At 36.3% G+C, this 115,343-nt stretch carries 118 protein-coding genes and 1 other annotated feature (2 of these 119 running past the window's edge); of the genes, 37 read left to right on the top strand and 81 right to left on the bottom strand.

Annotation, left to right across the window (positions count from 1 at the left end):
* From F7888_RS00820 to F7888_RS00840, 5 genes are all read left to right on the top strand, one after another.
* Positions 1-61, top strand: partial view of a CYTH domain-containing protein gene (locus F7888_RS00820; RefSeq protein WP_191776226.1) — the end only. It extends 518 nt beyond the left edge of the window; only the last 61 of its 579 coding nucleotides appear in the window; its start codon lies beyond the left edge, outside the window; the stop codon is at positions 59-61.
* 13 nt (positions 62-74) lie between these two features.
* Positions 75-692 (top strand): lytic transglycosylase domain-containing protein, encoded by a 618-nt coding sequence (locus tag F7888_RS00825; RefSeq protein WP_191776228.1) that lies wholly within the window; start codon positions 75-77, stop codon positions 690-692.
* A gap of 216 nt (positions 693-908) precedes the next feature.
* Positions 909-1,319, top strand: coding sequence for a globin domain-containing protein (locus tag F7888_RS00830; RefSeq protein WP_191776230.1), 411 nt, complete (start codon positions 909-911; stop codon positions 1,317-1,319).
* Positions 1,316-2,188 carry a ClpXP adapter SpxH family protein gene (locus tag F7888_RS00835; protein WP_225228523.1) on the top strand — a complete coding sequence of 291 codons (873 nt, stop codon included), beginning with the start codon at positions 1,316-1,318 and terminating at the stop codon, positions 2,186-2,188. Before F7888_RS00830 ends, F7888_RS00835 begins: the two co-directional genes overlap by 4 nt.
* 322 nt (positions 2,189-2,510) lie before the next feature.
* Positions 2,511-2,696 carry a hypothetical protein gene (locus F7888_RS00840; RefSeq protein WP_191776232.1) on the top strand — a complete coding sequence of 62 codons (186 nt, stop codon included), beginning with the start codon at positions 2,511-2,513 and terminating at the stop codon, positions 2,694-2,696.
* Positions 2,697-2,774: 78 nt separating this feature from the next.
* On the opposite strand, the gene pepF is transcribed toward F7888_RS00840, so the two are convergent.
* From pepF to mecA, 4 genes are all read right to left on the bottom strand, one after another.
* On the bottom strand, positions 2,775-4,592 hold the full coding sequence (pepF, locus tag F7888_RS00845; protein ID WP_191776234.1) for an oligoendopeptidase F: 1,818 nt from the start codon (positions 4,590-4,592) through the stop codon (positions 2,775-2,777).
* A gap of 125 nt (positions 4,593-4,717) precedes the next feature.
* Positions 4,718-5,911, bottom strand: coding sequence for a competence protein CoiA (locus tag F7888_RS00850; protein ID WP_318246214.1), 1,194 nt, complete (start codon positions 5,909-5,911; stop codon positions 4,718-4,720).
* A gap of 146 nt (positions 5,912-6,057) precedes the next feature.
* Positions 6,058-7,569, bottom strand: a complete 1,512-nt coding sequence (gene cls / locus F7888_RS00855; protein WP_191776240.1) for a cardiolipin synthase — start codon at positions 7,567-7,569, stop codon at positions 6,058-6,060.
* A 65-nt stretch (positions 7,570-7,634) separates the two neighbouring features.
* Complete coding sequence (gene mecA / locus F7888_RS00860) at positions 7,635-8,303, bottom strand: adaptor protein MecA (protein ID WP_191776243.1); 669 nt, start codon at positions 8,301-8,303, stop codon at positions 7,635-7,637.
* Positions 8,304-8,628: 325 nt separating this feature from the next.
* Between mecA and F7888_RS00865 the strand changes: the two genes are divergently transcribed.
* A complete protein-coding gene (locus F7888_RS00865; protein WP_191776246.1) occupies positions 8,629-9,303 on the top strand; it encodes a TerC family protein in 675 nt (224 codons plus the stop codon).
* Positions 9,304-9,344: 41 nt separating this feature from the next.
* On the opposite strand, the gene spxA is transcribed toward F7888_RS00865, so the two are convergent.
* The gene (spxA, locus tag F7888_RS00870; protein WP_191776249.1) at positions 9,345-9,740 is read right to left on the bottom strand and encodes a transcriptional regulator SpxA; all 396 of its coding nucleotides are present in this window, start codon (positions 9,738-9,740) and stop codon (positions 9,345-9,347) included.
* Between the two features lie 524 nt (positions 9,741-10,264).
* Between spxA and F7888_RS00875 the strand changes: the two genes are divergently transcribed.
* Positions 10,265-10,450: a hypothetical protein gene (locus F7888_RS00875; RefSeq protein WP_191776251.1), complete on the top strand. Its 186-nt coding sequence runs from the start codon at positions 10,265-10,267 to the stop codon at positions 10,448-10,450.
* Between the two features lie 39 nt (positions 10,451-10,489).
* On the opposite strand, the gene F7888_RS00880 is transcribed toward F7888_RS00875, so the two are convergent.
* The 6 genes from F7888_RS00880 to F7888_RS00905 all read right to left on the bottom strand — a co-directional run bounded on the left by F7888_RS00880 (position 10,490) and on the right by F7888_RS00905 (position 17,770).
* Positions 10,490-11,695, bottom strand: coding sequence for a putative glycoside hydrolase (locus F7888_RS00880; RefSeq protein WP_225228524.1), 1,206 nt, complete (start codon positions 11,693-11,695; stop codon positions 10,490-10,492).
* 180 nt (positions 11,696-11,875) lie between these two features.
* Positions 11,876-12,817 (bottom strand): ABC transporter ATP-binding protein, encoded by a 942-nt coding sequence (locus F7888_RS00885; protein ID WP_191776253.1) that lies wholly within the window; start codon positions 12,815-12,817, stop codon positions 11,876-11,878.
* A gap of 1 nt (position 12,818) precedes the next feature.
* Positions 12,819-13,880, bottom strand: a complete 1,062-nt coding sequence (locus tag F7888_RS00890; RefSeq protein ID WP_191776255.1) for an ABC transporter ATP-binding protein — start codon at positions 13,878-13,880, stop codon at positions 12,819-12,821.
* 19 nt (positions 13,881-13,899) lie between these two features.
* Positions 13,900-14,931, bottom strand: coding sequence for an oligopeptide ABC transporter permease (gene opp3C / locus F7888_RS00895; RefSeq protein WP_191776257.1), 1,032 nt, complete (start codon positions 14,929-14,931; stop codon positions 13,900-13,902).
* A complete protein-coding gene (gene opp3b / locus F7888_RS00900; protein ID WP_191776259.1) occupies positions 14,931-15,860 on the bottom strand; it encodes an oligopeptide ABC transporter permease in 930 nt (309 codons plus the stop codon). The genes opp3C and opp3b overlap by 1 nt, the downstream gene beginning before the upstream one ends.
* 245 nt (positions 15,861-16,105) lie before the next feature.
* Positions 16,106-17,770: a peptide ABC transporter substrate-binding protein gene (locus F7888_RS00905; RefSeq protein ID WP_191776261.1), complete on the bottom strand. Its 1,665-nt coding sequence runs from the start codon at positions 17,768-17,770 to the stop codon at positions 16,106-16,108.
* Positions 17,771-18,132: 362 nt separating this feature from the next.
* On the opposite strand from F7888_RS00905, the gene F7888_RS00910 reads away from it, so the two are divergent.
* Both F7888_RS00910 and trpS read left to right on the top strand, forming a co-directional pair.
* Positions 18,133-18,498 (top strand): DUF3899 domain-containing protein, encoded by a 366-nt coding sequence (locus F7888_RS00910; RefSeq protein WP_191776263.1) that lies wholly within the window; start codon positions 18,133-18,135, stop codon positions 18,496-18,498.
* Between the two features lie 49 nt (positions 18,499-18,547).
* Positions 18,548-18,785: a binding site (T-box leader), on the top strand.
* 60 nt (positions 18,786-18,845) lie between these two features.
* On the top strand, positions 18,846-19,835 hold the full coding sequence (gene trpS, locus F7888_RS00915) for a tryptophan--tRNA ligase (RefSeq protein ID WP_191776266.1): 990 nt from the start codon (positions 18,846-18,848) through the stop codon (positions 19,833-19,835).
* 182 nt (positions 19,836-20,017) lie between these two features.
* On the opposite strand, the gene F7888_RS00920 is transcribed toward trpS, so the two are convergent.
* The 15 genes from F7888_RS00920 to F7888_RS00990 all read right to left on the bottom strand — a co-directional run bounded on the left by F7888_RS00920 (position 20,018) and on the right by F7888_RS00990 (position 37,140).
* The gene (locus F7888_RS00920) at positions 20,018-20,770 is read right to left on the bottom strand and encodes a YjbA family protein (RefSeq protein ID WP_191776269.1); all 753 of its coding nucleotides are present in this window, start codon (positions 20,768-20,770) and stop codon (positions 20,018-20,020) included.
* Between the two features lie 96 nt (positions 20,771-20,866).
* On the bottom strand, positions 20,867-21,088 hold the full coding sequence (locus F7888_RS00925; RefSeq protein ID WP_191776272.1) for a hypothetical protein: 222 nt from the start codon (positions 21,086-21,088) through the stop codon (positions 20,867-20,869).
* Between the two features lie 305 nt (positions 21,089-21,393).
* On the bottom strand, positions 21,394-22,308 hold the full coding sequence (opp4C, locus tag F7888_RS00930; RefSeq protein WP_191776275.1) for an oligopeptide ABC transporter permease: 915 nt from the start codon (positions 22,306-22,308) through the stop codon (positions 21,394-21,396).
* Between the two features lie 18 nt (positions 22,309-22,326).
* Complete coding sequence (locus F7888_RS00935; protein ID WP_191776278.1) at positions 22,327-23,277, bottom strand: ABC transporter permease; 951 nt, start codon at positions 23,275-23,277, stop codon at positions 22,327-22,329.
* A 158-nt stretch (positions 23,278-23,435) separates the two neighbouring features.
* Complete coding sequence (locus tag F7888_RS00940) at positions 23,436-25,088, bottom strand: peptide-binding protein (RefSeq protein WP_191776281.1); 1,653 nt, start codon at positions 25,086-25,088, stop codon at positions 23,436-23,438.
* Between the two features lie 92 nt (positions 25,089-25,180).
* On the bottom strand, positions 25,181-26,206 hold the full coding sequence (locus F7888_RS00945) for an ABC transporter ATP-binding protein (RefSeq protein ID WP_191776284.1): 1,026 nt from the start codon (positions 26,204-26,206) through the stop codon (positions 25,181-25,183).
* Positions 26,207-27,187, bottom strand: coding sequence for an ABC transporter ATP-binding protein (locus tag F7888_RS00950; RefSeq protein ID WP_191776287.1), 981 nt, complete (start codon positions 27,185-27,187; stop codon positions 26,207-26,209).
* 526 nt (positions 27,188-27,713) lie between these two features.
* A complete protein-coding gene (gene opp4C / locus F7888_RS00955) occupies positions 27,714-28,622 on the bottom strand; it encodes an oligopeptide ABC transporter permease (protein WP_191776290.1) in 909 nt (302 codons plus the stop codon).
* 17 nt (positions 28,623-28,639) lie between these two features.
* The gene (locus F7888_RS00960; RefSeq protein WP_191776293.1) at positions 28,640-29,590 is read right to left on the bottom strand and encodes an ABC transporter permease; all 951 of its coding nucleotides are present in this window, start codon (positions 29,588-29,590) and stop codon (positions 28,640-28,642) included.
* Positions 29,591-29,725: 135 nt separating this feature from the next.
* Positions 29,726-31,390: a peptide-binding protein gene (locus tag F7888_RS00965; protein ID WP_191776296.1), complete on the bottom strand. Its 1,665-nt coding sequence runs from the start codon at positions 31,388-31,390 to the stop codon at positions 29,726-29,728.
* 108 nt (positions 31,391-31,498) lie between these two features.
* The gene (locus tag F7888_RS00970) at positions 31,499-32,524 is read right to left on the bottom strand and encodes an ABC transporter ATP-binding protein (protein WP_191776299.1); all 1,026 of its coding nucleotides are present in this window, start codon (positions 32,522-32,524) and stop codon (positions 31,499-31,501) included.
* A complete protein-coding gene (locus F7888_RS00975) occupies positions 32,521-33,501 on the bottom strand; it encodes an ABC transporter ATP-binding protein (protein WP_191776302.1) in 981 nt (326 codons plus the stop codon). The genes F7888_RS00970 and F7888_RS00975 overlap by 4 nt, the downstream gene beginning before the upstream one ends.
* A 529-nt stretch (positions 33,502-34,030) precedes the next feature.
* Positions 34,031-34,816, bottom strand: a complete 786-nt coding sequence (locus tag F7888_RS00980; protein WP_191776305.1) for a DUF2268 domain-containing putative Zn-dependent protease — start codon at positions 34,814-34,816, stop codon at positions 34,031-34,033.
* Positions 34,817-34,921: 105 nt separating this feature from the next.
* The gene (gene fabF / locus F7888_RS00985; protein ID WP_191776307.1) at positions 34,922-36,160 is read right to left on the bottom strand and encodes a beta-ketoacyl-ACP synthase II; all 1,239 of its coding nucleotides are present in this window, start codon (positions 36,158-36,160) and stop codon (positions 34,922-34,924) included.
* Between the two features lie 47 nt (positions 36,161-36,207).
* Positions 36,208-37,140, bottom strand: coding sequence for a beta-ketoacyl-ACP synthase III (locus F7888_RS00990; protein WP_191776309.1), 933 nt, complete (start codon positions 37,138-37,140; stop codon positions 36,208-36,210).
* A 226-nt stretch (positions 37,141-37,366) separates the two neighbouring features.
* Between F7888_RS00990 and F7888_RS00995 the strand changes: the two genes are divergently transcribed.
* Positions 37,367-37,693: a hypothetical protein gene (locus tag F7888_RS00995; RefSeq protein ID WP_191776311.1), complete on the top strand. Its 327-nt coding sequence runs from the start codon at positions 37,367-37,369 to the stop codon at positions 37,691-37,693.
* A gap of 46 nt (positions 37,694-37,739) precedes the next feature.
* Here F7888_RS00995 and F7888_RS01000 read toward each other — a convergent pair whose 3' ends face one another.
* From F7888_RS01000 to F7888_RS01015, 4 genes are all read right to left on the bottom strand, one after another.
* Positions 37,740-37,901 carry a ComZ family protein gene (locus tag F7888_RS01000; protein ID WP_318246215.1) on the bottom strand — a complete coding sequence of 54 codons (162 nt, stop codon included), beginning with the start codon at positions 37,899-37,901 and terminating at the stop codon, positions 37,740-37,742.
* 45 nt (positions 37,902-37,946) lie between these two features.
* Positions 37,947-38,909, bottom strand: a complete 963-nt coding sequence (locus F7888_RS01005; RefSeq protein WP_191776314.1) for a BMP family ABC transporter substrate-binding protein — start codon at positions 38,907-38,909, stop codon at positions 37,947-37,949.
* Between the two features lie 109 nt (positions 38,910-39,018).
* Positions 39,019-39,825 carry a Rossmann-fold NAD(P)-binding domain-containing protein gene (locus F7888_RS01010; RefSeq protein WP_191776315.1) on the bottom strand — a complete coding sequence of 269 codons (807 nt, stop codon included), beginning with the start codon at positions 39,823-39,825 and terminating at the stop codon, positions 39,019-39,021.
* Positions 39,826-39,924: 99 nt separating this feature from the next.
* Positions 39,925-40,659: an alpha/beta fold hydrolase gene (locus F7888_RS01015; protein ID WP_191776317.1), complete on the bottom strand. Its 735-nt coding sequence runs from the start codon at positions 40,657-40,659 to the stop codon at positions 39,925-39,927.
* A gap of 204 nt (positions 40,660-40,863) precedes the next feature.
* Here F7888_RS01015 and F7888_RS01020 point away from each other — a divergent pair, with 204 nt between their 5' ends.
* Complete coding sequence (locus F7888_RS01020) at positions 40,864-41,046, top strand: YjzD family protein (protein ID WP_191776318.1); 183 nt, start codon at positions 40,864-40,866, stop codon at positions 41,044-41,046.
* A 65-nt stretch (positions 41,047-41,111) separates the two neighbouring features.
* Here the strand turns inward: F7888_RS01020 and F7888_RS01025 are convergent, their stop codons facing one another.
* On the bottom strand, positions 41,112-41,303 hold the full coding sequence (locus F7888_RS01025) for a YjzC family protein (protein WP_191776319.1): 192 nt from the start codon (positions 41,301-41,303) through the stop codon (positions 41,112-41,114).
* Between the two features lie 225 nt (positions 41,304-41,528).
* Here F7888_RS01025 and F7888_RS01030 point away from each other — a divergent pair, with 225 nt between their 5' ends.
* On the top strand, positions 41,529-42,344 hold the full coding sequence (locus tag F7888_RS01030; protein WP_191776322.1) for an undecaprenyl-diphosphate phosphatase: 816 nt from the start codon (positions 41,529-41,531) through the stop codon (positions 42,342-42,344).
* Positions 42,345-42,572: 228 nt separating this feature from the next.
* Here F7888_RS01030 and argF read toward each other — a convergent pair whose 3' ends face one another.
* The 15 genes from argF to F7888_RS01105 form a co-directional block, all read right to left on the bottom strand.
* Entirely contained in the window at positions 42,573-43,532 is a 960-nt protein-coding gene (gene argF / locus F7888_RS01035; RefSeq protein ID WP_191776325.1) for an ornithine carbamoyltransferase, read from the bottom strand.
* Entirely contained in the window at positions 43,532-46,669 is a 3,138-nt protein-coding gene (locus F7888_RS01040) for a carbamoyl phosphate synthase large subunit (protein ID WP_191776328.1), read from the bottom strand. Before F7888_RS01040 ends, argF begins: the two co-directional genes overlap by 1 nt.
* Positions 46,662-47,738, bottom strand: a complete 1,077-nt coding sequence (locus tag F7888_RS01045; RefSeq protein WP_191776332.1) for a carbamoyl phosphate synthase small subunit — start codon at positions 47,736-47,738, stop codon at positions 46,662-46,664. Before F7888_RS01045 ends, F7888_RS01040 begins: the two co-directional genes overlap by 8 nt.
* A 62-nt stretch (positions 47,739-47,800) precedes the next feature.
* The gene (locus F7888_RS01050; protein ID WP_191776335.1) at positions 47,801-48,961 is read right to left on the bottom strand and encodes an acetylornithine transaminase; all 1,161 of its coding nucleotides are present in this window, start codon (positions 48,959-48,961) and stop codon (positions 47,801-47,803) included.
* Entirely contained in the window at positions 48,961-49,737 is a 777-nt protein-coding gene (gene argB / locus F7888_RS01055) for an acetylglutamate kinase (RefSeq protein WP_191776338.1), read from the bottom strand. Before argB ends, F7888_RS01050 begins: the two co-directional genes overlap by 1 nt.
* A gap of 13 nt (positions 49,738-49,750) precedes the next feature.
* Positions 49,751-50,983, bottom strand: a complete 1,233-nt coding sequence (gene argJ, locus F7888_RS01060; protein WP_191776341.1) for a bifunctional ornithine acetyltransferase/N-acetylglutamate synthase — start codon at positions 50,981-50,983, stop codon at positions 49,751-49,753.
* 17 nt (positions 50,984-51,000) lie between these two features.
* The gene (argC, locus tag F7888_RS01065; RefSeq protein ID WP_191776344.1) at positions 51,001-52,041 is read right to left on the bottom strand and encodes an N-acetyl-gamma-glutamyl-phosphate reductase; all 1,041 of its coding nucleotides are present in this window, start codon (positions 52,039-52,041) and stop codon (positions 51,001-51,003) included.
* Positions 52,042-52,284: 243 nt separating this feature from the next.
* Positions 52,285-52,518 carry a molybdopterin converting factor subunit 1 gene (gene moaD, locus F7888_RS01070; protein ID WP_191776346.1) on the bottom strand — a complete coding sequence of 78 codons (234 nt, stop codon included), beginning with the start codon at positions 52,516-52,518 and terminating at the stop codon, positions 52,285-52,287.
* Entirely contained in the window at positions 52,515-52,985 is a 471-nt protein-coding gene (locus F7888_RS01075; protein WP_191776349.1) for a molybdenum cofactor biosynthesis protein MoaE, read from the bottom strand. Before F7888_RS01075 ends, moaD begins: the two co-directional genes overlap by 4 nt.
* Positions 52,978-53,508, bottom strand: a complete 531-nt coding sequence (gene mobB, locus F7888_RS01080) for a molybdopterin-guanine dinucleotide biosynthesis protein B (RefSeq protein WP_191776352.1) — start codon at positions 53,506-53,508, stop codon at positions 52,978-52,980. Before mobB ends, F7888_RS01075 begins: the two co-directional genes overlap by 8 nt.
* Positions 53,499-54,767: a molybdopterin molybdotransferase MoeA gene (locus F7888_RS01085; protein ID WP_191776354.1), complete on the bottom strand. Its 1,269-nt coding sequence runs from the start codon at positions 54,765-54,767 to the stop codon at positions 53,499-53,501. Before F7888_RS01085 ends, mobB begins: the two co-directional genes overlap by 10 nt.
* 53 nt (positions 54,768-54,820) lie before the next feature.
* Entirely contained in the window at positions 54,821-55,477 is a 657-nt protein-coding gene (modB, locus tag F7888_RS01090; protein ID WP_191776355.1) for a molybdate ABC transporter permease subunit, read from the bottom strand.
* 33 nt (positions 55,478-55,510) lie between these two features.
* Positions 55,511-56,113 carry a molybdenum cofactor guanylyltransferase gene (locus F7888_RS01095; protein WP_191776357.1) on the bottom strand — a complete coding sequence of 201 codons (603 nt, stop codon included), beginning with the start codon at positions 56,111-56,113 and terminating at the stop codon, positions 55,511-55,513.
* A gap of 75 nt (positions 56,114-56,188) precedes the next feature.
* Complete coding sequence (locus F7888_RS01100; protein WP_191776359.1) at positions 56,189-56,500, bottom strand: metal-sulfur cluster assembly factor; 312 nt, start codon at positions 56,498-56,500, stop codon at positions 56,189-56,191.
* A gap of 89 nt (positions 56,501-56,589) precedes the next feature.
* A complete protein-coding gene (locus F7888_RS01105; RefSeq protein ID WP_191776361.1) occupies positions 56,590-57,357 on the bottom strand; it encodes a prolyl oligopeptidase family serine peptidase in 768 nt (255 codons plus the stop codon).
* Positions 57,358-57,528: 171 nt separating this feature from the next.
* On the opposite strand from F7888_RS01105, the gene F7888_RS01110 reads away from it, so the two are divergent.
* From F7888_RS01110 to F7888_RS01120, 3 genes are all read left to right on the top strand, one after another.
* Entirely contained in the window at positions 57,529-58,350 is an 822-nt protein-coding gene (locus F7888_RS01110) for a Cof-type HAD-IIB family hydrolase (RefSeq protein ID WP_191776362.1), read from the top strand.
* Between the two features lie 94 nt (positions 58,351-58,444).
* On the top strand, positions 58,445-58,597 hold the full coding sequence (locus tag F7888_RS01115; RefSeq protein WP_191776363.1) for a hypothetical protein: 153 nt from the start codon (positions 58,445-58,447) through the stop codon (positions 58,595-58,597).
* A gap of 2 nt (positions 58,598-58,599) precedes the next feature.
* Entirely contained in the window at positions 58,600-58,797 is a 198-nt protein-coding gene (locus F7888_RS01120; RefSeq protein WP_191776366.1) for a DUF3813 domain-containing protein, read from the top strand.
* A gap of 40 nt (positions 58,798-58,837) precedes the next feature.
* On the opposite strand, the gene F7888_RS01125 is transcribed toward F7888_RS01120, so the two are convergent.
* Positions 58,838-59,734: a BsuPI-related putative proteinase inhibitor gene (locus tag F7888_RS01125; protein ID WP_191776369.1), complete on the bottom strand. Its 897-nt coding sequence runs from the start codon at positions 59,732-59,734 to the stop codon at positions 58,838-58,840.
* Between the two features lie 45 nt (positions 59,735-59,779).
* A complete protein-coding gene (locus tag F7888_RS01130) occupies positions 59,780-60,625 on the bottom strand; it encodes a YitT family protein (RefSeq protein ID WP_191776372.1) in 846 nt (281 codons plus the stop codon).
* Between the two features lie 180 nt (positions 60,626-60,805).
* Between F7888_RS01130 and F7888_RS01135 the strand changes: the two genes are divergently transcribed.
* Positions 60,806-61,666 carry a DegV family protein gene (locus F7888_RS01135; RefSeq protein ID WP_191776375.1) on the top strand — a complete coding sequence of 287 codons (861 nt, stop codon included), beginning with the start codon at positions 60,806-60,808 and terminating at the stop codon, positions 61,664-61,666.
* Positions 61,667-61,739: 73 nt separating this feature from the next.
* Entirely contained in the window at positions 61,740-61,871 is a 132-nt protein-coding gene (locus F7888_RS01140) for a DUF3941 domain-containing protein (RefSeq protein WP_191776378.1), read from the top strand.
* A gap of 52 nt (positions 61,872-61,923) precedes the next feature.
* Here F7888_RS01140 and F7888_RS01145 read toward each other — a convergent pair whose 3' ends face one another.
* Positions 61,924-62,784, bottom strand: coding sequence for a CvfB family protein (locus F7888_RS01145; RefSeq protein WP_191776380.1), 861 nt, complete (start codon positions 62,782-62,784; stop codon positions 61,924-61,926).
* A 143-nt stretch (positions 62,785-62,927) separates the two neighbouring features.
* On the opposite strand from F7888_RS01145, the gene F7888_RS01150 reads away from it, so the two are divergent.
* From F7888_RS01150 to metH, 3 genes are all read left to right on the top strand, one after another.
* Positions 62,928-63,419, top strand: a complete 492-nt coding sequence (locus tag F7888_RS01150; RefSeq protein ID WP_191776383.1) for a YajQ family cyclic di-GMP-binding protein — start codon at positions 62,928-62,930, stop codon at positions 63,417-63,419.
* Between the two features lie 594 nt (positions 63,420-64,013).
* Entirely contained in the window at positions 64,014-65,858 is a 1,845-nt protein-coding gene (locus F7888_RS01155; protein ID WP_191776386.1) for a bifunctional homocysteine S-methyltransferase/methylenetetrahydrofolate reductase, read from the top strand.
* On the top strand, positions 65,858-69,304 hold the full coding sequence (gene metH, locus F7888_RS01160; RefSeq protein ID WP_191776390.1) for a methionine synthase: 3,447 nt from the start codon (positions 65,858-65,860) through the stop codon (positions 69,302-69,304). The genes F7888_RS01155 and metH overlap by 1 nt, the downstream gene beginning before the upstream one ends.
* A gap of 45 nt (positions 69,305-69,349) precedes the next feature.
* Here the strand turns inward: metH and F7888_RS01165 are convergent, their stop codons facing one another.
* On the bottom strand, positions 69,350-69,856 hold the full coding sequence (locus F7888_RS01165) for a GNAT family N-acetyltransferase (protein WP_191776392.1): 507 nt from the start codon (positions 69,854-69,856) through the stop codon (positions 69,350-69,352).
* A gap of 81 nt (positions 69,857-69,937) precedes the next feature.
* On the opposite strand from F7888_RS01165, the gene F7888_RS01170 reads away from it, so the two are divergent.
* Positions 69,938-70,798, top strand: a complete 861-nt coding sequence (locus F7888_RS01170) for an SDR family oxidoreductase (protein WP_191776394.1) — start codon at positions 69,938-69,940, stop codon at positions 70,796-70,798.
* A 150-nt stretch (positions 70,799-70,948) separates the two neighbouring features.
* Positions 70,949-71,854, top strand: coding sequence for a nuclease-related domain-containing protein (locus F7888_RS01175; RefSeq protein ID WP_191776397.1), 906 nt, complete (start codon positions 70,949-70,951; stop codon positions 71,852-71,854).
* A gap of 1,291 nt (positions 71,855-73,145) precedes the next feature.
* On the opposite strand, the gene F7888_RS01180 is transcribed toward F7888_RS01175, so the two are convergent.
* Positions 73,146-74,489, bottom strand: coding sequence for an alpha-amylase family glycosyl hydrolase (locus F7888_RS01180; RefSeq protein WP_191776400.1), 1,344 nt, complete (start codon positions 74,487-74,489; stop codon positions 73,146-73,148).
* Between the two features lie 72 nt (positions 74,490-74,561).
* Positions 74,562-75,428 carry an AraC family transcriptional regulator gene (locus F7888_RS01185; protein WP_191776403.1) on the bottom strand — a complete coding sequence of 289 codons (867 nt, stop codon included), beginning with the start codon at positions 75,426-75,428 and terminating at the stop codon, positions 74,562-74,564.
* A 122-nt stretch (positions 75,429-75,550) separates the two neighbouring features.
* Here F7888_RS01185 and F7888_RS01190 point away from each other — a divergent pair, with 122 nt between their 5' ends.
* Entirely contained in the window at positions 75,551-76,927 is a 1,377-nt protein-coding gene (locus F7888_RS01190; protein ID WP_191776405.1) for an MATE family efflux transporter, read from the top strand.
* 398 nt (positions 76,928-77,325) lie between these two features.
* Here the strand turns inward: F7888_RS01190 and asnB are convergent, their stop codons facing one another.
* Complete coding sequence (asnB, locus tag F7888_RS01195) at positions 77,326-79,173, bottom strand: asparagine synthase (glutamine-hydrolyzing) (RefSeq protein ID WP_191776408.1); 1,848 nt, start codon at positions 79,171-79,173, stop codon at positions 77,326-77,328.
* A 208-nt stretch (positions 79,174-79,381) separates the two neighbouring features.
* Between asnB and F7888_RS01200 the strand changes: the two genes are divergently transcribed.
* Positions 79,382-79,939, top strand: coding sequence for a DUF2777 domain-containing protein (locus F7888_RS01200; protein WP_191776411.1), 558 nt, complete (start codon positions 79,382-79,384; stop codon positions 79,937-79,939).
* Positions 79,940-80,390: 451 nt separating this feature from the next.
* Here the strand turns inward: F7888_RS01200 and F7888_RS01205 are convergent, their stop codons facing one another.
* Complete coding sequence (locus F7888_RS01205) at positions 80,391-80,732, bottom strand: YisL family protein (RefSeq protein ID WP_191776413.1); 342 nt, start codon at positions 80,730-80,732, stop codon at positions 80,391-80,393.
* Positions 80,733-80,918: 186 nt separating this feature from the next.
* Here F7888_RS01205 and F7888_RS01210 point away from each other — a divergent pair, with 186 nt between their 5' ends.
* A complete protein-coding gene (locus F7888_RS01210) occupies positions 80,919-82,109 on the top strand; it encodes an ornithine--oxo-acid transaminase (RefSeq protein ID WP_225228525.1) in 1,191 nt (396 codons plus the stop codon).
* Between the two features lie 67 nt (positions 82,110-82,176).
* On the opposite strand, the gene F7888_RS01215 is transcribed toward F7888_RS01210, so the two are convergent.
* Positions 82,177-83,082 carry a fumarylacetoacetate hydrolase family protein gene (locus F7888_RS01215; protein WP_191776416.1) on the bottom strand — a complete coding sequence of 302 codons (906 nt, stop codon included), beginning with the start codon at positions 83,080-83,082 and terminating at the stop codon, positions 82,177-82,179.
* Between the two features lie 68 nt (positions 83,083-83,150).
* The gene (locus F7888_RS01220; RefSeq protein ID WP_225228526.1) at positions 83,151-84,344 is read right to left on the bottom strand and encodes a DUF418 domain-containing protein; all 1,194 of its coding nucleotides are present in this window, start codon (positions 84,342-84,344) and stop codon (positions 83,151-83,153) included.
* Between the two features lie 93 nt (positions 84,345-84,437).
* Here F7888_RS01220 and F7888_RS01225 point away from each other — a divergent pair, with 93 nt between their 5' ends.
* The 8 genes from F7888_RS01225 to F7888_RS01260 all read left to right on the top strand — a co-directional run bounded on the left by F7888_RS01225 (position 84,438) and on the right by F7888_RS01260 (position 87,384).
* Positions 84,438-84,659, top strand: a complete 222-nt coding sequence (locus F7888_RS01225) for a spore germination protein (RefSeq protein WP_191776418.1) — start codon at positions 84,438-84,440, stop codon at positions 84,657-84,659.
* Between the two features lie 17 nt (positions 84,660-84,676).
* On the top strand, positions 84,677-84,892 hold the full coding sequence (locus F7888_RS01230; protein WP_191776421.1) for a spore germination protein GerPB: 216 nt from the start codon (positions 84,677-84,679) through the stop codon (positions 84,890-84,892).
* Between the two features lie 117 nt (positions 84,893-85,009).
* Complete coding sequence (gerPC, locus tag F7888_RS01235; protein WP_191776424.1) at positions 85,010-85,642, top strand: spore germination protein GerPC; 633 nt, start codon at positions 85,010-85,012, stop codon at positions 85,640-85,642.
* A gap of 2 nt (positions 85,643-85,644) precedes the next feature.
* Entirely contained in the window at positions 85,645-85,824 is a 180-nt protein-coding gene (locus tag F7888_RS01240; protein WP_191776426.1) for a spore gernimation protein GerPD, read from the top strand.
* A gap of 3 nt (positions 85,825-85,827) precedes the next feature.
* Positions 85,828-86,286, top strand: a complete 459-nt coding sequence (locus F7888_RS01245; protein ID WP_191776429.1) for a spore germination protein GerPE — start codon at positions 85,828-85,830, stop codon at positions 86,284-86,286.
* The gene (locus tag F7888_RS01250) at positions 86,287-86,505 is read left to right on the top strand and encodes a spore germination protein (protein ID WP_191776433.1); all 219 of its coding nucleotides are present in this window, start codon (positions 86,287-86,289) and stop codon (positions 86,503-86,505) included. It begins immediately after the preceding gene.
* 120 nt (positions 86,506-86,625) lie between these two features.
* On the top strand, positions 86,626-86,844 hold the full coding sequence (locus tag F7888_RS01255; RefSeq protein WP_191776436.1) for a spore germination protein: 219 nt from the start codon (positions 86,626-86,628) through the stop codon (positions 86,842-86,844).
* Positions 86,845-87,138: 294 nt separating this feature from the next.
* Positions 87,139-87,384, top strand: coding sequence for a hypothetical protein (locus tag F7888_RS01260; RefSeq protein WP_412095972.1), 246 nt, complete (start codon positions 87,139-87,141; stop codon positions 87,382-87,384).
* A 217-nt stretch (positions 87,385-87,601) separates the two neighbouring features.
* On the opposite strand, the gene addA is transcribed toward F7888_RS01260, so the two are convergent.
* The 11 genes from addA to F7888_RS01315 all read right to left on the bottom strand — a co-directional run bounded on the left by addA (position 87,602) and on the right by F7888_RS01315 (position 101,112).
* Positions 87,602-91,357 (bottom strand): helicase-exonuclease AddAB subunit AddA, encoded by a 3,756-nt coding sequence (gene addA / locus F7888_RS01265; RefSeq protein ID WP_191776440.1) that lies wholly within the window; start codon positions 91,355-91,357, stop codon positions 87,602-87,604.
* Positions 91,350-94,844 (bottom strand): helicase-exonuclease AddAB subunit AddB, encoded by a 3,495-nt coding sequence (gene addB, locus F7888_RS01270; RefSeq protein WP_191776443.1) that lies wholly within the window; start codon positions 94,842-94,844, stop codon positions 91,350-91,352. Before addB ends, addA begins: the two co-directional genes overlap by 8 nt.
* A 207-nt stretch (positions 94,845-95,051) precedes the next feature.
* The gene (locus F7888_RS01275; RefSeq protein WP_191776446.1) at positions 95,052-95,615 is read right to left on the bottom strand and encodes an HAD-IA family hydrolase; all 564 of its coding nucleotides are present in this window, start codon (positions 95,613-95,615) and stop codon (positions 95,052-95,054) included.
* Positions 95,616-95,649: 34 nt separating this feature from the next.
* On the bottom strand, positions 95,650-95,958 hold the full coding sequence (locus F7888_RS01280) for a hypothetical protein (RefSeq protein WP_191776448.1): 309 nt from the start codon (positions 95,956-95,958) through the stop codon (positions 95,650-95,652).
* 84 nt (positions 95,959-96,042) lie between these two features.
* The gene (locus F7888_RS01285; RefSeq protein ID WP_191776451.1) at positions 96,043-96,519 is read right to left on the bottom strand and encodes a hypothetical protein; all 477 of its coding nucleotides are present in this window, start codon (positions 96,517-96,519) and stop codon (positions 96,043-96,045) included.
* Positions 96,516-96,725: a helix-turn-helix transcriptional regulator gene (locus F7888_RS01290; protein ID WP_191776454.1), complete on the bottom strand. Its 210-nt coding sequence runs from the start codon at positions 96,723-96,725 to the stop codon at positions 96,516-96,518. The genes F7888_RS01285 and F7888_RS01290 overlap by 4 nt, the downstream gene beginning before the upstream one ends.
* Before the next feature lie 105 nt (positions 96,726-96,830).
* On the bottom strand, positions 96,831-97,415 hold the full coding sequence (locus tag F7888_RS01295) for a YdcF family protein (RefSeq protein ID WP_191776776.1): 585 nt from the start codon (positions 97,413-97,415) through the stop codon (positions 96,831-96,833).
* A gap of 86 nt (positions 97,416-97,501) precedes the next feature.
* Positions 97,502-98,068 carry an MOSC domain-containing protein gene (locus tag F7888_RS01300; RefSeq protein ID WP_191776456.1) on the bottom strand — a complete coding sequence of 189 codons (567 nt, stop codon included), beginning with the start codon at positions 98,066-98,068 and terminating at the stop codon, positions 97,502-97,504.
* A gap of 19 nt (positions 98,069-98,087) precedes the next feature.
* Positions 98,088-98,642 carry a signal peptidase I gene (lepB, locus tag F7888_RS01305; RefSeq protein WP_191776459.1) on the bottom strand — a complete coding sequence of 185 codons (555 nt, stop codon included), beginning with the start codon at positions 98,640-98,642 and terminating at the stop codon, positions 98,088-98,090.
* Positions 98,643-98,713: 71 nt separating this feature from the next.
* Positions 98,714-99,328 carry a TVP38/TMEM64 family protein gene (locus F7888_RS01310; RefSeq protein WP_191776462.1) on the bottom strand — a complete coding sequence of 205 codons (615 nt, stop codon included), beginning with the start codon at positions 99,326-99,328 and terminating at the stop codon, positions 98,714-98,716.
* 206 nt (positions 99,329-99,534) lie between these two features.
* Positions 99,535-101,112, bottom strand: coding sequence for a S9 family peptidase (locus F7888_RS01315; protein ID WP_191776464.1), 1,578 nt, complete (start codon positions 101,110-101,112; stop codon positions 99,535-99,537).
* A gap of 180 nt (positions 101,113-101,292) precedes the next feature.
* Between F7888_RS01315 and F7888_RS01320 the strand changes: the two genes are divergently transcribed.
* Positions 101,293-101,670: a hypothetical protein gene (locus F7888_RS01320; protein ID WP_191776467.1), complete on the top strand. Its 378-nt coding sequence runs from the start codon at positions 101,293-101,295 to the stop codon at positions 101,668-101,670.
* Here F7888_RS01320 and F7888_RS01325 read toward each other — a convergent pair.
* From F7888_RS01325 to F7888_RS01335, 3 genes are all read right to left on the bottom strand, one after another.
* Entirely contained in the window at positions 101,649-102,254 is a 606-nt protein-coding gene (locus F7888_RS01325; protein ID WP_225228528.1) for a competence protein ComK, read from the bottom strand. The genes F7888_RS01320 and F7888_RS01325 overlap by 22 nt on opposite strands.
* A 173-nt stretch (positions 102,255-102,427) precedes the next feature.
* Positions 102,428-102,637: a hypothetical protein gene (locus tag F7888_RS01330; RefSeq protein ID WP_191776470.1), complete on the bottom strand. Its 210-nt coding sequence runs from the start codon at positions 102,635-102,637 to the stop codon at positions 102,428-102,430.
* A gap of 79 nt (positions 102,638-102,716) precedes the next feature.
* On the bottom strand, positions 102,717-103,706 hold the full coding sequence (locus tag F7888_RS01335) for a lipoate--protein ligase (protein ID WP_191776473.1): 990 nt from the start codon (positions 103,704-103,706) through the stop codon (positions 102,717-102,719).
* Positions 103,707-103,918: 212 nt separating this feature from the next.
* Between F7888_RS01335 and F7888_RS01340 the strand changes: the two genes are divergently transcribed.
* Together F7888_RS01340 and F7888_RS01345 are read left to right on the top strand one after the other, a co-directional pair.
* Positions 103,919-104,152 carry an IDEAL domain-containing protein gene (locus F7888_RS01340; protein ID WP_191776476.1) on the top strand — a complete coding sequence of 78 codons (234 nt, stop codon included), beginning with the start codon at positions 103,919-103,921 and terminating at the stop codon, positions 104,150-104,152.
* Positions 104,153-104,181: 29 nt separating this feature from the next.
* Positions 104,182-104,388, top strand: coding sequence for a hypothetical protein (locus F7888_RS01345; protein ID WP_191776479.1), 207 nt, complete (start codon positions 104,182-104,184; stop codon positions 104,386-104,388).
* 59 nt (positions 104,389-104,447) lie between these two features.
* Here the strand turns inward: F7888_RS01345 and F7888_RS01350 are convergent, their stop codons facing one another.
* From F7888_RS01350 to F7888_RS01380, 7 genes are all read right to left on the bottom strand, one after another.
* A complete protein-coding gene (locus tag F7888_RS01350) occupies positions 104,448-105,710 on the bottom strand; it encodes a M48 family metallopeptidase (RefSeq protein WP_191776482.1) in 1,263 nt (420 codons plus the stop codon).
* A 142-nt stretch (positions 105,711-105,852) separates the two neighbouring features.
* The gene (locus F7888_RS01355) at positions 105,853-106,158 is read right to left on the bottom strand and encodes an AzlD domain-containing protein (RefSeq protein WP_191776485.1); all 306 of its coding nucleotides are present in this window, start codon (positions 106,156-106,158) and stop codon (positions 105,853-105,855) included.
* Positions 106,148-106,870, bottom strand: coding sequence for an AzlC family ABC transporter permease (locus tag F7888_RS01360; protein WP_191776488.1), 723 nt, complete (start codon positions 106,868-106,870; stop codon positions 106,148-106,150). Before F7888_RS01360 ends, F7888_RS01355 begins: the two co-directional genes overlap by 11 nt.
* A 162-nt stretch (positions 106,871-107,032) precedes the next feature.
* Positions 107,033-107,827, bottom strand: a complete 795-nt coding sequence (locus tag F7888_RS01365) for an ABC transporter ATP-binding protein (protein ID WP_191776491.1) — start codon at positions 107,825-107,827, stop codon at positions 107,033-107,035.
* A complete protein-coding gene (locus F7888_RS01370; protein ID WP_191776494.1) occupies positions 107,828-108,826 on the bottom strand; it encodes an ABC transporter permease in 999 nt (332 codons plus the stop codon).
* 125 nt (positions 108,827-108,951) lie between these two features.
* A complete protein-coding gene (locus F7888_RS01375; protein WP_191776495.1) occupies positions 108,952-109,923 on the bottom strand; it encodes an ABC transporter substrate-binding protein in 972 nt (323 codons plus the stop codon).
* Positions 109,924-110,170: 247 nt separating this feature from the next.
* Positions 110,171-110,905: an MBL fold metallo-hydrolase gene (locus tag F7888_RS01380; RefSeq protein ID WP_191776497.1), complete on the bottom strand. Its 735-nt coding sequence runs from the start codon at positions 110,903-110,905 to the stop codon at positions 110,171-110,173.
* 173 nt (positions 110,906-111,078) lie between these two features.
* Between F7888_RS01380 and yhfH the strand changes: the two genes are divergently transcribed.
* Positions 111,079-111,210, top strand: coding sequence for a protein YhfH (yhfH, locus tag F7888_RS01385; protein WP_191776499.1), 132 nt, complete (start codon positions 111,079-111,081; stop codon positions 111,208-111,210).
* A 57-nt stretch (positions 111,211-111,267) separates the two neighbouring features.
* Here the strand turns inward: yhfH and F7888_RS01390 are convergent, their stop codons facing one another.
* The 4 genes from F7888_RS01390 to F7888_RS01405 all read right to left on the bottom strand — a co-directional run.
* Entirely contained in the window at positions 111,268-112,305 is a 1,038-nt protein-coding gene (locus F7888_RS01390) for a LacI family DNA-binding transcriptional regulator (RefSeq protein WP_191776501.1), read from the bottom strand.
* Positions 112,306-112,479: 174 nt separating this feature from the next.
* The gene (hemH, locus tag F7888_RS01395) at positions 112,480-113,409 is read right to left on the bottom strand and encodes a ferrochelatase (RefSeq protein WP_191776503.1); all 930 of its coding nucleotides are present in this window, start codon (positions 113,407-113,409) and stop codon (positions 112,480-112,482) included.
* Positions 113,410-113,574: 165 nt separating this feature from the next.
* Positions 113,575-114,609 (bottom strand): uroporphyrinogen decarboxylase, encoded by a 1,035-nt coding sequence (hemE, locus tag F7888_RS01400; RefSeq protein ID WP_191776504.1) that lies wholly within the window; start codon positions 114,607-114,609, stop codon positions 113,575-113,577.
* A 187-nt stretch (positions 114,610-114,796) separates the two neighbouring features.
* Positions 114,797-115,343, bottom strand: the final stretch of a protein-coding gene (locus tag F7888_RS01405; protein WP_191776506.1) for a transglycosylase domain-containing protein. Its footprint extends 1,592 nt past the window's final position; only the last 547 of its 2,139 coding nucleotides appear in the window; its start codon lies beyond the right edge, outside the window — the gene reads right to left on this strand; its stop codon occupies positions 114,797-114,799.

Below are 115,343 nucleotides of genomic sequence, written 5' to 3' on the forward strand. Positions count from 1 at the left end.
TCCGATTCGTCATACGAAAAATAAAATTCAACGTCTGTATCACCAACTAAACCATAAATAGGAGAAACGCATACATGAAAATTGATTTTAAATTATTAATAGAGCTTCAAGCATTGCAAACCTTAAATGGAGCTCAAAATCAATCAAATACAAATGATTCTCTCTTTAAATCCCTTTTTGAGCAATTACTACAAACACAGCCAATTGAATCAACTCTAAATAATCAATCAGGAAATTCATTACAATTACCATTACAATCGAACCCATTATTCTCGCAACAAGTGACTCCTTTAAAAGCTCAAGATGCTAATGTCCCGTCTAACATACTTGGGTATATAAATGAGGCAGCTGAAAAATACAATATTGATCCTAAATTAATTTCGTCAGTGATCAAACAGGAGTCAAATTTCAACCCAATAGCTAAAAGTCATGCAGGAGCCACTGGATTAATGCAGCTTATGCCCGCTACTGCAAGGGCTCTAGGTGTAACAAATAGTTATGATCCAAAACAAAATATTGATGGTGGTGCAAAGTATTTAAGCCAAATGCTTGATCGCTATAACGGTAACGTATCACTAGCACTTGCTGCCTACAATGCCGGACCAGGTAATGTTGATAAATATGGCGGCATTCCTCCATTTAAAGAAACACAAAATTATGTTAATAAAGTAACCACTAGTTATTATAGTTAAAACAAAATACAGGCTAATATGAGTATTTAATTTTTCGGATATTATACTCTTATTAGCCTTTTTTACGCTTCCCCTATAATTTCCATCCTTAATAAAGAGCGCTTTGTTTGAGATATCTTCCATCCATTGCTAAAATAAAGGAAGTACAGAAAACTATAACAATGACAATGATAAAAAAAATGATATACAACACCAACATATAAAGGAGGTAGAATTATGTCCGAATCCTTTCGCTCACCTTTTGATGCTTTAGGTGGAGAAGAAATTTTATCAAAGCTCGTAGATGCGTTCTATCATCGAGTCGGACAACATCCTGATTTGTCTCCTATCTTTCCTAGTGATTTATCGGAAACAGCTAGAGTACAAAAACAATTTATGACACAGTATTTAGGTGGCCCAGCAAAGTACACCGAGGAACATGGCCATCCGATGCTACGAGCAAGACATATGCCATTTGAGATTACCCCTAAGCGTGCCAAAGCATGGCTTGAGTGTATGAAAGAAGCAATGGACGAAATAGGTTTAGAGGGGCAACTAAGGGACGATTTCTATCATAGACTCGTTTTAACAGCACAACACATGATTAATACTCCTGATGAGCAATCTGAGAAAGGAGTTTTATTTTGAAATCAAAAAACAGTTCAAACTGGTTAGATTCTGGGCCTTGTGGAAAACGACCACTTGAAATCTATCTGTTTATTGACCCACTCTGCCCAGAATGTTGGGCACTCGAGCCTATTTTGAAGAAATTATCGATTGAATATGGTCGTTTTTTTACAATTAGACATATTTTAAGTGGAAGATTAGCGACATTAAATCTAGGGAAACAAAAAATTGAAAACATTGCCCAGGTTTGGGAAAGAACGGCTAGTCGAACTGGAATGTCTTGTGACGGCAGCTTATGGTTTGAAAATCCTATTGCAACTCCCTATGCCGTATCGATCGCCATAAAAGCTGCTGAATTACAAGGAAAACGATTAGGTCTTCGCTATTTAAGAAAGCTTCAAGAATTACTCTTCCTAGAAAAACAGGATATATCAGAAGAAGAGGTTCTTATCGAATGCTCTGCAAGTGTTGGGCTTGACGTTGAGGAATTTTATCGAGATTTACACTCATCAAGTGCAGCTAAAGCGTTCCAATGTGATTTGAAAATCACTTCAGAAATGGAAGTTGAGCAAATTCCAACCCTCGTATTCTTTAACGAGAATATTGAGGATGAAGGAGTTAAAATTACTGGATACTACCCATATGATATGTATGTACATATCATCCAAGAAATGATAGGTGAAGAATTTAGTCCCCAGGATCCACCTGAGTTAGAGGAATTTATTCGTCATTTTAAATTTGTTGGTTCAAAAGAGGTTGCCGAGGTTTATAATATGAGCATTAATGAGGCAGAACTTGCGATGAAGAAATTATTACTTAAACAAAAGGTCGAGCAATTCCCCGTCAAGCACGGTACTTTTTGGAGATATATTGAAGAACCAGCAGAATAATCACTGGTTCTTCTCCTAATCAAAGGTATTAAAAAAGACTTGGTTATAGGACCAAGTCTTTTTTCTTGTCATTTAAGACAATAAAGGGGATGGGAGAAATTTTTCACGGTCAAACAAAGGGGTATATGTTTGGTTTGTGACTAACTTCATGTACTTAATATATCAGATTTTGTCGAACAAATACAATAGTTTGTTTGTTATTTCACAATATTGTCAAATTCTTATAATTTTCTTATCTGCTTGTACATAACATGAAATTAGGTGAACTATTTCATTCTTAATTGAATAAGAATAGAAATATGTAGATAAGGAGGTATTTAAGGTGAAGAGCATTGGTATTATAATTGGATGCATTTTCATTGTCATCTCATTCATTTTTAATATTTTTGGATTAATGGGAGTATTCCCGTTGTATATAACTGCACCACCATTATTTATATCTTTATTTTTCACAACCTACCTAATTAATTACAGAAATCGTTTCAAAGGTTACAGAATGATGAAATAGTCTTTCCAAACATAAAATGCCAGGTTCCCAAGGAATAGATGGGTACCTGACATTTTTATGGACAAGTGGTTCAATGATTTAAGAAAGCAGCTTTTCCATTTCAGTTAATTTTTCTTCAAATACCTTGCACGCTTCTTTGATCGGATCCGATGATGTCATATCGACTCCAGCCTTCTTTAATACTTCAATTGGATAATCAGAGCTACCCGCTTTTAAGAAGTTATTGATATAACGAGTTACAGCAGGCTCTCCTTCTTCTAGAATCTGCTTACTTAGAGCAGTAGCAGCGCTATAACCAGTGGCATATTGATATACATAATAATTGTAATAAAAATGCGGAATGCGGGCCCATTCTAAACCAATTTCCTCATCAATGATTATATCTTCTCCAAAATACTTTTTATTCAGAGCATAATATATTTCAGTTAATAGGTCAGGAGTTAACGCCTCTCCTTCTTGTGCTTTCTTATGAATCGTATGCTCAAATTCAGCAAACATTGTTTGTCTGAACACGGTTCCTCTGAATCCTTCAAGGAAGTGGTTTAGTAAATACAAACGCTTTTTATCATCATCAATTGTTTTTAAAAGATAATCATTTAATAAGGCTTCATTACATGTTGATGCCACTTCTGCTACAAAGATAGAATAGTTCCCATACGTATAAGGTTGGTTTTGTCTAGTATAATAGCTGTGCACAGAATGACCGAATTCATGTGCAAGTGTAAATAAGTTATTTACATTGTCCTGCCAATTCATTAAGATATAAGGATTTGTTCCATATGCACCAGAAGAATACGCACCGCTTCTCTTCCCTTTATTTTCATGAACATCAACCCAACGATTCTCAAATCCCTCTTTTAGCACATTAAGATAATCTTCACCAAGTGGTTTTAGACCTTCTAATATATATTCCTTTGCCTCACTGTAAGTGACTTCCATCTTCACATCTTTTACTAATGGTGTATATAGATCATACATATGAAGCTCTTCTACACCCAATACCTTTTTTCGAAGTGATACATAACGGTGAAGTAAGTGTAGATTATCATTAATTGTATTAACTAGATTATCGTATACTTCCTCGGGAATGTGATTATCACTTAACGCAGCTGCACGTGCAGATGAATAATTCCTAACTCTTGCATTAAAGTTATCCTTTTTTATTGCTCCATTTAATGTACTACCAAATGTATTTTTATATTTCCCATACGTCTCATATACCGCTTTAAAGGCGTCTTCTCTCACTCTTTGATCTTCACTCTCTAAGAAACGTGTATAACGTCCATGAGTAACCTCGACTTCTTCACCATTCTCATCCTTTATGGTTGGGAAAGTAAGATCTGCATTATTTAACATCCCAAATGTAGTACTTGAAGATGCCATCACTTCTGAAGCTTCTGCTAACAACGCCTCTTCCTTAGCTGACAATACATGTGGACGCTGTTTGTTAATTTCCTCCAAAGCATGGGCATAGACCTTCAGTTCTTCTTTTTCTTCTAGGAACGATTGAATTTTACTTTCATCTATTGAAAGGATTTCTGGAACAATAAAGGAAAGAGCACTTCCCACTTGAGTGTATAGATTTGTTGCACGGTCATTTATTCCTTGATAAAAGGAATTTGCTGTATCTTGATCATAACGCATATGTGCATATGTATATAACTTTCCAAGTCTTAAAGAAATTGCATCCTGATAACTTAATGCTTCAAATAAAGTATCAGCTGAATCTCCAAGCTTCCCTTGAAAATCCGAAATCTTTGGAATCATTTCTTTAATCCCTTGAAATTCTTTCTCCCAATCCATATCTGATTCAAAGATATCCTCTAAGCGCCAAGTATCTTCTGTTGCTAGTTCATTTCTACTCTGAAGCTTTTTTACAGCTGTTTGTTCTGCCATCTTAATACCTCCATTCATATTAATTCATCAAAAAATTACTATAGTGATTCTATTCATTATTATATCTTTAAATACCTCTTTTTACTAAATATATGCTATAGCACTACTCGGAAAAATTATAATAATTAGTTAGTTTTTCGTGTGAGGAGATTTATTACTTTTCTATCTACTTCAAAGGATTGTGAATCATTGACAGGTATCGTAAAGTTGGACCTTTTTCTAAAGTCTGTTTTACTTACTTTTTCGAGGATATTTACCTTACATAACATTTGCAAATATTCCATCACCGCAAATGATACGTGAGAATTTGATGTAACAAGGGGAAGGGTTCTGACGATGATATCTTTTGTTCGAACTCTATTGCAAAATGCCCGATAGACTGTCTTAAATCCTACAATCTCCCCTATTTTCAGATTGAGCAGACTATCAATAATAATCCATAATTGCCAGATACAAGAAGAAGTATGAATCCAATACATTGTTGGACACGGTAATCCTGCTTCGGCGGGGATTAATGATGGAGACATTCGGTTCTGATAAAGAGCAAGTAATAGCCTTCTTTGATTTTTCTGAGGATAAATAGAGAAATGGAGACGAAATTGAACCTTTTGTTGAATCCATAAATATTGAAAATGTTGAAATGCAGTGTGACTTTTTCGATACAACAATACGTCTAAGGAAATGTCATTTAATTTTGTTTCATTTAGCTGTCCAAAAGAAAGCGTTGGAGAAAACGGAATGATGGAAGATAATTGATAAAACGATTGTTTTTGTGGAGAATAATAAATGATTGTGGGATACTGATGATTAAATTTGGTTAGGAACTGCCAGATAAAAGGAGACATTGTAAATTGATAGGTGGAGACTTGTTTTAAATGTGAAGCATTTATCATCCAAATCGGGGTAATTTGACTGTCTAAGTATGATAAGGTTCGTTTTTGAAATGAGGAGTCTGATAATCTTGAGCATTGAAATTCTATCGCGATTGCCTTGTCATTCTTTTCAATCAAAATATCTGGTCTTTGAGCAATAGATTTAAGATAAGGTTCTAATTTGGTTATTTCGTATTGTTGTTTTAACCAAGTAAATAATTGCTGTTTACCTGTAAGATGAGTTTCTGTTTCGGCTTCATGATCAATTGTGCATTCTGCTAACTGATAATGTGAAAAATGACTTACTTTTTTCTGACCAATTTTTAATTGGACTTCTTTCTTACAGATAGGACAGAAGAAATTCTGAGTATTACGCAATTCTCTCAATGTCCTGACATCATAATGGTCTAATAAAGAGATCGATTGTCCATATTCATTTATTGCCACTAACAAACTAAACCAACTCCTTTTCCCGTAATGACTTTCTAATTCGACACCTTTATGCAATATCCTCCAAAAAAATTACTTAGTAAAATTAATTACTAAGTAATTTGCAGCCTAAATACGTGGAGTGTAATCAGACTTCCTGTTTTTTATAATAATGGTGATAACAACCTAGAAGTTGATTCAAAAATTCTTTGAATTATTGGCCGTTGATTAAATTCCTCAACTTTAATTTGCTTTGAAATTTGGATATCTTCCTTAAAATCATTCACTAAGGTTCTGGTACTGTCTGTTTTATATAAGAATGCATTAATCTCAAAATTCAAATGAAAGCTTCTCATATCCATATTAGCTGTACCAATTGATGCTAGTTGAGAGTCGACAATGACAATTTTGCTATGCATAAATCCCTTTTCATATTCATATATCTTCACACCTGCCTCAAGCAATATCGGAAAATAGGACCTAGAAGCATAGAAAACAATTCTCTTATCTGGACGCTTTGGTACAAGAATCCTCACATCGATTCCACTTAAGGCAGCAATTTTTAATGCAGATAATATATCTTCATCAGGAATAAAATAAGGCGAACTAATCCAAATCGATTCTTTCGCAGAGATAATCATGGAAAAGAATAAATTCTTAATGATCTCCCACTCATTATCTGGTCCCCCAGCAATCATTTGTACCCCACCAAAGTTCCTACCTTCTACTAATTGTGGAGATAGATAATCTTGAGTTAAACGAGCCTCCCCAGTCATATAATGCCAATCCTGCATAAAGATTAACTGTAATGTTCGAACAGCCTCCCCCTTAACCAACAAGTGAGTGTCTCTCCAAAATCCAAAATAAGGATTTTTCCCTAAATATTCATCCCCAATATTTAAGCCACCAACAAACCCAATCGTTCCATCAATGACAATTATTTTCCGGTGATTTCGAAAGTTAATTTTATTATTTAAGTAAGGAAGCCTCACTGGTGAGAAAGGAATCATTTTCACACCAACTGATTTAAGCTCCTCTATATAAGATTTTGATAGCTTCCAACTGCCAACAGCATCGTAAAGGAAGCGAACCTCCACACCATTTCTTGCTCGATCGATCAAAATTGACTTTAATTTCTGGCCGACTTGATCATGCCTGACAATATAATATTCTAAATGGATATGATGAGTTGCTTTACTTAACGCTTCGAAGATACTAGAGTAGGTTTCCTCACCATTGGTAAGTACCTTTGTTTCAGATTCAAAAGAAATAGGACTTTTCGCAAGCTTATGTGCTAAGCGAAATAGCAGCTGCTGATGGTCACCCATATGTCCAATTTTATCTTCGGTATGATCAATATTGCCTTCAAATTTTAAGAACGTCTCCTCATCAAACAAAGCCTTTTGTCTAAATAGCTTTTTTTTACGATAATTCCTACCAAACAATATGTAAAAGAAGAAGCCCAGTAACGGAAAGCTTCCTAGCACGACTAACCATGTTAACGTTTGTGTTGGTCGCCTATTTTCTAAAAAGATAACAGAACCTATAAAAATAACTGAGAATGTTATTAGGATACTTAATAAACCCAATAGCCAACCTTCCCAATAACTTTTAGTAAAGTACATAAGGAGAAAAAGTGAAATAAGAAATAGTAGTATTTGGATTGTGTTTTTCAAACATTCACCTTCTTCTTTTCTTTATTTATTGTTAAAAAAGCCGATTTCAAGGATTGAAATCGGACTTATTTATGTGGAAAGTAATGACTTATTTCTTCAAGTGCATTTTCTTTCATTATTTCTTTTCCATATTCAATGAGTCGATGGATGGTCATTGATGACTCATTACCGTACTCAAGCACAATGCTGAGCAAATTCTCTAGCTCTTCTTCGCTGTAGAATTCTTCATTAAATTCAATATATAGATAGTACTTACCCTCATAGGAATGTAGGCTATTTACTAAATGTTCGAGAGTTGTTCGATGTGATAAAGAAATCACATCCTCAAAATCATTAAAATGAATTAAAAATTGAAAGTGCTCTTCATCCAGTTTATCGAATGTTGATTCATCAAAGGCTTTCGTATTGAACTGTGAATCCAATAATGATTCAATCTTCTCATCTACAGGAAATTTATCATCAACAGGTATCTCGAATTTATGACCCTCTTTAGCTTGCTGAGCTCTAGTGACTAAGACTTCTAGTCCCTTATCAAGTGCCTGAATTTGAATCCATAATGGTCCTTCTACAGTGAATTCTTCTTCTTGGTGAACTTCATCCATCATTTCCCAGAAAAGTTCTTCACTTTTCTCGCGGTTGTACCAAATTTCATCACGATCAAATCCGCGTTCTTCTATATCAACATACGAGATATAAAACTTTACAGTGTGTTCATTAATTCGTTCAATCTCCATCCTTAGTCTCTCCCTTCTAGCTCATATTTGAAGGGACAATAACCCCCGAGCATAATGCTCTTATCACCTTACCCAAAATTGATGTTAGGTAACCTTAAATATAATAAATTATCTTGTACTTTATTTTATGATAGAACGTTAAAGAATGGAAATAAAAATACCTAATTTATCAAAAACAATCATTTGCCCTAAATGAATAATTGTTTTTTATATTATAATATATCGCCCATTTTATTGAAAGAAATAAGTCACAAGGAAGTGTCATATCTTTGTCCATCTTTTTCTATATATATATAAGTGATAAGAAAAGGGAGGCAGTAAAAAATTGGAGCTAGAATTAATAACATCAATCTTGATCATTATTGGAATTGACATTGTACTTGGTGGAGATAATGCCATTGTTATCGCCTTAGCCTGCAGAAACCTCCCGGAAAAACAGCGAAATAAAGCGATAGTTCTTGGAGCTGTACTAGCAATCATTTTACGAATCATTTGTACAATACTTGCTGTATTTCTACTAAAAGTTCCATTTCTACAGTTTGTTGGTGGCTGTTTTTTAATTTTGATTGCCTATAAATTACTAACTGACCACCATGAAGAAGAAAATAAAATACGTGCAGGTGTCAGCTTAAGTGCTGCAGTTAAAACAATTGTTATCGCGGATTTAGTGATGGGACTTGATAATGTAATTGCAGTTGCAGGAGCTGCACATGGAAGAATTCATCTTGTTGTATTAGGTTTAATTGTTTCTATTCCGATTATTATCTGGGGAAGTAAGCTGATCTTATTTATCATGGAGCGTTTCCCTATATTTATTTATGCTGGTGCAGCCATTTTAGCATATACAGCTGGTAAGATGATTGTTCATGAGGAAAGATTAAGCCATTTATCTAATCAATATGAAGATTTATTTAGTTTTCTTCCATTTTTAATTATTTTTTGTGTAATAGCATTTGGTTATCTATCAAACAAAATGAGAATGAACTACTCTACAAAATAAAAAAACTTCTAATGTGAAATACTCACATTAGAAGCTTTATCTTAGTTAACTAAACGTTGTGCTTCACGTAGTTGGAATGTGCGAACTTTTCTTGGTAAGAAACGACGAATTTCATCTTCGTTGTATCCAACCTGCAATCTCTTCTCATCAATAATGATTGGTCGTCTTAATAACCCAGGATTCTTTTGAATTAATTCATACAGATCCTGTAAAGGCATTGACTCTAGATTCACATTTAGTTTTTGAAATATTTTTGAACGAGTTGAAATAATCTCATCCGTTCCGTCCTCTGTCATTCGAAGAATTTCTTTAATTTCTTCAATTGATAATGTCTCAGAGAATATATTTCTTTCTACATATGAGATATGATGCTCCTCGAGCCATGACTTCGCTTTTCTACAAGACGTACAGCTTGGTGATGTGTAAAGAGTAACCATTAATCTATCACTCCTTTTGGATAAATTGATATATGGTACAGTTAGAAAGTGAATTTCTAACATTTTATATACTGATTTCCCTTAATTAAAATAAATTTAATTAAGTAATTTCTCTTAATTATTATACAACAAATTAGTAGATAAAGATATAGCATTTCACAAAATAACTATAAAACTTATCCAATTATAGAACGACAATTTTCTCAAATAGAACCGTATGTATGATAACAAAAGGCTGTTTTCTCAAAGATTGCTGTTTTTTGAGGTGAATTAGTTGAGAATAGATTTCTAGCAGACTGAATACACAGGGGACTCCCGTGGGACTAGTTGGCTCCCACAGGACGCGGAGTGTATTCAGGCTGCGGTATCAAAAGCAACAATATATACGAAATCAGCCTAACAAAAAAAGGACTGTACAAGTTATTTTAACATGAAAATGGGACCAGTTGATGAATTTCCCCTTTTAATTATGTAACATATCGCATAAAATGAAAATAGGACTTAGATAAGGTTGGAGGGGTACAATGTTAAGTTACATATTTGATTTCACAATAGTAGCCATTCTTGTAATCGGTATCACTGCCCTTATTGGGGTTATTTCAAATGGAGTTGGGATAAACCTTTTAGGTGGAAAGACAAAATCAGAATTTGTGGACCAATCAACCAAAATGCAAGCAGGTTGGAAAAACGTTGGTGGACAAAATAAATAATGCTTGCCAACCAAAAGGATGACTTTTGGTTGGCTTTTTTTAAGGTGTATAATCTACTCCAACTGTATAATCATTTGACGCATTCCAGATGAGAAATTCTTGTATCCCATTCTCATTTAGTGCTTTTATTTGAGCTTCCACTTCTTCTTTCCCATAAACAGTGTAATTCCCTTTTCCTAACCAACTAGCAGTGAAATCTTGAATCCAAGGACGGGAAATAGGTCTATTGTCTAATTCATTCAATCGTTTATTTTCAAGCTTTGCATACTCACTAACAAGCCTGTATGGTTCAAGGTCTGGCTTAGCTATTCCAAAAAAACTGGTCCAATGACTTGGATAAATCATTGAAGATATGACATCTACATTCTTTGCTATTTTTGTGAAGTTTTGGCCAATTCCAGGTGCTTCTGGTAACGTTGCAGAATAGCCAAAGATATCAACAGAAACCTTTACGTCATATGGTTCTAATTTTGTTTTAGCATATTCCACGAATTCAGAAATGGCTTGAACACGTTTCTTACTATTCTTTTCATTACCTTGCTGATATTCTCCATATTGATATTTCAGCATAGTATCTTTCTTTTCAAATCCTTCTGGGAATCGTACGTAATCAAATTGGATTTCTTTAAAGCCTAATTTCGCAGCTTCAATTGCGATTCCAATGTTATAATCCCATACCTCTTTCACAAAAGGATTAACAAAGGACTCTCCTCGATTATTCTTCCATACCTTCCCTTGATCAAGAAAAGACCATTCAGGTTTTTTTTGAGCAAGTACTGTATCTTTAAATACAACAACTCTTGCAATTGGATAGATTTTTTTATTAGCTAATGTTTCCAATAATTCTCGTGGATTTTTTATATTGTTTTTTCCAATAGTAGAATAGATTGATTCTTTTTCAGGAGTATAGGTTAAGTTTCCATGATCATCTTTTATATCAATAACCATTGAATTTAAATCACTTTCCTCTATGAGTGACATTAATTGATTAAATTTCGGCCCAGTTATTGAATGGCTTGTTACATATATACCTCTAACTGCCTCCGGATAATCAAAGGATAGTCCTGAATCAAACATAAAGCGAGCAAGGTCAATTGGCAAATCCCTTTTACTTACATCATTTACTTTTACTGAATGTTTCCCCACTTCCCTTTCATTATCGTTTGCAAAACCGACATAAGGAGCAAGAAACATAGTAAACATCATGATAAACATACATACAAGATTGAGACTAAATCGCAACATTAGACACTCCTTCCTTGTAATGTAAATGTTGTGAACAAATGAAATGTGTAATTACTATTATTGTTATCCCCTTACAATTAATTATAAGTTACTATTTCTGTTAGTTATTCCATATAATATCGCGAACTGTTTGGACAAAAAAAAAAGGCAGGCACAAATAGTTGTGACAGCCTCAATATCTTATTTATTATACAATTCCTTGTAAGCCTTAAATTCCTTTTCAGAACAAGATACAAAGTGACCTGGTCTTACTTCTCTAAGCTGAACCTGATCTTCAGGACCATATCCATGTTCTTCTGGCTGATAGATTAATCTCTTTCTTGTTCTTTCAGACATTGGATCTGGTAAAGGAATCGCAGATAACAATGACTTTGTATAAGGATGAATTGGATTATTGTAGAGATCTTCGCTATCTGCCAATTCCACAATTTGACCAAAATACATTACGCCAATTCGGTCACTAATATATTTTACCATTGATAAATCATGTGCAATAAATAAATAGGTTAATCCCTTTTCCTCTTGCAGCTTCTTCATTAGATTTACAACCTGCGCTTGAATTGATACATCTAAAGCTGAAATTGGTTCATCCGCAATAATAAATTCAGGCTCTACAGCAAGAGCTCTTGCGATACCGATTCTTTGTCTTTGTCCGCCACTGAATTCATGTGGATAACGAGTAGCATGTTCTTTATTTAAGCCGACTGTTTCTAATAAATTATATACTTTTTCCATTCTTTCCTTTTTGCTTGAAGCTAAACCATGAATGTCAATTCCTTCTGCAATAATATCCGCAACTGTCATTCGTGGGTTTAAGCTTGCATAAGGATCCTGAAAAATCATCTGCATTTTACGGTTAAACTGCTTTAAATCTGCTTTAGATTTTTTCCCATGAACATCTTTTCCTTCAAAAAGAACCTGTCCATCAGTAGCTTCATATAAACGAATAATGGTTCTACCAGTGGTTGATTTACCACATCCTGATTCGCCTACAAGGCCAAGAGTCTCACCTTTATAGATGTCAAAGGAAACACCATCAACAGCTTTGACCATATTAGGCTTACCAACATTGAAATACTGCTTCAAGCCTTTGATTTCAACTAATTTTTCTTTCTTTTCCATATTATTCATCCTCCTTAAGTTGTTTCGAACCCTTTATAGAAGATGAAAATATTGCTTGACGCTCTTTAATTCCTTTAGGTGGTTCTACCTTTGGTGCATTTGGATGCAATAACCAAGTAGCTGCGTAATGTGTGTCAGACACTTTGAACATTGGTGGCTCCATTTCGAAATCAATCTTTAATGCATATTCATTTCTTGCAGCAAATGCATCACCTTTAGGAGGATTTAATAAATCAGGAGGCGTTCCTGGTATTGCATATAACTCACCAGCTGAATCTAGGCTAGGCATTGAACTTAATAATCCCCATGTATATGGGTGCTGTGGGTTATAGAATACTTCATCTACCGTTCCGATTTCACAAATCCTTCCTCCATACATGACAGCAACACGATCTGCTACATTAGCTACAACACCTAAGTCATGTGTGATGAAAATGATTGACGTATTGATTTTCTTTTGGATGTCCTTCATTAATTCAAGGATTTGAGCCTGAATGGTTACATCTAACGCTGTAGTTGGTTCATCCGCAATTAACACTTTTGGATTACAAGCTAGGGCTATAGCAATAACAACACGTTGTCTCATTCCACCTGAAAACTGATGAGGATATTGATCAAAACGCGCCTCTGGCTTGGGAATCCCAACAAGCTTTAGCAGATCTATTGCTTTTTCCTTTGCAGCACCTTTACTAAGGTTTTGATGAATTAATAAACCTTCCATAATTTGAACGCCAATTTTCATCGTAGGATTCAATGAGGTCATTGGATCCTGGAAAATCATTGAAATCTCTTTTCCACGAATTTTTTGCATTTCCTTCTCACTAGCCGCCGCTAAATCTTTGCCATTAAAAATAATTTCTCCTTGCTTCACTCTGCCGACACCCTCTGGTAGCAATCCCATGATTGTCTTGGTTGTCACAGATTTACCTGAGCCTGACTCACCAACTATCGCTAGTGTTTCACCCTTGATCAAGTCGAAATCCACACCTCTAATCGCTTTGACCTCGCCTGCGAATGTATCAAAAGATACATGTAAATTATTTACTTCGAGTATTTTTTCCATATAGACTCACCTACCTTTTTTAGTCACGCATTTTTGGATCCAATGCATCACGTAGTCCATCTGCCATTAAATTAAATGCAATCATTAATGCACTTATTATAATTGCAGGAAAGATCATTATATGAGGAAATATTTGAATGGATTTATAGCCGTCTTCAATTAAAGTTCCAAGTGATGCTGTTGGTGGTTGTAATCCTAGTCCAATAAAGCTCAAGAATGCTTCGAAGAAGATCGCACTTGGAATAGTAAACATTGTGTTAATAATGATTACTCCAGTTACATTTGGAATTAGATGTTTCCCAATGATTTTTCGATCCTTTGCACCTAATGTTTTAGAAGCTAATACGAACTCTTGATTTTTCAACTTTAGAATCTGTCCACGAACAATTCGGGCCATACCAACCCAACCGGTTATCGTTAAAGCAATCGTAATTGAGAGGATACCTGGGTCTAATACGAGAATCATTAGAATAACGACTACCAGGTTTGGGATTCCTACTAGAACTTCAATAATACGTTGCATAACGTTATCTACACGTCCACCGTAATATGCAGAAATACCTCCATAAGCAACACCTATAATCATATCAATGACTGCAGCTAACAACGCAATATATAAAGAAATCTGCGTACCTGACCAAACACGAGTCCATAAATCACGACCAAGCCCGTCAGTTCCAAACCAAAAATAATCATCGATTCCTTTTTGTGCATATACATCAACTTCTCCACTACCATCAGGAGCTTCCATCTTTCCATCTAACCCTAACCATCCAATATGCTCAAGTACTGGCACTTTTGGAGGAAGCTTAGCACGGGATAGATTTTGATCATCAAATCCGTGACTATTCATCATCGGACCGAAGAGTGCAAATATCGCAATGATTATTAATAGAATCAGTCCAAAGATAGCAGCTTTGTTCTTTCTTAAGCTTCTCCAAGCATCCTGCCAATAGGTTAAGCTTGGTTTCGCTATTTCTTCGCCTTTTGTGCTATCCAAATGGGCTGGCTCAAATAGTTCTTTCGGTAAATTATTTGTTGATTCCTTCATTACTTTTTACCTCCAGCCAAACGTATACGTGGATCAATAACTCCATAAAGGATGTCCACAACTAATACGATAAAAATAAATAATGCAGCAAAGAAAAGTGTTGTTCCCATAATTACTGGATAGTCATTAGAAGTGATTGAACGAACGAATTGTTCTCCTAATCCAGGAATTGAGAAGATTTTCTCAATAACCAAAGAACCAGTCATTAAACTAACTGCTAATGGTCCCATTACTGTAATAATCGGAATTAATGCATTTCTTAAAGCGTGCTTGAAAGCAATCTTAAAAGGACGTACTCCTTTTGCTCTTGCTAATAATATATAATCTGAATTCAATACTTCAATCATCTCAGACCTCATAAATCTTGCTGTCGTTGCTAAAGGGAACATCGCTAACGCAATCGTTGGAAGAATGGTATATTCAAACCCTTCCCAGAAAGCAACTGGAAACCATCCAAGCTTTACAGCTACAAAGTATTGTAGTAAACCAGCAAATACAAAAGAAGGCACCGATTTACCCGATACTGCAAAAATCGTTGAACCATAATCATAAATGGTATTCTGTTTAAGAGCAGCAAGAATACCTAATAAAACCCCAATAACTGTTCCAAACAATAGTGATTGAAAGCCAAGATAAGCTGATGGCCCAATACGATCAAGGATTAAACCAGTTACATCTCTGCCATCAAATTGAAAGGATACCCCTAAATCACCTTGGACAAGGTTCCCCATATATTTTAAATATTGTACTGGTAGTGGATCATCTAATCCATACTTCGCTTTAACAATTGCTTGCTGCTGCTCAGTCATTTTATCTTCAGCAGTAAATGGAGTACCTGGCATTAGCTTCATTAAAAAGAAGGTAGCAGATGCAATGATAAATAAAGTAATTAACATAAATAATACTCGTTGAAATAAGTATTTAACCAACTCAGTACACCTCCTATTTCAATAATTCATTTATTAGTACAGAAAAAACAAAAAACAGAACTGAGTAAAAGTTCCTAAATTTCATTTCTTGTGATAATTCAATCTAATAAAATTTTCTAACTTTTTCGTTATACTGAAAAAGAGGATAACCAGCTTAAGATTCATGTCTAGTTCACTGTGGTTTACACTAGACACTATCTTAGCAATGAAGTCATCCTCTTTTTATACAATTTTTTAAGGCCTACCTACTTTTCAATCGTAGTCCATTTGAATGAATAATCAGGTCCAAATGAATGGATGTACAAATTCTTCACATATGGTCTTAATAATTGAGATGTACCTCTTTGGTAAAGTGGTCCAATCGCCGCATCTTCTTCTAAAAGAATTCGTTCAGCTTCTTGCATTGCTTCAAAACGTGCAACAGGATCATCCGCTAAAGTAGTTCTAGCTTCTTCAATTAAACGGTCATATTCAGGATTTGAATAACCCATTTTATTGTTTGGACCATCAGTTACGAATAAATCAGCAAATGACATGGCATCTAAATAATCTGGTCCCCACCCTGCCACTTGAATATCATAATCCAAGTTAGTATCTAAATCTAAGCGTTGCTTAAATGGTACATTCTTCAATTTGATTGTTAATCCAGGTAAATTTGTTTCAAGCTGATTTTTGATAAATTCTTGCATCTTTACAGCTGTTTCAGTATCTCCACCAAGAATTTCAATTGTTACTGAATCTGTACCTAATTTCTCAAGCCCTTGATTCCAATACTCTTTTGCTTGTTCAACATTATATGTGTTGAAGTCACCATTTTTCGCACGGAAATCTTCGTTTGTTTCAGGATGAGAAACAAAATCAGCAGGAACTAGATAGTTTGCTGGAATAGATCCGTTATTCAAAATAACATCAGCCATACCTTGCTTATCAATAGCCATTGAAATGGCTCTGCGAATATTTACTTCTGTTAAAGCTTCATTACGTGTTTGATTATACTTAAACCAGAATACTGTAGGTTCACCATAGGAGAAGAAATCTGCATGTGAACGATATTTATCAACAAATTCAGAAGATAATGCACCTGACATGTCAACCTTATTTGTGTCATATAATCCTACAGATGTAGCTGGGTCCTTTACAACTCTAACATCAACTGTTTCAAGAGTTACTGCATCTGCATCCCAGTAATCTTCACTTTTCTTCATTACCCAGCCTACTTCATGCTCCCAGCTTGAAAAAACAAAAGGACCATTGTAGATCATTTGATCAACTTCTAAAGCATATTTGTCACCTTGTTCAGTAACAAAGGCTTCATTTTGTGGGAAGAATGTTGGGAATGTCATTAACGTATCGAAATATGGAACAGGACGTTCTAATGTAACTTCAAAAGTTGTGTCATCAACTGCCTTTACACCTAACTCTTCAGCAGCTAAATTACCTTCAGCGATTTCCGCTGCATTTTTCACTACACCAGCCATCATGTACGGACCATACTCAGAAGCCGTATCAGGGTTAACTGCACGTTGCCATGCAAAAACGAAATCATGCGCTGTTACTTTTTCTCCATTTGACCAAGTTGCGTCATCACGAAGATTGAATGTGTATACCGTACCATCTTCACTAACTACATGGTCGATTGCAACACCTTGAACTGGCTTGTTGTTTTCATCAAGACGATATAATCCTTCGTATACTTGATTCATTACATTAAATGCGACTGCATCTGTTGCCATCACTGTATCCATTGTTGGAATTTCCGCAGTTTCAAGAATCTTTAACTCTTGCTTCACATCTTCAGATGCTGCATTTCCATTATCTTGTGAATCGTTGTTACCTGTACCACAAGCTGTTAAAACCATAGTGAAGATAACCGATAACACAATCAATAGTAAGTATTTTTGTGTTTTCATTATTTATGTCCTCCTTTTATTATTCCAATAAAGCAAATCCGTTTTTAAGGTTGCAGAAATAATTATACATTTTAAATATTACACATGCATTGGTTTTTTTTGGACCTTTAACAAAGAAGGTTGATTTATCAAGGAATCCGACCTATAAAATAGGTAAAAAGACCTATATAAATCATTTTAAATTATCAGTAAATTTTGGTTTTAAATTTCCTTCTATGTATTATTATGTAAAAAAACCAATAATTTTATATTCTCATATAATTTAGACCATTACTTCGAAATTATACTGAAAAATCATATAACTTTACTGTCATTTTTCATAACGTTATAATGAAGAAATCAAACAAAATGGAGCCATGAAAATGAAGAATAAACGATTAAGACCAATCATATATACCTTGATCACGATATTTATCATATTAGTGATTTCAATGTTTATTTATCAACAACTTTCACTACTACATTTTATAAACTTAACATTTATCTTTTCAGCTGTTTTTATACTACTGTCCCTTTTTATTTTTGTTACAAAGAAAGGTTTTTTCGATGGAATTACGATATCATTTAGAAAATTTTATAAGCATACAACAAGATTAAATGAATTAGACAATGAATTAGATGAAATGCGATTACCTTCAGAGCAAATCCCGGGAATGACTTTCTCTACTTTATTTATAACTGGATTACTATTACTCATTATCATGTTCATAGCAATAATATTCTATTGATGATTGCAACTAACTGAAAACTTTTATATACTATATATAATTAAAAAAGCGACATGCAATGATGAAGATTAGTACACACTCTAACCATTTTTAGAGAGCTTGTGGGTGGTGCAAACAAGTAATGGCGACTGTGGAATGGACTTTTTAGCATCTTTACTGAAACCATGAGTATGTGAAGACGATTAACCTTACGTTACAAGGTTTCCGTTTCAAACGTAAACGGAACTAAGTGATTTCGACTACTCGAAATAACTAGGGTGGCAACGCGGTAACCATTCGTCCCTATTCCTATATAGGGGCGAGTGGTTTTTTTATGCAAAAAAACAATAATCAGGAGTGTGGAAGAAATGAAAACGATTTTCTCAGGCATCCAGCCAAGCGGATCAGTAACATTAGGAAATTATATCGGTGCAATGAAGCAATTTGTTGAATTACAGGAGCACAACAATTGCTATTTCTGTATAGTAGATCAACATTCTATAACCGTTCCACAAGACCGACTTGAGTTAAGAAAAAACATCAAAAGTTTAGCAGCTCTCTATCTTGCTATCGGTATTGATCCTTCTAAATCAACATTATTTATTCAATCAGAGGTTCCTGCACATGCACAGGCTGGATGGATGTTACAGTGTGTAGCATATATCGGTGAATTAGAACGTATGACTCAATTTAAAGATAAGTCATCAGGGAAGGAAGCCGTTTCAGCTGGTCTATTAACATACCCACCTTTAATGGCTGCTGACATTTTGTTATATAATACTGAGGTCGTTCCTGTTGGAGAAGATCAAAAGCAACACCTTGAGTTAACTCGTGATCTTGCAGAACGTTTTAACAAGAAATATAATGATATCTTCACAATTCCCGAGGTACGCATACCAAAGGATGGAGCTAGAATCATGTCGCTGCAAGACCCTACTAAAAAAATGAGTAAATCTGATCCAAACACAAAATCATTTATCACCCTTTTAGATGATCCAAAACAAATTGAAAAGAAAATCAAAAGCGCAGTGACAGATTCTGATGGAATTGTTGAATACAATCGTGAAGATAAACCAGGCATTACGAATCTTTTAAGCATTTACTCAGTATTAACAAATGAATCAATTGACTCGTTAGTTAAGAGATATCAAGGAATCGGATATGGCGTTTTTAAAGCAGATTTAGCTGAAGTCGTCATTAATACACTTAAACCAATTCAAGATAAATACAACTATTACATTCAATCAGATGAATTAGACTCCATTCTTGACCAAGGTGCTGAAAAAGCAAACTTCGTCGCATCAAAAACCATTAAGAAAATGGAAAACGCAATGGGATTAGGTCGTAAAAGAAAGTAAAGACGCTAAATAATTTATAAAATAAAGTTTCAAGCAGACTGAATACACGGAGACTCCCCCCGTGGGAAAAGTGAGCAAAGTGAGATCCCACAGGACGCGGAGTGTATTCAGGCTGCGGCAATAAAAGCAACAATTTATGAAAAACGCCACTAAAAAAACTAAGGAGTGACCTACGTCACTCCTTAGTTTACTTTTGGCTCATGCTCCATTTCCCATAGCTTTTCAAAAAATGGCTGTCCCTTTATTAGGTTTTCACATAATTTCTCATGCTGGCTTGTCCACCCAAGTCTCGTTTCATGATAGAGTTGTTCCCAAGCCTCCTGAAAATCCATATGCTGTATCATCTCGTATTTCAATGGATCCCACTCCGTATACCAATACCGTACTTCTGCCACATTTTTCGTTGATTGTAATTGATCTAGTGCCATATACAATAACTGCTTTAGTTGTCTTTCTTTACGAGTAAGTCCTGCCATTTCAACTGGAGATGGAGATAAAATATGATACTCTTTTCCTTTTGAATTAGTCATCACATCATATGAATATTCAATGCTTTCCTGATCACTGATCATATCATATACAAGCTGTTCTTGCCTTGGAATTAACCTACTCTTCCTGATTGGCAAATTATATCCGATTGTATCAATGGCAAGAATGCCTTGTCCATCAGTGACAATAAAGCAATAATCTAGTTGAATTCTCTCATGATTTTTCCGCACATATGCCTTTTGATGAACATCTTTTAAGAGCTGGCCTGGCAATTCCACTAAATCATTTTCAATATAATCAAATAATAGTGAATCAATTTTTAGCAAAGGGACCTGATCCAAGAGCTCTACACTATCGTCCTTGCGCCATTCATGAAAGTGACACACGTTGTAGCCATTCTCTTCGCCTTCAAACCAATTTACCCAAATATCATGAAGATATAACATTTTCTACCCCTCACTTCAACCGTTTGTCAACAGTATAGGCAGACCTTAAAAAAATTATTCCAAATTATTCATATAATGTATTTTTTAACTTATCATTTATTCGATTTCATTTGATCGATTTGAAGGAAAATAGATACTAAATGATATAATGATTATTCCAAGGGGTAGCAACAAGCATTCGAATCGATAGATGATAAATTGTAAATATTCTACTAGATTACTCCCTGTAGCAAGCATATTCAAATAAGCAATAATACTTATCCCACCAGCTATCGATAGTCCAAAACCAATTAAAAAGATAAATAACCTAAAGATCATAGTAGCATGGATACCTACTCCCCCTACACTTGTCCACCTAATCCATACATATGATTCAATCAATGATTTATGACTTTTTCAATTGAAAAAAACAAAGGCTGTTTTCTCAATGTTTGTTGTTTTATGAGATAAATTAATTGAAAATAGATTTCTAGCAACCTGAATACACGGGTACTCCCGTGGGATACGTTGGCTCCCACAGGACGCGGAGTGTATTCAAAGCAACAATATATACGAAAACAGCCAAAACAAAAAAAGCCAAGAGAAATCTCTCGACTTTTTTAATGTTCATATGTGTTTGTCTATTAATCATTTACTTTTGGGTCTAACGCATCACGAAGGCCGTCACCAACAAAGTTAAAGCATAATACTGTAATTAAAATCATTAACCCTGGAAATAAAGGATACCACCATGCAGTTAACATAATCGTAAAGTTCTGAGCATCCTGAAGCATATTCCCCCAGCTTGGTGTTGGTGGTTGGATTCCTAAACCAAGATAGCTAAGTGCTGATTCGGCTAAGATTACTCCACCTATTTGTAATGATGCTGATACAATTATTGGTCCCATCGCATTTGGTAGAATGTGAGAGAAAATAATGGTATGACTGCGTGTACCAATTGTCTTAGAAGCTAAAACAAATTCACGTGTTCTTAATGATAGGAACTCACCACGCACTAAACGCGCCGTACCCATCCATCCTGTTAAAGCAAAGATTAAAATTAGCTTATCTACACCTGGTTGGAAGATTGTAACTAAAGTTATTAATAGGAAAATACTTGGAATCGAAAGTAAGATATCGACAAATCGCATTAAGATTGCATCTAGCTTCCCACCAAAATATCCTGCTAATGCCCCTACAAGTGTTCCAATTGTAATTGCTCCAAATACTGATGCAAAACCAACTAATAAAGAAATTCTTGCTCCAAATAACAGACGAGTTAATAAATCACGGCCAAACTTATCAGTTCCTAATAAATATTCTGAACTTGGTGGTTTTAATTTATCGAGTAATCGTTGCTCTTCAAATGAATGAGGTGCAATCCATGGTGCAAATATTGCTGCAAGGATAATAATAGATAGGATTATACCACCAATTACCGCTAATTTATTTCTCAAAAACTTTGTTACTATTATTTTTGTCATTGTATCAGGTTTATTTTTAATCCCCTGGTTTAAAGCCACATTAGGGGTACCTGGTGTTAAGTTTGTTTGTGCCATTTAAAAGCTGCCCCCTTCTTAGTACTCAATTCGTGGATCAAACACAGCGTATAATATATCTGCTATTAGATTTCCTATTATAACAAAAACGGCTGAAATAACAGTTAGAGCCATAATAACAGGATAATCACGTTGGAAGGCTGAATCAAAGAATAACTTTCCAATTCCTGGCCATGAGAATACTTGCTCTACAATGACTGACCCTCCAATAAATGTTGGAAGCATTAAACCAAAGATCGTAATAACAGGAATCAAACCATTTCGTAAGCCATGCTTATAAATTACTTTACTTTCTCTAAATCCTTTTGCACGAGCTGTTCTCATGTAATCTTGTCTAATTACCTCAAGCATACTTGTCCGAGTATATCGAGTTAGTCCTGCCATATCTGCGGTTGCAAGAACAAATGCCGGCAGAATTAAGTGGTGAATACGATCCCAAATGCTAAAAGGGGCATTCAGAGTATGTGTACCGCCCGTCGGGAACCAACCTAAATTTACTGACAAAAACATAATTAAGATAAGTCCGAGCCAAAAGTTCGGGGTGGCTAATCCTAAAAAGGATGTAACCGTAACAGAATAATCAAGCTTGGAGTACGGTCTCGCAGCAGACATTATTCCAAATGGGATGGATATGATGACAGCTAACAATGTTGAAACAACCATTAATAATAGTGTGTTTGGAAGACGATTCATAATCATTTCACTTACAGGCGTACCTTTACGTACAAGAGACGTTCCAAAGTCACCTTTGGCCATATTGCCTAACCACTTAACATATTGAACATGAACTGGCTGATCTAAACCATACTTTTCAATAAATTTCACTCTATTTTCCGGCTTAATATTTGGATCCATCATCATAGCAGTTGGGCCACCTGGAGCCATTTTTACGATTGCAAATGAAAGGATGGTAATTCCAATTAATAAGGGAATAGCCATTAATATTCTACGGATGATATAAGTTGCCATAGCTTATTCTCCTTCTACTAGTAGATTTCTACTCTTTTAGTTTTTGTTTTGGTGGACGGATACCGCCCATGATTAAAGCTTGCTTATTTTTTGTATAACAAAGGGAAGGGAGAACCCTTCCCTTGTTTGTGTTTTTTAGAAAATTACTGAGTTAAAGATTATTCAGCAATCCACCATTTGTGAATGTTGTAGAATTCACTCTTCGCATGGAACTCATACCCTTGAACTTTTTCAGGCATTGCGCGGTGAACGTTTGGATAGTACAAGAAAGTGTAAGCTTGTTCTTCAGCAAGAATCTTGTAGATCTCACCATAGATTTCTTTGTACTCATCTTGATCAAGAATTTGTCTTGCTTCTTCCATTAACTTATCTGCTTCAGCGTTAGAGTACCAGTGCATGTTAAGACCAGCTTCTCTTTGGCTTGTATGGAAGATATCATATTGGTCAGGGAATGTTGACATACTCCAACCTAATACCATTGCATCGAAATCCCAGTTCGGAGCAGAAATTTGCTCAATATAAGCACTCCACTCAACGATTTCAGGTTTTGCTTCAATTCCAACCTCTTTGAATTGTTGTTGTAAAACTACGATAATATCCTCACGGATTTTATTACCTTGGTTTGTTTTGATAGTGAAAGAGAATGGCTCTCCATCTTTATCTAAAATTCCGTCGCCATCTGTATCTTCCCATCCAGCTTCAGCAAGTAAAGCTTTAGCCTTTTCTGGGTCATATTCAAATGTTGGAACATCGTCATTATACGCCCATGATAAAGGAGATTCTGGAAGGTGTGCAACTTCTCCATCACCATTCATAACTGAATCAACAATTGCTTGACGATCAATTGCATGTGTCATTGCTTGACGAACTTTTACATCATTGAAACGTTCTTGCTGTAAATTGAAAGCTAAGAATGTGTAAGATAAACCTAAACCAGATTCAACTTTAATTCCAGGGAATGATTTAACTGTGTCTACATCAGTTCCTGGTACTTCAGTAAAGTCGATATCACCAGCTTGTAATTGTGCTAATAATGCGTTTTGGTCAGGAACAATCTTGTAAGTGATTGAATCCAAATATGGACGGCCATCAAAATAATCTTCATTTGCTACAACTCGTACATATTCTCCATCTCTCCACTCATCAAACTTGAATGGACCAGTACCAATTGGAGATTTTGTATTGAATTCATGCTCACCTAAGTCACCTACAGGTACATCTCCTAAGATATGCTCAGGTAAAATGTAATAGCTTAATGTGATTGAGTGGAAAGTAGCATCCACTTGGTTAAGTTTGAATTCTACAGTGTAGTCATCGATTTTTGTTACTGATTCTAATGATTCGAATGCAGAACCACGCTCACCAGCATAGTCTGGGTCTTTAGGAACACTGAATGTGAATACTACGTCATCAGCGTTAAATTGCTCACCATCATGCCATTTTACATCTTCACGTAATTTAACAGTAAATGTTAAACCATCTTCAGACATTTGAACATCAGTTGCTAAGTCATTAACTGGATTAAATTCAGTGTCTCCACCAACTAATCCATTATAAATGAAACCTTCGATGTCAGAACTAGATACATCTGTTGAATACAAAGCATTGAATAATGTTGGCTCACCAATTGAACCTACGATAAGATCTCCACCAGTAACTGGTTCACCAGTTGGTGCAGCTGTTTCTTCATCTGTACCTTCTTCACCAGCTGGCTTTTCAGTAGCAGTATTACCGCCACCACAAGCAGCTAGAAACATTGACATAGCTAATGTAAGAACTAATAATAGCCATGCAGACTTTCTTAACTTCATTGTAATTCCTCCCCTATTTCTTATATATATATTTCTTGAAAATCATTGCTTATCGCAACATTTCCAAGGATAAAGATAGTTTGTTACATGTCTTATTCATAAAGATGACAAGCAACAAAGTGATCTTTTTCCACTTCTTTAAATTGAGGTGCTACCTGTTTACAAATATCTGTTGCTGCAGGACAACGAGTATGGAACACACAGCCTGTAGGCGGATTTGCTGGACTTGGTAGTTCCCCTTTTAGTACAATTCGCTCACGCTTCACTGCATTTTTCCCTCTTGGTACAGGAACCGCAGATAATAGTGCTTGCGTATAGGGATGTAATGGGTTTGCATAAAGATCTTCTTTATTAGCCAACTCCATCATCTGACCTAAATATAAAACTGCAACTCTATCACTAATATGACGAACAACACTCAAGTCATGTGAGATAAAGATGTAGGTAAGACCAAATTCTTTCTGTAAATCTTGCATTAAGTTAATGATTTGGGCTTGAATCGAAACGTCTAGCGCAGAAACTGCTTCATCCGCTATGATTAAATCCGGTTTTAATGCCAATGCTCTAGCGATTCCTATACGTTGACGTTGTCCACCAGAAAACTCATGTGGATATCTATTAATGAAGGATGCATTTAATCCAACGGTTTCTAATAATTCTTTTACTTTCTCATCTCGTTCCTTCGGAGTATACAAATTATGCGTATTTAAAGGCTCCTTGATAATTGAACGCAATGTTTTTCGAGGATTTAATGTAGCAAAAGGATCTTGGAATATCATTTGAATGTCTTTACGGACAGACTTTCTTAATTGACTTTCACTCATATGAGTGATATCTTGTCCTTTAAAAATGATCTTTCCATCAGTTGGTTCATACAAACGAATGATTGTACGTCCTGCTGTAGACTTACCACAGCCAGATTCACCAACGATTCCAAGTGTTTCTCCTTTTCTTACCTTTAACGTTAGCCCATCTACAGCTTTAACATTGCCAACAGTCTTCTGAAGTAATCCTGCTTTTATAGGAAAATACTTTCTCATTCCTTGTAGCTCAAGTAATGTTGTAGATTCTTGTTCTTTTTCTTGAAGCTCTTTCTCAAGCTTTGTTGAGTCAATCATTTAGTTACCTCCTTCTGCCTCATGTAAAAAGCAACGTATTGATCGGTTTTCTTCAATAACCTTTAATTGTGGTTGTTCTGCGAAACAACGATCAAATGCTTTTGAACAACGAGGAGCAAATCGACAGCCCTTCGGCATATTTTCTGGTGATGGAACATTTCCTTCAATTGATTGTAATCGTGAAATCTCACCATCAATCGACGGAACTGAATTCATTAGACCTTCAGTATATGGGTGTAAAGGATTTTCAAATAACTCATCAACAGATGCTTCTTCAACAACTTGTCCACCATACATAACTACGACTCTCTCAGCTATTTCAGAAACAACACCAAGGTCATGTGTTATTAGTAAGATAGAAGTATCAAATTTTCGGCTTACTTCTTTCATTAAATCCAATATTTGAGCTTGAATTGTCACATCTAGTGCTGTAGTGGGCTCGTCTGCAATGAGTAACTTCGGGTTACAGCTCATAGCAATTGCAATCATGACCCTTTGTCTCATACCGCCTGATAAACGATGTGGGAATTCATTAACTAATTCAGCCGCTCGGGAAAACCCTACCATTTCCAAAAGTTCTATCGCCTTCTTTAATGCTTCATTTTTCGACATTTTTTGATGATAAGTTAAGACCTCAGTAATTTGTTCTCCAATTGTTAAAACTGGATTCAAGGAGGTCATCGGTTCTTGGAAAATCATTGAAATTTCATTACCACGTACCTTACAAAGCTGGGCTTCAGTTAAGCCTACGAGGTCTTTACCGTCTAATAAAATTTGTCCGTCTACGATCTTACCTGCCGGACTTGGTACAAGTCCCATAATCGATAATGATGTGATACTTTTGCCTGAACCAGATTCACCAACAAGTGCAACTGTTTCACCTTTTCTAATTTTTATATCAACACCATCAACAGCTGGAATAACTGTCTTCTTTTTAAAAAAGTGTGTTTTTAAATTTTTCACTTCTAACAATGTAGACATTTCCAACACCACCCCTTCTTACTCTAGATTTCTTTATCATTACTTTTCTAAAGTATTTATTATTCTGAAAATTTAAATTAAAAAATCATACATTATAATCCTATTAATCTATTTAACTAGATTGTATTGAGTAGCTTTTCTATTCTGTCCTTAACTAAACTAAATTATCTGAAAATAACAATACTTGTATTTTATTATATAAAATTCATAAATTCAAGTTTATTTTAAAAAATATTTTAATAATGAATATTTGAACTTCTTTCTTGTTATTATTCTATAAAAATTATTCTGAAATTGCAAGACTATTTTAAATTTTAAATTTAAACTTGCTATTACTGGTAATTATTTAGGAATTCGTAACAAATATCATTTTCCACTATAATTTTTTCAGAATACCTTCTATGTACTACTGCGTTAATATAGATTTTATATTATAAATTTTAAAAATATTAACATTATTTCAACAAAACATATTTTAGCGCTTTAGAGTATAAAAAAAAGCCAAGATAGATTCTTGACTTTCTTTCTAATTATTCACCTTAGGATCAAGTGCGTCACGTAGACCATCACCAACAAAGTTAAAGCACAACACTGTAATTAAGATTAATAAACCTGGAAAGAGAGGATACCACCATGCCGTTAACATAATTGTAAAGTTTTGAGCATCCTGCAGCATATTCCCCCAACTTGGTGTAGGAGGTTGAATTCCTAAACCTAAATAACTTAATGCAGATTCTGTTAATATTACTCCACCAATCTGAAGTGTTGCAGAAACAATAATTGGTCCCATTGCATTTGGTAAGATGTGCGAAAAGATAATTTTATAGCTTCTTGTTCCAATCGTTTTGGAAGCTAAAACAAATTCCCTCGTTCGAAGTGATAAAAATTCACCACGGACAAGACGAGCTGTACCCATCCAACCTGTTAACGCAAATATGATAATAAGTTTGTCTACACCTGGTTGAAAGATTGTTACTAATGTAATTAGAAGAAAAATACTAGGTATTGATAATAATACATCGACAAAACGCATTAAAATTGCATCAAGTTTGCCGCCAAAATAACCTGCCATAGACCCAATAACAGTTCCTATTGTAATTGCCCCAAACACTGAAGCAAAACCAACTAACAGAGAAATTCGTGCTCCATATAGTAATCGAGAAAGCAAGTCCCGACCAAATTTATCTGTTCCTAGTAAGAATTCTGCACCAGGCGGTTTAAGCTTATCTAGCAATCTTTGTTCTTCATATGGGTATGGTGCAAGCACCGGTGCTAATAAAGCTGCAAGAATGATTATTGTAAGTATGATTGATCCGATTACTGCAAGTTTATTTTTCACAAACTTTCCTACAATAATCCTCGTCATTGTTTCTGGCTTTTCATTGATTCCTAAATTTAGGGCTACATTTTCGGATGATAGGTTAGGTTGTGCCATCGAACTCTCCTCCTTTCTTAGTACTCAATTCGTGGATCAAAGACAGCGTATAAGATATCAGCAATAAGGTTACCAATGATTACAAAGACTGCGGAGATTACCGTAAGAGCCATAATTACTGGATAATCACGCTGAAAGGCTGAATCGAAGAATAGTTTCCCAATACCTGGCCATGAAAATACTTGCTCTACTATTACTGCTCCACCAATAAATGTAGGTAACATTAAACCAAAAATTGTAATTACTGGAATTAACCCATTACGTAATCCATGTTTGTAAATCACTCTACTTTCCTTAAATCCTTTTGCACGAGCCGTTCTCATATAATCTTGCCTAATTACCTCAATCATACTTGTACGAGTATAGCGAGTAAGACCTGCCATATCAGCTGTTGCTAGCACAAAAGCAGGTAGGATCAAATGGTGAATACGATCCCAAATACTAAAAGGTGCATTTAAGGTGTGGGTGCCCCCAGTAGGGAACCAACCTAAATTTACTGACATAAACATGATCAGAATAAGTCCCAGCCAAAAGTTTGGAGTTGCCAACCCTAGAAAAGAGGTGACAGTGACCGAATAATCGAGCTTTGAGTACGGCCTGGCGGCGGACATGATGCCAAATGGAATGGAAATAACAACAGCTAATAATGTTGAAACAACCATTAATAATAATGTGTTTGGAAGACGATTTAATATCATCTCACTTACAGGTGTACCTTTACGTACAAGAGATGTTCCAAAATCACCCTTTGCCATATTACCTAGCCATTTTACATATTGAATGTGTACTGGTTGATCTAAACCGTACTTTTGAATAAATTTCACTCTATTCTCAGGCTTTATATTTGGATCCATCATCATTGCAGTTGGACCACCTGGAGCCATCTTTACGATCGCGAATGAAATAATCGTAATTCCAATTAACAATGGAATTGCCATAATTATTCTTCGTATAATATACGTTGCCATCGCTTATTCTCCTTTTCTAATTAGTTTCAAATCTATTTTCAACGATTCTATACTTCTCGTTTATTTTCAAATCCATTGAAAAAGGAAGGGGAAACCCCTTCCCTCTTTTACATAAAGGTCAAATAGTTATTATAATTATTGTTGTTCTGCAAACCACCATTTATTGATGTTGTAGAAATCACTCTTCGCATGGAACTCATAACCTTGCATGTTTTCAGGCATTGCACGGTGAACGTTTGGATAGTACAAGAATGTGTAAGCTTGCTCTTCAGCAAGAATCTTGTAGATTTCACCATAGATTTCTTTGTACTCATCTTGATCAAGAATTTGTCTTGCATCTTCCATTAACTTATCTGCTTCAGCGTTAGAGTACCAGTGCATGTTAAGACCTGCTTCTCTTTGGCTAGTGTGGAAAATATCGTATTGATCTGGGAAAGTAGATAAGCTCCAACCTAATACCATTGCGTCAAAATCCCAATTTGGTGCAGAAATTTGCTCAATATAAGCACTCCACTCAACGATTTCAGGTTTCGCTTCAATTCCAACTTCTTTTAATTGTTGTTGTAATACAACAACAATGTCTTCACGAATTTTATTACCTTGGTTTGTTTTAATAGTGAAAGAGAATGGCTCTCCATCTTTATCTAAGATTCCATCACCATCTGTATCTTCCCATCCAGCTTCAGCAAGTAATGTTTTAGCTTTTTCTGGATCATAATCGAATGTTGGAACATCATCATTGTAAGCCCAAGATAATGGAGATTCTGGAACGTGTGCTACTTCACCATCACCATCCATTACTGAATCAACAATCGCTTGACGGTCAATTGCATGTGTCATCGCTTGACGAATTTTCACATCATTGAAACGTTCTTGTTGTAAGTTAAATGCTAAATAAGTGTAAGATAATGCTAAACCAGATTCAATTTTAACTCCTGGGAATGCTTTAGCTGTTTCAACATCAGTTCCTGGAACTGTAGTGAAGTCAACGTCCCCAGCTTGTAATTGCGCTAATAACGCGTTTTGATCAGGTACAATTTTGTAAGTAATAGAATCGAAATATGGTCTACCTTCGAAATAATCTTCGTTTGCTACAACCTTAACATATTCTCCATCTCTCCACTCTTCGAACTTGAATGGACCAGTACCAATTGGAGATTTTGTATTGAATTCATGCTCACCTAGGTCACCTACTGGAACTTCTCCTAAGATATGCTCAGGTAAGATACCATAGCTTAAAGTGATTTGGTGGAAAGTAGCATCAATTTGGCTAAGCTTGAATTCTACAGTGTAGTCATCAATTTTTGTTACGGATTCTAAAGATTCAAATGCAGATCCACGCTCACCAGCATAATCTGGATCTTTAGGAATACCGAAAGTGAACACTACGTCATCAGCGTTAAATTGTTCACCATCATGCCATTTTACGTCATCACGTAATTTTACTGTGAATGTTAATCCATCTTCAGACATTTGAACATCAGTTGCTAAGTCATTAACTGGATTAAATTCAGTGTCTCCAGTTACTAATCCATTATAAATGAATCCTTCAATATCAGAGCTTGATACATCAGTTGAATATAAAGGGTTAAAAAGGGTTGGTGCTCCAATTGAACCTACTACGATATCTCCACCGTATACTGGCTCGTCACTACTTGGCTGTTCTGCAGGTGTTTCTTCTTCTGGCTCATCTGCTGGTGGCGTTTCTTCTGCCGTATTACCTCCTGAACAAGCCGCTAAAAATAGTGACATTGCTAGTGTTAAACAAAGAAGTAACCATGCTGATTTTCTCAATTTCATTATTTTTCCCCCTATCATTTTGTAAAGTTTTTAAGATAAAATAATACCGCTTTGTTGCTTACAAAGTAGATTTCTTGTTACCGCCCCCCTTCAAGTTTTTAGGTTGATTTATTCGTACAAATGGCAAGCAACAAAATGTTCTGTTTGTACTTCCTTAAATTCAGGGACAACCTGTTTACAAATATCTGTAGCAGCTGGACATCTTGTGTGAAATACACAACCACTCGGTGGATTTGATGGACTAGGTAGTTCACCTTTAAGTACAATTCTTTCTCTTCTAACTGCGTTTTTAGATCTCGGTGTTGGAACTGCTGATAGAAGCGCTTGAGTATAAGGATGAAGTGGATCTGCATATAGATTATCCTTAGGTGCAAGCTCCATCATTTTTCCTAAATACATCACGGCAACTCGATCACTTATATGTCTTACAACACTCAAATCATGTGAAATGAAGATATAAGTTAAACCAAAGTCACTTTGTAAATCCTGCATTAAATTTATAATTTGGGCTTGTATCGAAACATCCAAGGCCGATACTGCTTCGTCAGCAATAATCAGTTCAGGCTTTAACGCTAACGCTCTAGCAATTCCGATTCTTTGCCTTTGTCCACCTGAAAACTCATGCGGATAACGATTGATGAAAGATGCATTTAATCCTACTGTTTCTAACAGTTCTTTAACCTTTTCATCTCTTTCTTTCGCAGAATAAAGATTGTGTGTATTTAATGGTTCTTTAATAATAGATCGTAAGGTTTTCCTAGGATTTAATGTTGCAAATGGATCTTGAAAGATCATTTGTATATCTTTACGAACCGTTTTCCTCAATGAATTTTCTGACATATGGGAAATGTCATTCCCTTTAAAAATGATTTTGCCTTCAGTCGGTTCATATAATCGAATGATGGTTCTTCCTGCTGTAGATTTTCCACAGCCCGATTCTCCAACAATTCCGATTGTTTCACCCTTTTTTATCTTCATTGTAAGTCCATCAACGGCTTTAACATTTCCAACTTGTTTTTGAAGCAAACCTGCTTTTATAGGAAAATACTTTTTCACATCAATCAACTCTAAAAGAGTGCTAGTCTCTTCCTCTTTTTCACTAGAATTTGAGACTTCTTCGTTTACAGAAATCATTGCCCCTCCTCCTCTCCATCATGTAAGAAGCATCGTACAGAACGATTCCCCTTTTTCAAAAGTAATGGCTGTTCAGTGTAGCACCGATCAAACGCTTGGGAACAACGTGGAGCAAACCTACAGCCTTTAGGCATATTTTCTGGAGAAGGTACATTTCCTTCTATTGATTGAAGTCTCGATATTTCTCCATCAATGGATGGTACTGAGTTCATCAGACCTAATGTATATGGATGTAATGGATCTTCAAATAATTCATCAACTGATGCCTCTTCAACAACCTGCCCACCATACATAACTACGACTCTCTCTGCAATTTCAGAAACGACGCCTAAATCATGTGTAATGAGTAAAATTGAGGTATCAAATTTTCGACTTACGTCCTTCATTAAATCTAGAATCTGGGCTTGTATTGTTACATCGAGAGCAGTGGTTGGTTCATCGGCAATTAATAACTTGGGATTACAGCTCATCGCAATAGCAATCATTACTCTTTGTCTCATACCACCAGAAAGGCGGTGAGGATATTCATTTACCAATTCAGCAGCTCTTGAAAATCCGACCATTTCTAATAATTCAATTGCCTTTTTTATCGCTTCATTCTTTGATAATTTCTGATGGTAAGTTAATACCTCAGTAATTTGTTCTCCTATTGTTAATACGGGATTTAAAGATGTCATGGGTTCTTGGAAAATCATCGATATTTCATTTCCACGTACCTTACATAAATCTTTTTCTGATAAATCAACTAGATTTCTTCCATCTAGAATTATTTCTCCATCAACGATCTTACCTGCTGGACTTGGCACTAATCCCATAATTGAAAGAGAAGTAATACTTTTACCTGAACCAGATTCACCTACAAGTGCAACTGTCTCTCCTTTATGTATGACGATATCAACTCCATCTACAGCAGGAATGACTGTTTTCTTCTTAAAAAAATGCGTTTTTAAGTTTCTAACTTCTAATAAAGCAGACATAACTAACCATTCACCGTCCCTTATATGTAAAATAACCGACACAATCATTAATACTATTAATCTATGAAAAATTTTGACGAAAATTTCAAAGTCGTTTTTAAATATTGAATGTTCAGATATATTCCAATTTCTAAATATATAATATTACAGTAAGATTACAAATTCAAGTTAATTTTTATAATTTTATTAATCTTTGGAACTTTTTCTTTATTTGTTATTATTACAATATTCAGATAGTGTTATTCTAGTATTATTTTATTCAATAAAACTAGTAAATTAATTCAATTTAATAGACCTATTTACCTAGTTTTGTTTATTTTTATTTCTTTAACCGAAGTTTTTTAGGATAATTTAATACGTAAATTTTAATAATAATCTTCTCCAAAAAGAAAACGTTTTCATTTTTAAGATTTGTTACATACTTTGTCAGGAATACTAACAATACTTTATATTAATAAAGGATTTTTTTAGTATTACTTCTTGTTTTTTATAAAAAAAAGAATAGCTCGGATGCTATTCTTGCTTTTTTCTATGAACGTTCATTAAGAAATTGATCTGAGCTTACATTCATCACGTCACTTACACTTAAGTGATTGGCTTCTAAATAGTTTCGTACAAGGAAATAGCCCACACAGTAACCCAGCATCTTTGGATACAAACCCAAACCGTATAAAATTCTATGATATAGATGATTCTCTTTTTTTATTTTGTAATTAGGTAAGATATATCTATGGTTAAATTTCTCTAATTGTTGATCACTATAATAAGTAGTCCATTTCGCTACTGCACTTTCACCCAATCTTTCTCGAACAGCATTTTCTGCTAGTCCTTCAAGAATGATTGTATCTAGAAGTCGATAGTCGGTTTCATGTCTTTTATATTTATATAAGCGATATACATGATTATATTCGTGAGTAAATACAGCTTGAACATCTTGTTCACCATTCATATCTGAAAGAAAAAGAAATAATTTATCACTAAAAGCTATCCCAGATTTCCCATTATATTCTTTTGTTATTTCTCTATTCATGGGGTCTGAAGGTAAGATAAATATGGGGATATTGGGTACAATCCACTCTTTCTTTAATTTTCGCTCTTCACTCTTAACGATATTCCAGAAATTCTGCTTGATGAATTGATCTATATATTCTTTATCTACTGTGTCTAGCCGATACATGCCATTCATCGTTAGAAAGGCTAGTATTTCAGTAGCTGTTACTTTGTCATCATTAAAATATGGTCTGATTTTTTCACACAACTCAATTGGTTCATCAAAATAACTTTCCAGCCACTCCCGAGTATTAATCAATGACACGTATTTCCCCCCTCTACTTTTGCTAATTTATACCAAAGTATGCAAACAAACGAAAGAGGTGAAATGAAAAAAAGCACCCGATATACAGGTGCTTTCATATATTTATTATTGATATTTCTTGAAAATAATCGTAGCGTTATGTCCACCAAATCCTAAAGAATTACTTAACGCAGCGCGAACAGTTTGTTTTCTTGCCTTATTAGGAACATAGTCCAAATCACATTCAGGATCAGGAGTTTCATAATTAATAGTTGGCGGTACAATATCCTCATTTATCGCTAGAATGGAGAAGATTGCTTCAACACCACCAGCAGCTCCTAATAAATGTCCTGTCATTGATTTAGTTGAGCTTATTGCTAACTTATTAGCATGTTCACCAAATACTTCTTTTATCGCTAATGTTTCAAATTTGTCATTATACTCTGTACTTGTACCATGTGCATTAACATAGTCAATCTCACTAGGATCAAGACCTGCATCTTCAATCGCTTGTCTCATCGCTCTTACTCCACCTTCACCGTTTGGTGCTGGCATTGTGATATGATACGCATCACCAGTGGCACCATATCCAACGATTTCAGCATAAATCTTCGCTCCACGAGCTAACGCATGCTCAAGTTCTTCAATGACAAGTATACCTGCACCCTCTCCCATAACAAATCCATCTCTATTCTTATCAAATGGACGACTTGCTGTTTTAGGGTCTGGGTTAAATGATAGTGCCTTTGCTGAACAGAAGCCCGCAAATGACATATTCGTTAATGGCGCTTCAGTTCCTCCGGTAATCATGACATCAGCATCTCCACGCTGAATTACTTTAAATGCGTCTCCGATTGAGTTTGTACCTGTTGCGCATGCTGTAACTGTACAAGTATTTATTCCCCTTGCTCCTAGCGCAATCGACACTTGCCCTGCTGCCATATCTGGAATCATCATAGGTACATAGAATGGACTTACACGGCGATGTCCTTTTTCTAAAAAGATTTTATGCTGTTCTTCATGGGTTTCCATCCCACCAATACCTGAACCAATCCAGACACCCACACGTGGAGCAATTTCGTCGGTAATCGTTAAGTCAGCGTCCTTTACAGCCATGAAAGAGGCAGCTAGAGCATATTGTGTAAAGCGATCCATTCGACGTGCATCTTTTTTCTCCATGAAGTTCTCAGGATTGAAATCCTTAAGCTCTGCAGCTACCTTTGCTGGTAATCCTTCAATATTTACTCTTGTTAATGGCCCAATACCAGAAACTCCAGCTAGTGCATTTCTCCAAGCTGTTTCAGTATCATTTCCAATTGGAGTTAATGCTCCAAGTCCCGTTACTACTACTCTTTTCTTTTCCAAGTGAAGTCAGCCCCTATTCTATAATTAGATTCAAATTCAAATGTAAGTTAAAATCCCCATCTTAGAGCAATTGCTCCCCAAGTTAAGCCACCACCAAAGCCTACCATAACAATGACATCATTATCATTGATCTTACCTGCTTCAATTTCTTCATATAATGAAAGTGGAATCGATGCAGCCGATGTATTTCCATATTTATGAACTGTTTTTGACATTTTCTCTTCTGGTAAGTCTAGTCGTTGCCTAGATGCCTCCATAATCCGAATATTTGCTTGATGTGGAATTAAGAAATCCACATCTTCTTTTGACAAACCAGCCTTTTCAAGCACTCGTACACTTGATTCACCCATTTGTCTGACAGCAAATTTAAATACTTCACGTCCATTCATGATAATATGCTCATCTTGATAGAGGTGTTTACCACCCGTTCCGTCAGCACCTAATTCAAACGCTAGAATTCCTTTTCCATCAGAAACCTGCCCCATTACAACAGCACCAGCTCCGTCTCCAAATAACACAGCTGTATTTCGGTCATCCCAATTTGTAATCTTTGAGAGCTTTTCAACTCCTACAATTAAAACATGTTTATAGCTACCTGTTTCAATGAACTGCTTTGCTGTAGCAATACCATACATGAATCCGGCACATGCTGCACTTATGTCCATTGCCGCCGCTTTAGTTGCTCCTAGCTTTTCTTGTATCATACAAGACACAGTAGGGAATGGTCGATCTGGAGTTACCGTCGCAACTAGAATCAAATCGATGTCCTCAGGAGAGATTCCTGCTTTTTCAATCGCTTCAGCACTTGCATGAAAAGCCATATCCGATGTATTCACATCATCAGATGCGATTCTACGTTCCTCAATTCCAGTCCTAGTTCTAATCCATTCATCAGATGTGTCTACAATCTTTTCTAAATCATGGTTTGTAACAACTTTTTCAGGAACATAACGTCCAATTCCAATGATTCCAGCATTCATATTCGCATCTCCTTAACTATCTATAATCCAAATTAAATTTTTATTATCAAATATTATGACTTGGTACTAATTTTAATCTATTTTATGTATGATAGCAACAATTTGAGAAAAACTCAGTCAAAAATAATATTTATTGCTTAAGAAGGATACATGTCTATTCTCTTTTTTTATTTTGACATAGATTAATGTAAAAGGTATTTATGAAAAAACAAGGGGGTGTTTCATTTTGGAGAAAGAGTATAATACAAATCAGAATACCGAGCATGAAGATTTAATCGATACACCTGAACAAACTCCTGAGCAAATTAGTACAAATGTTGATCCCTTTACTAGAATGATGTTTGGTGTCAATCGACCTCAGCGTAATCTTGATAATCAAGTAACAAACGTACCCACAAATGAGTCTACACATGGTACTAGTCAACAAACTGACTTTACTCAATATTATTCATTAATGCAGCAGGTAGACGATATAATTGGGTCAGTTGAAAGAATGAAGCCCATGTTGAAGGAAATAACTCCTCTTCTTGATTTCTTTAAAAAATGGAAGTAAAAAAGCTATCACATAAAAAGGTGATAGCTTTTTTCTTGTTATTTACTTATTCTCTCTCATTCTTCCCAAGTTCATATGCATCATTCATCACTTTCGTGAGCAACGACATAAATGGTTGTAATTTATCCATCGTCATTTCTACCCCAAGCTCATCAAGCATTCCTTTTGCTTCAGGCAGATATTTCATCGCTATTTGCATAAATTGCATCGATTTATCTTGTTCCAATTTCAACTACCTCCTTTACTAACATAGCTAATTTGTTTGGTTTGGAAGCAGACCAGTTTCAGAATAATGTTTGATGTATGCCTCAATCTCTGATTGAAAGGCCTCATCTACATTCGAACTGTAGTCTCCCATTGAAATGACACCATCTTGAAAATCAAAATAGAGATTTCCTGATTCTAATTCTCCCTTGTTGAATCGTTCAGCCACTAATTCATAGAGAACATCTACATGTTGCACTGTACTAGATAAGACTGTGCCCTCTCCCAAATCCGACTGGTCTGACACAAAGCCAATGGCATAAAGCCCATGCTCTCTAAGTTTTTCGATTACCGGAACATTATACCCATCTCCTGCTGGATATACTACATCAACGCCTGATTCAATCATATCATCTAAAAGTATAAGTGCTTTTTCCTTATCGTCCCAGCTTTCAACAAAGTTAATTTTCACATGAACATCATCATTTTGAAAAGCAGCACCCTCAAAAAAACCATTAACCTCTGGCTGCCATTCATATGCCGCTAATACCCCTATATTCAGAGTCTTTGTCATTTCTCCAGCAACCATTCCTCCGAAAAAGCCCATAGCATGCGCTTCAAAATTTAGAGAAGTCGTATTATCTCTTTTTGCCTCACCGTTAAATGAAATAAACTGAACATCTGGATAGTCTCTTGAAATTTGATTGAAATACTCTGCATATTCATTCCCATGACCAAAAATTAAATTAACATCCTTTTGAACAAACTCTTCCACTACTTCTTTCGTTGCTTCTAACGAATTAATTCCTTCTTTATAAAAAATATCTAATTGAAATTTTGATTGAATCTTAAGTAATCCTTCATATCCTTTAGTAGCCCACACTTGATCATTGATCGTGTCAGGTACGAGCATTCCTACTTTTTGAAGCTTTCCTGAAGAAATGGATTGACCACAAGCAGCTAAAATAAATAATTGTATAATAACTAAACTCATTAAAAACAGCCTGTACATGTTTTCAACTCCTTTCTTCATAAGGATATTTCCCTATTTTTTATACATTATGAACCTATTTTATTCTACATTGGCAATCTATGAAAGTAAAAGAAAAAATGCAAAATGATTAATTTATGAAGTTATTTAACCATTTTGCATGTTCATATTGTTTTTTTATTCCTTCTTCTAATGATATTTTACCCTTAATTTTAACTTCAGTAAAAAGGGTGTTTTCTTGTTCAAAGTGTTCATCTTCCTGATTCATCTCTAGTCGTTCAAATTTATCTTGTAATATCAACTTCAACCCCTTAGTCCAATGCCCTTCTTCGCTGTTCGTGAGGTTCGCCATTACAGGCGGTTCTGATTCTTTGGTCAGTTGAATAATCCCTTCCACTGCATCATCTATATATAATAGATTTCTTGCAAAATCTTTCGCACAAATGGTGAATTCTTTATTATTCATTTCCGCCATAATCGCTCGCTGAAAACATGCTTCATTGGGTTGCCATGGCCCATATATCATTGGAAGGTTAATTAAATATGAATGAAAGGAGCAATCATTGATATAGTCTATTAGTTTATTATTTTTTATCTGATGGGACGTGAGGATGACTAATTTACTTCCCGAACGTTCGCAGAATTGAATAACATTTCCTAATTCTTCTTGTCCCTCTTTAGCTGTATCATTCATTTCAAGTAATGAAATGAATGATACGTCCGTTTCTGTTGAAATGTGGTTATATCTATCTTCCTCCTGTATATCTATAAACTGAAAGTTTGAATTTCGACCAATTCGCAACATCTTCTCTTCTTTTTGACTGTTTTCTTTTGGATAAAGATCCACTGCATATACAAATACACCTTCATCCAGCAAACGACAGCATAACCCATAGCCTACAAAACCTAAAGCTCCGATGACGACTGCTTTCTTCATACACATCTCCCCAGTAACTCTTAGATACTGTATGTTATGCATGAGTTCATAATAATAGTCCCTAAGTTACTGAGCAGATACGCTAGCAAGTAAGGACTATTATAAGTTTTTTTCATATTCTTGATAAAACTTGCAAATTGATTGGCCAATACTAAAGCGTTTATCAGCTAAATAGTAAGTGAGTGAAATGGGAGATTTATTTTCTTCTCTATATTCTTCGTAGGTTCGACTATGTTTTTCGGGTCTATATAAGAAATTAGTTGTTGTTTGCCAAATCTTTACTGGATATTTTAACGACATCTCAATGCTTGGTAATTTGCGTTCTATTTCTTCCTTGCTTATAGATTCATCAAACCCATATGCGCTCCGCAACTCTTTGACTAAGTTCTTATAAAAGAATTTATGCTCTTTTTCATCTTCTAAGTGCTGCTTCATACTAATACAAGGATTCATCATCACAACAGATCTAATATGCTCAAGCCTATCATTCATTAATTGTAAGGCTACAAGTGATCCCATACCCTCAGCCAAAATATGAATTCGTTTATTTAAAATCTCGGTTTTAACGATAATATGATATAACCTAAGTGCAAGTGAAACTGCCCGACCACTACCCCAATGTTTCCCATATAGATTTGAATAAAAGACAGTATATCCTTGATCAAGTAGATACTCTATTAATTGAAGCCGTCCCAAATTTTGAACCCAAAAGCTACTGTTTTCTTCGACAAAATGGTTTTTATCTCCAATGACAAACACGGCAAATCCATTTGGTTTGTTTGGAAGATGGACCACACACCACTCTCCATCTAACTGAAAAAAGCGAGAATTCATATATAGTTCCTCCCTCTCCTCAAAAAAGCTACTTACAACATATAATATGTTTCATGATTTAATCTGAAAGGGGGAATGCCTATAAATAAGGAAAGTGGACACTAATCTTCGGTGAAATAAGAAAAAACCGTTTGTAATAGAAAGCCTATAATGATAAAATATAGTTATTATTATGGCAAAATGTGTGTAATTGAGGTGAAATGTATGCGTTATTTTTGGACTTTTTTCTGGACATTCCTATTAGTACAAATGGTATCTTATGTAACATCTTCTATGCAGGGAGCACCATTTGATTTCAAGTTGTCAGCAACGATTGCGATTGTAGCAACGGTATTTATCTTCATTATTACTGCAGTAATGCCAAGTGAACCAGTAGAAAAACATTAAGACTTACATAAAGGCTGTCCCACTAAATTGGGACAGCCTTTTTCACTACTATTAATAGAAATTTATTAGTCACTATCACGCGGTTTTGTTTGATATGACCACTTTCGTTCATGATTTGAATTTTCCGGAAACGGATCTCCCGCTTTTAATTTAATACGCTTTGGTTGTTGCACAGGATCCCCTGTATCACCGATTTCAACATAAATTCCATTGTTAGGTGCCTTCTGACCAGCTCTAAACTGATGACTTTGTCCCATTAAATTCCCTCCTTAGGAAGCTTTTTTGAACGTTATTACTATTCCCAGGTCATCCACTAAATACCCGAAACAGTCGTCATTTTTTGTGGTCAGTCTCATATCTTTTATTTTCTTGAATAGATTGTTAGAAAAAGGCAGGTTGTCTTAAATAACCTTTACACAATTAAAGGAATATAGTTAAATGAAATAAGTATGTATAACAAATTTGGAGGATTATGTAACGATATGGACAAATTATTTGAAATTCTTAAGTATCTTTTCTTAGGCTTGTTTCAAGGCTTCACTGAACCAATTCCAATCTCATCAAGTGGACATCTTGTACTTGCCCAACATTTTTTAGGAATTGAAATTGAAGGTATGAGCTTTGAGCTTTTCGTAAATACCGCTTCCTTGATCGCTGTATTATTAGTCTACCGTCAAGATTTAAGCCGGTTAGCTTTCAATGGAATTAGATATATTTCAACTCGTGAGGAAAAATCAAAAGCTGATTTTCGTTTTATCATCTATCTAATTATTGCTACGATCCCTGCTGGAATCATCGGTGTCCTATTTGATGATGTGATTGCTGGTATCTTTAAGGAAGGTACGCAATTAATTGGTATTACATTAATTGTCACTGGTATTGCACTATGGTTCATTCGTAATTTACGTGGACGTAAGAATGATGCACAATTAACATTAAAAGATGCAATCATTATCGGTTTAGCGCAGGCTGTTGCTCTTATTCCTGGTATTAGCCGCTCAGGGGCGACAATTGTTGCTGCTATGGGATTAGGAATGAAGCAAGAAACGGCATTAAGATTTTCATTCCTGTTGTTTATTCCGATAAGCTTCGGTGGAATGATTCTAAGCTTTTCAGATATTATCAGCGATCCTAATTTCAGTTCACTATTTATCCCTTATGCTGTTGCATTTATTGGGTCATTAGTTGCCTCTTACTATTCATTAAAATGGTTTATGGGGATTATGGCTCGTGGTAATTTGAAGTATTTCGCCTTCTATTGCTTTATTGCAGGAGCACTAGCTATTATTTTTGGTTAAGAAAAGAGGTGCCAGACATTTTAGGTGAAGGCTGTTTTCGTATATATTGTTGCTTTTGATACCGCAGCCTGAATACACTCCGCGTCCTGTGGGAGCCTACTAGTCCCACGGGAGTCTCCGTGTATTCAGTCTGCTAGAAATCTATTCTCAATTAATTCACCTCAAAAAACAACAAACTCTGAGAAAACAGCCTAGGTGAATGATCCACCTAGTGCCTGGCACCTTCTTTTATGCTAAGATCGCCTGTAATAATGCTTTTTGGACATGCATCCGATTTCCTGCTTGCTGGAAGATGACCGAATTGGGCCCATCTATCACGGCTTCAGTTACTTCTTCCCCTCGATGTGCAGGAAGGCAATGTAAGAAGCTATAGTCTTCCTTAGCACCACTAACTAACTCCTGATTCACTTGAAAATCTGAGAAAGCTTGAATTCGTTCTTGTTGCTCACTTTCTTGCCCCATACTTGCCCATACATCTGTATAGATGACATCAGCATCTTTTACTGCTTCACTTGGTTCATGACTAATAATAATCTTTGCGTTCGTTTGCTCTGCAAATTTCTTTGCCATTTTAACAATATATTCCTTAGGTTGATACCCTTTAGGACATGCAATTGTGCAATCCATTCCAACCTTTGCTGCAGCAATCATAAGAGAGTGGGCGACATTATTGCCATCTCCTACATACACTAACTTTAATCCAGTTAGCTTTTTCTTTATTTCATAAATCGTTAATAAATCAGCAAGTGCTTGACATGGATGAAAATCCTCAGTTAAGCCATTGACAACTGGGATAGTTGCAAACTTAGCCAACTCTTCAATTTTTTCATGCTCAAATGTACGAATCATGATTGCATCAACATATTCAGAAAGCACTTGCGCCGTATCAGCGATTGTTTCTCCACGCCCCAATTGCAAATCATTACTACTGAGAAAAATCGCATTCCCTCCTAATTGCATCATACCCGCTTCAAAAGAAACACGAGTACGTGTTGATGGTTTCTCAAAAATCATCGCCAAAGTTTTTCCTTTTAAGTCAGTTATTTCAATTCCATTTTTATGTTTTCCCTTTAAATCTACAGCTAATTCAATAATTGAAAGGATCTCATCCTGCGTATAGTCGGCTAAGGTTAGTAAGTCTTTTCCTTTGATATTTAATTTATTTTTCAGATTATAAACTACTGACATTATACATTCACTTCTTTCATTAAAAAGTCTTGTTTCTTCCACTCCTGGATAGAACAAATCGAGAATTCTTTATTTGATAAGGCTTGTAAAAACACCGTAATCAGCTCCATATTTGTAAAAACCTGTACTCGATGTTTGCTTGCGATCAGTCTGTTTTTCTTCGTATCCTGTAACTCTCCTAAATTAAAATAAGCCAATGCATTTTCACTCTTGATCCACTCATTTAAATCTGTCCCCATTATTGCCTTTAGTCCTAATGACTCCAGACTTTCTATTATGGTTTCTAACACTTCTTTTGGTAGGTCCTCGGTATAATCGATATACACTTCATGACATGTTGATTTACTTTCTAAATACTGATGAAATACTTTCAAGTATGCTTCTTCCTTCGTTTTTGCAATACTAATTCCCTCACCCGTTGATTTCATTTCAGGTCCTACAAGAGGATCTCCACCAATTTTGTGAGTTGAGAACACTGGATATTTTGCTGTAACAAACGACGGATCTTGAAGAATACCAGTATGTTTAACGAGTTTCGTTAATTTGTTACCTAACAATAATTTAGTTGCAAGCTGGACCATTGGCACACCTGTTACTTTACTGACAACTGGTACTGTTCTACTTGCTCGTGGATTTACTTCAAGTACATAGATGGTTCCTTCATGTAACACAAATTGAATATTCATTAATCCAACGAATTCAAGCTTTTTCACAATGCTTTGTGCATACTTTTCAATTAATTGTTTATCGTTATCGGTTAAAGAAACCGCTGGTAGTATTGCATGGCTATCACCAGAATGAACACCTGCTTTTTCAATATGCTCTACGATTGTAGGTATAAGAATGCTTTCTCCATCTGCTATTAAATCAACTTCAACTTCCATTCCAGGTGCATAAGCATCGATTAAAATAGGAAAACCAATTTCAGTTTGACTTTCAATAAATGATAATAAGTCGAAATCGGTTGCAATCACTACCATCCCTTTCCCACCAATTACATAAGATGGTCTAATTAGAATGGGAAATCCTAATTCATTAGCCATGCTGATTAGCTGTTTTTGGTTCATCGCTATTTTTCCAGGTAGATGTGGGACTTCAATATCTTCTAACAGCTTGTAAAAACGATCACGATCCTCAAGCTGATCAATCACATCATCAGTAATACCTAAAAGAGTTAACCCAGCTTGCTCCAAATCCTTTGCTAAATTGATAGCAGTTTGACCTCCATATTGAACCAATACTTTTGAAACATTCTCAGCCTCAATCACATTCAGAACATCCTCTAATGTTAAAGGCTCAAAATAGAGACGATCAGCAATTTCAAAATCCGTGCTTACTGTTTCTGGATTATTATTGATCAGAATTGTTTCATAACCTTCTTCTTGAAGCGCTAGAATTCCATGTACTGAGCTATAATCAAATTCTATTCCTTGCCCGATTCGTATTGGACCAGAACCAATTATTAGAACCTTCTCATTATCTGTAGGTTCAACCTCACTCTTTCCATAATAGCTTGAATAAAAATAGGAGGTTTGTGATTCGAATTCTGCAGCACATGTGTCTACCATGCGATAGCTTGGAATCACTCCAAATGCTTTTCGTTTCTCTCTAAATTTAAATTCAGAGACACCTAACATAGATGACAAATATCCGTCCGTAAAGCCTTTTTCCTTCACTTCCCTCATAAGTTCCACTGTTATATCTTCAAATGTAGTTAATTTCACTTTTCTTTCTAATTCAACTAATATGTGAAAGCTTTGTAAGAAGAACAAATCAATGGAAGTCATCTCATGGATCAAATCAATTGATACACCACGTCTTAGCAATTCGATGATTGCAAAGAATCGACTCTCAGATCCCTTTTTCATGAGGCCAAATAATGCTTCATCTGTTTTAGATATAACCTTCTGTAGCGTGATTCCATCATTATCGCTCTCTAACGATGAAACTGCTTTTTGAATGGCTCTTTCAAGATTGGTGTCGATTGCCATCACTTCTCCAGTAGCTTTCATTTGAGTTCCTAAAGTATGTTCAACATACGGGAACTTATCAAATGGAAACCTCGGAAATTTCACTACTACATAATCTAAGGCTGGTTCAAAGCTAGCATAGGTGCCACCTGTTACAGGATTAATAATTTCATCAAGTGTATATCCTACTGCAAGCTTTGCTGCAATTTTAGCAATTGGGTAGCCTGTTGCTTTTGAAGCCAATGCTGATGAACGACTAACCCGTGGATTTACCTCAATTAAATAATACTTTTTACTTTTTGGATCAAGTGCGAATTGTATATTACATCCACCTATAATCCCTAGAGCTGATATAATTTTTATCGATGCTGAACGAAGCATTTGATATTCAACATCTGTTAATGTTTGTGAAGGGGCAACAACGATTGAATCACCAGTGTGAACTCCAACTGGATCAATATTTTCCATATTACAAATCGTAATACAAGTATCATTATGATCTCTCATGACTTCATACTCGACTTCCTTGAAGCCTGCGATACTACGTTCAATTAAACATTGGGTAATCGGACTTTCATCTAAGCCACCCTTAACTAGCTCTTTAAATTCTTCAATTGTTTCTGCAATTCCGCCACCTGTCCCCCCTAGTGTATAGGCTGGACGAATAATTAATGGAAGACCTACTTCATCTGCAAATTTAAGCGCCTCATTCACCGTGTGAACAATCTGACTCTCAGGAACAGGCTCAGATAACTCATGCATTAGCTGTCGGAATTCTTCGCGATCTTCCCCTTTTTTTATTGATTCAATGGGTGTGCCTAAAAGTTTTACATGAAATTTATTTAACACTCCTGCTTCATGTAATTGAAAAGTTAGATTTAATCCTGTTTGACCACCAAGTGTGCCTATTAATCCATCGGGTCTTTCTTTTTTGATGATTTTTTCAAGGCTCTTCACCGTTAATGGTTCAAAGTAAACAACGTCAGCATTTACTTCATCTGTCATAATTGTTGCTGGATTATTGTTTACCAAAATTACCTTATAACCTTCTTCTTTAAGTGCACGGCACCCTTGAGTACCTGAATAATCAAACTCAGCTGCCTGACCGATGACAATCGGGCCAGAACCTATAACTAGAATTGATTGTATCGAGCTATCTTTAGGCATACTGTTTTTCTCTCCTTACATTTGACAAGCTGTCAATAAAATCATCGAAAATCCAACTACTATCGATAGGTCCAGGATGTGCTTCTGGATGGAATTGGACTGAAACAATCGGTAAAGATTGATGGACAATTCCTTCAATCGAATGATCGTTCACATTTTTAAAGCGTGCTTTTAAACTTGTTTCTTTTAAGCTAGACTCATCAACTACATAGCTATGATTTTGAGACGTAATAAATACTTTCCCCTTTTTTGCATCATATACTGGTTGATTCGCACCACGATGACCAAATCTCAATTTCTTTGTATCTGCTCCAAATGCTAATGCGACTAATTGATGACCTAAGCAAATAGCTAGTGTTGGAAAATGACTAATTGTTTTTTTTATCATTGGAATATATTCCTTTAGTTGTTTGGGATCACCAGGTCCATTAGATAACACAATTCCATCAGGCTGTAGCTCACATACTTCCTCATAAGTTGTTTGGTATGGCACAACAGTCACCGTACAATCACGCTCTACTAATGATTCGATAATTGATTTTTTACATCCAAAATCGAATAAAACGATATGTTTCGTCCCACGTCCATATGAAACTTGTTGTTTCGTGGATACCTCTGAAACAGGAAATTTTTCAATTGAATCTGTTTGAATCGTCTCTGTATTTACGTTACCGATATAACCCTTCATTGTCCCATGATTTCTTATTTGCTTCACAACAGACCTTGTATCCACATGGGATAATAAGGGAATATCCCACTTCTCGAGATATTCTTTCAATGAATACTTCGCCTCATAATGAAAGGTTGTATTCTTACATTCTAGTACGATGACCCCAGCTACATGGGGCTTTTTGCTTTCAAAATCATCTTTATTAATTCCGTAGTTTCCTATCAACGGATACGTAAATACAACAATTTGATCCTTGTAGGATGGATCTGTCAAAACCTCTTGATACCCTGTCATACCTGTATAAAAAACAACCTCACCTTCAAATTGTTCCAATGCCGAAGAAGTTGTTAATTGTCCTTCAAATTTCATGCCATTCTCTAAAAATAGATAACCATTCACTGGATCCACCTCGTATAAATATTTGTCTTATAGTATTTTTATTCACTCGTGTGTAAAAAAATTTATACTGGATGTAAAATATCGAATTTAATCAATTCTGCTTTTATTAATTTAATCGCTTGTTGTATCTCTTCCTTCGTAATCGTCAAAGGAGGTAACAATCTAATCACATTCGGTCCTGCATTTAGGACTAGCAATCCATTTTCTCTTAGATTTGAGATGATTGGTGACACATCACCATTACAAGCGATTCCTAACATCAAGCCACAGCCTCTAACTTCTAGCACAGATTCTACTCCAGCTAGTTCATTTTTCAATCCAGTTTTAAGTAACTTCCCTTTTTCATTGACTTCATTAAGAAACTCGTCATTAAATATAATGTCTAGTGTAGCTTTTGCTGCTGCTACAGAAATCGGATTTCCACCAAACGTGGAACCATGTACGCCTGGACCAAATGCTTCCTTCAACTTAGCCTTACCAATCATCGCTCCAATTGGGAGACCGCTTCCGAGACCTTTGGCAACCGTAATAATATCTGGTGAGAGATTAAAATGTTGATATGCAAAAGGTTTCCCAGTTCGACCAATTCCTGTTTGAACTTCATCGATGATAAATAGTGCACCATATTGCTTACATAGTACTTCAACACTTGTTAAGAATTCTGGTTGCGCTGGGATTACCCCACCTTCACCCTGGATGACTTCAATGAGAACAGCAGCTACAGAATCATCCATCACAGAAGCTAATCCATCACTATCGTTATATTGAAGATACGTAAACTCCTGTAATAATGGGCCAAAACCTGAATGAATTTTCTCTTGACCAGTTGCCGACATCGTAGCAAATGTTCTTCCATGAAAGGATTGTTTAAATGTGATAATCTTTGACTTCCCAGTATATTTTCTAGCAAGCTTTATTGCAGCTTCATTTGCCTCTGCTCCACTATTGCAGAAAAACACGGCATCTCCAGCACTATGCTCTACAAGCATTTTGGCAAGCGTTTGTTGGGGCTCTTGATGGTATAGATTTGATACATGCCAGTATTGGTCGAGCTGTTCTAGGATGGCTTGTTGTACCTTTTGATGACGATTTCCTAAATTGTTTACTGCAATTCCTGATACAAAGTCAAGGTATTCATTGCCTTGATCATCAATGATTTTTGACCCTTCTGCTGAAACAACATTTACATTCCACCGATTATAGGTTGCAAACAAGCTATCCATCAGACAACCTCCAATTCTCTAAACAATTTTGTCCCTGAAAGTGACCCATCAATATGAATAAAGGATGTCTTGCCACTAACGATCATAATTTCATCTAACCCAGCTGACATGGCTGAGAGTGCTGCTTGCACTTTCGGAATCATACCACCATAGATCGTTCCATCATTTATTAACTCTTGAACCTTCTCAACAGAAACCTCTTCTATCAAACTTCCATTCTTTAAGATTCCAGATACATTCGTAACGAATAATAAATGCTTTGCCTTTAGTGCAGCAGCTACACTTGCTGCCACTGTATCAGCGTTAATATTTAATTTTTGACCAGTTTCCTGCAACCCTAACGGAGCTATGACTGGAATATAATCTAATTCAAGTAAATTTAACAATAGGTCACAATTGACTTCAGTTACTTCTCCAACATGACCAAGAGAACCTTCATCAATTGGTGTTGCTTTTAACAGTTCACCGTCTACTCCTGATAAGCCAATTGCCTTCAGTCCACTTGTAATAAGTAACGAAACAAGTTTTTTGTTGACAGAGCCTGCTAATACCATTTCGACAGTTTCAAGAACCTCAGAAGTGGTTTTTCGCAAACCATTAATATACTCATTCGTAATTGAGAGGGAGTTCAGCATCTGTTCAATTTCTGGGCCGCCTCCGTGAACAATAATGACCTTATTGCCATTCTTCTGTAATTCTTTAATACTTTCAAAGAAATCATTAGTTAAATCAGCTATAATACTACCACCGCATTTAACGACAATAATATCACTCATATGTGATCCCCCCCTAGGTTCGATAACTCGCATTTATTTTCACATAATCATAAGTTAGGTCACAGCCCCATGCCGTACCAGAGGCTTCTCCGAGATGTAAATCAACAACAATTAGAATTTCATCTTTACTCAAATACTCTTTAGCCAGCTCTTCAGAAAACGTGACTGGCTGGCTACCCTTTAGCATTTCAATATCTCCAATTGAAACATCAACAGTTTCAGGATTAACCTCTGCATCACTATGGCCAATGGCTCCGATAATTCTTCCCCAGTTTGCGTCAGTTCCATAGATGGCTGTCTTCACTAAATTAGAGCCTACTATTTTTTTAGCGATAATATTTGCTTCATCTTTTGTTTTTGCTCCATTGACTCTTACTTCAACAAGCTTTGTAGCTCCTTCTCCATCTCTTGCAATTTGCTTTGCGAGATCTTGAAAGATGTGATGTAATCCTGCCTTAAACTTATGCCATTCAGGATGAGTTGGTGAAAGAAATTTGTTTCCCGCTAGCCCACTCGCCATCACTAGAACCGTATCATTTGTTGATGTTTCACCATCGACTGTGATTTGATTAAATGTAATTTGAGTCATTTCCCCAACGGCCGTTTGAAGATCAGCCGAATCAATTTTTGCATCTGTTGTAATAAATGCAAGCATCGTTGCCATGTTAGGATGAATCATCCCTGATCCTTTTGCAGCACCACCAAAAGTGATTATCTCTCCATCAATTTCTATTTGATAACATGCTTTCTTCATCACTAGATCAGTGGTTAGAATAGCGGTTTGAAAAGCCTCGGCTGCTTCTTCTGAGTCAGTCGGCTCTAGCTTTTTTATTCCTGCTGCAATCTTATCCATCTGAAGCAGTTCACCAATGACTCCTGTGGAAGAAACTGCCACTAAATGATCTTTGATTCCTAATTGAGTAGCACCAAGATTCCTCATCAGAAAGGCATCCTCGAGCCCTTTTTCACCTGTACATGCGTTCGCACAGGCACTATTAACAACAACAGCTTGAAGCTTATGTTCAGTAGCTATACTTTGTTGAGTTACTTTTAGCGGTGCAGCTTGAAAATGACTCTGAGTATACACGGCTCCACAGCTTGCTGGAACGTCACAAACGATCATTCCTAAATCCTTTTTTTCATATCTTAATCCCGCGTGTACACCTGCGGCCTTGAAGCCCTTAGGTGATACAATCGAACCATTTTCGACTTTTGTAATCTGTACATTCTCTCTCACAATAACCAAAATATCTCCCCCTAAGCTTACGGAAACACTGGAATTCGATGAAGTCCAGTACGTTCATCAATCCCCATCATGATATTTAAATTTTGAATCGCTTGCCCTGCAGCACCCTTCACTAGGTTATCTATAACCGATACAATGGTTACTCTTCCTGTTCTGGTATCATAAGTAACGCCAATATCACAAAAATTAGAGCCATATACTTCCTTTGTATAAGGAAATTCTCCAGGTTGCTTGATCCTTACAAAAGGCTTCCCTTTATAACTTTGATTATATAAATCTAGTAATTTCTCAGTAGTCGTCTCTTTATCTTTTACATTTGCATAAATAGTTGCCATTATTCCTCTTGTCATTGGAACAAGATGAGTACTAAATGTAATTGAGCTCATATTCCCATTCCAAGATGCAAGAACTTGTTCTATTTCCGGGATGTGCTGATGCTGATTAACTTTATATATTTTTAGATTTTCATTTATTTCTGTATAGTGTGTTGCCAAAGATGCAGACCTCCCAGCACCTGAAACACCAGATTTAGCATCTATAATGATTGATGATTCTTCAACCAATCCAGTTGTAATTAGTGGAGCTAATCCTAATAATGTAGCCGTTGGGTAACAACCTGGGTTTGAAATAAAATTCGCTTGAGCAATATCTTCTTTGTTCCATTCCGATAAGCCATATACAGCTTTTTTTAAATAGCTAGCATCAGCTGGTGTTTTCTTATACCATGTTTGGTATTCATTAGGGTCTTGTAAGCGAAAATCGCCTGATAAATCGATGACCTTCACATTCAAATCAATGAATTCTATGGCCAAAGTAGATGCAATTCCAGATGGAGTTGCTAAAAATACAACATCCACTTCTTTCGCTATTTTCTCTGGTTCAATTTCACTTAGACTTAATTCAATCAGTTCTCCTAAATGTGGATAGATTTCCGTTAATTTCGTACCTGCTTGTGATGATGAATGAATGGATTGAATCGTTACAGTAGGGTGTTGCTCTAACAGCCTCACTAATTCAATTCCGCTATATCCTGTCACACCTATAATCGCTACCTTCATTCCTTCCTCCTAAACCCGAGATCCCTCTCTTTATTTCGTCCAATATAAAAAAGGAGATATCCTTTAAATTAGTCTCCATTATAATACTGCATAAAAATAAAATCAATTGTATTTTTATAAAATGAGTCAAAAGATTCTCATTAATTCCCCTGTAAGATTTCCTTACAAATTATGGTATATATATAACCTTCTTTTCACAAAAAAAAGCACTCAAATCGCTTGAGTGCTTTAGACCTGTTTCCTTTAGCCACCACTTACTGGTGGGATTAAAGCCACCGTATCACCATGATTTATCATCTCTTCATCATTTGCATATTCCTCATTAATAGCAAACATAATTTGATCTACTCTATTTAAACCATAGGTTGTCACTAAATGTTGCTTCAATTCTTTCACTTTTAATGGGGCAATATTTAATTCTAGCTTTTCATGACCAACCACTTCTTGTAGATGAGCAAAAAATAAGATGTTGATCATTCTACTCCCTCCTTTTCAGGATACCCCTTTGGATAAGGAGTTGACTCTAGCTGATCACCAATCCACATTTCTCCATCCTCCCAATGCTCTTTTTTCCAAATCGGAACGATTTGTTTTATACGCTCAATTGCATATTCATTCGCTTCATATGCATCCTTTCTGTGTGGTGTTGAGACTGCAATGATCACGGCAATCTCTGAAATTTCTAACCTTCCAATTCGATGAGTAATGGCCGTTCTAGCTTCTGGCCATTTTTCACTTATTTCTTCACCGATTTTTGTTAATTGTTTTTCTGCCATTGGAATATATGCATCATACTCTAGGTGAAGTGTTCTTTTTCCTTTTGTAAATTCTCTAACAGTACCAATGAAAGTTGTTACGGCGCCGGCCTCTGGACGGACTACCTTATTAACAACCGTTTCAATATGTAATGGTTTCTTTGTTATTGTAAATAATTTTTCATTCATTGTGATCCCTCACAGCATATTTTATCCAATCAGTAAATTCTTGTAGATTATCCATCGAAAACATCGCAACCTTCTCTAGATCTATTTTTGTATCTTCAAGAGGGATTGATACTACGATGGCTACTATATTTTGAACGGTCGTTAATAATTCTAAATCGCTTTGTTCTCTAATGATTACTACTTTTGGAAAACTCGCCTGCTTATATCCTTCAATAATGATTAAATCAAGATCAAGTAGTTGGTAAAACTCGAGAATCTCTTTTAGTTTCCAGGAATCCTTTGACACATGTAACTGCAATGTCCCGTTGCCTTCAATTGAACTAGCGACAGCCCCAGCCACCCTATGTCTTTCAGTGTCCTTCCCTTTATCACTTATATCAGGTAATCCACCATGTCCATGATGTTTAATTGTCCCAATTTTACATCCATCACTTGATAATTCTTCTATAATCTTCTCTATTAATGTTGTTTTTCCGCTGTTTTGATAACCAATAACCTGTACAATTGGAATCTTTATGCCCATGGCCACAAGCTTCCTTCTTGATCTTCTAATAAGAGGACATCAATCATCATACCTTTTTCAAATCCTCTTGTTCCTCCAGGTAATTCCATCAATGCATTTGCAGTTGCAATCGAAGACACGATATTTGACTTATCCACTCCACTGGGGAATACCATCACCTTTCCCTTATCAAAGGAAATTTTACTTCTAACAAATCGAGTAAAAGGATTTGGTTTCTTGAAATCAGTTCCTAGCTCAGCTCGTATCTTTAATAAGTGTGGATTACTAGAAAATAGTGCAGTGCGAATAACTGGTCTAACAAATAACTCAAACCCAACATAACAGGCTGAAGGATTTCCTGAAAGCCCAAATAGGAGCTTTCCATTTAGCTGCGCTATGGTTGTCACACTTCCTGGTCTCATCGCAATTTTGTTAAATAACACTTCTGCTCCTAGCTTCTCATAAATAGCAGGAAGATAGTCATAATCACCAACAGAAACTCCACCAGTAGTAATAAATAGATCCACCTCATCAATTGCTGATTTAATTGATTTATAGCAAAGATCAAGATCGTCTGGAAGCTTTCCAAAATATTTTGGGACAGCTCCTGCTCTTTCAATTTGAGCTATTATCATATGCGAGTTACTATTTCGAATCTTACCAGGTACCAATTCGTCTTCTACATCTAACAACTCGGTGCCAGTTGCAAATACTCCTACCACTGGTTTTTTTGCAACTTTTACTTTGCTATATCCAAAGGTTGCAAGCAAAGCCTTCACACCAGGGTTAATATAAGACCCACTTTTCACCAATATAGACCCAGCTTGTGTATCCTCACCTTGAAAGGAGATATTGTCTCCTGAGTTGTATGGTCTCTTAATAGACATGTATTTCTTGCAATTATGTTCATATTCTCTAGTTAACTCAAGCATCACGACCGCATCACACTCAGCTGGTATTTGTGCTCCAGTCATGATTCGAATCGCTTGGAAAGAATCGACTTTTTTTTCAGAGACAAATCCAGCACCAATTTCGTCAATGATCTCAAATTCAACTTCATTCTCTACATTTGCAGCCACCGAATCTGCTGCACGAATTGCAAAACCATCATATGGTGAGCGATTAAATGGAGGTACATCATGGGTTGCCTTCAGATCCTCGGCCAGAAATCTTCCATAACATACATCAATTGAAACTTCTTCAACGAACCCATCACGAGCATAACTTATTACTTTTTTTATCGCTTCTGAAACAGGTATCGGTTTACGCCTTTCTACCATCGTATTCTCCTCTCTAACTCTATACTTTCTACTAATAGTGGGATATTGAAGAGTTAATCTCTTATAAGATATGTACTAAGCAGCATGAGAAAGGAAATAGTTACGGTTAACCCTACCCAAGCCCATGCTAAACCCATATTACCACTATCAATCGCAACATAGATAGCTGTTGGTAATGTGAGAGTCTTCCCCGGAATCATTCCAGCAAACATGAGTGTCGCACCAAATTCACCTAATGCCCTTGCAAAGCTTAAAACAAACCCAGCAATAATCGCTTTTCTAGCCAAAGGAATAGATACAAAAAGAAAAACCAGTCCATTAGAAGCACCATCTATTTTTGCAGCCTCCTCTATTCCTTTATCTATAGACTGAAAGCCAGTTTTTGCTGTTTGATACATGAGCGGAAAAGCAACAATTGCCGAGGCAATAAATGCAGCCCACCAGGTGAACATGAGAGATTGACCAAATAACATTTCAATAAAGCTTCCAATCGGACTGTTTCTTCCAAAAATGACGATTAGGAAGAAACCAATAACTGTCGGCGGCAAAACAATAGGGAGCATTAAAAGCGTTTCAATCAATAATCTACCTTTAAATCGTGTAGTACTCATCACTTTTGCTAAGATTACTCCGAGAAAAAGGACAAAAACCCCAGCAACAAATGCAATACTAATTGATAATCGTACCGGTGACCAAAATAATTCTTCCATATATACCTCGAATTTAATAAAAAATGATAATCATTATTTCTTTGTATCTATTAATTTCTCATACTCATCTCTGAAATTCACATTTTCAAAAGATTCACTAGTGCAATCAATGTCATCCTCACTAACATAGGTTACATTGATATGCTTCAATAACGTAGCCATTTTAAGGATTTGTTTATCTAATAATTGTTGGATCATTCCTTTTGCACTAGCAGCATACACCGCAATTAAAGGTTGAAGTTTCCCTTTGATTTTTGGGACAACCGCATCTTTCTGATTGTCTCGATATTGAAGTAATTTCTTCATCAATTCTGTGTCTAGCATAGGTGTATCACAAGGGAGTACCATATACAAGTCACCAGATATTTCGTTCATTCCTGAGTAAATTCCTGCTAGTGGCCCTAGTCCTTTATACCTCGGTATATCCTCAATGATTTTCACATCAACTATTTCTTCTAGTCGAGCTTTCAAATTAGGATGACTAATGATCACGACTTCATCACAGCATTCTTTTAAAATTTGTAGAGAATACTGAAACAATGGTATATCTTTATACATTGCGAAAGCCTTCTGGCCACCAAATCTACTCGATTCTCCACCAACAAGTAAAATCCCGATGATTTGCTCCTTTTGCATACATTTCCATCCTTATGACTCGATACAAAAAAAGGGATATCAATTTGGATAACCCTTTTTTTGTATCACTATTGTTTAATCTCTAACGCCCAATGCAATTTTTGCATATCTAGACATGCGATCTTTTGACCATGGTGGATTCCATACAATATTAACTTCCACCTCTTTGATCTCTGGTAAATCAATTAATGCTCTCTTCACATCTTCAGCAATTGTTCCCGCTAACGGACACCCCATTGATGTTAATGTCATTGTTACAGTAGCAACGCCTGCATCATCCATGTCAACACCATATACTAATCCTAAATTAACAATATCTACACCAAGCTCTGGATCATTTACAGTCTCTAATGCACCCATGATATTTTCTTCTAATGCTTTATCCAAGATAATTCCCCTCCTTCTTCATAGCTTAACTATACCGAAAATAAATCAATAACGAAAATAATCAGTTCTGTGATCGATTACAGATATTTTTATAAATGCCTTTTAAACCATTCAACCGTTTCAAGTAAAGCCTCTCTTGATACTTTATGTCCCACCTTTGGATCCTCAATGAACTTTAGCTTATCTTCTTGGCCCTCATAATACGGTAAGAGCTGCTGATAAAAATCATACGTGAATTGATATGGAATGACTTCATCTCTTCTTCCATGCCAAAATAGAATCGGTCTGCCTTTTAAAGCCATAGGTTTCTTTCCTAAATCAAATGGGGCAAGTCCAGCAATTTGCTGTTCTACTTGTTCATCAGTTAAAGGTATGGTATGGCCTTGCTGTTTTATCCCTTCTATTAACCCTCGGCAATATCCTTCATAATGCGGACTTCCCATTAAACTTACAGCAGTATTAATCCAGTCATATTGTGTGAGGGCACCAAACATTGTGATTGCTCCCATTGAAGTCCCTATCACCCCAATACGACTTGTGTCAACTAAGTCTAAAGAAACAAGCTCTTCTTTAAGAATTGCTAATTCTTTAATATTAGTGAGAACGATTTCCCAGAACTTAAATGTCATTTCTTTGCCCATTCCAGCTATGGCACGCTCACCATGATATAACGCATCAGGTAAAACAACTCGATATCCCTCTTCTGCCAAAAGATAAGCAAAGTGTAGATTATGTTCTTTCGCACTTGTGAATCCATGGTAGAAAAAGATTAATGGTAATTGTTCATGTTGAAGTTGATCCTTTACAATTTGTAATGTGGGAATGTTTGCAATTGTTTTGTTTTCAATAATAACCATCTAATTATGCCCCTTTTTGAAATATCTTAATACTAAATTAATATACATAGTGTATCATGGACAAAATAAAGATGGAAAAAATATGCAAGCTTTTTCTATTTATTATTTGACGTATACATATATGATTGCTTAAGTTAGAAAGACAATACATATGATAAAGGAGATTCTCCCATGAAAAAACCACATTTAATTGCCTTAGATTTAGATGGAACTCTTTTAAGAGACGATAAAACCATTTCTGAACGATCAAAGCAAACGATAGCAAAAGCTCGAGAAGAAGGACATATTGTTGTCATTGCAACAGGTAGACCTTATCGTTCCAGTTCCATGTATTATCAGGAGCTTGGTCTTGATACACCTATTGTCAATTTTAATGGCGCCTTCGTCCATCATCCATTAGATGACAAATGGGGAATATATCATCAACCACTTGAGTTACAAACTGTTAAAGAGATTGTCGAAGCAAGTGAATCCTTTGAAGCCCATAACATATTAGCTGAAGTGATTGATGATGTCTATTTCCATTACCATGACGAGAAGCTTCTTGATATCTTTAGCCTTGGCAATCCAACGATCCAAACAGGAGATTTACGAAAGATTCTTCATCATGATCCAACTGCAGTGTTAATCCACCCAAAAGAAGAAAATGTTGATCAAATACGCCAGCATCTATCCTCAGTACATGCTGAAGTCATTGATCATCGAAAGTGGGCGGCTCCGTGGCATGTCATTGAAATTGTTAAATCAGGGTTAAACAAAGCAGTAGGCTTGAAGCGTATCGCTGATTATTATGGAATACCGCAAGAACGTGTGATTGCTTTTGGAGATGAAGATAATGATTTCGAAATGATTGAGTATGCAGGCTTTGGCATCGCTATGGGGAATGGAATAACTCAATTGAAGAATTTAGCCAATGTAACTACATTAACTAATGAAGAAGACGGGATTGCGCTCTATTTAGAAGACCATTTACGCTTGTCATTGCCTAAATAATCCTTTCATAAAAAGGTGGATATATCAAATAATATACTTGACGCTTAAAAGGTTTAAGCGTCAAAGCTGTACTTAGCATAAAGGGGGAATACGAATGGGTAAGAGTAGTAAATCAAAGCGATTTGTTAAAGATGGCGTAGATTCTCTTCAAAAGTATTCTGAGCGTTTCCCTTACCACTCGACATTAGCTGAGGCTGAAGAAAAGAAGAAACAAAACGTAGAAAACTCCTCATATGGAGGGATATAATCATGGCTAATCTATTATTTCAACAAGCACGTGAATCTGTTGAAAATGCAGAGAAAGCACAAGCTGGGCAAGTTGATTTATGTCCAATTGAAACAGTAAATGTTGCAAAAAATGCGTTATCTTCGGCTTATGCAAATTCGACTGTTGCTGAGAAAAAACAGCTTCATGAATTACAAGATCGTTTAGACCAACTCCAATAATTAAAAAGGGCTGTTCTTTTGGACAGCCCTACCTTACTATTTAGCTAAACTGTTCTAGTGTAGCAAAATACATATTTACGATTTCCCCGTCTTTTGCACTTCTTTCAAACAATTCAAGCGTTAATGTTCCATTTGAAGGTAGTTTCTCACTTGGAATTGAAAGGTTAATCTCAAAAGGAGCCCAACTAGGCGCACCTGCCTTTGTAGTAATTACAGTTTCTGGAATAATATAGTCGTGACCATCCTCTACTGCATAGAAGAAGCTAGCTTCAAACACTCTTGCCTCGCCAGTAACTGTGTACTCTCCTCCACTACCCATCACTTCAATATTTCTAAATGCAACGTTTTCTTCAGGCACAGTAATTTTAGTTGTAGCCTTCAAAGTGTTTGAAATAGGTGCTTGAATTCCATTTATTTTAGCAGCAACAATTTCTACAGTCGCAGTATATTCTCCAGCTGCAATTCTTTCGCCTGTTTGTTTGTAATCCCAAATTTCCTGCCATGATACTTCTTCTCCAGCTTTGATTTCAACATCTTGTAAAGCCATTAGGAATGATTTATCAATTGAATAGCGATAAACTTCCATCCCTCCCTCATTCTTCACATAAATTTCATACTTTTGTCCAGACGTAAAAGTTAAAGTCACATCCTGATTACTTGTGTTTTTGACTGCGAATGTCAACACTGCTTCTCCAGCTGTAGCTTTAGAATCAATTGTTAATTCTAATTCATTCAACAAAGCTTCTACATCTCCCGTTACCTCTTCATCTAACGGTACTTCAATAGGCGGGATTTCTTTCGTTGGCTTTTCAGCAATAGGACTACCTGTAACAGGAACCTCTTCAACTGCTTTTGGCTCCCCTGTTGTTGTACCACCAGTACCGCATCCTGCAAGAGTTATTAATGAAACGATTATTGGTAAAATCAATTTTCTCAATGTAATGACCTCCTTTATATCTTAGTCGGAATTCAATCTAAAATGTTACGTTTCTTTACGGAAGAAACCAAATATTCCAGTTGTTTGTACGATATTTGTAAAGGCCTTAGGGTCTACCGTCTTTATGACTTGCTCTAAATCAAAAAGCTCATATCTTGTTATGACTATTATCATCATATCTTTGGTGTCATTTGTAAAGGCTCCTTTTGCTGGAACCATTGTAATACCTCTTACTAGTTTTCCATGTATTGCTTTTTTTAGTTCTTCACCTTTTTTTGTGATGATCATTGCAGTCAGCTTTTCATGACGTGTATGAATAGTATCGATTACTCTTGTAGACACATATATAAAAACCAATGTATATAACGCTTTTTCCCACCCATACAAAAAACCAGCAGCAACAATAATAATTGAATTCATGATAAAGAAGTATGATCCAATTGGTTTATCCTTCTTTCTTGATAAAATCATAGCTACAATATCTAAGCCACCAGTTGAAGCACCCCATTTCAATGTAAAACCAACACCGAGCGCAATTATTACCCCGCCAAACACAGCATTTAAAATGATATCATTTGATAGACGATGGATAGGAATAATCGAAAGGAAAAAAGTTGTAGCAGCAACTGAAAGAAAACTATAAATAGTAAAAGATTTACCAATACTACGCCATCCAATAATAGCTACAGGAATATTCAATAATAATAACAAGATTCCTGTTGAAATATAAAAAGGAGTATAATCATCAAGCATACTTGAAACTAATTGTGCGATACCTGTGAAGCCACTTGAATATACATTCGCTGGAATCAAAAACATATTAAGTCCGATGGCATTCAGTAATGCCCCTATGATAACAACAAGTGATTTCTTTATATGTAAATTTACCAATTAACGTCACATCTCCCATATTATTTTAGAGATAGTTTGTGCTAATACTTATTCTTTTACCCTTTTTCATGAATATTAGTAGAGAAAGATTGTTTTTTTTCATGAATCTGGCTAAACTTAGTTAATGAGCTATTATTTATCTTATACATGTCATGATTATAATGAAAGAAGGTGAAGAGAATGACAGTTAAAATACTTGCAGATAGCGCTAGCGATCTTCCGTTAGATTTTTTTGAAGAGGCTGACGTAACGTTGTTTCCGCTTGGTGTTCATTTAGACGGAGAAGAATTTCTTGATCAAGTAACTATCAAACCAACTGAAGTTTATGAAAAAATGAGAAATGGTGCCGCACCTAAAACCACTCAAGTATCGCCACATCTCTTTAAGGAAGAATTTCAAAAATTAGCGAAGAATAATCAAGCTGGTATATATATTGCTTTTTCTTCCCAGTTGTCTGGTACATATCAAACAGCTGTGATGATGAAAGAAGAGGTACAAGAAGAATATCCGGATTTTGATTTAACTATTATAGATACGAAATGTGCTTCCCTTGGTGTTGGCTTAGTAGTGAAGGCAGCCGTTGAACTTGCCAAAACGGGAGCATCAAAAGAAGACATCATTGAACTTGCTACATATCAGGCAACACATATGGAGCATATTTTCACAGTTGATGATTTAGAATATTTAGCTCGTGGTGGAAGAGTAACGAAAACAGCTGCATTTGTTGGTGGTTTGTTAAATATCAAGCCTATCCTTAATGTCGAAGACGGTAAACTAATTCCCCTTGAAAAAATTCGTGGTAAAAAGAAGGCTGCCAAACGTATTTTGGAAATCATTGAGGAACGTGGGACGGATCTTAAGGATCAAACAATCGCAATTAGCCACGGGGATGTTCTTGAAACAGCAAATGAATTTAAAGAAATGATTATAGAAAAGTTTGGTTGTAAAGAAGTGTTTATCAATATGGTTGGAGCATCCATTGGCTCTCATGCAGGACCAGGAGTAATTGCAATCTTTTTCCTAAACAAAAATCGCACTTAACATCTACATACTTTATACCTCATAAGGAAATGCTAACTCTATACGTTGATAGTTATGTAGAGGAGTGTATAAGATGTCAAGAACAAGTGATAACGATAAAAAAGCAAAAGATCATAATGCAAAAAACCATGAGAAAAACATGCTTGCCGAAAAAAATCGTGAGATGGGTAAGCATCAGTACTCAAAGAAGACAGATCATCAATAATATTTATAAAAAAACGAGCAAACCCTACTATCGGATTTGCTCGTTTTTGTGTTTATTCATTCTTAAAGTAAGTCCAGCCTTCTTCTTGATAAACCTTTCCATCCTTCATCAGCCTACCAAGTGCTCGCTTAAACGCGCCCTTACTCATTTGGAATCGCTCCATAATATCATCTGGATCACTCTTATCCCAGTAAGGCATTGCCCCACCACGACTTTCCATATAGGAATAAAGTTGCTTTGCATCATCATCAAGAATTTCATGGGTTCTCGCTAACAAAGAGATATTTACACTCCCATCATCCTTCACATCAATGATACGCCCTTCAACCTTCTCCCCTAAACGTGGCTCTTGTCGCCTCTCTGACTCGTGTATAAAGCCTATGTACCCTTCTTCAGTAACCATGAATGAACCTACTAATAATAAGCGGTACACATGCCCTGTCACATTTTTATTGAAATCCTTCTTACTCGCCGGTTTAGAAATCGTTCTAATTACATCTTCAGTTGCCAATTTCCCAAATAATCGTCCATTCTTATCTGTTTTCAGACTACAGTAGAGGACATCACCCTTTTGTGGCCAAATATGATCCACACCAGGTAAATCATCTTTTGAAACTAAGATGTCCTTGCTAATGCCTATGTTAATAAATACACCAAGATCATGTCTTATCTCTACAACCTCAACCCAATCATACACTCCAATTTGAACAGTTGGAATAGTCATTGTTGCCGCTAGTCTTCCTTGGTGATCCTGATATAAAAACACAGTATTACGATCATCTTCATTAAATTCATCTGTTAAATCCTTTTTATGGAGTAATACATCCTCTTCTCCATTTGTTAAGAAATAGCCAAATGGTGCATCACGATCAACCATCAAGCTAACAACGGTACCTGCTTGTAATTCTTCCATGTATGTATGTCCTTCTTTCTTTTATTTCATTAGTAAAATCGTTACCTATTTAAGAGGCTATTATAACACTTTTTTGGTATAAGTTGTCCTTCCTGCATTATTTTACTATAATCAAAGATAAGAAAAGTATACGGAGGTAAGTTATGTCAAAAGAAAGTTCATTCGATATTGTATCAAAGGTTGATCTACCAGAGGTCTCAAATGCCATTAATATTGCATTAAAGGAAATCAAAACTCGCTATGATTTTAAAGGAAGCAAAAGTGATATTACATTAGATAAGGAAGAATTAGTCCTCGTTTCTGATGATGATTACAAGCTTGAACAGCTCAAAGATGTTCTTGTCACAAAATTAATTAAACGTGGTGTAGCAACGAAAAATATTCAATATGGAAAAGTTGAAGGAGCAACTGGTGGAACAGTCCGTCAAAAAGCAAGTCTTGTTCAAGGAATCGATAAGGATAATGCCAAGAAAATCAACACTATTATTAAAAACAGTGGACTAAAGGTGAAAAGTCAAATTCAAGACGATCAAATTCGTGTTAGCGCAAAGAGCAGAGATGATCTTCAACAAATTATCGCTGCCATTCGAGAAGCTGATCTACCGATTGATGTACAATTTCTAAACTACCGCTAGTTTAAAGGGTCAGAATTCCCATTTCTGACCCTTTTAATATATAATCAACTATTGATTTATTCCCAACTTTCAGATAAATTAATACTATTAAACTAAATAATTCCTTTCTTATCAAGAGAAACAGAGGGACTGGCCCAATGAAGTTTCAGCAACCAGTCAATCGAGGGAAAGTCTTACTAGCCCATCATTGAATTTGATTTTGATTTAGGTGGAAATATGAAAAGTGACAGAGGAAAGCTCTCTTACCTCAAAGGAGCTTTTCATATTTCCACCGTAATTTCACCGAAGGTGAAATTGATGAGCTCTGCTCATCAAATCAAAATCAAATTCTATCTACACACCCGCTAAACTAAGACCTTAACGAGATCCAAGTTGTGAATAAATGAAAGGATTTACTAAATCCTTTCATTTATTCACAACCACCCACGCAAAAAGTGGTGTACTTATCTCCCCCCTATTGACCAGGTGCTAAATCCAGCGAATTGAACAATCAATTCGATAGATAAGAAGAAGCGAACTTTATAACATAAAGTCTTCTTCTTATAGAAGGCTTTTTTTATATTCATCAATCTCACAAATTCTGGGGGGACCAACATGGGACTACTTGAGGAACTGAAAGATCATATATTAATTGGCGATGGTGCAATGGGAACACTGCTATATTCTCACGGGATTGATCGTTGCTTTGAGGAATTAAATTTGTCAAAGCCTGAGCAAATCAAATTTATACATGAAGCATATATTCAAGCCGGAGCAAATGTCATTCAAACTAACACATATGGAGCTAATTACCAGAAGCTCTCTCGTTATGGACTAGAAGATTCAATGAAACAAATTAATGAAGCAGCCGTGCAGATTGCACAAGCTGCTGCAGGTGAACAAGCGTATATTGTTGGAACCATTGGTGGTATCAGAAGCTTCAAGAAATCCACTGTAACACTAGAAGAAATTAAACATTGCTTTACCGCCCAACTTACTATCTTATTAGAACAAGGCGTCGATGGCATATTACTAGAAACTTACTACGATTTTGAAGAACTTAAAACTGTGCTCCAACATGCTCGGAACGCAACCAGTAAACCGATTATCGCAAATGTATCCCTTCATGAAATTGGTGTACTACAGGACGGAACACATTTAGCTGACGCATTTTTAGAATTGGAAAAACTAGGAGCAGATGTAATTGGCTTAAACTGTCGCTTAGGTCCATATCATATGATTCGTTCATTAGAGCAGGTTCCTATTCCACAAAAAGCTTATCTTTCTGTTTATCCGAATGCTTCACTTCCGGAATATGTTGAAGGTAGACTAGTCTATGAAACTCATGAAAACTATTTCAAGGAAAGTGCATTATTGTTCCGTGCAGAAGGTGTAAGATTAATAGGTGGCTGTTGTGGAACATCACCAAAACATATAGCAGCTATTGCTCATGCATTAAAGGGATTACAGCCTATTACAGATAAATCAGTGAAAGATAGACCAGTTGAAGTAACTACTGAAGGAAGAAGCCTTACTCAATCAACACCTATTCATGAAATAGTCAAAAAGCAGCGCTCAATTATTGTAGAGCTTGATCCCCCCAAAAAACTGGGTGTTCAAACATTTATTCAAGGTGCAATAGCCTTACAGAAAGCTGGTGTTGATTCAGTGACATTAGCAGATAATTCATTAGCTAGTCCAAGAATAAGTAATATAGCCTGTGGGACAATCTTAAAGCAACAATATAATATTAATCCACTCATTCATATTACCTGTCGTGATCGTAACTTAATTGGCCTACAGTCTCATTTAATGGGGCTACATACACTTGGATTAAACGAAGTGTTAGCTGTCACCGGGGATCCATCAAAAATCGGTGACTTTCCTGGTGCAACTTCTGTATATGATTTATCATCTTTTGATTTAATAAGCTTAATTAAGCAATTTAACGAAGGAATCTCTTATTCCGGTAAATCCTTGGGACAAAAAACAAACTTCTCAATTGCTGCTGCATTTAACCCAAATGTTAGGTACCTAGATAAAGCGGTTATAAGACTCGAGAAGAAGATAAAATGTGGTGCAGATTACTTTATCACTCAACCACTTTATAATGAAAAACAGATTATCGATGTTTATGAACATACAAAACATTTATCCACACCGATCTATATCGGCATTATGCCATTAACAAGTGCCCGAAATGCAAACTTTATCCATCATGAAATCCCTGGCATTTCACTTTCACAGGGAATTAGGGATAGGATGGCAGATGCCGACCATGATCCAAAGAAAGCACAAGAAGAAGGAATAGCCATCGCAAAATCCTTAATTGACGTCGCTTATGACCTTTTTAATGGAATTTATTTAATTACGCCTTTCCTCCGTTATGAAATGACTGTGGAATTAACAAATTACATCAAAAGCAAAGAACTTGCAGCATTTGAAAGGAAGGTTCATTAATGAAAAAAACATTAGTTGAACAACAATTATCAAAAAAAATTCTCGTCATTGATGGTGCCATGGGAACCATGATTCAAAATGCAAACCTCTCACCAGAAGATTTTGGTGGAGAAGCGTATGAAGGCTGTAACGAATACTTAACCTTGACCTCACCTGAAACTATACTTAGAATTCATGAAGAGTATTTAGAAGCTGGTGCAGATATTATTGAAACCAATACTTTCGGAGCAACAAGTCTTGTTCTTGATGAATATGAACTTGGACAGCTAGCTCTTGAAATCAATATCGAGTCTGCTAAACTAGCAAAAGCAGCAGCTCAAAAGTTCTCTACAGCAGATTGGCCTAGATTTGTTGCTGGATCAATGGGTCCAACAACAAAAACGTTATCAGTCACAGGTGGCACCACCTTTGAAGAATTAATTAATAACTATGAAGAACAAGCCAGAGGGCTAATTTTAGGTGGAGTAGATCTACTTCTACTTGAAACAAGTCAAGATATGCTCAATGTAAAAGCTGGATTTATTGGAATAAAAAAAGCATTTAATAATACTGGTTTAACTCTCCCTCTAGTTGTTTCCGGTACTATTGAACCAATGGGAACAACGTTAGCTGGTCAAAATATCGAGGCCTTCTATTTATCACTAGAGCATATGAAGCCTCTTGCAGTCGGTCTCAACTGTGCAACTGGTCCAGAATTTATGACTGATCATATACGATCCTTATCGGACCTAGCAAATACGGCTGTTAGCTGTTATCCAAATGCTGGATTACCAGATGAAGAAGGACAATACCATGAATCACCAGAATCATTAGCCCAAAAGTTAAAAGGTTTTGTAGACAAAGGCTGGTTGAATTTAATTGGTGGTTGTTGCGGAACAACTCCTGCACATACACGTGCGATGGCAGAGATTGTTAAAGGGGTAACCCCAAGAGAAATTCCTTCTACCTCCCACTCTCATGCCCTTTCTGGGATTGAACCATTAATTTATGATGATAGCATGAGACCTTTATTTGTTGGAGAACGTACCAATGTAATCGGTTCACGGAAATTCAAACGATTAATTGCTGAAGAAAAATACGAAGAAGCTTCTGAAATAGCTCGTGCCCAAGTGAAAAATGGAGCCCATGTCATAGATATCTGTCTAGCAGACCCTGATCGCGATGAAATTGAAGATATGGAAAACTTCATTCAATATGTCACAAAAAAGGTGAAGGTACCTCTTGTAATCGACTCTACAGATGAGAAAGTAATTGAACGTGCTTTATCCTATTCACAAGGAAAAGCAATTATTAACTCTATTAATCTTGAAGATGGTGAAGAACGCTTCGAACTCATTGTACCCCTTCTCAAAAAATACGGAGGTGCTGTAGTTGTTGGGACCATTGATGAAATTGGAATGGCTGTTACGGCAGAAAGAAAACTTGAAATTGCCCAAAGGTCCTATGATTTATTAGTCAATAAATTCGGATTAAACCCTAAAGACCTTATTTTTGACCCTCTCGTATTCCCTGTTGGGACAGGTGATGAACAATACATTGGCTCGGCTACAGAAACTGTTAAAGGGATTAAATTAATAAAGGAGCATCTCCCTGAATGCTTAACTATTCTAGGAGTAAGTAATGTTTCATTTGGTCTCCCACCTGTTGGACGTGAGATCCTAAACGCAGTTTATTTGTACCATTGTACACAAGCTGGTCTTGACTATGCGATTGTAAATACTGAAAAGCTTGAAAGATTTGCATCCATTCCAAAGGAAGAAATAAAACGAGCTGAAGACCTTTTATTTCATACAACTGATAAAACACTTGAAGACTTCACAGAGTTTTATCGCGGCAAAAAGAAAGAAGCGAAAACAACGACAACTAACTTAAGCCTTGAGGAGAGATTAGCCTTTTATATCGTTGAAGGAACAAAGGAAGGTCTAATTCCAGATCTTGAAATAGCTCTTCAACAGTACGATTCTCCCCTTGATATTATTAATGGACCATTAATGGAAGGAATGGCGACAGTTGGTAAGCTCTTTAACAATAACGAATTAATTGTTGCCGAAGTACTCCAAAGTGCTGAAGTAATGAAAACCTCTGTTGCATATCTTGAACAATTCATGGAGAAACAAGATGACAGTGGAAAAGGAAAAGTCATTTTAGCAACGGTTAAAGGTGATGTTCATGATATCGGAAAAAATCTAGTAGATATTATTTTGAGCAACAATGGGTTTAAAGTCATTGACCTTGGAATAAAAGTAACACCGCAACAATTAATCTCAACGATTCAAGTGGAAAAACCTGACATTGTAGGATTATCAGGATTATTAGTTAAATCAGCTCAGCAAATGGTCATTACTGCACAGGATTTAAAGCAAGCAGGAATCTCAGTTCCAATACTAGTAGGTGGTGCTGCACTTTCTCGTAAATTTACCGATAACAAAATCGCATCTGAATACACAGGTCCTGTGCTCTATGCCAAAGACGCAATGGACGGCTTATCATTAGCAAATCGTTTACAGAACAAAGATCAACTTCAAGAATTATTAGAAGAGCTTGAACAAAAAAGAGAAAGACAGCAATCCTTAGTTAAGGAGAATCATAACGCAACGAATTCGACCACTGCTGTTATTAATCGATCAAACGTCTCAACAAATGTCCCTGTTTTTGTTCCTGAAGATACTAAATTACATGTACTAAAACAGTTTAGCTTAGCCCAAATCGAGCCCTATATAAATATGCAGATGCTATTAGGACATCATCTTGGTTTAAAAGGAAAAGTAAACCAGCTTCTGGCCGCTGGTGATCAAAAAGCGACAAAGCTAAAAGAAATGATTGATGAATTGATATTAAAAGCAAAAAAGGATTCTTTACTAAAACCTGCTGCTCTTTATCAATTCTTCCCTGCTCAAAGCGATGGAAATAATGTCCTTATCTATGACCCAAAGGACCAAAAAAAGCTCCTTACTACTTTTACCTTTCCACGCCAGCAAAAGGGAGCATTTCTTTGTTTATCTGACTACTTAAAACCTGTTGAAAGTGGTGAAATGGATTACGTAGGATTTTTCGCTGTTACTGCGGGCAATGGTATTCGTGAACTTGCTCAAGGCTACAAGGCAGAAGGTGACTTCCTGAAAAGCCATGCAATTCAAGCACTTGCTCTTGAAACGGCCGAAGGGCTTGCAGAACGTATGCACCAACTAATGCGTGACCGTTGGGGATTTTCTGATCACCCTGATTTCACCATGCAAGAACGATTTGCCGCTAAGTATCAAGGTCAACGTTTCTCTTTCGGTTATCCTGCTTGTCCAGAGCTCGAGGACCAAGAAAAACTATTTAGACTTATTCATCCAGAACAAATTGGCATTCAGTTAACTGATGGGTTTATGATGGAACCAGAAGCTAGTGTAACTGCCATGGTTTTTGCACATCCAGAAGCAAGGTATTTTAACGTATTATAGAAATAAGACTTGAGTCTATCGCTTTTTGACTCAAGTCTTTGTTTATTAAACAAATGTATACATTTCGATTTCATCCACATAAGTTCCATCCTCAAACCTCACAAACCTCACTTTTCTCCCCTCTTCTTTAAAGCCAAGCTTTTTATAAAAATGAATTGCTCTTTCATTATGAGAGAACACTTCAAGACACACTTTCTCAATGTCCGGATGTTCCTTTGCATATTCAAGTAACTCAACCATCAATTTATGCCCTATCCCCTGATTACAGTATTCCTCTTGTATACTAATGCTCAAATAACCAACATGAGAGATTCTTTTTTTGTTACATCGTTCAAAATCAAGCATACCTATTATCGAGTTTCCAACCTCGGCAACTAATAACAAATGTCCATCCTTTTCAAATTCCTTCAACCATTTTTCTTGTTTTTCTATGCTTGCATGGTATTCCTCAGGTGCTGTTAACATAAAATTGGATTCGCCTAATACAATCTGTAGATGTTTTATCAATTGAACCGCGTCATCAATTTTTCCCTTACGGATTCTGATTTCCATGTATAATCCTCCTCCCATAAATAAAGATTAATAAAAGTATGTATCTAATCTTTCCATCTTTTACATATTAGGAGGTTTTTTATGAGTAAGCAAGCAAAAGGACAGCCAGCACAGCATCAAGATCAACAACCTGGTATAGAATCACAAATGAATCCAATCCCAGTCTCTGAGGATGCAAACTATAAGGGAAGTGGGAAATTAAAAAATAAAGTAGCTATCATAACTGGTGGGGATAGTGGAATTGGGAAAGCCGTTTCGATTTACTATGCAAAAGAAGGAGCAGACATAGTTATCGTTTATTTAAACGAGGACAAAGATGCTCTAGAGACAAAGAAGCAAGTCGAACAGGAAGGCCGCAAATGTCTCTTGATCTCAGGAGACATTGGTAATGAGGATTTCTGTAATGAGATTGTAAAGCAGACAATCGACACATTTGGAAAACTAGATATTTTAGTGAACAATGCAGCTGAACAACATCCACAAAAGAGCATTGCAGATATTACATCTGAACAATTAGAAAGAACGTTCAAAACAAATATCTTTTCAATGTTTTATTTAACTAAGGCAGCCCTTCCACATCTGAAGCAAGGTAGTGCCATTATAAATACAGCTTCGATTACGGCTTATAAAGGAAATGAACAGTTAATCGATTATTCTGCTACAAAAGGCGCGATAGTAACATTTACGCGTTCACTCTCTCAACAGCTAGTTGGGAAAGGAATTCGAGTGAATGGAGTGGCTCCTGGTCCAATTTGGACACCACTTATCCCATCAACCTTTCCAAGTGACCAAGTAGCGAAATTTGGAACAACAACTCCAATGAAACGCGCAGGACAACCTGAAGAATTAGCTCCTAGCTATGTGTTTCTAGCGAGTGATGACGCATCCTATATCACAGGACAAATGATCCATGTAAATGGTGGCGATATCGTCAATGGTTAGAATCATCATTTTCAACAAAAAACGCTAAATTTTAGCGTTTTTTGCGATTTATTAACAATTTTTAACAAAATGTTCACTATTTTCTTCCAACTACACTTGTATTTTTGAGATAAAAAACTTAAAATTTCAATATCAGAAAGGATGTGAGACATGATTTACAAATCAAGAACAGAGTCAAATGAACTAATTATTCTCAGATTTTTAAATAAACGCATGCCATTTTCAGTAGACAATCATAAGCACTTCTTTAACCTCGAAAAAGGATTTAACGGTGAAATTCAATTTGACCACATGATAAAAAAGTTACAAAGCAACTCTTTTATATTAAATGATTTACAACTTGAATCAAACAAGACTCGTTTTCAAATTGATTCACTAATTATTCAACAAGAAAGCATTTACCTCTTTGAAGTAAAAAATTATGAAGGAGATTTTCTTTTTGACTCAGAGGCAATTACTACGCTTTCCGGAAAAGAATATAGAAACCCACAAGACCAATTAAAACGAAGCACAGCCTTACTCCGTCAATTACTCCAGGAATATGGTTCTAATTTAACTATCAAATCTTATGTTATTTTTATCAACCCCGGCTTCACACTATATCAAGCAAATGATAATCTTCCCTTTATTTTTCCAACACAATTAAAACGCTTTCTTAATAAATTGGAGATGCAGCCTTCACGTCTCAACATACAACACAAGCAGCTAGCTAAAAAACTAATCTCCTCACACATAACTGAAGCGCCATATTCTCAGTTACCAACCTATGAATTTAATCACTTAAAACTTGGTTTAACCTGCAATAATTGTTATTCATTTTCAATTTCAGTATTTGATAGACAGATAGTTTGTAATGATTGTGAAACCAATGAAGCAGTAGAGTTAGCCGTCTTAAGGTCTGTATCCGAATTTAAACTTCTATTCCCTAACCAAAAAATTACAACTAGCGTAATCCATAAATGGTGCAAGATCATTCAATCTAAAAAGAGAATACAACGCATTCTTACTAAACACCTAAAACGAATCGGAAATGGTAGATATGCTAGTTATGAGTAAGCCTTCTCATATATGATCCTCGCTTTTTTCGCTTATATAGTCTTTTGGTGCTTACCAATAGGACAGAAGCCTCGTTTGGTTCGCTTGTTCTGTCCTGTGGCGCCCGCTAATTGGACAGAAGCCTCGTTTGGTTCGCTTGTTCTGTCCTGTGGTGCCTGCCAATTGGACAGAAGCCTCGTTTGTTTTTCTTGTTCTGTCCTGTGGCGCCCGCTAATTGGACAGAAGCCTCGTTTGGTCCTCTTGTTTTGTCCTGTGGCGCCCGCTAATTGGACAGAATCCTCGTTTGGTTCGCTTGTTCTGTCCTGTGGTGCCTGCCAATTGGACAGAAGCCTCGTTTGGTTTACTTGTTCTGTCCTGTGGCGCCCGCTAATTGGACAGAATCCTCGTTTGTTTTACTTGTTCTGTCCTGTGGTGCCTGCCAAACGGACAGAAACCTCGTTTGGTTTACTTGTTCTGTCCTGTGGTGCCTGCCAATTGGACAGAAGCCACGCTTGTTTTACTTGTTCTGTCCTGTGGCGCCTGCCAATTGGACAGAACACCCGCTTGTTCTACCTTTTTTGTCCTGCGGTGCCAGCCAATTGGACAGAAGCCTCGTTTGTGCCTCTTGTTTTGTCCTGTGGCGCCAGCCAATTGGACAGAACACCCGCTTGTTCTACCTTTTTTGTCCTGTGGTACCTGCCAATAGGACAGAACCCTCATTTGTTCCTCTTGTTTTGTCCAATGGCGCCTGGCAATAGGACAGAACCCTCGTTTATTCTACTTGTTTTGTCCTGTGGTGCCAACCAACTGGACAGAACCCTCTATTGGTCCTCTTGTTTTGTCCAATGGTGCCCGCTAATTGGACAGAACACTTGCTTATTCTACTTGTTTTGTCCTGTGGCGCCTACCAATAGGACATAACACCCGCTTGCTTTTCATGTTTTGTCCTGTGGTATCAACCAACTGGACAGAACCTCACTCTCTCATCTTGTTTTGTCCTCTGGCGTCAGCCAACTGGACAGAACCCTCATTTGTTCCTCTTGTTTTGTCCCATAGAACCCGGCAACTGGACAGAACTATCACCCTCTCATCTTGTTTTGTACCACAGAACCCGCCAACAAAACAGAATCACCGCCCCTTCCACCAATTTTGTCCTATCCCCCCAGCAATAGAACAATTTCCTCCTATTTCAACATAAAGATGTCCTTTAGGACCACCTAAAGGACATCGTCATTACATTATGTAAACTATCACTTTACTCTTTCAAATCCCCTAAATCGGTCACATAAATCTCCATCTTCCACTCTCTTACTTATGAGTCTCTATGCTTCCTACGATTAATCATAAAAAAGCCTATCATCAATCCCGGAATAAGAATTAGAGCCAAAACAAATGGTATATTTACCCCTTGAGGTTCTTCCAGATGAAACACTTCTGCTTTTTCTCGGTCTAATATTATCGTGTATTCTCCATTTTGTTCTACAAAAACAGTATCTTCAATTAAACCTCTTACTTGTTTGTCTTCAGCTAGTTCAGCAGCATCGATGGTCACTTTTTGTGTTTTCGTCGAATTATTTATGACGATAAGATCAATATTTTCATCATAACTGGCTTTGATCACAACCATTCCGTCTTCCGTTTGATGTAGGACTTCATGAACACCCTTTGTAATTGAGGGAAGCCCGCTTCTAATTTTACTTAACATTGTCATGTACTTCTCAAGCTCATCATCAGTTCTGAAATTCATAAGTGGGCTATTTGTTGGTGGCTCCCCGCCATCTTGCACAATTTCTGTACCATAATAAATAACTGGTACTCCCGGTGTAAGATATAAATAGGAGAGAGCTAATTTTAACCGTGTCACTGGATGCTCCTTATTCTGCAATGAATGTCTTGTGAAACGAATTGAGTCTTTATTGTCTACATATTTTGCTATCTGACTATCATTTGTATTGATTAAATCATCTAAAGCTTGGTCAGGTGCACTCAAAATCGTTGCAGCTTTTTCATTATGCCCTGGATTTGCTAGATAAGTAAATCCAATTGATTCGTACTGTGCAACATCTGCCTTATCTGGCTCTGCTAAGAAAATAAACTCCTCATTCACAGTAGATATTTCTTGATAGAATTCTTGCCAAAATTCAAAGGGAAGCTCGTTCATCTTTGTCAATTGATACCCATCAATTCCTGTTTCATTTATCCACATCAAAGCAGCATCCAATAACTCCTCCGGGCTGTGTACATCCGTTCCGGGGAATTCAATCATGATCTTCAGCTCTTTTTTATGAGCTTCATCTACGAGTCTCTTCAAATCCTCTTTTGTTCCAAAATGCCTCTCAATCTCGAAATAATCTAGTGATTGATTATGTTCATATCCTTGTCCATTCTGAAATGCAGACGATAATAAAATCGTAGTAAAGCCCATATCTTTTATGTAATCCAGCTTTTTTTCCACCCCATCCAAATCTCCACCATGATAAGTGTTTGGATTAGCTGTATCCACTTGATAATCATTTGCTGGATCACTATTATTAAAGCGATCAATCATAATTGAATAAATCAGTTCATTACTTGTTTCCCCTACTTCTGCCTCTACATACAATGCAGACAAAAATAGCAATGGAAGTAAAACTAGCACCTTTTTGAAGCTCTTCATTTCTTATCCTCCTAAAATTACATTCACCTAACATTAACCAAATGAATAAGTGTTCGTCAAACGAAACAGACATTAGCTTTCACGTTGAGAAAATTGTCTGTAATCAGATGGACTAACTCCCTCCATTTTTTTAAACAATTTTGAAAAATAGGTATGATCTTGAATTCCAACACTTTTGGAAATGGTCATTACTTTATCATTTGTTTTCGTTAGAAGCCTCTTTGCTTGACCTATACGATATTTATTTAAATAATGAATCGGACTCATACCAATCGTTTTTTGCATACATCGCGTTATATAGTCCGAATGAAAGTGAAGTTCATTCGCAATATCCTCCATTTTGATATCCTCTTTATAATGCTGCTGAATATAACTCAATGCTTTTTCCGTGACATTCTCGGTTGCATTCGGAACTGTCATCACGTCTTTTTGTAGCTGTATAAATAATTCCTCAAAATGGATTTGCTGTCTTAATGCTGTCTCAGGTGTATTCGTAACACCTACACTTACCATATTTTCAAAGATACTCTCAACATATTTAGATTGATTTACGCTTCCAATCCTCGGAATCTGAAACACATATTTACTTGGAGTTTCAAAGTCTCCTTCATCTAATAAAATATTACCCCAGTTAATATCCTTACGTTTTTTTATTTTGTATTCCCCTTCGGCTCTAAAGTGAATCCAATAATACTTTGTATGTGTTTCACAGCCCTTATAGCCTAAATGCTCAAGCCCAGGTACTAATATGATGTATTGACCTTTTCCAATTTCGAATTTTTTTCCATCTTCAGCTAAAAATATTTTTCCTTCAGACACATAAATCAAATCAAAAACTGAAAAGGTTCGTTTGAAATGTTTCTTTCCAACTGGGAGTATAGCCTCTCCCCCTTTGATAAATGTTGGAAATGGTGGGATATTGAAATGTAGGACTGTCATGCAGATCACCCTTTAAGTCGTTATTTTCCAAAATCAGTCGATTTCATCTCTTTTTATTATAACGGATTCACTATAAACTAGGAATTGTTTTTCATATCGGAATCGTCAAAGGGAGTGACATAATGAAAGAAACAACTAGCACTAAGAAATTGACTCTATTTGCGCTAACATGGCCAATATTTATAGAATTACTTCTTCATATGCTTATGGGTAATGCTGATACGTTAATGTTAAGTCAATACTCTGATAACTCTGTTGCAGCTGTCGGTGTTGCCAATCAAATATTCTATATTGTAATTGTAATGTTTGGTTTTATTGCAGCTGGTACATCCGTTCTTGTTGCCCAATATTTTGGTGCAAAGCAGTTTAAGCAAGCTGGAGAAATATCGGTTATTTCCATTGCTGCAAATTTTGTATTTAGCTTGTTCTTAAGTGTGATCGTTATCATCTTTAGTGTTCAAATATTAAATTTAATGGATTTACCGAACGAGCTAATGGGTGAAGCAAATACTTATTTGAAAATTGTTGGTGGAACTGCTTTTCTACAAGCTTTAATTATGACCATTGGAGCTATTATCAGAAGCTATGGATTCACGAAAGACACAATGTATGTAACAATTGGAATGAACATCCTAAATGTGATTGGTAACTATTTATTTATCTTCGGTCCATTTGATATCCCTGTTTTAGGGGTACTGGGTGTCGCAATTTCAACTGTTATTAGTAAAACACTTGGTTTACTTGCAATTACTTATCTTTTATTTAAGAGAATTGATAAAGAATTACCGTTTAAACATTTATTCAAGCTTCCCACTACACATTTAAAAAACCTATTAAGAATTGGAGTTCCTTCAGCTGGAGAGAATCTATCCTATAACGGTTCACAGATGGTTATCACCATTTTCATAACAATGATAGGAACAGAAGCTTTAACTACAAAGGTGTACGCACATAATTTAATGATGTTGATTTCTTTATTTAGCATAAGTATTGCTCAAGGAACACAAATTCTTATCGGTCAATTGGTCGGAGCAAAAGAGCTAAATAAAGCTTATGTCACCTGTTTAAAGAGCTTAAACAAAGCACTTGTTATTAGTTTAATCTTTGCAGTCATTTTTTGGCTGTCTTCAGATTCATTATTTTCAATCTTCACAAGTAACGAAAGTATTATATCTGTAGGTGCAACGCTTCTTCTTCTAGCCATTATTCTTGAACCTGGTCGTGCATTCAACCTGATCATTATCAGTTCGTTAAGAGCTACAGGTGACGTGAAGTTCCCTGTATATATGGCGATTTTCTCTATGTGGGGAGTTGCGATACCAGTCGCATACTTTTTTGGAATCTACCTCGGATATGGTTTAGTAGGAATTTGGTTAGGTTTTATTGCAGATGAATGGCTACGGGGTATTATGATGCTATGGCGTTGGAAAACAAAAGCTTGGGAGAAGAAGTCGTTTATCCATAGTCAACCAAAGCAAAAAGTTGCTCCAACAGTTTAATTCTTTTTATTTAAAAACTAACTCTTTTAGGGTTAGTTTTTTATGTTAGATTTTTTTACATCACATTCCGGCACATAAGCGTTTTCACGCGAAAAAAGATTATTTTTTTAGAAATTCATCTAAGATCCTATTGATTTTTTAGACTTTTTAGAATATGATAATTTACATAACCTAAGATGTTACATGAAATAACATCTTACTACTTGCTATAAAAGGCGTGATTGTTTTTTTAAGCAGTGTATAGAACTCTTCAATTCCCCTAAGAGTTTTCACTATACTATTTGTACGACCTTGGACTCCAGTTAAAAGGTTTGTACTCCCCCTGTCTCCAGTTACAGGGGCTTTTTTTATCTAGCAAAAAAAGAACTGCCCGATGGACAGTCCTTCAATTCATTCTATTACTCTACAATATTGATATTATACTCCTCAAACCACACATGAACCTGTGCAAGATACGCAAGTAATTGCGGGCCAGTCATTAGCTGACCAAACCAAGGTACTTTAAAGGCTTCTCCATTTGTATCAACAATCGCTCTTAGCTTTTTAGCATCAAAGAATTCATATAATGCAGAATTCTTATTTTCTAGAATTTCATTTAGCCATTTTTTCACCGCTGCTGTATAGTGTGGATTATGTGTCTTAGGATACGGACTCTTTTTTCGGTATAATACCTCATCAGGCAAGATTCCCTCTAAAGCACGTCTTAGAATCCCCTTCTCTCTATTACCGTGCATTTTCATTTCCCAAGGGATATTCCACACATACTCAACTAATCGATGATCAGCAAATGGTACCCTTACCTCTAAGCTTGCTCCCATACTCATTCGATCCTTACGATCTAATAGTGTCGTCATAAACCAAATCATATTTAAATAGAATAATTGTCTACGTTTAGCATCTTGATCACTTTCTCCGTCTAATGCAGGAGTTTCATTAACTGTTTCTTGAAATTTATTTAATACATATTCATTAAGATTTAATTTCTTGCGCCATGAAGGCTGTAATAAATCGATTCGTTCATCTGTAGATCTCATCCATGGGAAGGCAGCAGACGCTAAATCCTCTGGACGGTGAAACCACGGATATCCTCCAAAGATTTCATCCGCACATTCACCCGATAAGCCTACGACAAAATCCTTTTTGATTTCTTTACAGAACCATAGTAAGGAAGAATCAACATCAGCCATACCTGGTAAATCACGCACTAATACTGCTTCATGTAATTCATCAACTAATTGTTGTTGGGTGATAATAGAATTATGGTGTGTTGTACCAAATGTCTCTGACATCTTTTTAATCCATGGTCCATCTGAGTTCGGCTGAAATTCATTTGCTTTGAAATATTTCGCATTGTCCTCATAGTCAATTGAGTACGTATGAAGTGGTCCCTTTCCTTCTTTCTCAAAAGCCATAGAAGCTACAGCTGTAATAGCACTGGAATCTACTCCTCCAGAAAGAAATGTACATACCGGAACATCTGATACTAGCTGTCTTGTCACTGCATCAGTAAATAATGTTCTCACTTTTTCCGTTGTTTCATCTAATGAATCTGTATGCTTTTCACTTTTTACATTCCAATATCTCCAAACTTTTAACCCACTATTGTCAAACGTTAAGGCATGCGCAGGTCTTAGTTCCTTTACTCCCTTAAACACACCATGCCCTGGTGAACGAGAAGGCCCTAATCCAAACACTTCTGCTAAGCCGTCATGACCAATCTCTGTTTTTACATAAGGATGTGCAAGAATTGCTTTTAGCTCTGATCCAAAAATCAGATGTCCATTTTCTTCTTTGAAAAATAAAGGCTTTACTCCTAAACGATCTCTTCCAATAAATAACTTTTGCTTTTCCTCATCCCAAACAGCAAATGCGAAAATCCCATTTAAGTAATCCACACATTGCTCTTCCCATTCGATATACGCGGTTAAAAGAACTTCCGTATCGGAATGACCTTTAAAGGTATATCCTCTATTTTGAAGTTCCTTCCTGATATCTTCAGTATTATAAAGTTCACCGTTATAACAAATGGTATATGTTTTTTCACCTTTTGATCGAATCATAGGCTGTTTCCCACCATCTGGATCTACAACGACAAGGCGTTTATGACCAAAGGCAGCATGTGTTGTTAACCATATATTCGTATCATCTGGCCCGCGTTTCGCTAAAGTTTCAGTCATTTTAGAGACTGTTGTACGTTCATTTCTTAAATCAGAACGAAAATCAATCCATCCGGTTATTCCACACATTTTTATGTCACCCTTTCTACCGTCTAAATTGAAACGGCTAGCAAGCTGATTACATTGTATGCACGAACAGCTTATACAATGAATTGTCCATATAAATGCAATCCCTTTCATGTTATAAAATTCTTCTTTTTTGTCTAAAACGAAGATAAAGCATATGATTTTACACTCAGGTAAACAACTAATTGGGATTTCGAATGGAGGATTTATTTTGAATTTGCAGCATCGATTACGCACACTAAGTGAACAAAAGCGAGCCTACACTCTAGGAAGTGTTGAATATATAAATGATCAATGGATCTTTTTCGATGATGAAAATGAAGAAGCTTCATTATTAGAAGAGCTTGTTGACCGTGAAATAGATGTCTTTACAATGAATGCATGGCAACGAGGGATGTTTACAGCAGATGGGTTAGTGAAAATGGCGGATTATTATTACAAGCTAGAGCATGGTGATTGCATCAGGGTCTCAAAAACACTGCCATATGCCTATAGTGAACTCCTTAATCAATTACCTGACCATCTGTTCATGGAATACACTAAATTTCTAAATAAACTGTCCTATTCATTGTACGACTGCATTTACTGTCATAATTTAATGCTTTATGTGCCTACAGATCGTCATTATAAAGGGGTGAATTTCATTACTTATGACAATAATGAAACCATCTGTGCGGTACAACATCATTTTGAAAGAGGGATTCATACGAAGGATCGGTTTGAATTTACGATAGCAAATGGAACACGTGCTGTCTTTACACACACATAAAACAACGAGGCTAATTTTAGTGCGATATTGCACAGAAATCAGCCTCGTTGTTTATTTTTATTGGGTGTTTTCTCAAAGTTTGTTGTTTTTTGAGGTGAATTAGTTGAGTATAGATTTCTAGCAGACTGAATACACGGGGGACTCCCGTGGGACTAGTTGGCTCCCACAGGACGCGGAGTGTATTCAGGCTGCGGTATCAAAAGCAACAATATATACGAAAACAGCCTTTTTATTAAGGCTGTTTTCTCAAAGTTTGTTGTTTTTTGAGATAAATTAATTAAAAATAGATTTCTAGCAGCCTGAATACACGGAGACTCCCGTGGGATGCGTAGCCTAAGTGAGACCCCGCAGGAGCGTTAGCGACGAGGAGGCTCACCGGTTACCCCACAGGACGCGGAGTGTATTCAGGCTGCGGTATTCAAAGCAACAATACATACGAAAACAGCCTTTATTAAATAGGAAGAGTAAATCCTAAAGTGATTGTTGCGATTAAAGAGATAATAAGTAAAATCCAAAATACATTTGTTGGTTTTCCTTTTTTCCCTCTAACTAAGACCATTTCAAAGAATCCAATCGTTAATACACCAAGAAGAATTTTAACTATGTATAAAAATGGAAGTGAAGCTGCGCCAATTAACAATTGAGCTCCTGTGGCAATTGTTAATATGTAAAAAACGCGTAAAATCATATGGACGATTTTTGCTCCCTTTGCTTTTGCACTTTTTTCTAAATACAAAACAACAAAGAACAAAATAAGTGTTAGCGCCCATGACGTAATATGTGCATGTGTCATTCTTTATTCCTCCTAATATTTTTCTCTCCTTATCATACCATGTTTCGACGAATAACGTAAAAAGAGAACCACTTATTAAAATTAAATTATTTGGAGTTGATTCAATAAATGCAGTAGGCTATTGTTATAAATATAACAACCATCAATACATACCTACTTCTAATTAGAACCGGAGGAATCGAAAACATGACCAAGACTCAAGAGATTATTTCTTTAACAGATCAATATGGGGCAAAAAATTATCACCCACTTCCAATTGTTATCTCAAAAGCAGAGGGTGTTTGGGTAGAAGATCCTGAAGGGAATAAATATATGGATATGTTAAGCGCATATTCTGCAGTAAACCAAGGGCATCGACATCCGCGGATTATTCAAGCGTTGAAGGATCAAGCTGACAAAATCACGCTAACGTCACGCGCCTTTCATAATGATCAGCTTGGCCCATGGTATGAAAAAGTGTCAATGCTCACAGAAAAAGATATGGTACTACCAATGAACACTGGAGCTGAGGCAGTTGAAACAGCTGTAAAAACAGCACGTCGTTGGGCTTATGATGTGAAAAGTGTCACCGAAAACATGGCGGAAATCATTGTCTGTGAGGATAATTTCCACGGTAGAACAATGGCCGCTGTTTCAATGTCTTCTAGTGATGAATACAAGCGAGGCTTTGGCCCAATGCTTCCAGGAATCAAGGTGATTCCCTATGGTGATGTTGAAGCTCTTAGAACAGCCATTACGCCGAATACTGCTGCATTCATCTTTGAGCCAATCCAAGGTGAGGCTGGTATCAATATTCCACCTACAGGATACTTAACAGAAAGCTTCAATCTATGTAAAGAAGAAAATGTCCTTTTTATTGCTGATGAAATTCAAGCAGGTCTTGGTCGTTCAGGAAAAATGTTCGCCTGTGATTGGGAAGGAATCAAACCGGATATGTATATCTTAGGAAAGGCACTTGGAGGAGGAGTATTTCCAATTTCCTGTGTCGCTGCAAATAAAGATATTCTAGGCGTCTTCAATCCTGGCTCGCATGGTTCAACATTTGGAGGAAATCCATTGGCTTGTGCAGTTTCCATTGCTGCTTTAGATGTTTTAATTGATGAAAAACTAGCTGATCGTTCATTAGAGCTAGGAGAATATATGCAAGAAAAATTACGTGAAATTAACAACCCAATCATTAAGGATGTAAGAGGTCGTGGACTATTTATTGGTGTGGAGCTGACAGAAGATGCACGTCCATATTGTGAGAAGTTAAAAGAGGTTGGATTACTTTGTAAAGAAACACACGATACAGTGATTCGTTTCGCTCCCCCTCTTGTCATCTCAAAGGAAGAGCTTGATTTAGCAATTGAAAAAGTAAAAGAAGTGCTAGCATAAAGTCAAAAGAGACAATCAAAATTGATTGTCTCTTTGTTCATACTGGCTCTATCGAAAAGAATAATCCTTACTCTCCAACCTTATTAGTCAATGCCCCTAAGCCTTCAACTGTGATTTCAATGACATCACCCTTCTTCAAAAAGCGTGGTGGTTTAAATCCTTTTCCAACCCCAGCTGGAGTGCCTGTTGCAATAATATCACCAGGCTCTAACGTCATTCCGGCAGAAATGACAGAAATGATTGTCTCAATATCAAATATAAATTGTTCCGTATTCCCACTTTGTCTAATCTCATCATTCACCTTTGTCTGTAACGATAATTGATTCGGACTCGGGATCAGTGACTTGTGTGCAATATATGGTCCCATTGGACATGTTGTATCTAAGCTCTTTCCAATAAAGAACTGCTTATGACGACTTTGCAGATCACGAGCTGTAATATCATTTAGAATCGTATACCCAAATACGTAGTCCAAAGCATCCTCTTTAGAAATGGCTACTCCAGCTTTTCCAATGACAACAGCAAGTTCACCTTCATAGTCTAATTGACTCGTTACATTCTCATGTAATAACACTGTCTCATTTGGTCCGATAACAGTTGTAGGAGCTTTAGTAAACATCATTAAATGTTCTGGAATATCAGCTGCACTTCCCATTTCAATTGCATGCTCCGCATAGTTTTTACCAACGCAAAAGATATTCTTTGTCGGTTTTGGGATTGGAGCATCCAACTCTACATCATTCAGAGAATAGAAAAAGCGAGAATCTTGTTTACTTGTAGCTTTCTGTTCGATTTCACTCACTTTACCCAAAATTGAATCACTGTTTGCTATACATTCTAGCATCGAACTTGGAATCGTGTTCGTCCCAAACAAAGCTTCTTCGGCAACTTGTAGATCAATCACATATGTCATTTGTTCATCCACAATCCCAACGAAGCTTCTCCCCTCTTTAACCGCTGTTACAAATCTCATAATTCAATTCACCCCTTTGTTAATCTCATTATTTAATTCGTTATCTATTGATCTTTTACCTTCATTTATTAACGATTTAAGCGCATCTTTTGTTTCCTTCCATAGGTTAACGTTCTCCAGAACCATTCGACTGGACCAAATTGATAACGGCTTAACCACCATTTACTAATTCCTAGCTGGACTATAAATATAACAACAGTAAGGATGACCCCAAAAAAAGGACTCACTTTCCCATAGAAACCAAGGCCATAATGATAAAAAATCAACGTACACATCACTGATTGGAACAAATAATTACTGAGCGGTAATCTTCCAACATATCCAAATGGAGAGAATATTGACTGCCATAGCTTTTTCCTAGTCAATAAGACAATTGTTGTAGCATATACAAGCGCCATAGCTGGTCCACCAATCGCATCCTGAACATAGTCGGTGGCGATGTTTTTTTCAGTATAATAAGGTAATAGCTTCATTGGGATGGCAATGACCAGCGAAATGTATAATAGCCTCCTAATAACGAGTAAATGACTTTCAACTTGTGCAAACCATTTTTTCTTTGCAATATACGCTCCTAAGAGAAACATAGGTAACAACGCAAACACTAAGAACAATCCATTTCCGAGGTTATTAACATAATACCAATCTTGGATTCTTTGCATTGTTATTTCAATAAATGAACCTGAACTATAAATCTTTGTTGTCTCTTCCACTAAGTGAGATGAATAAGTTGGAATGAGGCTCGTTGGTTCGACTAAATAAACAAGCATAAGTAATCCAAAAAACAAGAATGTTGGCACAAATATAAGTAATAATGACACAACCAATAATGAAGTTGGCTTTGTTTTGTGAAAGACTAGATATAATGCGCCAATTATCGCATATGATATCAATATATCCCCATGCCAAATAAGAAAAGCATGGATACAACCAATAAATAGCAAAATAAGTAATCGTCTCGTAACTAAACTTGGATACGAATAACCCTTTTGAACCGCTCTCTCTTGAAAAAGAACCATCCCAAATCCAAATAAAAATGAAAATAAAGTATAGAAATTCGCTTGAGCAAAAAGGTCAATAAATGTAAGAGTAGCCAAATCAAGTGCTGATGACCACCAGTCCTCTGGCTGCAAATATACAGATGGAGAATTAAACGCTGGCATATTGACAAGGAAAATACCAAAAATCGCAAAGCCTCTTATTATATCAATCACTTTTATTCGTTCCGTACTTGAGATGGGCTGTAACTCATGGGAACTCATCATTCAAACATCACATCCTATTTTTTTAATCTCACACCATTCTATTCGTTTAAGCATATTATAACAAAGATATTAACCAGATAAAGGATGTTTAATATGCCAGCTATCGTTGGAGCTGTAAAAGTAAATAGTATTGGGAACAGTAGTATCTTTAATATCGGCGATGTTTTTAATATTTCCCCAGCTAGTACAGCAAAAACCTTTGCGGGAGCAGGCTCATTTAATACTGGGGATGGAATGCATGTCAATAATCAACGAAGTGTGACAAATACGTATGACACAGACGCGATTGATCAGGTGAATATTGCCAACGCTTAAACTCAGAGGGGATGTTTATGAACTTCTATATCAATCAGAATATCTCTATTCACTTTTTTAAAATTGGAAGTGTAAGTAATTCATCTGTCTTACAAATTGGCAGTGCAGGAATGATTAAATCCCTCTCAAACAATTATAATACCGGGGGATTTCTCGAATCTGCTCCTGAAGCAAGTGCTACCTCAGGACCCATATCAGGACCAGTGGTTCCTTTACAGCCACCTACATCCTAGAGATGAATTACACTAAAATACTCATTGTTTCGGTTTCCTTGCATACTTTTAAACTATATAACAAGATTTCTCGTTTTATACCAAGAGGGTTTGGAATATGCTCTGGGAGTGGTCACAATGTACACAGGTTATCATGAAATAGTCACATATCTAAGAGAATTACACAAATTTGTCGAAATGCAGAATCGTCGTATTCACTCATTGGAACAGAAAATCCAAGAGTTACAAAACTCCGTTCAAGAGTTGAGACAACGTCCAAGTACCAATATCGAGCGAATTGAATATAAGTTCGATCAATTAAAAGTCGAAACACTTGAAGGAACCTTAAATATCGGATTAACTCCAAATGGAGAAAACATTGAGGATTTTAGTGTGACACAAGGGAATATGAATGTTCCGGACATGAGAAACGGGCAACAGAATGAAGAATACCACACATTACACGATAGCATTCACACAGATGTCGTTGATTACTTAGATCATGATTGTTATGAATTTATAAGAGAAGTTGAACAACAAGCAAATCACAAGCTCGATGATTCATATCGCGACTTTATTATTGACGACATTCGAAATCAAATCCCAGAACGAATTAACTATTACTTAAAGCAACAGCAGCCACTTCTTCATTCAGCTGATAGATTGGAAGAAATGAAGACTAAGACAGTCCGAACAGTGATTAATGATATTCAGAATTCAATTGTTACATTCATGAATAATATGCCAAATGAAATGAAAGGTGGTAAATAAAATTGAATTTCACCGTTGTTAACAAGGAGATTCAAGTAGGTCATATTGACATTGTTGCGGTATCCTCATCATCTGTCTTTTTAGTTGGTGATACAAGAAATATTACATTATCTTCTGCCTTTGACACCCCACCTGAATCATTAATTATCGGGTCATTTGTACCTTTAGCACCTCAAGGTTAAACGATGTTTAGACGACTATCGATTGTTGAAGCCATTTATGTTAATTCAGTTTCATTTAGCTCCATATTCGAGATAGGTGACTCCCGCTATATCACACCTGTTATGAAAGCTTTAGCCGTTAAAAGAGAGCATCCTATTCTCTTTACAAACGAAGGGAACTTTAATGAATTTTCTATTTTCACAAGACCAATCGCACAAGTCGCTACCCCTGAAGTCATCAATATGGCTGTATTTAATGAAAAACCTTCTATTAATGTGAAAACGATAAGAGTTACCGGTGTCTCTTCTTCTTCCGTTGTCCACATTGGTTCGACTAATATGATTAGAGCTGAAGCAAGAATTAAGCATATCAGACAACTTCGAAGGCAACCCGATGATGTTCCTACGTTACAATCTGATGAGCTACCAAATAATCAGAATCAGGAAGGACACACCCCTTCCGATGATCAAGGAGGAAACTAAATGCCAGCAATAGTTGGTCCATGTAAAATAAATAGTATTGACGGTGGAGTTGTAAACTTTGGTGATTCTTTTTATCTGTCTCCAAAAGATGCCGCTAAGACAAATGCAGGATCTGGAGCTTTTAATACTGGGGATTTTATCATGACAAATAGTGGTGCAAGCGCAACTAACACGATTGATCCAGACCTTAACGATCAACAAGTCACTGCAAATGCTTAACAACTAAGGCTAGTTCTTGACGAACTAGCCTTTACTTCTTCTGATTGTTTTAAAGTGAACATTTACTGCACACAAAACATATAGTAAATAGTAAAATTGAAAGATAAAGGGTGCTTAAATATGCCATCGATCGTAGGACCAATAAAAATTAATAGTATCGGCGGAGGAGTCGTCAACTTTGGAGACTCTTTTTACCTATCACCGAAGAGCACATCAAAAACCAATGCTGGTTCAGGATCATTTAACACAGGAGATTTCATAAATACCAATAATGGGCTTAATGCAACAAATACCTTTGATTCTGACGCAAACGATCAACAGCTTACGGCAAATGCTTAGTCTAAAGTCCAGACAAGTTTTTTCTTATGGCTGTTTTCGTATATATTGTGACTTTTAATACCGCAGCCTGAATACACTCCGCATCCTGTGGGGACCCACGCATCCCACGGGAGTCCCCCGTGTATTCAGTCTGCTAGAAATCTCATTTTCAATAATTCATCTCAAAACAACAAACTTTGAGAAAACAGCCTTACTTATTTAGAATTAGTCTTTTGCTTTAGGGACAGTTGTACAAACGTTTCTCCTCATCTTTCATACAATTTAGTGAAGTGTTTAAAAAAGGAGGAGAGAACCGTGAATTATTACGATATGTGTTGTAGATATAAAGGTCAGGTTGTGACAATTACTGATAAGGCAGGTAAGCGTCATTGTGGACGTATTGTTGAGGTGACTAGAACGCATGTTTATATCGCTCCAGAAGGCGGAAGAAATTTAGGTGGCTTTGGTTATGGTTTTTATGGCGGTTGGGGCTTTGCTCCGTATGCCATTCCACTTGCTTTTATCGGAGGATTAGCATTAGGAGCAGCATTTTTCTGGTAATCACAAGAAAGAACTGAGGAAGCCCTCAGTTCTTTTTTAATGGCTGTTTTCCCAAAGTTTGTTGTTTTTTGAGGTGAATTAATTGAGAATAGATTTCTAGCAGACTGAATACACTAAAGACTCCCGTGGGACTAGTTGGCTCCCACAGGACGCGGAGTGTATTCAGGCTGCGGTATCAAAAGCAACAATATATACGAAAACAGCCTTTTTTATTGAATTAATTCATGCTGAGCATATATCCACCGTCAAAGAAATACAAATACTTTTCAGTTAATGGTTTTCTCCATATTGCTTCGATAGCCTTCGTGTATAACTCCAACTGAACTTTATAACGTTCTTCAAGTATTGGTTTTGCTTCCTCAAAATCTCGGAATCGATTCGTTAATTGATCCGTTTTGTAATCGACTAACACTATTCCTTCCTCATCTTCGAAGAGACAATCAATTACCCCTTGGATGAGTACATTTTCAGTTTGAGCTTGGTCCCAATCAGAATATGCCTCACTCGCAGGAATCCCCACACTAAAGGGAACCTCACGCCTGACCTCTTTTGCATTAATCATGCGCAGCCCAATATCAGTTTGAAAGAAATTGACAACATGATCTATATCAATAACTTCTCCTTGTTGAGGTGTTAGTAGCTCATTGTTTATCATTTTTGCAATTAACTCTTTAATTATTTCGTGATTAATGACCTTCGTTAAATCTACATGCTGCATGACCATATGCATCGCAGTTCCAACCTCGGCTGGTGTTAATGATGTTTGCTGCATAAAACGAGGCCGATCAACAAGCGGTGCTTTAAATTTCTTCTGAAATGAAAAATCACTATATTCATCAACACGATCACGCTGGCGTTTAATTTCAGAAACACTTTGCTTTGAACGATGAATAGTCGATAAATGATTTGGATAGGACCACTTCAATTGTCGCTCGATTTGATCCTTATAGACGGATTCTTTCTCTACCTTTTCTCCTTCCTTGATGGAATGAAGAAGTTGTTCATTCGTCTTCTCTTCTAATTGGATGATCTCTTGTAACTCATCGGCTTGAATTCGTTGCACATTCCATTTGGCTGGATGATTTACAATCTCTTCAGGGATGCTTGATAACTGATCTTCACCACGAAGAATGTTTCCATCTCGATGCCTAATTAGAGCAGGTCCAATCCAATCAAGATAGCTTTTGGCATTTGCTCGTCTAAGGTCAGAAAGCAACCATCGCTTATTAGTTAGCTCGTCTTGCCATTTTGCTGTTTTCTTATCATAATCATTGATAGTCCCAACAAGAATAAGTTTCTCCTTAGCTCTTGTCAGTGCAACATATAGAACTCGCATTTCTTCAGCAATTAATTCGAGTTTCATTTTCTTCTTAATGGCCTGCATCGGTAATGTTGGGTAGGTAATTCTTCGCTTTGGATTAACATACTTTGAACCAAGGCCCAATTCCTTATCAAGTAAATATTTCTTATTTAAATCCATCATATTAAATTGCTTTGAAAGGCCACCAACAAATACGACTGGGAACTCAAGCCCCTTACTGCTGTGGATCGTCATCATCCGAACGACGTCCTCTTGTTCACCAAGTGCTCTGGCTGTTCCTAAATCGTCGCCACGCTCTTGCATACGTTCGATGAATCGTAAGAAGCGGAATAACCCTCTAAAAGCTGTTGACTCATATTGTCTAGCTCGGTCATAGAGTGCTCTTAGATTCGCTTGACGCTGTTTTCCACCTGGCATTCCTCCAACAAAGTCATAGAAATGAGTTTCTCTGTATAATTGCCATATTAGCTCGGATAATCCACCTTGCCTTGCCATTCTTCGCCAGTTTCTAATTTGGATTAGGAAGTCATTTACCTTTTTTGCAGTCTCATTTGAAAGAGAATGATTTGTTACAAATTGCTTTAATGCATCATAGAAGTACCCTGATTTTTCAGCAATCCGAATCGATGCAAGCTCATTAGCATCTAAGCCTACAATCGGTGATCTTAAAACTGATGCTAGCGGGATATCCTGATATGGGTTATCAATCACTTTTAACAGAGACATCATGATGGCTACTTCTGTTGCTTCAAAGTAACCAGTCGATAAGTCCGCATATACTGGTATCCCTTGTTGTTTAAATTCTTCCATCATTTGCGGTGCCCACGGCATTGATCGTAATAAAATCACTATGTCACGGTACATTAAATTTCTCGTTCCATTCATGCTACGATCATAGATTTGAAACTGAGAAGCAATCATTTGTTTGATTTCCTTTGCAATTGTTCTCGCTTCAAGCTGTGCCGTTTCAAGCTCTTGCTGATCAAACATCGCCACATGCTCTCCATTACTGTCATCAGATAATGATTTCTCCTCCTCATTACCTTTCCGATCTATTAATAGTAACTCAGCTGACATGGCTTCATTTGCAGGATAATTCGCTCCAAGCTTTAATTGTGCATCATCATCATACTCAATCTCACCAATGGTTTCTCCCATAATTTGTTTAAATAAGAAGTTTGTACTGTCTAACAATTCTGCCCGGCTCCGGAAATTCTTTGATAGATCAATGCGTAGTCCGCTATTTTCTCCATCCTTGGTGAACCGTTTGTACTTACTTAAGAATAAGAACGGTTCTGCTAATCTAAAACGATAGATTGATTGTTTCACGTCACCAACCATAAATAAATTCCCTGATTGCTCATCCTCTTTTGTAACTAACTGAAGAATTGATTCTTGAACCATATTGGTATCTTGATACTCATCTACTAACACTTCTTCAAAATGCTGACGATATTCACGAGCAGCATCAGACGGAATCAGCTCATTCACAGCAGTTGGATGACGTAGAATTTGCAAACAATAATGCTCTAAATCTGAGAAATCAACAAGTCCTTTTTCTTGTTTAGCGGCTTGGAATTTAACCCCAAAAGCTTTCACAAGAGAAATAAGCATGTCAATCGACGACTTCATTTCAAGTAAATCAGATAAATAACTATCAGGCTTTCGGTCAAACAATTCTTCCTTTATCTTCTTTATTTGATTCTTCGCTTCATCTCTTAGTGTGGTAACTGTTTTTAAAAGCACCGCATCATACTCATCACCCTTACATGCCTTGGCCGTCTTAAAGGTAATAGTTTGCATCTCATCATATAATGATTGCCACGATCCCTCTTTTGCACGTATCAATTGGTTGAGCTGTTCAAGATCTGTTTCAATAGTTACTGCTCTAGGAGCTGGACCGCCTGGCTGTTTTGTGATTTCCAATGCTTTTTCAAGATTTTCCTTAGCACTCTCTAGAACAAGTGATACATCGTTCATTAAATAAGGTAAGAACACGGTATCCTCTAACGATAATCCTTCAACATTGTACATATTTACCATCTCATCTAACCAATTAGTTGGGGTAGGATGGGCTCTTGAAAATTCATATAATTTTCGAATCATCGTAGATAGCTCTATGTCATTACGATCATTTGAATATCGATCGACTAAGTCAAAGAAACGTTCATTGTCTGGAATACTATACTGTTCCTCAAGTAAACTTTCCATGACTTCATCACGTAGAAGCTCACCTTCCGTATCATTTGCAATTCGAAAGCCAGGGTCTAGTTCAATCAAATAATAATATTTCCGAATGACGTTCAAACAAAAAGAATGCAGGGTTGATATTGATGCTTGATTTAAAAGAGTAAGCTGCCTTCTTAAATGTGTTGATTCTGGCTGGTCCTTTAACTCTTTTTCTAATGCCTCACCAATACGATTTCTCATTTCAGCTGCAGAAGCATTTGTAAACGTTACGACCAATAGACGATCTACATCAATTGGATGAAAGGTAGAGGTTACTTTCTTAATAATTCTTTCAACCAATACCGCTGTTTTCCCTGAACCTGCGGCAGCTGCAACTAAAATATCCTGTCCACTTGCAACAATCGCTTTCCATTGATCATCCGTCCAAGTACTTCCAGCAGGCTTTGCGATCAAATTATGCATTCACTCCTACCTCCTTTCGAATTTTCTCAAGGATTGCATCCTTTTTCTCATCCTGGATAACCCGATACTCATTTTCCTCAATTGACTGATCAAATTGACAAACCGTTTTAAAAGAGCAAAATGTACATGGTGTCTTATCCTTCATCTTATATGGTGAAATATCAATCACTCCATCGGTGATATTATTACCAATTTGTTTAAAGACCTTCCGAACATGGTGCTTCAAGTAGGTTAATTCTTCTTCACTTGCAATTGAAGAATTAGAATAGAAGCTTCCATCCTTTTTAATGGCAGCAGAAACGACCTTGGAATATCCAGTTTCTAACCCCTGATCCATCAATCGGACCGATTCTTCCTCACCTAATAATAATCCCTTCATTTTAAAGCTTTTAAAGATCTCATCCTCGATTGTTTCATCGGTGATAGCTGATGTTGTACTATTAATCATTGGATCATGCACATGGAAATACAACACACCCGCTGGAGTAGCAGTTGTACCAATCCAATCCTTCGAATGACTAATAATGACATCTAAATATGTGATCATTTGAAGAGCTAGTCCATAATATACCTCAGTAAGGTTCAGCGATTTTTGACTAGATTTATAATCAATCACTCTTAATAACAAGCCTTTTGAGCTTTCAGCTTTGTCCACACGATCGATTCTTCCAACAAGCTCCATTTTAAAGCCATGATTCAATTCAAATGGAATGGGTGGTAATGGTCCATTTTTGCCAAAATCGATTTCTAAACCAACCGGTGAAAAACCACTTAATTTCGCATGCTCACTGAGAATTCTAGATGCACGACTAACCACTTTTTGAAGCTTATGCTTGATATAATGAAAACGATTTGAGCTAAGCAGGATTTCTCGTTGTAGTCTTGGTGCTAATAGCTCCACTGCTTCAAACGAAAACTGTTCACATTGCTCCACTGTTAAATGACGCCAATCAATCTTTTGTTGACGAAGATTATCTGAAATCAATTTAAGAGCTGCATGGAAAAGTTGACCTATATCTGGTGCTTCAAGTCGAAATATTTGTCTTTCTTTTAATTTCAACCCGTAATTTGCAAAATGAGAGAACGGACAGCTCTGGAAGGTCTCCATTCTAGATACACTAGCCTGAATACTTTCACCGAAAAGTTCTCTTGTCGTTTCTATTGGTAAAGACTTTGTTTTATTACGGTAAAATAGACTCCCTAGTACTTTTTTACTTTTCTCACTCCATAAGTCATCTGTGATTAAATAATTATACGTGTCCCACCATAAATCCTCTACTGGGTAGGATCGTTTCCACATTTGTAACTGTGAGGTGAGGTAAGAAAGTGCAACTGATGGGTTCACGTTATAATTTAACTGCTCTATGGCATCAAGCTCTGATGGCTCATTGACAAGGAACTGTTCTCTTACCGATGGAAAAATTTGTTTCAGTCGTTTAATGACTATTGAAGGCTGTAATGATTTGCCTTCATCATTAGCCAGCGGAAAGCTAATATACAATTTATCAGAAGCACTTGTTAATGCACCATAAATTAAAAAGTTTTCATCTAACAGTAGCTCACGATTTAACGGAGAAATGCTTAGTCCTGATTCTATTAATCTCTCTCTGTCTTGTTGTGAGAATACTCCTTCTTCTTTTGGCCTTGCTGGTAGCACACCATCATTTGCTCCTATGATGAACGTACATTTAATATTAGAAAATCTTGATCGTTCTAGACTCGCCACAAGGACTTGATCGATCGCAGGAGGTACTAATGCAAATTGCATATTTTCCATACCGGTTTCAAGCATATTCGTGAATAGCGAAAACGACACTTGTTCTTCACTCATAATCTCGACAAACTGGTCCATTAACTCAAGGACAGCATTCCAAACTTGATCATGTTCTCTTGCCTCACTTAACTTTCCTTCTTCCTCTGCTACGCTTCTTAATCGCTCAATTTTTTCAGGGATTTGAAGCTCGTTTAAATAAAGGTACAGAGCTTCGCATAAATCACGACCAGTTTTTGCTTTTCCGATTCGCTTCTGTAGACTCATAAGAGGTGTGACAATCATAGAACGTAATCGATTGATTGAATCCTCGATTTCCTTTTCACGATCCGTTTGTGGTAGATCCTCACCTTCGAGGGCTCGGATTTTCCGATAGACTAGTCGATCTTTGGTTGTCCATTTATACCCTTGTATACCATATTCAAGCGCATAGTTTTCTAGCTTATCCATTTCCTCACGCATCGTATCAAGTGATTCACCTAGTGGATAGATTAAGTCTGTTTTTACACAACGAAAGACTGCCTCATATCTCCAGTTCCCACTTAATACCTCAAGGCTTGATCTTATAAACTCAATTAATGGGTGATTTAACATTGAACGTTTCTGATCAATAAAGAACGGAAGACCGTAATCATGAAATATCGTTTCTATTAATTCATGATACTCATTCGCATTTCTAACAAGCACAGCAATTTCTCTATAGCGATACTTCTCTTCTCTTACAAGCTTTTGGATTTCCCGTGCAATCCCTTCAATTTCTGCCCGTCGATTCACAGCCTGACCTATTGTCACCGCCGTGTCTCCGTTATATGGAAGCGTTGGACGAACATCATAAAACTGCTCAAGATGTGCTAGTGACGGAGAAGATGAAAATCTTTTTGTTTCTGTTAATATGATCGGTTTTTCCTGATAAATCATATGGTCATTTGCTAAGTTAATCAGACTTTGATAAGTCTTACCAGTCATTCGAAATAAGCTTAAATCATCAGGAGGTTGCTCATCATAGCATTGATCTACAGAAAGTGCGACCGTAACCGTCCGACAGTACTTCATTAACTCTCCAACTACTTCCAATTCCTGTGGAGTAAAGCTATGAAATCCATCAATCAGAATATCTGCATTACTTAAGTAAGAGGAAGTACGTATTTTTTCAGCAAGTAATCTCAAATAATCCTCTGAATCTACATATTTCTGAAATAGATGTTGCTCTAGCTCTTGATAAATTAATTGCAAGTCATGCAGTTTATCAGCAAGTACAACCTGATTTTCTGAATCAAGAAAATAGTTTTTTTCTTCTATTACTTCAGGAGTAACACAGTAACGTTTAAATTCTGCGACCATTTCTTCTAATTGAGAAATAAATCCATTTTTATCTGCAGCCTTTGAAAAAACTTTTAGTTCTTGTTTGCGTTGTTCAACTATTTTTCTGATCACCATATTGATTCCAACATTATTTAAGTGATACCTACTCATTCCACCAGTTTCTTGCAATACACGCCAAGCTAATCGTGTAAAGCTGAACACCTGGGCTCTCATCATTCCTCCCAGATTCGGGGTATTAATGAGATCATATTCTGATTGAAATGTCATCTGGTCAGGTACTAGGTAAACAATAGGATCACCAAGTGGATTTTCAGCTAATTTATCTCGTATTAAATTCAGACATGCTGACGATTTTCCTGTTCCAGCACGCCCGATTATAAATTGTAATGTCATATTGTATAACCTCCCATAAGTAGCTACAAAGGAACCATCGGTCCAAATAGCTGGAGATAGTTTAGTAGATTTTTTTTGTTTAAGTTTGCCTATCTATTTTACACCGAACATGCGAGTTTATCCATTTAAGCGTCACTGGGAAAGTAGACCATCCATTTATCATAAAAAAAAGCTGTAAAACCATGCAATAGGCATGATTCTACAGCTTTATTTTGTAATCTTAGTGAAAAAATCTTGATAATGATCTAAATAAAAATCGGCACCTTCACTGTGATTCTGAAAAAGACCTGTCTTCAGTCCAATTTTCTTCGCCGGGATAATATCAAGCAAGCGATCACCAATCGCTAAGTCAAGCTGATGCCTCTCATGAAGGTATTCATAGGAAGCAGAATCTGGCTTTCTAGGAAACCCATCATCTCCAGCAACGATCTCTGCAAAGTACTGATCAAAGTGATAAAACGCTAAGATGGCTTGTACCGCTTTCCTAGGCTTATGTGTCATAATCACATTTTTAGTCGCAAATTTGAGAATATCCTCCACACCAGGAAATGGTTTAATTTCACTAATGGGTACTCTCTCCTCGAAGGAATGATATTGCTTAATTTGTTCCTCAGTTAACTTAAAGAACTGTGTTGCATGCGAGAATGAGACTTTTAAATGTTCATAAATTTTCTCTTTTGGTGTGTGCTCTGGCAAAATACGAGCAAGAGTCTCCGTAAATACAGGATATGTATCAAAAAGTGTTCCATCAAAATCCCAAAGTATATTCATGTGAGCCTCCTAACTTAAGACATTCTATTGTCCCTTATGATTCAAGTAATTGTTTCTCACCCATCACAAAATAAAAACCTGTCGCTTTTATTTCCTCAATGATATTAAATAATCCTTCTTCTTCTAGTTTTTGAAAAAGTGTAGGTGGATGGATGATTGAAAATGCAAGCATATCTTCTTTGATTAATCCAGTAATTCGAATATCATCCAATTGATGTTCTAGCTCTGCATCTCCAAAAACCCCGATTGCTACTTCATACGAAATGGCCCCTGATTCAGTGCCATCTAATTCAATTTCCTCTGACTTCAAATACCAAAAATCAAACATTACTTGTTGCTCCATGCTGTATCAACTCCATTATTTTCTAGTTCATATTATAAAGAAAGCTCCTGACATTAGCAACGAATCAGAAGCCTTTCTCATCTGCTATATTCTTGATTCCCGTTTCCAGGTTACACCATAAGAAATCAATTGAATGGTTGGTAATAACAATATTATGATGATTGGATAATATGGCATGCTCTCAGAGATGAATGGGTAGATAAATAATAATGCCGTTACAATTGGAGCAGCAATCCACATACTGATGTATGAAGATCTACATGCTTGTGCAGTTATCTGTTGTTCCCTCTCATCTGCCTCTTCAAGCTCTGTGGGTAAGAAAAGAATCTTTCTCCATGAATAATGCTTCTTTTTATTTATCTTAAATAAAAACACTGTAATCAATCCACCTATAACGATGAATAATATTATTGGAATCAATTGGATTTCCATTTCCATAGGTAGTTCTGGATTTTTAATGATTTCAGCAAAATTGACATACGTTAAGTAAAGAATAGACATTGCCCAACCAAATAATGCAATTAATACGATTGAAGCGATAATATTTCTAATTACATTCATTCTTCCTCATCCTCCGAATAAAAAATCTCTTCCACAGTTAAATGAAAGGTACGTGCAATCTTCATTGCAAGAAGTAAAGAAGGGACATAGCTGCCTTTTTCTAAAGCAACAATCGTTTGTCTTGTCACTCCAACAGCTTCAGCAAGCATTGTTTGAGTAAAGTTATGTTTTGCTCTTAATTCCTTAACTCGGTTTAATAATTTCATGAAATGCAACCTTTCATAAATTTATAACTTAATTGTAAAGTTAACCATACAATTTGTCAAGTCAACTTTACATTAAAATTTGTAAAAAAACTCCAATACGGAGTTTTAAAAAGGAGTGTATTTCAGCAAGTAGTATTTAGTTAAGGCCATATATTCTCTTATATATGATTTTGGTATCGCAATTGTTGGTGTCTTTGCAGGGATTCCCTCAAGATTAAGGCCATAATCATTGGCAATCATTGTTGCTCTAAAGACATGATAATCGTTCGTAACAAGCAGACCTGTCTTCATATCATCAGAAATTAGCCTTTTTGAGAATTGTATATTTTCATTAGTCGATGTAGATTGATTCTCTAATAGAATTCTAGCTTCACTTATTCCGTGTTTGATTAATTCAGTCTTAATGGCTTCTGCCTCTGATATATCTTCACCTGTGCCTTGGCCACCTGAAGCAATCGCAATTGTATGTTCATTTTCTTTTAAGTATTCTGCAGCAGCATCAATTCGATACTGAAGTGACAAAGACGGAGTTGTCCCCTTCACTCTTGCCCCTAAAATAATGACATAATCAGCATCCCTTACAATGTCTTGATTGGCTGAATTAACGATATTAACATGTAAATATCCAACATAAATTAATCCTCCTATAACCAGCAGGAGGATTGGGATCATCCATTTTCGTTTTTTTATCCGTTGAAGCACCATGCTCTTAGCTCCTATCAATCTAGTATGTATTGAAAAAAAACATATGCAGGCTTCTTTACCTGCTACTCAAGTCACTGCATCGGATTATCAAAATCATTAATGAGAATCTTTACTTCATCATCAACCGTAATTTGCCCAGGACGTTCCACTGCGCAAACAATTCCTCGTCGTTTGTAGCCAGCTTTGACAAATCTAGAAGCTAGCTTTGGTTGGGATGGATAATGTTGTTGAATCATTTCTCCTGGATGAATACATGGTTTATTTTCTCCCATACAAATTAAACCAGTCCCATTTGGAAATAGAATCCGTGAACCCATTGGTAAGGATGTAATATCTCCAAAACCTTCAATCAGTATATTTGCCCCCAACCACTCTGGAAGCACTTCCTCTACGCCTAGCTCTTGTGCAATCATGTCTAGTTGTTCTTTTGAAACCACCGTTAGCTGTCTGCGATTTAATATCTCAGTCCCTCTTTCATACATAGGTTGACGAGAATCCGCTTTAGCTGTTACACCAAAATGACGATCTCCTCTAATCCCACCAAATTCAAGGCCTATCTCTTGAATTCGTCGTGTCACAAATGATTCATGTTGATCAGCAACCATAATTGCTTTTATCTGAGCAGTGCTCCTTTTCATAAAAAGTCCCCCTACTGAACTAATCAAAGTCAATATACCAATCTCCTGGTGGCCAATACCTTAGATTTACTTTACCAACTATTTGATCCTTCTTAATAAAACCGTAATGGCGACTATCCCAACTTCCCAATCGATTGTCTCCAATCACAAAATAGGAATCCTTTGGTACAACAGATTCACCTGTTATTTCTTCGAGTGAAAAATCCCCTGTTAACTTTCCACCAACAAGCTTTAATTTATATGTACTTAGAAATGGTTCTTCTACTTTTTTTTCATTTATGTAAAGCGTATCATCTATATATTCGAGATAATCCCCTGGTAAACCAATTATTCTTTTTACATAATTATCGCTTACCCCTTGAAAGACAACGATATCAAATCGTTTCAGGTCACCGAAACGAGCACCCACTTTATTTACGAGTAGCAAATTACCATCTTGAAGGGTCGGCATCATTGACTCTCCTTCAACCTCATAGTCTGTAAAAACAAAAGAACGAAAGAAAACCACTGTCAAAATACACATGATGAAGATTAGTAGTAGTCGTTTTTTTGTACGAGTGGTATTTTTCTCCATACTTTAGTCCCCCCAAACCATTATAAGATAATTCTAACAATTCACACATAAGATTCCAACATATAGTTATTTCACTCGTTTGTTTTTTTTAAGGGGGCCTGTGCAAACGACTTTTCAAACTGTTTTCCGACTAACCATAGGATTACGATAATGATAGCAGCAATGGCTGTACGAATAGGCTGTTGAAATAAAGCACGGACGTCATAGCCAATAAAACTTACCATAAAAACCATCACAAGCTTTCCACATAGTACAGCTAAGACAAACTGGCTTGTCTTTATTTTCGACAGGCCTGCCACTAAATTTATCGCTGAAGATGGAGTAAATGGAAAACAAAGAATGAGGAATAATGGACCAAATCCATGCCGCTCAATCCAATCCATAAGCTTCTTTATTTTTCCATGTCGACTAACAAATGAGAAAAAACGTTTTTGTCCGTATTTTCTCACCAGAAAAAAGACAATAAGTGCTCCTCCACAAGCTCCAACCCATGAATAAATGAATCCCATCCAAAGTCCAAATGCAGCTGCATTTGCCATTATAAATACCACTAATGGTAGAATTGGAATAAACGCTTCTAGCATCGGTAAGATGATTCCAGGTAAAGGACCAAAAGAGCGATACTCGCTTAATAATTCTTGTATATTTTCAAGTGTAAACCATTCCTTAAACAGATCAAACTCCATGCAAATTCTCCTTAATAAGAAAGGAATTTTGAATCGTTCATCGATGTAAAAAGTTAATATATATAGCATTGACCACTTCTCTTTTATTTTACACTTTTTTCTTTTCTTTTTGAAAGCAGTTTTTCGTAAAGATTGTTGCAATTGCAATATAAAAAGACCTTGCATAATATGTGCCAAATGGGGACCATTTCATGCAAGGTGATTATTTAGCCTAAGTATTCAACAAACCAATCCTTAATATGATTGAGACGATCAATGCGAAGCTTTGGATTTCCACCTTTGGACAGTTCATGATTAGCATCAAGAAAGTGAACATATCTTGCTGTATGCTTCTCAACAAAACAGAAATTCCCCTCTACATATTTGGTGGCTGCCATGACATCTAAGTAATCCTTTCTGCCATTGTCCCCTAAAGCAGCTTGAATAAATTCTTGTCCATATCCAAAACTACCTCTTGGATTCGTGTAAACAACTGCAAATCCCTTAGCCGCTAGTACTTGAAATTCATGAAAATACGAGTTTGCAAACATGACTTGAGTGCCGCCATGAACCTCTATAATGGTTGGATATTGCTTACCTTCTTCAAATCCGATAGGCTTCATCACCCATCCATGAATATCCCAGCCATCAGGTGCTTTACAAGTAAATGGTTCTGCAGCAGAAAGCTCAATGTTCAGAAGGTTGTCATCATTTACATATGTAAGTTGCTTCAATTCACCAGTGCTTAAATCAATAGAGTACAAATCTCCAGGATGCGTCGGAGTACTGATTCCTACAATAGCTTTATGATTTTTTGAGTCGACAGATAAGCAATATACATGCTGATTTTCAAGAAGTGACGGATACATTTCGCCTTCTAATGTTCCGTAGTAGACCCCTGTGTTACCATGGTCACTCATGATAAAATAAAAACCATGACTATCCTCTGTCCAAACGATTCCAGGGTTACTGTTTCCCGAATGAAAGTCTCCAATTGCTACATCACCAATCTCAACATCCCAATAGGTAGTTAAACAGGATAAATGTTCATTCTTTACATCGTAGACCCATATCCTTGAAAGAGTTGCGCTATCATATTCCTTTTCATGGCCAATCATCGCTATGTAGTGACCATCTGGAGACCAAGTTGTATTTCCAAAATAACCATTACTGTTCGTTAATTTTTTCATCTTTTTATCAGTTAAATCCATAATATAGACATCTGCCACCAATTGAAAATCAAGTTCATCTGTTAAATCAGCAGAAAATACAATTTGCGATCCATCTGGTGACCAGCATCCAGGAGTATAATCGTGCTGACCTTCAATAATTTGTGTGATTGCTAATGTCTCGATATTAATGATCGCTAACTGCTGTTGCTTTTTATCAACATCTATCACATCTTCGTTTATCTCTATATAGGTTGCAAATAATATACTTGAACTATCAGGAGACCATATCGGATTTCTTGCACCATTTTTACAAAAGGTGATTTGCTTTGCTTCTCCACCATTGGCATTGATTATATATAGTTGTGATTGCCCTGTTCGATTTGAAACAAAGGCTAAGCAACTTCCGTCTGGGGACCACTTTGGAGAAGTATCTCTAGCGTTTCCAAATGTCCATTGAACCTGTTCTCCTCCTTTTACATCTCCTACAAACACATGGGACATATATTCATGCTTCTCACGATCAATCTGTGTTTGCACATAGGCATAATGACTACCGTCAGGGGTTAATTCAACTCCACCTACAGACTTTAATTCATATAGATCTTCTGCGATGATCCCTCTTTTTTGCTTCAATCTAAAATCCCGTCCTTTTTAAATAAGAATATAGATGCTCTTATGTCATATAGCATGTAACAATGAACATTCGATAATGGAAATATTTTCTCCTGCCCCATATTATAAACTAATTGCATCTTTGATTAAATTCTTATATATTATATATACAAACATACGTTCTATTTTGGAGGGGTACACATGACAAGAATTTCTGAGGAGCATCGGTTCATTTTTGAACAATCTGTCTTTCTACCAATGGTTTTGACGGTTTTGAGTCGGGACTTGGACATTATAAACACTGCACCTTTCAAACTCAAGAAGCCCTATGCCAACCTAATAGATCAGACGATGAGGAAGGTTCAAAAAGATCTTTATCAGATAAAAGTAAAAATGAAAGAAGAAAAGATGAAAGCTATGCAATTAGAAAGAGATGAAGCATTTACGCTTTTCCTATTTATCATAAATGGCTGGGAGGAAAAACATAATTACTTTAATCCACGAATTCGAACTGAAGTGTCAAAGCTATTGGAAAAATACCTAAGTGGAAGTAATTATTATTCGGAATCCAATCCGTAATTATTCAGATCAAACATATCCTCAGATATAAATTCCTCTAGCTTTGTAGGAGGCATCTTGGTGACATAAGGGTGGGTCTTATTTTCCATCCGACTGGAGATAATCGTTCTTAATTGTGCTGTATGATAAAATTGATTTTCAAAAGAACCTTTGGATATATCTAAGAAAATCGATTTATTATTTTGAAAGATGACCTTTGTTGTTCCGATTCCTGCGGCAGAGTGATTAATGATATGTGAATGTGAAAGCCACGCACAATCTGAGCTAGTCGGTGATACTGTTGGAAAGAAAAACATGTGATGAGAGGGTTCTATAATGATTGGAGGCTTGTGAGTAATTCCCATTAATTCTCGAGTTCCCTCCTTCCTTCCCTTGAAAGAACTTCCGAAATACTTGCAGCTTCGATCGATAATCTCCATTGGCTTGAGCTTCACCAAAAATTCTTCCTCCATTTCTATCACAATAGAGTAAATTTTCCGGCCATACGGTACAGGGAGAATAATCATTGTATAAGGATTTATTTCATAATCATCCAAACACCTTTTCAAGCTTTTCATTTCATTTTTTTCATTTTGTTTATCCATAGTATATTCCTCCTAATCAATTTTATAGGTCATTCTACTTACAAACACTAACATTTAATGACAGAAATATCTATATTTTCACAAATATTTCAAATTTTCTTCGAATGAATAGTCAATAATATTCATTTCAAACAAAAAAACAATCCCCGATTTTTGGTTGGGGATTGTTTTTTCTACTGATTATCAAACACCTGATTAATTTCTTTTTCAGCAAGGTAAGAATTTGCTTCTTCCATGGTTACATGTTCATCCAATGAGTCACCAGCATATGTAGCTTCTGATACAAGTGGATTATTTGTATCTAGACCAGCTGTCATACCAACCATTGGGTTAAGTGGTGTTGAACTCGGCATTTCTTTATTCGCTTTTGGATCCTTTGTCATTAGTAAGCACCTCCACTCTCTAGCATGGATTAAAATGCCAGAAATGATACAAGATGATCACATGAACAACAAAAAAGAATTAGTAAACAAGGTTAACGAATTCCTCTTTTGTTACATTACCGAAATAATGCTTAATCTCAACATCTTCCAATACATTTTCAATATCCTGTTTATTATAACGTGTACCAGTTAAGAGCTGTTCGATTTCTGAAACATCACCTACACCAAAGAAATCACCATAAATTTTACAATTTTCAATAACTCCTTTTTGAACCTCCAGCCTCACATCAATATGACCAACAGGAAAGCGGTGTGAATGCTGTAGATTAAATGAAGGAGATTTTCCGTAATTCCATTCCCAGTTTTGATAATGCTCTTTAGAAATTTCATGAATCTTTTCCCAATCAGAGTCTGTCAATTCATAGGTTTGAATATCATCAGATTCATTAAAAATATAGCGTAAAAGAAGCCCTCTAAACTCTTCAATCGTCATTTCACTATCAAGAAACTCAGCTATGTTAGCCACTCGACTACGGATTGATTTAATTCCTTTTGATTCAATCTTTTCCTTTTTCACATTAAGTGCAGCTACCACATGATCAATTTCTGAGTTGAACATTAGTGTGCCATGACTGAACATTCTGCCCTTCGTTGAAAACTGTGCATTACCTGAAATCTTTCTACCATCAACTAATATATCATTTCGGCCACTTAACTCAGCTTCTACTCCAATCGCTTTCAGGGCATTAATGACTGGTTCTGTGAACTTTCTAAAGTTATGAAAACTCTGCCCATCATCCTTCGTAATAAAGCTGAAATTCAAATTCCCTAAATCATGGTAGACCGCTCCACCACCAGAAAGTCTGCGAACAACATGGATCCCATTTTCTTCTACATACTTTGTATTAATCTCTTCAATCGTATTTTGATTTTTACCAATAATAATAGACGGCTCATTTATATAAAAGAGTAAATAAGTTTCATTGATATCTAAATTTTTTACTGCATATTCTTCAATCGCCAAATTAATACGAGGATCAGTAATTCCTTGATTATTTATGAAAAGCACCTTTCATCATCCTTTAAGTAGATTTTAATCTATTTTTTCTCAACTCCTTTATTTTATCACTTTTTTTCAAATCTCAAAGCATGAAACCCTCTAACCATGCATATTATTTAAGTACTCCCTTTAAATATATTTTCTAAAAAGTCTAAAAATTCAGTTGATTCATTGGTATTTAATCCTTATAATAAAAAATAAGCGATCAGAGGTGAACCATTTTGAAAAATGAAAAATCGTACACTGAAATGATGAAGGCTCGCGGTCGAATGAAGAAGAAGGATCAAGTTAGAATTCTCGACATTTATATTCAAATGATCATTGATGAAGCCGTGTTTAAGAGAAAAAAGGACATTTTAGAAGAAAAGATTAATGATGCCATTGATTCTAGGAACCAACCATTATTTTATGAACTTGCAGATGAATATAAGAAATTACTCACTTCTGCTTCTTAATGAAAATCTAAGCAAGGAGCATGATTCACATGAAACTGAAACAGGTACCAACTATTCTATTCTTTTTTGGGCTATTGACTTTCGCAATAGCAGGGCTACATCTCATTGAAATTGCGTTATCCAAGGATGTGTTTTATCTTCTCTTTTTTACTGGTGTAGGACTATGGATGATGAGTGCTAGAATTCTTCAAGCCATCAAACATTTCGAATCTAGAAATCAACAAATCATCGATTAACCTTCATACCATAAAAAAATGGCCATTTTAAAGGCCATTTTTTTATTTGTACAATTTTTCTACTTCTGCTCTTGTTGATATGTGTCTAAATAAGTAATTCGCTCAAGCATGGTTGGATGGCCATATCTAAATAGTTTAACTAAATACGGTGGATTCACCTGGCTTAATCCAGCCCGCGTTAGCTCTTGAAATGTACGGATTGCCGCATCCTGATCTCCTGTCAGCTCAATAGCATATGTATCAGCAGCCCTTTCCTGATGCCTTGAAACCGCATTTTCCACCGGAGAAGCTATGAATGTAAGAACTGAAATCAGTAGTAAGAACAGCGGAAGCATCGAGATATCACTGATCCCCTTAACCTTAAGAACATGCCCCCAACGGCCGATGATTACCTGCAACAATTTATTTACGATAAACAAGCCAATCAAAGTCATGATTAAATAACCTGCAATCCCAACATAAATATGCTTCATCACATAATGTCCCATTTCATGAGCCATGATAAACAAAATTTCTTCATCATTTAAACGCTCCAATGTTGTATCCCATAATACAATCCTCGAGTTTGAACCAATTCCTGTTACATATGCATTCAAGGCGTTTGTTTTTTCAGACATATTGACTTCATAGACGTGTTCTGCTGGTATATCTGCTTCAGATGCAAGCGCTAGGATCTTGCTTTCCAGTTCTTTATCCTTTAACGGATAAAAGTCATTGTATAGTGGATCAATGACCACTGGTTGAAAAAACATTAAAAACAGTGAAAATGGAATGGAACATAACCAAGCGTAAAACCACCAGCGTTTCTGTGATTTACGAATGAGCCAAAAAACCACGGTAACAATTAAAAACATCATGGCATAATCCACCCAGAAACCAATGACGATATCTTTCATCCAGCTTGAAAAGGATTGTGTTGTGATCTGATAATTCTTCGAAAGAGTATACGAAATCCATCTAAGTGGATAGGATAAGACCTCCACTACAATACTTAAATAAAAGAGATAAATGGCGGTTTGGACAATTGTCCATTTGCTAACTGCCTTAGACCAAGAGCTGAACTTCATCGAAATCCCTAATACAAGAAGTAAGAAATACAGAAGCCAATCATATGGAAGATTGATAAAAAACAGTAGATTTCTTATTTTAGAATATTCTTCGCTTAACATTAGTTCTTTATCATTTAGAAATGTCATCGGATCTGCAGCCGTACCGATTAAGGCAGATGGGATTTTTGTATCTGCTCCATAAAATAAGTACCAAAACATTGCTAGTACATAAATCGCATAAATTACTACTGACCAACCAATTATTTTTTTCATTTGATGTGTCCCTCCTCATGTACAAACCCTATTATTATTTTAATAAACAATGTGGACACTTAGAACCTGTCTTTTTATTTCTATCATAGTCATTGTTCTCCCTATGAATACCTTCAAAAAAAACACCAGGCAAACCTGGTGTTTAAAAGAAATAAGAGTATGCACTTAAAGCTAAGATGGCACTTAACACAACAAAAATAACATTCGCACCTAAATACGCAACAGCAAATGCAACACCCGCTCCAATGATTCCAAACCAAATATCCTCATTGATCGTAAAAATACCTGGGATAATCAATGCCCCTAAGGTCGCATATGGAACATTTTTCAACACCCCTTGTAAAAATGCAGGTAATCTCACCCCACTTAATGCAACAAATGGGAGCATTCTTGGAACGTAAGTAACGATTCCCATCCCGATAATCATCCAAACAATACTAGTATTCATGTTTCTTACCTTCTTTTCTTAAAAATTGAGTACAGTACTCAACCACTACTGCTGATAGGATAGTAGACACAACAATTGCCCAGCCGACTGACATAATTAACACAAATAATGAATTTAAGATTGCTGCAATCGCGGCTAACACGACGACTTTTTTATGCTTTTTCATTGATGGAACTAATAAACCAACAAACATTGCATACAAAGCAACAGACATTGCTTCTTGTAAAGTTGCAGGGAGGCTAGCACCAATGACATGACCCACACCAGAAAAAACAACCCAACTCGCATACGAAATAGAAATGACACCGAACATATAACCCGTGGTTACTGTTCCCTCTTTTACTGCAGAAACTGAAAAGGTCTCATCGGTCACCCCAAAAGAATATAAAGCCTTTTTTATGGGATGATCTTTCTCAACTTTCTCGTTTAAGCTCGCACTCATTAAAAAGTGCCGGATATTTAAGATAAATGTAGCTAATATAATTTCAAACATTCCTGTTCCAACCGTTAACAAGCTTAATGAAATATACTGTGATGCTCCAGCAAACACAATAAGACTCATGAGTACCGTTTCTGAAACAGTTAATCCTGTTGATTTTGCTAATAATCCAAATGTAAGCGCAATCGGCATATATCCAAGTGCAATTGTGATACCTGCCTGAAGACCTTGGCGAAATTCAGACGGTGTTTTCATGACTAAAGTTGTAGACATTTGCTTTCCCCTTTTTTTAATCTTTCTTCCATGAATTGTAATGACTTATGATGATTTTGTAAACTATATTACTCTGATAACAAATCCAATGCTTTTTAAATAAGAAGATGCCAGTAATCATGCTAATTACATGATTACTGGCACCCTTTTAACCATATAGAATTAACCAAGAATCGCTCGATCATTATTTAGCTTCTCACCACGGATACGCTGGAATTCAGTTAATAACTGTTCAATCGTTAGATGTTGTTTTTCCTCTTCTGTTGCCTCAAAAATGATTTGTCCTTTATCCATCATTATGAGACGATTTCCTAAATCAAGAGCCTGCTGCATATTATGTGTCACCATTAAGGTAGTTAATTGATGACGGTCAACGATTTCTTTCGTCAGATTAGTAATAAGCTCTGCTCTTGCGGGGTCAAGTGCTGCAGTATGTTCATCTAATAATAGAATCTTCGGTTCAGTGAAAGTCGCCATTAACAAGGAAAGAGCTTGCCTTTCTCCACCAGACAATAGGCCGACTTTTGCATTTAAACGATTTTCCAAGCCAAGATGCAATGTCTCAAGCTGCTCCTTAAAAAAGTCTTTCCTTTTCTTCGTCACACCAAGCTTTAACGTTCTTGGTTTTGTACGTGAATAGGCTATCGCTAAATTCTCTTCAATGGTCATAGTTGGTGCAGTTCCTGCCATTGGATCCTGAAACACACGGCCTACGAGTTTGGCACGCTTATATTCTGGCAATTTTGTTACATCATTTCCATCAATCACTACAGCACCAATGTCAGGAACAATACGCCCAGCAATTGTATTCATAACCGTAGACTTTCCAGCTCCATTACTACCAATCACAGTTACAAAGTCACCAGGCTTTAGCGAAAGAGATAGGTGATTTAAAGCAATTTTTTCATCTAAGGTTCCTTCATTAAATACTTTGAATACTTGATTTAAATGTAACACCTAATTCCCCTCCCTAGCCATTGCCACTTGTGCAGCTCTTTCTTTCATACGAATACTTTTACGTTTCTTATCCTTTTGCCGATCGATGAACTTAGGAAGAATTAACGCCGCTACTACAATCAATGCAGTAATTAATTTAACATCACCCGTTTCAAGAAAACGGACACGCAAGGCAATAGTTACAACGATTCGATAGATAATTGCCCCACCAATAACGGCCAAGGTTGTTCTAGCAATCGTCTTTGTTCCAAAGATGGCTTCCCCAATAATAACTGAAGCAAGCCCAATGATAATCATCCCCATACCCATTCCAATATCACTAAACCCGTTATACTGTGCAATCAGTCCACCAGAAAAAGCAACTAAAGCATTAGAAATCCCTAGACCTAGAATCGTTAAATGATCCGTATTTGCAGAAAAACTACGAATCATATTTTTATTATCACCAGTAGCTCTTAGAGCAAGGCCTGTTTCTGTTTTCAAGAAACGATCGATGATTAATTTAATAATAACTGTCACAATCAGCATAAAGAACATGATTGCCCATGTCTTAGGGATAAAGCCTGTAAGTCCAATACTTGATAGTACAGCTCTGATTCCCTCGTCTAGCCCAAGCCCTTTCCAAAATTCTGATAAATGTGTGACAACAGTTGTTTCACGTAAAAGTGAAATATTTGATGTACCCATAATTCTTAAATTGATTGAGTACAAGGCAATCATCATTAAAATCCCTGATAATAATGCATTAATTTTCCCTTTTGTATGCAAAACCCCTGTTATACATCCAGCTATAAAGCCTGCCACAAGTGATGCCAAGGTTGCAATAAAGGGATTCACCCCATTAACAATTAAAACAGCTGAAACAGCAGCACCAGTTACAAAGCTACCATCAACCGTTAAATCTGGAAAATCGAGAATTCGAAATGAAAGGTAGACACCTAGAGCCATAATGGCATAGATAATTCCTGCTTCCACTGATGTAAATAAAGCTGTTGGCATATCTTTCGACCCTTTCTATTAGTAGATAGTCGTTTCTAGAGTTGTAAAATGAAGGAAGGGTCAGCTCCACTCTTAATCATCGTGATGATACTGATTTGGATCAGACCCTACTAAAATCTATTTTCTTATTCGTTCACGTATTCAGCTATATCATCCCATTCAGGTTTAAGTGTAATTCCCATATCCTCAGCTGCTTGTTTGTTGATTTGAAGCCTTAGATTCTGTGGATATTGAACAGGAAGTTCTGTTGCTGTCTTCTCACCAAGTAAAATTTGAGCAGCCATTTCGCCAGCTTCATAACCAATTTCATAGTAATCAAAGCCGTAAGCCGCAAATCCGCCAGCTGCTACTGAATCTAATTCCCCTACAAACAGCGGAATATCCTCATCACTTGCTACTTGAATAACTGAATCTAATGCTGATACGACTGTGTTATCTGTAATAATATAAATAACGTCAGCTCTTCCAATCAATGCTTCAGTTGCTTGTTTAACCTCTGCTGGTGTTGATACAGATACTAATTCAGTAGCCATTCCAGTGCCCTCAAGCTCCTTATTTACAAGTTCAACTTGTGCAACTGAATTTTGTTCACCTGAGTTATAGACCATACCTATTGTCTTTGTTTCAGGAAATTGTTCAGCTATAAATTGAATCGTATTAGGAATGGCATCTGGATGCATATCCGTCGTCCCTGTAATATTTGGACCTGGCTTATCGATTGCTTCAACTAATTCAGCCCCAACTGGATCTGTAACCGAAGTAAAAACAATCGGAATTTCACCTGTAGCATTTAATGCACTTAATGCACTTGGGGTTGAATTTGCAAAGATTAAATCAACACTATCCCCAACAAAGTTATTAGCAATCGTCATATTATTATTTGGATCACCTTGAGCATTTTGGATATCGTATTCTACATCTACACCCTTATCCTCAAGTGCCTTTTGAAAGCCTTCAACAGCCACATCTAAGGATGGATGCTCCGCAATTTGAGTAATACCCACTTTATATGTAGAATCACTTTCCCCACATCCCGCTAATAACAACAAACTCGCAAACGAGCCAACAGCTAACGATTTCCATCCTTTTTTTCTCATCTTAATTCCCCCTGTATGTACTTTTTCTGTCTCTCTCACTTTTATGCTTTTATGCTTTTATGTAGTAAATTATACAGAATATTTCATAAACATCAAGGATAATTTTCACAATGTTTTTGAACACAAAGAAAACATAGTACGAATCATACTATGTTTTCTTAACCCCTTATTTGAAACCGCTTACTTTCAACCCCTAAAAAATAGCTACCTATATAGCTATCTTTTAAACTATCTCTAGTATATCTGCTCATCCCTTAAATGTCCATCCAGATTTAGCAAGAGATATATTTCCTTGAAATGTCTCCCTTGCTTGCTTGAGAAGTATCATATGATTACCGTAATGAGGCAAATGAGTTAAAAGTAGATTCTTAACTCGTGCCTCTTTTGCTATTATTCCAGCCTCTTTACTAGTCATATGGCCCATTTTGGATCCATCTTGTTCAGCATATAAATTGGTTTCACAAATTAATAGGTCTGCATTCCTTGAAAAAGGAATAAAGTCAGTAATGTAGCTAGAATCTGCTGTGAAGACAATTGCAGCTCCTCCTGCCTCAATTCTCAGCGCATAACAAACGGCAGGATGACTTGTTTTCATAAAAGCAATCGAAAATGGACCTACCTTTAAATGTTGATCAGGATCATATGCTTCAGCTCTTGTCACCTTTTTATAAGTTAGATTGGAAAAAGCTTCACCGTCCTCCTGATGTCCATAAATTAACAATTCTTCAGTAGTTTCATCCAAGTAAGACGAGATCAGTCTAGCATATTGTAATGGTCCAATATCAGCGACATGATCATGATGATAATGCGTAAGAATAACGGCATCTAGTTCTGAGATTTTTATATAATTTTGCAGCTGTGCTAGCACACCACTCCCACAATCAACCAATAACTTGAAACCGTCGTGTTCAAACAAATAACCAGAAGTTGCTTCATTAACACCAGGGTAACCACCCCAATATCCGATTACTGTTACCTTCATCGTTATTTACCACCTTTATATAATGATTTTCTTTAAATATTCTTCCCTTAATTGTTAGAATAACTTATCCATATAGGTATTTATATTATTTTACCATTGTTACAAAACAGTCATTGACACTCCAATAACTGTTATAATACAATTGAAGTACAAAATAGATTGGAGGGTTTCAAATGTTAATAAAAAGCACTGAATTCTTCAAAAATCTTCCGGCAAAAAAATGTACTGATTGTGGTAAAGAAATTGCAGAACAACATGAATGCTATGGTAATACGTGTGATAAATGCTTACAAATTGGGAACTGAAATGAAAGAAGTCCTTCAATCAAATTGCTAGACATTTGATTGAAGGACTTTATTGTTTTACCCTTGCTGAAGTAGATTTCGTTCAGATACTCGTATAATCTTTGAACCAACCGTTGATTCTCTTATTACTAACTCTACTGTCAGTACATGCTCTTCACGAGATTGGTTGTTTTTACTATATAATCTTTCAACCAACGTCTCTAACGCAATTGATGCCATTTGCTGAATAGGTTGATGAACAGTCGATATCGTTGGTTGCATTAATTCTGCGATTGCTTGATTATCAAATCCGATAACCGCTAAGTCTTCTGGAATTCTCCAGTTAAACCTCTTCGCTTCGGAGATTATGCCCGCTGCCACTTCATCACCGCCAGTGAAAATAGCTGTTGGCTTATCATTCATTTCTCTAATTCTATGAAACACGTCTTTTCCATCTTGAATACTTGCAGTATCTCTAAAAGCATGTTGCTCATTAAAAGCTAACCCACTCTCGTGTAGCGCTTTCAAAAAACCAATCTCTCTTTTATTGCCAACCTTACTTTGGCTACGACAACAAAAAGCAATTCGGCGGTGCCCCTGTTCTATTAAATGCTTTGTTGCAATATAGCCCGCATATTCCTGGTTTATATGGACCCCAGATACTGTTGCTTGATCGTCTTCTTCATTACACAAAATAATAGGGCCATATTGTAAATAGCCTTCAATCAGCTCCCAGTCATTTTGAATAGAAGCTAAAATGACTCCGTCCACCTGCTTCGTTTTTAAAAGATTTAAATACGTGAGCTCCTTCTTTTTTGAATATCTTGTTTGACAGACAATTAATTGATATCCCCGTTCCGATGCCGCTATTTCCATCGATTCAATTAATTGGCTGTAAAAGGGATTCGTAATTTTTGGAATTAATACGGCTAACATTCCCGTTTTTTGATTACGTAAGCTTCTCGCTGCAGAGTTTGGAACATAGCCTAATTGATTCATTGCATCAACCACTAATTGTCTCTTTTCAATAGATACATAGGGATGATTATTAATCACTCTTGAAACAGTTGTCCTTGACAAGCCTGCTAGCCTTGCAACATCCTCGATTGTCGACATGTTTTTTCTCCTTAAATGTAATCGTTTTCATTTAAGTATAAAATGAATGTGCTATTTAATCAATCACCAATTTGAAATTTTTAGAAGTTTTGCTCATATTTTTTACAGACTTTAAAGAAAAACACCCCTAATCTTGACTATCAGCAAGAATAGGAGCGTCCATTTAATTATTGATTAGGAAATATGTTTTAACACTACTGTTGCTAAACAATCAATAAATTGTTCTTGAACATTTGGCATTTCTGGTCGATAGTAGGCTGCTCCAATTTCATCCGTAACAACCTTACACTCAACGTCATTATCAAATAATACTTCTAAATGATCTGATACAAATCCAGCAGGTACATAAACGAAAGAAGCATACCCTTTTGATTCATGTAATTCTCTCGTTAAATCCTGTACATCTGGCCCAATCCAAGGCTCAGGTGTATTTCCTGCACTTTGCCAGCCAATTTCGTAATTCTTAACACCTGCTGCTTTAGCAATCAAATCCGCCGTTTCTTGAAGCTGATTAGGATAAGGATCACCGGCAGCAATAATTTTTTCTGGTAAGCTATGTGCTGAAACAATCAAGACTGCCTTCTCACGTTCAGCCTCAGACATAGATGAGAATGTCTCCTTCACCTTATCTGACCAGTATTGAATAAATTTAGGCTCATCATACCAGCTCTCAACAGAAATGATTGAAGGGCCACCTAATTTTTCTGCTTCCTGCTTTGCTCGTCCATTATAAGATTTAATACTAAAAGTAGAGAAATGTGGTGCTAATACAATACTTACTGCTTCTTCAATACCGTCCTTATGCATTTGTTCAACCGCATCCTCTACAAACGGTTCAATATGCTTTAAGCCTAAGTACATTTTGAATTCAATTTCGTCCTGTACCTTATTAAGATGCTCTTCGAGGCTTTTTGCTTGCTCCTGAGTGATTTTAGCCAAAGGCGAAATACCACCGATTGCTTTATAACGATCCTTTAGATCTTGAAGCATTTCATCTGATGGTGCTCGTCCATGCCTGATATGTGTATAATACCGTTCAACATCGTCTTCTTTATATGGAGTTCCATAAGCCATAACTAGTAGACCCATTCTTTTCTTGCTCATATAGAAAACACCTCTTAACAAAATAATTCAGGCTTATTTTAACGCAACTAATTGTTCCAATGCGTTATAAATCAGCCTGGGATCCTTCTTCCAAACTATTTATAATCACTTCTATATAATACTTATTATAATTTAATGGATAGAATATGTAAATGATGATGCTTCTTATTTCATAGAATACTCATGAACAAAGGAAGCTAACCTCTTAAGTGTATCTGGGTTAACCTCAGGAAATACACCGTGCCCCAAATTAAAAATATAACCTGGTTGCTTCATGCCTTGATCTAGTATTTCTTTTGTTCTTTCTTCGATTACTTCCCATGGTGCTAATAAAATTGAAGGATCTAAATTCCCTTGAACCGTTTTATTGATTCCCATTTCTCTTGCTTGGCTAATTGGTAAGCGCCAGTCTAGTCCAACCACATCAATAGGAAGATCATTCCATTCAAGTGCTAAATGACTTGCCCCAACACCAAACATAATCAAAGGTACTCCTTCTGCACGTAATTCAGTAAAAATACGGTGCATAACTGGCTTGATAAAATGTCTATAGTCAGCTACATTAAGTGCCCCTACCCATGAATCAAAGATTTGAATCGCACTAACGCCAGCGTCAATCTGTGCTTTCGCATAAGTAATTGTCATTGTAGCAAGCTTATCCATTAAAGCAAACCATGCTTTCGGTTCTGCATACATAAATGCTTTTGTTTTGTTATAGTTTCTTGAAGGACCCCCTTCAATCATATAGCTAGCAATTGTAAATGGAGCTCCAGCAAAACCAATCAATGGAACAGTTAATTGTTCCTCCGTAAGTAGTTTGATCGTATCCAATACATATGGAACATCATCTTTAGGATGAATTTCACCTAAAGCCTCTACATCCTTCAAAGAACGGATTGGATTACTGATAACCGGCCCAATTCCTGACTTTATTTCAACATCCACACCAATTGCAGGTAGCGGTGTCATTATGTCTTTGTAGAGAATGGCAGCGTCCACATTATATTGATCAACTGGTAACTTTGTTACATAAGCACAGACCTCTGGTTGATGCGTAATTTCAAATAAACTATATTTCTCCTTTAATGCACGATATTCTGGCTGTGATCGTCCAGCCTGTCGCATGTACCATAACGGAACATGTTTTGTTTCTTCTCCTTTTGCAGCCTTTAAAAATGTATCATTTGTTATCTTGCTCATTTATTTATCCCCTTTCATAAAAAACAAATTTACTATCTTTATTATGTATTCAAAAAAACATATTAATAATAAGGTTTATTTTCAGAAGTAAAACTTGGCTATCGCCAAGTTTCACCTCTTTCACTATAATTGTTTCTGTTCTCTTTTGCATAGATTCATGCTCAAATGTCACAAAATAGCCAAATATTCAATTCCTAGAAAAGAATTCTGGACGAACCATATTTGAAGGCTTGCCTACTTCATCAGTTTGTGTATTATAAGGAACTACATAATATGATGGAAGAGAAAAGATATTAACATTCTCAAGCTCATAGGCTCCCTCTCCTTCAACACTGGCTATTAATTCATCGTCTGATTCTGTTTTTTTATAAATACGATACTCAACTCTTTCATCATCAGCAGGTGTCCACTGTAAAGAAACAGTAAACAATCCTAATGGACGAAAAGAGATATTAGCTGCTAAGTCGTTAACGTCTGCTAATCGAATTGGCCTTTCTAGCTCTGTCACATCAGAAGGCATTGTGAAGGCTACTTCCTTCGGTAAGCTCGACTTCTCAAGTATATCCTTCATTAAACGGGTAGGAAAGCTACTTCCCTGCTCTAGATGATGCTCCAGATCAGATCGATCATAACCCATCCAAACAGCCCCAACAACAGACGGTGTAAATCCAACAAACCAAGCATCCTTAATGGTACCTTCCTTACCAGGAAAATTCGTTGTCCCTGTCTTTCCA

The sequence above is a fragment of the Litchfieldia stipae genome (assembly GCF_014837155.1).
Taxonomy (GTDB): domain Bacteria; phylum Bacillota; class Bacilli; order Bacillales; family Bacillaceae_L; genus Litchfieldia.

Excerpts from the sequence above, each read along its gene's own strand:
- F7888_RS01290 (WP_191776454.1), bottom strand. The coding sequence starts at position 96,725 with ATGAAATTATTAAACCGAGTTAAGGAATTAAGAGCAAAACATAACTTT.
- F7888_RS01015 (WP_191776317.1), bottom strand. The coding sequence starts at position 40,659 with ATGAATTCTCGCTTTTTTCAGTTAGATGGAGAGTGGTGTGTGGTCCAT.
- F7888_RS01370 (WP_191776494.1), bottom strand. The coding sequence starts at position 108,826 with ATGCCAACAGCTTTATTTACATCAGTGGAAGCAGGAATTATCTATGCC.
- F7888_RS00910 (WP_191776263.1), top strand. The coding sequence starts at position 18,133 with ATGAAGAATAAACGATTAAGACCAATCATATATACCTTGATCACGATA.
- F7888_RS00950 (WP_191776287.1), bottom strand. The coding sequence starts at position 27,187 with ATGTCTACATTGTTAGAAGTGAAAAATTTAAAAACACACTTTTTTAAA.
- F7888_RS00940 (WP_191776281.1), bottom strand. The coding sequence starts at position 25,088 with ATGAAGTTAAGAAAGTCTGCATGGCTATTATTAGTTCTTACATTAGCT.
- F7888_RS00990 (WP_191776309.1), bottom strand. The coding sequence starts at position 37,140 with ATGAATGCTGGAATCATTGGAATTGGACGTTATGTTCCTGAAAAAGTT.
- F7888_RS00880 (WP_225228524.1), bottom strand. The coding sequence starts at position 11,695 with ATGTTGCGATTTAGTCTCAATCTTGTATGTATGTTTATCATGATGTTT.
- F7888_RS01020 (WP_191776318.1), top strand. The coding sequence starts at position 40,864 with ATGCGTTATTTTTGGACTTTTTTCTGGACATTCCTATTAGTACAAATG.
- F7888_RS01095 (WP_191776357.1), bottom strand. The coding sequence starts at position 56,113 with ATGCAAAAGGAGCAAATCATCGGGATTTTACTTGTTGGTGGAGAATCG.
- hemH (WP_191776503.1), bottom strand. The coding sequence starts at position 113,409 with ATGAGCAAGAAAAGAATGGGTCTACTAGTTATGGCTTATGGAACTCCA.
- mobB (WP_191776352.1), bottom strand. The coding sequence starts at position 53,508 with ATGGGCATAAAGATTCCAATTGTACAGGTTATTGGTTATCAAAACAGC.
- F7888_RS01350 (WP_191776482.1), bottom strand. The coding sequence starts at position 105,710 with ATGAAAAAAATAATTGGTTGGTCAGTAGTAATTTATGCGATTTATGTA.
- F7888_RS01120 (WP_191776366.1), top strand. The coding sequence starts at position 58,600 with ATGGCTAATCTATTATTTCAACAAGCACGTGAATCTGTTGAAAATGCA.
- lepB (WP_191776459.1), bottom strand. The coding sequence starts at position 98,642 with ATGGAGAAAAATACCACTCGTACAAAAAAACGACTACTACTAATCTTC.
- F7888_RS00830 (WP_191776230.1), top strand. The coding sequence starts at position 909 with ATGTCCGAATCCTTTCGCTCACCTTTTGATGCTTTAGGTGGAGAAGAA.
- F7888_RS01320 (WP_191776467.1), top strand. The coding sequence starts at position 101,293 with ATGACAAGAATTTCTGAGGAGCATCGGTTCATTTTTGAACAATCTGTC.
- F7888_RS01175 (WP_191776397.1), top strand. The coding sequence starts at position 70,949 with ATGATTTACAAATCAAGAACAGAGTCAAATGAACTAATTATTCTCAGA.
- F7888_RS01040 (WP_191776328.1), bottom strand. The coding sequence starts at position 46,669 with ATGCCTAAAGATAGCTCGATACAATCAATTCTAGTTATAGGTTCTGGC.
- F7888_RS01005 (WP_191776314.1), bottom strand. The coding sequence starts at position 38,909 with ATGTACAGGCTGTTTTTAATGAGTTTAGTTATTATACAATTATTTATT.
- F7888_RS00925 (WP_191776272.1), bottom strand. The coding sequence starts at position 21,088 with ATGATCTTTAGGTTATTTATCTTTTTAATTGGTTTTGGACTATCGATA.
- F7888_RS01205 (WP_191776413.1), bottom strand. The coding sequence starts at position 80,732 with ATGACACATGCACATATTACGTCATGGGCGCTAACACTTATTTTGTTC.
- F7888_RS01025 (WP_191776319.1), bottom strand. The coding sequence starts at position 41,303 with ATGGGACAAAGTCATCAGTTTAGAGCTGGTCAGAAGGCACCTAACAAT.
- F7888_RS01155 (WP_191776386.1), top strand. The coding sequence starts at position 64,014 with ATGGGACTACTTGAGGAACTGAAAGATCATATATTAATTGGCGATGGT.
- modB (WP_191776355.1), bottom strand. The coding sequence starts at position 55,477 with ATGGAAGAATTATTTTGGTCACCGGTACGATTATCAATTAGTATTGCA.
- F7888_RS01255 (WP_191776436.1), top strand. The coding sequence starts at position 86,626 with ATGCCATCGATCGTAGGACCAATAAAAATTAATAGTATCGGCGGAGGA.
- F7888_RS01010 (WP_191776315.1), bottom strand. The coding sequence starts at position 39,825 with ATGAAGAAAGCAGTCGTCATCGGAGCTTTAGGTTTTGTAGGCTATGGG.
- F7888_RS01310 (WP_191776462.1), bottom strand. The coding sequence starts at position 99,328 with ATGGAGTTTGATCTGTTTAAGGAATGGTTTACACTTGAAAATATACAA.
- F7888_RS01105 (WP_191776361.1), bottom strand. The coding sequence starts at position 57,357 with ATGGTTATTATTGAAAACAAAACAATTGCAAACATTCCCACATTACAA.
- F7888_RS01150 (WP_191776383.1), top strand. The coding sequence starts at position 62,928 with ATGTCAAAAGAAAGTTCATTCGATATTGTATCAAAGGTTGATCTACCA.
- F7888_RS01030 (WP_191776322.1), top strand. The coding sequence starts at position 41,529 with ATGGACAAATTATTTGAAATTCTTAAGTATCTTTTCTTAGGCTTGTTT.
- F7888_RS01325 (WP_225228528.1), bottom strand. The coding sequence starts at position 102,254 with ATGGATAAACAAAATGAAAAAAATGAAATGAAAAGCTTGAAAAGGTGT.
- F7888_RS00965 (WP_191776296.1), bottom strand. The coding sequence starts at position 31,390 with ATGAAATTGAGAAAATCAGCATGGTTACTTCTTTGTTTAACACTAGCA.
- gerPC (WP_191776424.1), top strand. The coding sequence starts at position 85,010 with ATGTACACAGGTTATCATGAAATAGTCACATATCTAAGAGAATTACAC.
- F7888_RS00945 (WP_191776284.1), bottom strand. The coding sequence starts at position 26,206 with ATGATTGACTCAACAAAGCTTGAGAAAGAGCTTCAAGAAAAAGAACAA.
- F7888_RS01110 (WP_191776362.1), top strand. The coding sequence starts at position 57,529 with ATGAAAAAACCACATTTAATTGCCTTAGATTTAGATGGAACTCTTTTA.
- moaD (WP_191776346.1), bottom strand. The coding sequence starts at position 52,518 with ATGATCAACATCTTATTTTTTGCTCATCTACAAGAAGTGGTTGGTCAT.
- F7888_RS01085 (WP_191776354.1), bottom strand. The coding sequence starts at position 54,767 with ATGGTAGAAAGGCGTAAACCGATACCTGTTTCAGAAGCGATAAAAAAA.
- argC (WP_191776344.1), bottom strand. The coding sequence starts at position 52,041 with ATGAAGGTAGCGATTATAGGTGTGACAGGATATAGCGGAATTGAATTA.
- F7888_RS00905 (WP_191776261.1), bottom strand. The coding sequence starts at position 17,770 with ATGAAAACACAAAAATACTTACTATTGATTGTGTTATCGGTTATCTTC.
- addB (WP_191776443.1), bottom strand. The coding sequence starts at position 94,844 with ATGACATTACAATTTATAATCGGGCGTGCTGGAACAGGAAAATCGTCA.
- F7888_RS01230 (WP_191776421.1), top strand. The coding sequence starts at position 84,677 with ATGAACTTCTATATCAATCAGAATATCTCTATTCACTTTTTTAAAATT.
- argB (WP_191776338.1), bottom strand. The coding sequence starts at position 49,737 with ATGAGTGATATTATTGTCGTTAAATGCGGTGGTAGTATTATAGCTGAT.
- pepF (WP_191776234.1), bottom strand. The coding sequence starts at position 4,592 with ATGGCAGAACAAACAGCTGTAAAAAAGCTTCAGAGTAGAAATGAACTA.
- F7888_RS01330 (WP_191776470.1), bottom strand. The coding sequence starts at position 102,637 with ATGACAAAGGATCCAAAAGCGAATAAAGAAATGCCGAGTTCAACACCA.
- F7888_RS01245 (WP_191776429.1), top strand. The coding sequence starts at position 85,828 with ATGTTTAGACGACTATCGATTGTTGAAGCCATTTATGTTAATTCAGTT.
- F7888_RS00920 (WP_191776269.1), bottom strand. The coding sequence starts at position 20,770 with ATGTTATATCTTCATGATATTTGGGTAAATTGGTTTGAAGGCGAAGAG.
- F7888_RS00970 (WP_191776299.1), bottom strand. The coding sequence starts at position 32,524 with ATGATTTCTGTAAACGAAGAAGTCTCAAATTCTAGTGAAAAAGAGGAA.
- opp4C (WP_191776290.1), bottom strand. The coding sequence starts at position 28,622 with ATGGCACAACCTAACCTATCATCCGAAAATGTAGCCCTAAATTTAGGA.
- F7888_RS01280 (WP_191776448.1), bottom strand. The coding sequence starts at position 95,958 with ATGGAGCAACAAGTAATGTTTGATTTTTGGTATTTGAAGTCAGAGGAA.
- F7888_RS01075 (WP_191776349.1), bottom strand. The coding sequence starts at position 52,985 with ATGAATGAAAAATTATTTACAATAACAAAGAAACCATTACATATTGAA.
- F7888_RS00935 (WP_191776278.1), bottom strand. The coding sequence starts at position 23,277 with ATGGCAACTTATATCATCCGTAGAATATTAATGGCTATTCCCTTATTA.
- opp3C (WP_191776257.1), bottom strand. The coding sequence starts at position 14,931 with ATGAAGGAATCAACAAATAATTTACCGAAAGAACTATTTGAGCCAGCC.
- F7888_RS01390 (WP_191776501.1), bottom strand. The coding sequence starts at position 112,305 with ATGTCGACAATCGAGGATGTTGCAAGGCTAGCAGGCTTGTCAAGGACA.
- F7888_RS00960 (WP_191776293.1), bottom strand. The coding sequence starts at position 29,590 with ATGGCAACGTATATTATACGAAGAATAATTATGGCAATTCCATTGTTA.
- F7888_RS00885 (WP_191776253.1), bottom strand. The coding sequence starts at position 12,817 with ATGGAAAAGAAAGAAAAATTAGTTGAAATCAAAGGCTTGAAGCAGTAT.
- F7888_RS01220 (WP_225228526.1), bottom strand. The coding sequence starts at position 84,344 with ATGATGAGTTCCCATGAGTTACAGCCCATCTCAAGTACGGAACGAATA.
- F7888_RS01380 (WP_191776497.1), bottom strand. The coding sequence starts at position 110,905 with ATGAAGGTAACAGTAATCGGATATTGGGGTGGTTACCCTGGTGTTAAT.
- F7888_RS01215 (WP_191776416.1), bottom strand. The coding sequence starts at position 83,082 with ATGAGATTTGTAACAGCGGTTAAAGAGGGGAGAAGCTTCGTTGGGATT.
- F7888_RS01170 (WP_191776394.1), top strand. The coding sequence starts at position 69,938 with ATGAGTAAGCAAGCAAAAGGACAGCCAGCACAGCATCAAGATCAACAA.
- F7888_RS01285 (WP_191776451.1), bottom strand. The coding sequence starts at position 96,519 with ATGAATGTAATTAGAAATATTATCGCTTCAATCGTATTAATTGCATTA.
- argF (WP_191776325.1), bottom strand. The coding sequence starts at position 43,532 with ATGTCAGTAGTTTATAATCTGAAAAATAAATTAAATATCAAAGGAAAA.
- hemE (WP_191776504.1), bottom strand. The coding sequence starts at position 114,609 with ATGAGCAAGATAACAAATGATACATTTTTAAAGGCTGCAAAAGGAGAA.
- F7888_RS01210 (WP_225228525.1), top strand. The coding sequence starts at position 80,919 with ATGACCAAGACTCAAGAGATTATTTCTTTAACAGATCAATATGGGGCA.
- F7888_RS01050 (WP_191776335.1), bottom strand. The coding sequence starts at position 48,961 with ATGGATAGCTTGTTTGCAACCTATAATCGGTGGAATGTAAATGTTGTT.
- F7888_RS01165 (WP_191776392.1), bottom strand. The coding sequence starts at position 69,856 with ATGGAAATCAGAATCCGTAAGGGAAAAATTGATGACGCGGTTCAATTG.
- F7888_RS01180 (WP_191776400.1), bottom strand. The coding sequence starts at position 74,489 with ATGAAGAGCTTCAAAAAGGTGCTAGTTTTACTTCCATTGCTATTTTTG.
- F7888_RS01115 (WP_191776363.1), top strand. The coding sequence starts at position 58,445 with ATGGGTAAGAGTAGTAAATCAAAGCGATTTGTTAAAGATGGCGTAGAT.
- F7888_RS00875 (WP_191776251.1), top strand. The coding sequence starts at position 10,265 with ATGTTAAGTTACATATTTGATTTCACAATAGTAGCCATTCTTGTAATC.
- trpS (WP_191776266.1), top strand. The coding sequence starts at position 18,846 with ATGAAAACGATTTTCTCAGGCATCCAGCCAAGCGGATCAGTAACATTA.
- F7888_RS01355 (WP_191776485.1), bottom strand. The coding sequence starts at position 106,158 with ATGAATACTAGTATTGTTTGGATGATTATCGGGATGGGAATCGTTACT.
- F7888_RS01185 (WP_191776403.1), bottom strand. The coding sequence starts at position 75,428 with ATGACAGTCCTACATTTCAATATCCCACCATTTCCAACATTTATCAAA.
- F7888_RS00825 (WP_191776228.1), top strand. The coding sequence starts at position 75 with ATGAAAATTGATTTTAAATTATTAATAGAGCTTCAAGCATTGCAAACC.
- F7888_RS01375 (WP_191776495.1), bottom strand. The coding sequence starts at position 109,923 with ATGAGAAAAAAAGGATGGAAATCGTTAGCTGTTGGCTCGTTTGCGAGT.
- F7888_RS01225 (WP_191776418.1), top strand. The coding sequence starts at position 84,438 with ATGCCAGCTATCGTTGGAGCTGTAAAAGTAAATAGTATTGGGAACAGT.
- asnB (WP_191776408.1), bottom strand. The coding sequence starts at position 79,173 with ATGTGTGGAATAACCGGATGGATTGATTTTCGTTCTGATTTAAGAAAT.
- F7888_RS01145 (WP_191776380.1), bottom strand. The coding sequence starts at position 62,784 with ATGGAAGAATTACAAGCAGGTACCGTTGTTAGCTTGATGGTTGATCGT.
- mecA (WP_191776243.1), bottom strand. The coding sequence starts at position 8,303 with ATGGAGATTGAACGAATTAATGAACACACTGTAAAGTTTTATATCTCG.
- F7888_RS00975 (WP_191776302.1), bottom strand. The coding sequence starts at position 33,501 with ATGTCTGCTTTATTAGAAGTTAGAAACTTAAAAACGCATTTTTTTAAG.
- F7888_RS01300 (WP_191776456.1), bottom strand. The coding sequence starts at position 98,068 with ATGAAAAGGAGCACTGCTCAGATAAAAGCAATTATGGTTGCTGATCAA.
- addA (WP_191776440.1), bottom strand. The coding sequence starts at position 91,357 with ATGCATAATTTGATCGCAAAGCCTGCTGGAAGTACTTGGACGGATGAT.
- spxA (WP_191776249.1), bottom strand. The coding sequence starts at position 9,740 with ATGGTTACTCTTTACACATCACCAAGCTGTACGTCTTGTAGAAAAGCG.
- F7888_RS01275 (WP_191776446.1), bottom strand. The coding sequence starts at position 95,615 with ATGAATATACTTTGGGATTTTGATGGAACACTTTTTGATACATATCCT.
- opp4C (WP_191776275.1), bottom strand. The coding sequence starts at position 22,308 with ATGGCACAAACAAACTTAACACCAGGTACCCCTAATGTGGCTTTAAAC.
- metH (WP_191776390.1), top strand. The coding sequence starts at position 65,858 with ATGAAAAAAACATTAGTTGAACAACAATTATCAAAAAAAATTCTCGTC.
- F7888_RS01360 (WP_191776488.1), bottom strand. The coding sequence starts at position 106,870 with ATGTCTACAACTTTAGTCATGAAAACACCGTCTGAATTTCGCCAAGGT.
- F7888_RS01140 (WP_191776378.1), top strand. The coding sequence starts at position 61,740 with ATGTCAAGAACAAGTGATAACGATAAAAAAGCAAAAGATCATAATGCA.
- F7888_RS01135 (WP_191776375.1), top strand. The coding sequence starts at position 60,806 with ATGACAGTTAAAATACTTGCAGATAGCGCTAGCGATCTTCCGTTAGAT.
- F7888_RS01250 (WP_191776433.1), top strand. The coding sequence starts at position 86,287 with ATGCCAGCAATAGTTGGTCCATGTAAAATAAATAGTATTGACGGTGGA.
- F7888_RS00890 (WP_191776255.1), bottom strand. The coding sequence starts at position 13,880 with ATGGAAAAAATACTCGAAGTAAATAATTTACATGTATCTTTTGATACA.
- F7888_RS01345 (WP_191776479.1), top strand. The coding sequence starts at position 104,182 with ATGAAACTGAAACAGGTACCAACTATTCTATTCTTTTTTGGGCTATTG.
- F7888_RS01000 (WP_318246215.1), bottom strand. The coding sequence starts at position 37,901 with ATGCAATTTATGCAAATAGCGATGAAATATCTGCCTGAAGCAAAAGGA.
- yhfH (WP_191776499.1), top strand. The coding sequence starts at position 111,079 with ATGTTAATAAAAAGCACTGAATTCTTCAAAAATCTTCCGGCAAAAAAA.
- F7888_RS01190 (WP_191776405.1), top strand. The coding sequence starts at position 75,551 with ATGAAAGAAACAACTAGCACTAAGAAATTGACTCTATTTGCGCTAACA.